The organism is Acidipropionibacterium jensenii DSM 20535, assembly GCF_000425285.1.
Classification (GTDB): Bacteria; Actinomycetota; Actinomycetes; order Propionibacteriales; family Propionibacteriaceae; genus Acidipropionibacterium; species Acidipropionibacterium jensenii.
Genome location: NZ_AUDD01000004.1, coordinates 1 through 113,308, shown reverse-complemented (window position 1 = coordinate 113,308; position 113,308 = coordinate 1). Strand labels below are relative to the sequence as shown.

Sequence of the window (113,308 nt, the reverse complement as noted above, 5' to 3'; positions counted from 1 at the left end):
GCAGTACTGCGACCTGCCGTATCCCGTCTTCGTCTTCGAGTACCGCAGCCCCGCAGGTCGCAGCGTGGACAGAGCAACGGTCACCCTCAACACGGCCCTGTTGGACAGTCTCATCTCCGAGGTGTCGAGACGGATCCAGACGGGCCGGAGCGCCGCCGAGGAGCGCTCCAGAATGACGCAGAAACTGCGGGACCAGATCAAGCGCCGCGACGACTACACCTGCCAGATCTGCGGAGTCTCCCAGCACACCAGTCCCAACCTTCTTCTCGAGGTGGACCACATCATTCCGGTCTCACGAGGGGGACACTCCGTGCCGGAGAACCTGCAGACGCTGTGCTGGCGATGCAACCGCAGGAAGTCCAACAAGGTGCTCACCGGCGTCCGCTGACCGGGGAGTCCCTGCGCGGGACGCACTCGGGATAGCGTGATCCCGCGCGGCCGGGCAGCCGCCAGGACCGACCCACCAAGGAGCGAGCGTGACAGAGTCCGTGCCGCGGGCACCGAGACGGTGGCGCTGGGCCGCATCCGACGACGGCGAGGCGCGCACCTGGTTCGCGATAGCCAATGACGGGATCATCGCCACCGCGGGCATCCTCGAGGGATTCGCCGGAGCCGGGGCCGGCGACCAGGTGCTCCTGACCGCCGCGGCCACCGCCACCATCGCGGGGATGCTCAGTGTCGGCGGAGCCGAGTGGGCCGAGGCCTCCGCCGAGCGCGACTCGCAGTTGAGAGCCAGCGAGGACGAGCAGCGCGAGATCCAGGACAACCCCGAGGCCGAGGCCCGGGAACTCACCACCTACTACCTGGACAAGGGGCTGACTCCCGAGGTGGCCGAGGAGGTCTCACGCCAGCTGATGGCACGCGATCCACTCAGCGTCCAACTTGAGACCGAGTACGGGATCAGGGAGATCCGCAGCACCGCGTCGACCCTGCGGGCGGGGGTGGGCGCCGGGCTGGTGCACGCGGTCGGCGCCCTCATCCCGCTGCTGATCTCCTTCTTCTTCCCGTCGCGGATGGAGTCCCTGGCGATCGTCGCGGCGGTGGTCATCTCCCTGACCATCACCTCCGTCCTCAGCGCCCGCCTGGGCCGGACCCATCTGAGGCGCACCCTTCTCCGATCCCTCGGTGTGGGTCTGGCCACGATGGCCATCAGCTACCTGGTCGGACTCCTGGTGCTGTGACCCCGCGCTGCGGGCCACCGATCGCCCCTGGCGTGAACCAGATGGGAGGTACAATCCGCGAACCGATGACTCTCAACGACATGAGATCACCCCTTGGGCGCTGTCAGGGCCGCGCACCAGTCCCGGTCGACGAAACTCTCCCGAGATGACCCCGCCAGGGGTACCGATGCGACGACAGGCAATGCGATGAGCGTCTTCAGGTCCACTCGTTTCGATGACAACTCCACGCTGGCAGAGATCCGCGACGATCCCGACACCGGGACCAGGAAGCTCCAGAGGGAGAGCGACCCCAAGGCCGTGGCGGCCGTCCAGAATGCCCTCTACGACCTGCACTGGGCGCAGAGATTCCCCCAGGAGAACCACTACCCGAGCCGCCTCAGGTTCGTCGACGGCGACTTCGGTCCGGTCACCGCGGCATCGGCCCTGGCACTCAAGACCCGCTACAACATCCGCTTTCCGCCCGACGATCCGAGGGGCGTCCTGGACGGCTTCGTCAGACCGCGCACCCTGGACCGAATCGACCGCCAGATCTCCCACCGCGACGACATGCGCGTCGTCATCATCTCCAAGGCCGGTGCCCTCCAGGACGCCGACGCACCGGTGAGGCTCTTCGACGAGGGGGAGGAGCCCCCGCCCCTGACCCCATGGCTGGGAACCGGCCCCTACCTGTACTGGTGGACCAACTGGGACGACCCGACCGGCACGGTGACCGGACTGATCGTCGCCGGTGCGGCCGATGACGTCTTCGAGGTGCACGGGCCGATCCTCCAGACCTGGTGGCAGGCGCAGGGGGCCGGCGGGCCCTTCGGACCTGCCACCAGCGATGTCGAGCCCGACGGCTCCGGCGGGTTCCGCAGCACCTTCGTCAACGGGTCGATCAGCGTCGACCCATCCGCAACGGTCACCGTCAAGCTGGGCCCGGTCGCCTACCAGCCTCCCGGCGACGATGCCGTCTTCGCCTGACTATCGGCAGTTCGACGCCTTCGCCGTTCCGGCGAAGGCCTGCCGCGTCCAACCCACCAGGTCGGCCGGGAAGGGGGACCCGGCGGCCAGGATGCCCATGTGGGTGCGCCCCGGATACTCCCGGAAGTAGATCGGCTGGCCGGCCGCGCACCGGTCGGCGACGAACCGGCGCTGCAGGGAGATCGGGATCACCTCGTCCGCGGTTCCCTGGGCGATGAACACCTTGCCCTGGAAGGGGCCCGAGGCCAGGTTCTGCCTGAGTCGGTCGGCCAGCGCGCCCTCTCCCAGGTCGGCGGAGAACACCGGCCGGTCGTGGGAGACGGCCGACAGGCTCAGCACGCTGACCAGGATGTCTGGTGAGCTCGCGCAGCGCCTCGCCGCCTGGTCGACCAGCACCGACGCCGCCGGGTTCTGGTACTGCTCCAGGCTGATGTCGGGATAGATCCGGGTGTAGGAGGCCGCCACATAGGCGGTGACGATGTTCGACAGGCTGGATCCGGAGGCCAGCACCTTGCGTGCGAGGTCGTAGGGGTCGCTGGCGGGGGAGAAGGCCGCGGTCGCGGTGATCGGCACGTCTGGGGCGTAGCGGGCGGCGATCTTGGCGGTCCACAGCGCGGCATGTCCTCCCTGGGAGTGGCCCCAGACCACGGTCCGGCGGGTCAGCGGTGTGAGCTCTCGGGCGGCGCGAACGGCATCCAGGGTGGATCGGGCCTCCGACTGCCCCACAAGGTAGGGATAGCGGCCCTCGGCGCCCTGGCCGGTGTAGTCGGTGGCGACGACCGTCCAGCCGTTGGCGAAGACCTGCTTCATCGCCGGGATCGCGGCCTCGGTGAGGGCGCTTCCGCCCAGGCTGATGGCGCAGTTGCGGGCGATGCCGATCGTCCCGTGCGCGATGGCGACCACCGGGTGGGGCCCGCTGCCCGGCGCCGACGGGATCGCCACGATGCCGCTGGCCACCGCAGGGCTGCCGTCGGCATTGGTGGTGGTGTAGAGAATCCGCCAGGCGGTGACGCCGTCCGGGACGTCGGTGGTGTAGCGCTGGCTGCGGATCAGGACGCCCGGATCGGCAGGCAGGCTCGCCGGAGTCCGGTAGAAGTCGGTGAGTTCCGGTGTGCCGGAGCGCAGTCTGAGGCTGCCGAGGAGGCCGCCGGCTGCCAGGGCCACCACCAGCACCGCGGCGATGACGCGCAGGACCGGTCTGAGAGCCGCTGGGCGCCGCGGGAACCGGGGTCTCTGACCCGGTGCGATGGCCCGCGCCACCAGCGTGATGCCGCCGACCACCGTTCGGACCGCGAAGGCCGCCCCGGCCAGCACCAGGGCGAGATCGGGCCACCAGGCCGCGACCACGCCCAGTGCGATCGCCGAGACGCCGAGCGATCCGGCCAGCACCCGGGCGGTGGGGGAGGAGGATCGATGCAGCGCCGCCCTGGCGCGCACCAGGCCCCAGCAGATCAGCGCGGCGACCAGCACGATGGGCAGAATCGCCATCGTCTGGCGAAGCAGCACCACGACGGCGACGCCGAGGAGGACCGAGGCCACCGAGACCGCAGGACCGATCCAGGCGGGCCGGCTCGCCCTTGCGGCACGGCGATCCGCCGATCCGGCGTCCCGGCGCCGACCGAGAAGATCCAGGACGCCGGTGAGTGCCAGGCTGACCGCCGCCCACAGGCACAGCACGGCTGCGGAGGACAGCGGTCGCGGCACGAGCAGGATCCCGAGCGCCAGCACCACGGCACCGGCCGCTCCCAACAGCCAGCGCGGCGCCAGGTTCACCAGTCGGCCCGGACCATCCCACAAGAGGTTCACCCCGCGAGCCTAGTGATCGCCCCCCGGATCCTGCCTCGGGCCGATCGAACCCCGCACTGGCGCGGTGATCCGTCCAGGTGCGAGATTGTCCCTGCCACTGTTCCCACAGCCAGGAGTCCTCCGATGCAGCGCCCTACATCGTGGAACACCGCCGGGTCGATCGCGGGCGCGGTGCTCGGCCTGGCCGTGGGGGTTTCTCTGGCCATCGGGGCGGTGGTCGGCGGAAGAGCCCTCGGGACTGCGGCGGGAATAGGGCTGGCGGTGGCGGCGTCCCTGGCTGTCACCGTGATTCCCTACGTGGCGGCCAGCAGAACCGACCACGCGGCAGTTCTCGGCCAGTTCCTCCGGCGGTTCATGATCGGCGTCAATGCCGGGATGAACACCGTCCTGGCCGGCGTGGTCCTGACCCCGGTGATCGGTGTGATCCTGGGACTTGTCACCCTGCTCGCCGCCGTCGACGCGATGGCCCTCAGTCCGAGATACCAGCGCGTGCTGGGATGGGCCAGTTGGCTGATGCCGATGTCGTGGGGAGCGACCGCACTCGGTGCCGCGTTCTGCCTGGTGAGCCTCGCGGCGGCGGGTGCAATCCTCCACCGATGGTCCAGAGCCAGGATCCTCAGGATTGTCCTGGACCCGACGGTGGGTGCCCTGGTGATCCACGGCGGCCTCATCCACGGCCCCACCGCATTCGACATGGGCAACATCGTCTTCGTGAACCCGGGCTACATCGACGAGTCCTCGCCGGACACCACCTGTGATGCCGTGGTGGCCCACGAGACCGGCCACACGCTGGCCGTCGCCGCCTTCGGACCGGCCTTCGGGCTGTTCGACCTCATCTACGAGAACCTGCTGGGGGCAGGAGCCCGGGACTACGGGGAGAGGATCGCCGAGAGCCACGCCAATTGTCCCGGGCGGTCCACGGTGCCGATGTGGGGACTGCCCGAGTCCGTCCTGGACTGTTCGCCATCGCTTCGGGCGTAGTTGCCGCCGATGACCGGGACAATGACGAGCCGATGGGGGAGGATGTCGGTTGTGAACACAGACCGCACTGTCGCCCGCCTGATCACCGAGTGCCTCCGACAGGAGGGTGTGGAGGTCGTCTTCGGTATTCCCGGCGAGGAGAACATCCAGCTCGTCCAGGAGATCCACGACGACCCCAGCATCCGGTTCGTGCTGGTCCGCCACGAGCAGGGCGCCTCCTTCATGGCCGACGTCTACGGCCGTCTCACCGGCCGGGCGGGGGTGTGCACCGCCACCCTGGGCCCGGGCGCCATCAACCTGCTGCTGGGGGTTACCGACGCCACCACCGACTCGGTTCCGGTGGTCGCGATCTCGGCCCAGGTGGGTCTCAACCGGATCTACAAGGAGTCCCACCAGATCGTCGATCTGGAGACGATGTTCGCTCCGGTGACCAAGTGGTCGGCGACCATTCAGCGTCCCGAGGCGGTGCCCGAGATGCTTCGCAAGGCCTTCGATCTGGCCCAGGCCGAGCGGCCGGGGGCCACCTATATCGCCGTCCCCCAGGACGTCGAGTCCGAGATCGCCGACGCCTCCCTGGTGCCCCTGGTCTCCCGGCCGACGCACCACGCGCTGCCCGACCCGGCCCAGATCGATGCCGCGATACAGGCCCTCCAGACCGCCCACTCGCCCATCGTCCTCGCCGGGCACGGAGTCGCCCGGTCCCACGCCGAGGTTCCGCTGCGCGAACTGGTCGAGACCCTCAACCTGCCGCTGGCCACCACCTTCCAGGCCAAGGGGGTACTGCCCGACTCCCACCCCAATGCGCTGGGAGTGGTGGGGTTCATGCGCCACGACTACGAGAACTTCGCCTTCGACAAGGCCGACGTCATCCTCGCCGTGGGCTATGAGCTCCAAGAGTTCGCCCCGGCCCGCATCAACCCGACCGGTGACAAGACGATCGTCCACGTCAACTGCTTCGCCCAGGACGAGGACGCCGACTACCAGATCTCGGTGAACATCGAGGCCGACGTCGCCGAGTCCCTCCGTGCTCTCACCGAGGCGGCGCGGGATGCCGGCCTGCGCCCCTTCAACTTCCCGCACGCCCCCATTCGCAGGCTGCTCCACGATGAGTTGCAGCGCGGAGCCGAGGACGACTCCTTCCCCATGAAGCCGCAGCGGGTGGTCCACGAGATCCGCTCGGCACTGGGCGATGAGGACATCGTGCTGGTCGACACCGGGGCCATCAAGATGTGGATGGCTCGGCTCTACCCGACCGAGGATCCGGAGACCTGCGTCATCTCCAACGGCCTGTCGACGATGGCCTGGACACTGCCGGGGGCGCTCGGGGCGGCCCTGGCGGTGCCCGACCGCAAGGTCCTGGCGGCGATGGGCGACGGCGCCTTCCTGATGAACTCCCAGGAGATCGAGACCGCGGTGCGCGAGCAGATCCCGCTGGTGGCCCTGGTGTGGATCGACGACGCCTACGGCCTCATCAAGTGGAAGATGGACATGGAGCTGGGACGCCACGAGGAGGTCGACTTCACCAACCCCGACCTGGTGGCCTATGCGCACTCGTTCGGTGCTCAGGGACACCTCATCACCGCCGCCGACGAGCTCGCGCCCACCCTGCGCGCGGCGCTGGACGACGGCGGGGTGCACGTCATCGCCTGCCCGGTGGACTACAGCGAGAACCTGGCCCTCACCGACCGGCTGGGGGAGCTGACCGTCCAGCTCTGAACGGTCCCGCCGGCACCCGCGGCGGGTCCGCCCGGGTGTCTCCGGATCAGCTGACGTCGCCCTCGTACAACCCGATGTGGTTGCCGTCCGGGTCGGTGATCAGTGCCCACCAGCTCTTCTCGTCGATGGGGCTCCTCGGCGTGACGACGGTGGCTCCCGCGGCTGTGGCCTTCTCCAGGGTCTCGTCGATGGAGTCGACCTCGACGAAGGAGCGCGGCTCGGTGAAGTCCTCGGTGCACGGGGTGAGCGCCCCGCCCGAGATCTTGTTGGGGGCCTGCCACATGGGGTAGGTCTCGAATCCGGGAATCGTGGCGATCTTCCATCCGAACAGGTCGGAGTAGAACGTCGTCGCCCGGGCGAAGTCGGAGACCGGAATCTCGACGTGGGTGATGTCTCCGTGAGCCATCTCAACCTCCAGTGGTTGTGTCAGCGGTTGACGCGAGATTCTGCCCGTCCTGGGGTCACCCCGGCCCGGACCGGGATCATGACAGCTCGGCCAGGACCTCTCTCAGCTGGTCGATCGCCCAGTCGATCTCCTCTGCGGTGATCACCAGCGGGGGAGCCAGACGGATCGTCGAGCCATGGGTCTCCTTGGCCAGCACTCCGCGCTCGGCCAGCAGTTCGCAGACCCGGTGTCCGGTCGCCAGGTCCGGATCGATGTCGACCCCGGCCCACATGCCGCGCACCCGCACCGACTGCACCCCGGCGCCCACCAGCTCCTCGAGACGCCGACCCAGCACCGCTCCCAGCTCGCGCGCCCGCGACTGGTACTCGCCGGTCTCCAACAGGTCGACCACGGCGATGCCGACGGCCGCGGCCAACGGGTTGCCGCCGAAGGTCGAGCCGTGCTCCCCGGGTCTGAGCACCCCGAGCACCGAGGACTCCCCGACCACCGCACTGACCGGGACGATCCCTCCACCCAGCGCCTTGCCGAGCAGGTAGAGGTCCGGACGCACCCCGGCGTTGTCGCACTCGAAGGTGGCGCCGGTGCGTCCCAGCCCCGACTGGATCTCGTCGGCGATGAACAGAACCCCGTGCTCGGCGGTGAGTCGGCGCACCTGGGCCAGGTAGCCCTCCGGAGGCAGGATGACGCCGGCCTCGCCCTGGATCGGCTCGATGAGGACGGCGACCGTCTCGGGGGTGATCGCCGCGGCCAGCGCCTCGGCGTCCCCGTAGAGGACGGTGTCGAAACCGGGGGTGAAGGGTCCGAAACCGTCCCGGGCACCCGGATCGCTCGAGAATCCGACGATGGTGGTGGTGCGGCCGTGGAAGTTGTTGGCGGCGACGATGATCCTGGCCCGGTCGGTCGGCACTCCCTTGACCCGATAGCCCCAGGTCCGGGCCACCTTGATCGCCGACTCCACCGCCTCGGCGCCGGTGTTCATCGGGAGCACCATCTGGGTGCCCGCCAGCGTGGCGAGACGCTCCATGAACTCGCCCAGCCGGTCGTTGTGGAAGGCGCGGCTGGTGAGGGTGAGCCGGTCGAGCTGGGCGTGGGCCGCGGCGACCAGTGCGGGGTGGCGGTGACCGAAGTTGAGCGCCGAGTAGGCAGCCAGACAGTCCAGGTACCTGCGGCCCTCGACATCGAGGACCCAGGCTCCCTGTCCCGAGGCGATCACCACCGGCAACGGCTGATAGTTGTGAGCTCCAAAACGCTCGGTCTGCCTGATGCAGGCCGAGGCGGAATCAGTGGCCATGCCCTCAAGGCTACGTGCCACCGGCCCCTGCCGGGCCGGACCCCGGGGACCCGGCCCGGGGACGGTCAGCTCGCTCGTCGGGAGACCTGGTGCTGCCCGACCAGGAGCATCACGATGGCCACGACGGTCAGTGCCGAACCCACGGCGGCCATCGGGACGGCATTGCTCGGTGCGTCGGGGATGAAGAACAGCGGGATCGCCATCAGCGTCGCCAGCGGTCGTGTCACCACGACCAGCCAGGTTCCCCGTCCGAGGCCGCGCCACGACCAGCCGCAGCCGATCAGGGTGCCGACCGCGAACACGATGGTGAGCACGACGACGAGGACCGGCGGGGTCGTCAGCCCGACGACCAGCTTGCCGACGATGTCGAGAGCAGCCAGGGCCAGGGCCAGCACGGTCCCGGAGCGCAGCATGCTGGAGGGGTGAGATGTGGAGACGGTCTGAGCAGTCATGGGAGGGGCTCCTGCCTTGATTGTGTGCCTTCGGCCCCGGATCTGCGAGGCTGACTCCATCCTCCTGAGATCGCGGTGTCGCCGGCACCGGGGCGGCACGGGACCGAGGTCCGTGGCAGCACGGAGATGGACCCGAACGGATCCCGTATTTCAAGACGCAGTATCGCTATTCGATACTTTCGACGGCGAGAACCGCGTCATTGCGTCATTCCTGAGTTCTGCATAGATCATTTCTTCCGGCACCTGTACTGTGCCGGACATGACTGAGCAGCAGGGCTACACGATGGCGGCACCGTCCATCATCCGCGCCTGTTGTCGAATGCGCTGACCCGCACACCGCCGCGCCGTCGGGGCTCCCTGTTGAAGGGTTGAGATCCCTGCTGTTGCACCTTCTTCTCGCTCGATCCCGCTCGGGAGACCAGTCATGTCTGTACCCATTGCGCTGGCCGTGGTGGCCCTTCTGGTGGCTACGTCGGCCCTGCTGGCCGTCATCCTCGCCCGCCACCGCGGAAGGGGCCGCAGGGTGCGCGGTCCTCAGCAGCTTCCCATCCCTGCGGTGGCCGACCGGCTCGGCCAGGTCGCAACCCTCGTGCAGTTCGGCACCGAGATCTGTGCCCCCTGCCGAGCCGCGTCCCGACTCCTCGCGCAGTTCAGTGCCCAGCATCCCGGCGTCCAGCACATCGAACTCGACACGGCCGCCCACCCGGACCTGGCGCGGCGTCTCAACATTCTCAGCGCCCCCACCGTCTTCCTGCTCGACACCTCCGGGCAGATCCGAGTGAGGTTCTCAGGACCTCCCACGACATCCGAACTCACACGTCACCTCGAGGCCGTCACGCACCCCGAAGGAGCCTGAACTGTCCACTGAACCACAGCACACGCCCACTCCCGGAACCGTGACGAGTGCGACGGCCGCGCACCGCAGCCAGATCGACGTGCGGGCCCCACGCTTCGGCGCCGCGATCATGAGCCTCCTGCTCGCCGTGGAGATCGTGCTCGCCCTGATCGGGGCCACCGCGGCCGCGCTCATCCTGCTCGCCGCGATCGTGGCGATCTTCGCCCTGGGGGCCCTGGACTCACCCCTGCACCCCTGGAGCGCCCTGTTCCGCACCATCCGACCACGGCTCGCCCCGACCACCGAGACCGAGGACGCCGCCCCACCCCGATTCGCCCAGCTGGTCGGGTTGATCATCACCGGGGCCGGACTGATTCTCGGTCTGATCGGGGTGGGGCCGGCGATCCCGGTCGCCGCCGCCCTGGCCTTCATCGCGACCTTCCTCAACGCCGCCATCGGTCTGTGCCTCGGCTGCCAGATCCACGGACTTCTGGTGAGGGCCGGAGTCATTCACCGCACGGCAGGAGCCTGAGTGCGATGACGAGCACGACGCAGACATCGACCCCTCAGGACAGCCTGGGTCTGGCAGAGCATCCTCTGCTGGCGGCCATCGGAGGCACTGCGCTGGTGGAACTCACCAGGGTGGGCACCGTGCCCACCGGCATCCGGGTGTTCGCCAAGACCGAGTTCATGAATCCCGGCGGCTCCATCAAGGACCGGGCAGCCGCGGCCATGGTCCTCGACGGCCTGCAGCGAGGTCTGCTGAGGCGACCGGGCAACGGGATCCCTCTCCGAGACGTGCCCACCATCATCGATGCGACCAGCGGCAACACCGGCATCGCGTTCGCGATGATCGGCGCCTCACTGGGCATCCCGGTGACCCTCGTGATGCCGGAGAACACCAGTCCGGAACGCAAACAGACGATGCGCTGCCTGGGTGCGACCGTCATCGACACGGTGCCCGCCGAGGACGGCTCCGATGGAGCCTTCGAACACGTCCGGGAGCTCGTGTCGGCCGAGCCTGACCGGTACTTCTATCCCAACCAGTACGACAACCCCGTCAACGCGCGCGCCCATGAGCTGGGCACCGGGGCGGAGATCTGGCGTCAGACCGGCGGGGCGGTGACCCACTTCGTCGCATCGATGGGGACCTCCGGGACTCTGATGGGGACCTCACGCCGGCTCAAGGCGGAGAACCCGGCGGTGCAGGCGGTCGCCGTCCAGCCGGACTCCCCGCTCCACGGCATCGAGGGCACCAAGCACATGGCCTCCACCATCCGGCCCTCGATCCTCGACGAGTCGCTCATCGACGAGGTGGTCACCGTCACCACGGCCCGCGCCTACGAGGTCACCAGGGCGCTGGCTCTTCGCGAGGGGCTGTTCTGCGGCATCAGTTCCGGCGCGAACGTCGCAGCCGCACTCGACCTCGCCCACCGGGGCGAACCCGGGACCGTGATCGTCACCGTCCTGCCCGACACCGGTTCGCGATACCTCAGCGATCACTTCTGGGAGCCACGATGATCACCATCACAGACGACCTGCTGGCCAGGATCCACGACCAGTGCCGATCCGCCTACCCCGAGGAGGGCTGCGGGGCCCTGCTGGGGAGCTTCCCGCAGGGGGACGGCGCCCGAACGGTCGTCGACATCGTCGAGATCGTCAACTCCCGGGAGGCCGAGGAGCAGTACCACCGGTTCCGGATCGACCCTCTCGACTACCAGCGGACCGATGAGGACGCCGCCCGTCGAGGTCTGGACGTCGTCGGCTTCTACCACTCCCACCCCGATCACCCGGCGGTCCCCTCCGACTACGACCGGGACCACGCCTTCCCCGGGCTCAGCTACATCGTGGTCGCCACCGCGGGAGGCCGGGCCGGTCAGGGCGAGGGGGCCGTCGACGTGCCCCGTTCCACGAGCTGGGAGCTGACTCCCGACCGATCGACCATGACCCAGGAGGCCGAGTTCAGCACCAATATCTGAGCGGGCCCGCCGCCACTCGAGCCGTCCCCGCCCAGCCGCCCCTTCACGTCGGTCACCCACATCGGCGACCGCATCAGTCACCACACAGCAAAGGAGCCATTCCGATGGCCATCGTCTCTATTCCCTCCGTGCTGAAGAGCTACACCGACCGTCAACGCCAGGTCGTCCTCCCGGGGACGACCGTCGCGGAGGTCGTCAAGGAGCTCACCAGCGCCTACCCGGATCTCGCACCTCACATCCTCGACGAGGACGGCACGCTGCGCGACTACGTCAACGTCTTCGTCAACGACTCCGATATCCGACAGCTCGATGGAGAACTGACCGCGGTCGAGGAGGACTCCACCGTCAGGCTGCTGCCGGCCATCGCCGGCGGTGCCCCCGACAGCGGCGAGGGGAGCCGTCGATGACCGCCTCGATCATTCCTCAGGACCGCATCGAGCCGCTCAGCCCCAAGGACTTCGACAGGTACAGCCGAAACATCCTGCTGCCGGAGGTCGGCATCGAGGGCCAGCAGCGGATCCGGGCCGCCAAGGTCCTGGTCGTCGGTGCCGGCGGCCTCGGAGCTCCGGTCGCGCTCTATCTGGCGGCCGCCGGGGTGGGCACCGTCGGTCTGGTCGACAACGACGTCGTCGACGAGTCCAACCTGCAGCGCCAGGTGATCCACGGCATCCGCGACATCGGGCGTCCCAAGACCGCCTCCGCCCGGGACTCGATCCGCGCGATCAACCGAGGGGTGCAGGTCGTCACCCACCAGGAGGCGCTCACCAGCGAGAACGCGCTGAGAATCCTCGAGCCCTATGACGTCGTCGTCGACGGCACCGACAACTTCCCGACCCGCTACCTGCTCAACGATGCGGCGGTCACGGTGGCCGCCGCCGCCCGGGTGACGTCGAACAGCTCCGGGCGCAGCACCGAGACGGTGACGGCCAGCGGGATCGCCAGATACATCGCGAGCAGGCCGATCCCGACCAGGTCCGGGGTACCCAGCACCAGGTAGCTCGCCCAGCACAGCAGCAGGGTGAGGGGCAGACTGAGTCCGGCCAGCAGGACCCACCGGAGTCTGCTGCGCTCGAGCCGCCCGCCGCGCCGGTACCGCACGACGGGGGCGGCGGCGCAGGCCACCAGCAGGGCGAGGAAGCCCAGCAGCAGTCCTGTGCCGATCCCCGTCAACGGTCCCGCGACGCCGGGCCACCGCCACTGCACCGCCACGAGGGCCATGAACAGCGCGACATCCAGGGTGATGGCCCATCCGACCAGTCGCCACCGGGGGCCGGCCAAACGTCCATCGGGGACCAGCAGCAGAATGATGGCGAAGGGCAGGTAGAGCAGCATCCAACTGCCGTCGAAGGGCCCCATCCGGTTCGGGTCGACGGTGTTCGTCGCGACCACGCTGAAACCGGCCAGCGACAACCAGCCGGCCAACCGGTGCTGGGGTTCCCGCCACCACACGAGTGTGGCCAGTCCCAGACAGACCGCCCCGAGCAGACAGGCCACTGCGAACTGCGGCCACGGGCTGGCGATCGATGCCACCGCGACGCCGATGGCCAGGCAGGCTGCCAGGATCCAGGCCGCCCCGACCACGATCATCGGCGACCTGAGCTGCCCGCGATCGAGCCCCGTGACCGGGACCCCCGCCACCGGAGGCGTTCTCATCTCAGCAGAATAGGACGACCCGGTGCCGCCGCCATCCGTGCCAGCACGCAGTCGCGCCGGGGGAGTTCCCAATCAGTGACTTGGCAGTCCCATTCATTGATTTGTCAGGCGGCCGCATCGGGAGAACGATGATGAGGCGCGTTGGGACAACTTGGGAACGGGGATCGTGCAATGGATCTGATGTCGGCGTCGATGGACACCTGGCTCCTGCTGGTGGCGGTGGCGATTCTCATCGGCCTGGACAAGTCATTCCTGCCCGGCGCCGGAGTGCTGGGGATCGGCTTCCTCGCCGCGGTGATCCCGGCCCGTCAGGCCTCCGGTATCACCCTGGCGCTGATCATCGTGGCCGACTGGGCGGCGATCTGGGCCTATCGCAAGGACGTCGACTGGCGGGCTCTGTTGCGGCTTCTGCCCAACATCGTGGTCGGCGTCGTGCTCGGGTCCGGGTTCCTGCTGGTCGCCGACAACGCCGCCACCAAGCGCACCATCGGCGTACTCATCGTGGCCTTCGTCCTCATCAACATCGCGGTGATGGCGCGCAACCGACATCGACGCGCCACTCCCGCTACGGCCCCCACAACTCCAGCTGCCGCCCCCACCACTGCCGATCACACTGCGGATCTCACGGCCGGTGATGACGGCCAGGGAGGACGCGGATCGGCGGGGGAGGGCGCAACCGCCGGGGGGACGACCACCGGTACCGGGACCCGGCGCCGGGTGAGCCCCAAGTCCCTGCTGTTCGGCGTGCTGGCCGGATTCGCCACGATGGTCGCCAACGCCGCGGGCCCCATCACCTCCCTGTACTTCCTGTCCGAGGGGTTCGCGGTGGTCCGATTCCTGGGCACCACCGCGTGGCTGTTTCTCATCCTCAACCTCATCAAGCTGCCCTTCTCACTGAGCCTGGGGATGCTCACCGGCTCCGACCTGCGGCCGGTGGCGATCATGGTCCCGGTGATCGTCGCCACGGTCCTCGTCGGTCGTCAACTGGCCAGGCGGGTCGACCGGAGGGTGTTCACCACCCTCGTCCTGATCCTCAGTGCGGTGGCCGGTGTGATCCTGCTGGTCTGACCCCCCGGGTCTGACAGAGTGTGCGGGTGAGGATTCTGGTCATCGGCGGGGGCGGGCACATCGGATCATTCCTGGTGCCCCGACTCGTCCGCGCCGGCCACCGCGTCACGACCATCACCCGCGGCAGCGGCGCCCGGTACACCGATGGACCCGAGTGGCGCGAGATCACCCGGGTGATCGCCGATGCGGGCCGCTGGGGAATCTCGACCCCACCGTCTGGTCCCGGTTGGCCGCCCCGCCACCGCTGCCGATTCCCGACGGGGGAACCCAGATGCTCCACCACGTCCACGCCGACGACGTGGCCCAGGCCTTCGAGAGGGCGGTGGACAGACGGCCCCGGGTCGTCGGTGCCGACCTCAACATCGTCTCCGGGTCGGCGATGAGCGCACGGGGGTTCGCCACCATCGCGGCCGGCTGGTTCGGGCGCTCGGCCGTGCTGGAGGACGTGAGCTGGCAACAGTTCCGCGACGCGACCAGCGCCGAGGACGCCGAGCTCAGCTGGCGCCACCTCCACCGCAGTCACTACGCCAGCATCGACAAGGCCCGCAGGCTGCTCGGATACGCCCCGCGGTTCGAACCCGAGGACGCCGTCCACCAGGCCCTGAGGTGGCTCCATGACCATCACCGGCTGAGTCTTCCACTGACATGAGGGCCACACCAGAATCCGGCCAGGTCGGTGCAGGCGGGAACCGGTACGCCGTCCTGCTGCGCGGGATCAATGTCGGCGGTCACCGGGGGATCCGGATGGCGGATCTGCGACTGCTGCTGGAGGACCTCGGCTACCGGGACGTGGTGACCTACCTGCAGAGCGGCCAGGCCGCCCTCACCGCCGCAGACCAGGACGAGCGGGCCGTCCAGGAGCGCGTCGCCGCGGCCCTGGCCGAGCGGTTCGGCACACCGGTCGACGTCCTCGTCGCCGGACACGCATATCTGCGCTCTGTCATCGACCAGTGCCCCTTCCCGACCGCCGACATCGAGGGGAAGCAGCTCCACGCGGCCTTCATGAACCGTCGGATCGACCCCGCACCCCTCGACCGGATCGAGAGCGCCGCCTTCGCCCCCGAGCAGTGCGCACTGGGCGACCGGGTGCTCTACCTGTGGCTGCCGGACGGCATCGGTCGCTCCACGCTGGCCCAGGCGGTGCTGCGCAGGACGGTCGTCGGCCGCGACACCGTGGTCACCGTCCGCAACTGGAACACCGTGACCCGGCTCGCACAGCTCACCGCCTGATACTCCAGCAGTCCCGGCGCACGTCGCCGGCCCGTCCGAGGTTCACACCGGGAGTCGGTGATGGATCGCGTACTGGTCGACCAGGACCCGGGCCAGCCGGGCGAGGCGGTCGCGGTCGCGCTGAGGCATGGCCGTCGTCAGCCGGCCGATCTCGACCCGGACCTCCTCGCGCACCTCCCGGACCAGGGACCGACCGGCGGGGGTGAGGGCCACGTGGACCGCGCGCCGGTCACCCGGCACCTCGCGGCGTCTCACCAGTCCTCGCCGGGCGGCCCGGGTCACCAGACCGGAGGTGCTCGACTTCCCCTGCTCCAGGATCGCGGCCAGTTCCTGAACGCCGATGTCGCGGTCCTCCAGGACGGCGAGCATCCGGGTCTGGGTGATCGACAGCTCCTGGGACTCGGCGAGTCGGCCGAGAACCGTCTGCACCGCGAAGGACAGCTGCACGACGGCGTCCACCAGGTCGACGTCCGGCGAGTGTCTCTTCTTGTCACGGGCTTCACTCATGACGCAAGCCTACTTGATTCAATTCGTCCCACGAACTAATACTGGTTCGTGTCACGAACCATCCGGAGGCACCGGAACCCTCCAGAACACCAGGAGTCGCCATGACCGCAAGGATCGCCGTTCTCATCGGCAGCACCCGACCCACCCGGATCTGCGCCGACATCGCCGGCTGGACCCGCGACGTCCTGTCGCAGGACAGTGCGTTGAGCTACCAGCTGCTCGACCTCGCCGAGGTGGATCTGCCCTTCCTCGATGAGCCCCGGATGCCCGCCCTCGGCCACTACCAGCACGAGCACACCCGCGCCTGGAGCCGGACCGTGCGCGTCTTCGACGGGTTCCTCTTCGTGTTCCCGCAGTACAACTGGGGGTATCCAGGGGTGCTCAAGAACGCCATGGACTTCCTGTACGAGGAGTGGAAGGGCCGCCCCGCGACCTTTCTCTGCTACGGCAACCACGGCGGCAGCGCCGCTGCCGAACCCTTCCAACGGGTGCTGCGCGGCCTGCACATGACGGTCCTCGACACCCATGTCGAGGCTGTCATCGGACCCTCCGACATCGACGCCGACTGGCAGCTGATCGACGCCGCGGCCACTCTGGACCCGGTCCGCGGACAGCTGGCCGACATCGACTCCCAGTTCCGCGATGCGCTGGGCGGCTCGATGGGTCAGCGGCTGCGGTGACGGTGGATGAGGGTCGCGGCGGCGAGTGCCAGCACCAGGAGCCCCGTCATCCATCCCAGGGCCGACCAGATCGCGTGTCCGACCGGCGCCCCGCTGAACAGGTTGCGGATTGTGTCGACGATCGGGGTGACCGGCTGGTTCTCGGCGAACCACCGGACCGGCCCGGGCATGGTCGCGGTGGGGACGAAGGCGGAGCTGATGAACGGCAGGAAGATCAGCGGGTAGGAGAAGGCGCTCGCCCCGTCCACCGAGTGAGCGGTCATTGCGGGGATGACCGCCAGCCAGGTGAGAGCCAGGGTGAACAGCGCCAGGATCGCGGCGACCGCCAGCCAGGCACCCGGACCCGCCGGGCTGCGGAAGCCCATCAGCAGTGCGACCGCGACCCCCACGACCAGTGACAGCAGGTTCGCGACCAGTGAGGTCAGCACATGGGCCCACAGCATCGCCGAGCGGGCGATCGGCATGGCAGCGAACCGTTCGACGATTCCACTGCGGATGTCGGCGAACAGCCGGAATGCCGTGTAGGCGGTTCCCGAGGCGATCGTGATGAGCAGGATCCCGGGCAGCATGTAGTCGATGTAGGAGCCCGTCCCCTGACCCGTACGGATCGCACCGCCCAGGACGTAGACGAACAGCAGCATCATGGCGACCGGCGTGATCACCGTGGTCATGATGGTGTCGAGACTGCGGGTGACGTGGCGCATGGTCCGCCCGGTGAGGACGACCGTGTCGCCCAGCGCCCCGGTGGTCGTCTCTGCACTCCTTCGTGGTGCGCAGCACAGGATCCGGCAGTGTCCCCGCCGGTGTCGGCGTTGCCGACCAGGGCGAGGAAGATCTCCTCGAGACTGGGCTGCTTGCGGATGTACTCGACCCTCGGTGACGGAAGGAGCCTCGTGAGTTCCTCGAGGGTGCCCTCGACGATGATCCGGCCCCGGTGCAGGATCGCGATCCTGTCGGCCAGTGCCTCGGCCTCCTCCAGGTACTGCGTGGTGAGCAGCACCGTGGTGCCGTGGCGGGCGAGTTGCCTGACCATCTCCCAGACCTGGACCCGAGCCTCCGGATCCAGTCCGGTGGTCGGCTCGTCGAGGAGGATCACCGGCGGATCGCCGACCAGGCTCATCGCGATGTCGAGTCTGCGGCGCATCCCTCCCGAGTAGCTCGACACCCGTCGGCCGGCCGCATCGGCGAGCCCGAACCGCTCGATCAGGGAGTCGGCCACCGCCCGGGGATCGTCGAGGTGGCGCAGTCTGGCGACCAGGAGGAGGTTCTCCCGACCGGTGAGTATCTCGTCGACGGCCACGGACTGGCCGGTGAGGCTGATCGCCCCTCTCACCCCGGTCGGATCCCGGTCGACGTCGACACCGTTGACCCTGACCATCCCGGCGTCGGCCCTCAACAGGGTGCACAGGATTCTGACCACCGTCGTCTTGCCGGCGCCGTTCGACCCGAGCAGGGCGACGATGGCGCCGGGGCCCACCTCGAGGTCGACCCAGCGCAGCACCTCGAGGTCCTTGAAGGACTTCACGAGCCCGCGGACCTGGATCATCGGCGTGGCCATCGCCGCTGCTCCCGCTTCGCCCTGTCGACGGCCTCGTTCAGCAGCCGGCGCTCCCTGTCGACCCAGCGCTTGCCGGTGTAGGCCTGCGCGAAGGTCTCGGCGAACTCCACCGGATCCTGCCCGACGATGTCGCCGATGGCGGTGCCGTCGGCGGCGGCCTCCTCCCACAGGTCGGCGAAGTCGCTCCACATCCGCATCGATCCCTCGACGTCCAGCACCGTCGCCGCGGTGTGGTTGAAGTAGCGCCGCAGGGCAGCCGCGGTCTGGCGGTAGGGCTCGGGAGCGCTCTGATGCGCGCCAGGTAGCTCCGGTACTCCCTCTTCTGGTCGAGTGGTCCGATCACCTTCTCGACCCACCTCTTGACGCTCATCGTCATCCCACCTCTCCATGGAGCCGTTCCAGTCGTTCCGAGAGGAAGCTCCAGGTCCTCCAGAACTCATCGAGGTAGTCATGTCCCTGGGCGCTGAGCGAGTAGACCTTGCGCGGCGGCCCCTTCTGCGAGGGGACCTTCTCGACATCGACGAGGCCGCGCTGCTCGACACGGACGAGCAGTGCGTAGACGGTGCCCTCGGCGATGTCGGTGAATCCCTGCTCTCGCAGCCGCGCGGTGATCTGGTACCCGTAGGCCGGATGGTTGGACAGCATCGCGAGGACAACTCCCTCCAGGATCCCCTTGAGCATCTCGGTCGCCTGTCGGCCCATCGGTCCTCCTGCTACTCAGTGTCAATGACTACTACTAGATAGTAACTCTAAGTACTGGGTGATCAACAGGGCCGACAGCAGAGATCTGGGAGCACCGATCCGATAGCCTGCCGGACGTGAACCCTCAATCCCTGGCCGACGGCGCCGTGCTGCGCCGCGTACACCCCGGCGACGAGCAGGGGGTGCTCGACTGCATCCAGGCCCTGGCCGCCTACGAGCGCGAGCCGGACGCGGTGGAGAACACCGTCGACGCCCTCACCGAGACACTTTTCGGCGATCGGCCGAGTGTCTTCGCCCACGTCGTCGAGTACCGGGGCGAGATCGTCGGGATCGCGGTGTGGTACCTCACCTACTCCACCTGGACCGGCCGCAACGGAATCTGGCTGGAGGATCTCTACGTCCGCGACGAGTTCCGCGGCCGGGGCTTCGGGAAGGCCCTGGTCTCCAGCCTGGCGGCGCTGTGCCTGGAGCGCGGTTACCCGCGGCTGGACTGGACCGTGCTGGACTGGAACGCCCCGTCGATCGCCTTCTACCGCTCGATCGGCGCCGAGCCGATGAGCGGGTGGACCACCCAGCGGGTCACCGGCAGCGCCCTGGCCGCGCTGGCCTGACGGGCAATCAGCTGGGTCTGGGAGCGCCAATCCGCCCGATCAGCGGCTTTTCCTGCTGATCTGACGCCGTCCTGTGGTTAGGCTGGCACCAACTCGACAGCCACCACGACCTGCGGAGGTCCCCATGGCCCCGTCGCACGACTCCCGATCCCCGATGACCCCGCCCGACGCGCTGTGGGTGGGAGGACTGGTCCGCCGGGCCCTGGCCGACCACGGCCTCGCCTCCCATCTGGAGCAGGCCGACGACCTGGCGAGTGCCAGGGTGCTCGACGGCCACGGCACCGAGTGGCCGCTGGCCGCTCTGGTGGGACGGCTGCGCCGCCAGCACATCCGCTCCGAGTGGCCCGACGCGGTCGATGACCACGTCAGACTGCTGCTGGCCGCTGATCGGCACCTCGGGCAGTGGCCCCTGAGCCGCCAGGAGCTGGAGTCCCAACTGCGCTGCCAACTGCGGGCCGAGACCCGCGACCCGGGGGCCGACCTGTCCTACGCCCGCCGATTCGCCCCCGGCATTCTCGAGGTGCTGTCCCTGTCCGGCCCCCGGGGTGTGGTGGTGATGACGTCGGGGATGCTCCAGAGGCAGTCCGTCGATATCGATGACGCCTTCAGCCTGGGGCGGCGGAACACCGACACCGAACCGGTGGGGGAGCGGTTCCAGGTCGAGGGGCCCATCTGGGGGCTGACCGGGGACTCGCCGTTCCTCGCCTCCCGGGTGATGAACATGGCCCTGCTGAGTGCCGAGATCATCGGTCCGGCACCCCGCGGGATCGCATTCGCCATCCCGAACCGGTCGCTGGTGCTGTACACCGTCATGAGCGGGGACAGCTGGCGCCGTCAGGCCACCGATCTCATCCGGGCGTGTGAGACGACCTTCACCGCCGATGACGTCCGCCACCCCGGAGGTCTGCTGAGCAGCGAGATCTTCTACTGGTCCCCGGACAACCGCATCGAATCCCTGGGCGGTCGCCAGGTCGACACGCAGGGCCAGCTCACCCTGCACATCCGCCCGGCCGCCGGATTCATGAGACACATGGGCATCCCGGAGAGGTCCTGACCGGTGGAGGTCGATCTCGCGCAGACGATTGTCACCGCGGTGGGCGAGGTGCCGGTCAGGGTTGTCGGCGCTCATGCCGGTTCTCCGCGCGGTCTGGTGGTGTGGCTGCCTCCGCTGGGCGGCTCCGCAGCAGGATGCGAACAGGCGCTTCGCCGGCTGGCGTGCGCAGGGTTCCTCGCGGTCTCGATCGATCCGCCCCGTCACGGGATGCGGGCCGACCGGCCCTCCGGCGATCTGTTCGCCGAGGTCATGGAGCACTTCAGAGCCACCATGTGGCCGATCCTCGGGGGCACCGTTCTGGACGCGATGGCGGTCCTCGACTGGGCCGTCGAGAGGTTCGGGATCCCTGGTCCGATCCTGGCCGGCGGGATCTCAATGGGCGGGGACGCCGCCCTTGCGCTGGCCGGCGCGGACCGGCGGATCCTCCGGGTCGCCGCGATCGCCGCCACACCGGACTGGACCCGCCCCGCCATGACCCTGATCGGACAGCCGGAGCGGCCCATCGATCAGGGCGAGGGCAGTGTCACCGGGTCCTGGCTGCGCTCCCGGTTGGATCCTCTGCTGCACACCGACCGCTACCGGCGGAGACTGGATCTGCGGCTGGACGTCGGGACCCGCGACAGCCATGTGCCCGGCGAGGCGGCACACCGGTTCGCCTCGGAGTTACGATCCACCGGCCCCGAGGGCCAGGGCCGGCCGGGGCCCCGGATCGACGTCGTGGACCACCAGGGCCTAGATCACTCCGAGATGTGCCATCGCCACCAGATCCTCATCGAGGCGATCGACTGGCTCGTCGGGCGCAGTCCAGACAGGTCGCCGCGGAGGGCCGGGCCGCCAACCGCTCCGGTGAGATCGGACGGCCGCACCTGAGGCACAGACCGTAGCGTCCGTCCTCCACCCTCGCCAGGGCGGCGTCGATCTCGGCGATGGCGGACTCCACCACACCGCGTTGTGCCTCGGCCATCGTCCACTCCGAGGAGAGGGTCGGTCCGTCCGGGTCGTGCTCGTCGTCCGCGGGCTCCTCGGCACGGTCACGACGCAGGTCCTCGACACGACTCTGGACGCTGTCCCACCGGCGCAGCGCCTCCTCCCGGGCCTCCCCCAACCGTTCACGGGCCGCCTGGAGAGCCGAGGGATCGAGTGCGTCATCCATGCTCTCGATGCTAGATCGACCCACCACCAGGAGGGGCGACGGCGGTCCCGGACGATCACCCGGTGGGTTGCGGTTGCAAGTGACACCACATACCGTGTGTGTGAAGGAGATGAACCATGAATGCAGCTACTGGCGTCACACGCACCATCATCGCCACAGATCAGGAGGCCCGTGCAGCCCGCTCGGCAGTTGAGTGCATCAATGCTGCAACAAAGGGCGGGCAACGGCCCGTGTTCAGTGCCCGCATGGACGGCTCCAACGCTGTCGACGTTCCTGTTGAACTCGGCCACCTCATCATGACCATGCTGGATTCGATTGCCGAGGGAGGAAGTCTTACCGTGACAGCAATGCCAGCTGAGCTGACAACGTCTCTGGCGGCCCACCTGCTGGGCGTCTCGCGCACCACCCTCATGAAGCGGATCAATCGGGGGGAGATTCCGGCACGCAAAGTCGGCACCCACCATCGATTGGCCACTGCCGATGTCATGCGAGCACGTGATGAGAAGCGCAGACAGGCTGCCGAGACCTTTAATCGTGTCCGCGAGGCTCAGGACGACGCAGGCATTACTGACTGAGCCTTCCGATAGGATCGGTTTGTGGTCAGAATCAACGGTGAGCTTGTCGTCCTCGTCGATGCAAATGTGTGGGTGTCCAGGAATCTTCGTGACTGGTTCTGCGCCTTGTATGTTCACAGCAGCGCCATGTTCACAGTGGTGTGGACAGAAGACATTCTCGCAGAGACTCTGCACGCCGTCCGCCAGCTCTATCCTGATCTTGAAGGGGAAAAGATCGCACACGTCAGAGAGAGTATTGTCGGAGTTTTCCCGGATGGGCAGATCCGTGACTTCGCAGTGGAAGCGGATCGGCCGATCCAGGATCCCTACGACAAGCATGTCCACGCCGCCGCAGTCGCCGGAGGCGCGGACATCCTAGTGACCAACAACATCAAGGACCTCCGGCCTGCACGACAGGAGGACCAAGATGAGCTTTCCTACGAGGTGCACACGGCCGATGAGTTCTTCATGCTCGTCGCCGACAGCCAGCCCGGGGTTGTGCGCGATGCGATCAGAGACCAGATCAGCTACTTCCTCCGGCGGGGAACTGAACCCAACCTCCCCACAGGGTTGAAGCGGGCCGGAGCTCCAGACTTCGCGGAGCGCGTTCGCACGATGCAACTTGACATGGACTTCTGACCTCAGTGGCTCGTACTCATCAGTACGTCACCGATCCTTTGGAGTTCACTACCAGCTGGATCAGCAACTCAGAATGCATGTGAAACCATCGCCCGGAGCCTGGTGTCGAAATACTGCAGAGGTAAGGCTCACCTGAATCCTCCAGGCAGCTCAGGATCGCCTTCCCTTGCTGGAAAAATCGATTCCACCGCGGGACCATTGAGCCATGACACAGACGATGACGAAAGGCCTGCAGTTCGCCCGGCGCTACCCGCTGGTCATTCTCATCGTGCTCACCGGGGTGCTCGGCGGGACGCTGGTTCTGGCCGGCGCGTCTGTGCCCGCCCGCTGGGTGGTCACGGTGGCCTGCCTCGGCGTCGCCGTGCGTCTGACCGTCGGAATGATCCAGGAACTGCGCAGCGGCACCTACGGCGTCGACCTGCTCGCCATCGTGGCGATCGGCGCCACCGCGTGGGTCGGCCAGTACTGGGCGTGCCTGGTGATCTGCCTCATGGTGGCCGGGGGAGCGGCCCTGGAGGACTACGCCCACGGTCGCGCGGGCCGTTCGCTGTCGGCGCTGCTGGACAATGCCCCCCACGAGGTCGGCAGGATCACCGCCGACGGCCAGGTCGAACGGGTTCCGGTCGACCTGGTGCAGATCGGTGACCGGATCCAGGTCCGCCCCGGGGAGATGGTCGGCGTCGACGGGACGCTGGAGGTCGGCAACGCCACCCTCGACGAGTCCTCGCTGACCGGCGAGTCGATGCCCGTGCTGAGGCGTCCCGGTGAACAGCTGATGGCGGGCAGCGTCAACGGCCCCACCGCCGTGGCGATGCGCGCCACCGCGCTGGCCGCCGACTCCCAGTACCAGCGGATCCTCACCCTGGTCCGCAACGCCCAGTCCTCCCGAGCCCCCTTCGTCAGCCTCGCCGACCGCGTCGCGGTGCCCTTCACCATCGTCTCGCTGGCCATCGCGGGCCTGGCCTGGGCCCTGTCGGGAGATCCGGTGAGATTCGCCCAGGTGCTCGTGGTGGCCACCCCGTGCCCCCTCATCATCGCCGCCCCGGTGGCCTTCATGGCCGGCACCAGCCGTGCCGCCAAGCTCGGAATCATCGTCCGGGACTCGGGCTCTCTCGAACAGCTGGCCAGGGTGCGCACCGCCGCCTTCGACAAGACCGGGACCCTCACCTCCGGCACCCCCGCGGTGACCGCCGTCCACCCGGCCGACGGCATCGCGGCCGATCGGCTGATCGCCCTGGCGGCCTCCGTCGAACAGATGTCGACCCATCCGATCGCAACCTCGCTGACCGCCGACGCGCTGGGCAGGGGACTGTCGCTGGAGTCGGCGACCGGGGCCAGGGAGGTCCCGGCGGCCGGGATCGCCGCCGTGGTGTCGGGACACCAGGTCCTCGTCGGGACCCGATCCTTCGCCTGGGCGGGCCGCACGGCCCCCGAGCCGACGGACCGGGCCGCCGTCACCCGGGTCTTCGTCTCCTGCGACGGGCAGCCCACGGGAGTCATCGAGCTGGCCGATCTGGTGCGCCCCGAGGCGCGAGCCACCCTGGCCGAGCTCCGGCAGCTCAACGTCGGTCGCACCCTGATGCTCACCGGAGACTGTCGCGCCACCGCGGACGCGGTGGCCCGCCAGGTCTGCGTCGACGAGGTCCGGGCCGAGCTCACCCCCGCCGACAAGGTGGAGACCGTGAGATCGCTGGACCGCCGTCCGGTCCTGATGGTCGGCGACGGCACCAACGACGCCCCGGTGCTGGCCGCAGCCGATGTCGGGATCGCGATGGGTGCCAAGGGATCGGCCGCCGCGGTCGAGTCGGCCGACGTCGTGGTGATGGAGGACGACCTGTTCCGGGTCGCCCGTGCGGTCCAGATCGGCCGTCGCACCCTGGCGGTGGCCTGGCAGGCGATCGCCATCGGCATCGGACTGTCGGTGGCACTCATGCTGGTCGGCGCCACCGGCGTCATGCCGGCCGTGCTGGGAGCCGGCCTCCAGGAACTCGTCGATCTCGCCTGCATCCTGTGGGCCCTGCTGTCGGGACGCCCCGGACGCGAGGAGCGCCGCCACCAGACCCTCTCGACCAGGACGCCGGCGCCGGGTAACGTCGGGAAAACCCCAGCCAGGCCGATGGTCGGGGCTGCCGACGGATCGGCGTACCAGGGCCGGTCGGCAGACAGGTCCGTCACGATGTGAGGGAGACTGAAGGACGTTGAGCCACACCACCCCGGAGGCACAGGCCGCCGACCTCAAGCTGGTCGTCTGCGACATGGACGGCACCCTGCTCGACGGTCGCGGTGAGATCCCCCAGGGATTGTGGCCCCTCCTGGAGACCATGCGGCACCGGGGGATCGCATTCACCCCCGCCTCCGGGCGTCAGTACGCGACTCTGGAGTCGATGTTCGGCTCGGCGGCCACCGGTAGCGGCACCGACGACGGCACGAGCGGACCAGAGTCCGACCACGACGCCGGGACCGGTTCCACCGACGGGATGGCCTTCATCGCCGAGAACGGCGCCCAGCTGATGCGCAACGGCGTCCTGCTGGCGGCCTCGGTCATCGACCCCGACTACGTCACCGCCACCCTCGACAGACTCGACCGACTGGTCGCCGAGGGGCAGAACATCGGGGTGGTGCTCTCGGGCACCACCGTGGCCCGCGTCCGGCGTCACGACGACGCCTTCCTGGCCGAGGTGCGCAAGTACTACCACCAGCTGGAGGTCGTCGACGACCTGTCCGGCATCGGCAACGTCATCAAGATGGCCGTCTACGACTTCGGGGACGCCTCCACGGTCGTCCACCCACGACTCCACGAGGCCGCCCAGGGCCACTCCGTCGTGCTGTCGGCCCGCCACTGGGTCGACGTGAGCAATGCCCGGGCCACCAAGGGCCACGCCCTGGCCCAGCTCCAACAGGCCCTCGGGGTGACACCCGCCCAGACCGCGGTCTTCGGCGACTACCTCAACGACCTCGACATGTTCGACCACGCCCAGCTGTCCTTCGCGATGGCCAACGCCCACCCGGACCTGCTGGCCCGCGCCCGTTTCACCGCCCCCTCCAACCTGGAGGGCGGCGTCATCACCACCCTGTCCCACCTGCTCGTCAACCACTGAGGAGATCACAGATGCCTGTGCCCACCGTCACCTCTCACGGCGGTCTCGTACTGCCGGTCATCGGCTTCGGGACCTACAAGCTCAACGGCGCCTCCGGCGTCGACACCATCCGAACCGCCGTCGGCAACGGCTACACCCTGCTCGACACCGCCTTCAACTACGAGAACGAGGGAGCCGTCGGCAAGGCCGTCTCCCAGCTGGACCGCGAACCCCTCATCGTCAGCTCGAAGCTGCCGGGTCGCCACCACAAGCACGACGAGGCCCTCTACACGGTGGAGGAGAGCCTCTACCGGCTCGGGCTGGACGCCATCGACCTCTACCTCATCCACTGGCCCAACCCGCGCACCGGGCTCTACGTCGAGGCCTGGCAGGCTCTCATCGAGGCCCGGGAGCGCGGCCTGATCCGTGCCATCGGGGTGTGCAACTTCCTTCCCGAGCACCTGGACAGGCTCCAGCGGGAGACCGGGGTGATGCCCGAGGTCAACCAGATCGAACTGCACCCCTACTTCCCGCAGGCCGACGCCCTCGCCTACGACCGCGAGCACGGCATCCTCACCGAGGCGTGGAGCCCGCTGGGTCGCGGCGACGACATCCTGTCGCGTCCGGAGATCGGCGAGATCGCCACCGCTCACCAGATCACCCCCGCCCAGGTCGTGCTGGCCTGGGAGGTGGCCCGCGGCGCCGTGCCGCTGCCGAAGGCGGCCACCCCCAGCCGCCAGATCGAGAATCTGGCGGCCGCCACGGTGAGCCTGTCCGACGGCGAGATCGACGCGGTCACCGCCCTGGGCCGGCCGGACGGCCGCCTCCAGGATCAGGACCCGGCCGTCTACGAGGAGTTCTGAGGCCGGGAGTCTCAGGCGGGTCCGCGGGCCCCGGTCAGGACTGGCGGGGTGCGTGGAGCAGGCCGATCCGTTCGGCCTGCTCCCTCAGCTCGTCCCGGAAGTCGGGGTGGGCGGCCCGCTCGATGAGCCGGCTGGCCTGCATCGCCTCGTCGCGGAACAACAGCTCCGCGATGCCGTTCTCGGTGATCACCGCACTCGGCTGGGAGTAGGTCGCCGGCCCCGACAGCCGCCCGACGATGGTCGAGGAGTCGGCGTGACGACTGTGCAGGGCCACCAGCGACTGGCCCCCCTTGGATCGCATCGCCCCGGTCTGGAAATCGGTGGATCCGGCGGTTCCCGAGTACACCTTGAGCCCGAACCGCGAGGCATTGACCTGCCCGAACAGATCGACCTCCAGGGCGCTGTGGATGCTCACGAAGCCATTGAGGGCCGAGATGGTCGCAGGGTTGCTGGTCTTCTCGCTGCGCAGCAGCCGGATCCGCGGGTTCTCGTCGGCCCAGGCGTAGAGCTCGAGGCTTCCCAGCAGGGAGGATCCGGTCATCTGCCGGTGGGGGACCAGCGAGCCGGCCTGGTCGAGGGTCATCGCCGCGTCGGAGAGGATCCCCGACCAGATCCGCAGGTTGCGGTGACCCAGCAGTCCGCGGGCGGCGGCGTCGGGGACCTTGCCGATCCCGATCTGGATCGCGTCGCCGTCGTGGACCCGGGAGGCCACCAGATCCCCGATCTGCAGCAGGTCGTCGTCCAGTGGTGCCGGATCGACCGGGATCAGCGGCTCGTCGACCTCCACGGCCAGGTCGATGGCGTCCTCGGGCAGCACGCCGTCGCCCCGGGTGAAGGGCATCTGCGGGTTGATCTGGGCGATCACCGGGATGCCGCGTCTCTTGGCGGCCTCGACCGCCGCGGCCATCAGCTGCACCTCGATCCCCATGCTCACCACCCGGTTGTGCACCGTGGTGGTGTGCAGCACCACCAGGTCGGGCGGGCAGCTGGTCGACAGCAGCATCGGTGCGGTGCTCATCGGCATCGGGAAGTAGTCGACGTCGCGGGCGGCCCGGGATCCCGGTCCCAGGAAGACCGTCTCGTGGCAGACGCCGTCGTGGGCGGGCACACCCAGGGGAGCGTTGACGCAGAACAGTCGCCAGTTGTCCAGGCTCTCATCCAGGCCGTTGAGCAGTGCCAGCGGTGAGGCACCACCTCCGGCCGCCACGATCCGTGGGCAGTCGGGCAGGGCGGCGGTGACCCGCTCCAACTCGTCCATTGTGATGAGTCGCATGGCTTCAACGGTATAGCTCCCCGAGCCGCCCACGCGGCGTTGGGCGCCCATCTGGAACACCGCCGTGACGCTCGGTGGTGGCCCGCGGTGGCACAATCGGCATCGATGCCACGCCAGCCAGCTCTCCGTACCCAACCCGTCGGTCCCGGGGTCGGCCCCGTCCGGACGAGGGTCGCCACGGTCGCCACCCCCGACAATCCCCTCGACCTGGTCGCCGGGGGGCGCCTCGACCACGTCGAGGTCGCCTATCAGACCTATGGCACCCTGTCGCCCCAGCGCGACAACGCCATCTACATCTGTCACGCCCTCACCGGAGACGCCCACGGCGCCGGCCTCGACGAGGACTCCAAGCCGGGCTGGTGGGACAACATCATCGGCCCGGGACGGGCCATCGACACCGACCGGTGGTTCGTGGTGTGCTCCAACCTGCTGGGCGGCTGCTCGGGGACCACCGGTCCCACCTCCATCAACCCCGACACCGGCCAGGTGTGGGGGCTGGACTTCCCCCAGATCGACATGCACGACTTCGTCGAGGTGCACCTGCGGCTCGCCGCCCAGCTGGGCATCAGCCGGTTCCACGCGGTGGTCGGGGGGTCGATGGGCGGCATGCAGGCCCTGGACTGGTCCCTGACCCGGCCCGACACCCTGGACAACGCGGTGATCATCGCGGCCTCCAGTCGACTCACCGCCCAGAACATCGCCTTCTCGGCGGTCGGGCGGGAGGCCATCGTCCGCGACCCGGACTTCGAGGACGGCGCCTACCTCAACGCCGACTCCCGACCGGACACCGGCCTGTCGATCGCCCGGATGCTGGCCCACATCACCTATCTGTCCGAGGACGCCTTCGCCGAGAAGTTCGGCCGGACCCACCAGTTCGGTCAGTCCCGTCGCGGTTTCGGCGTCGACTTCGCGGTGGAGAGCTACCTCGACCACCAGGGCGAGACCTTCCTGTCGCGGTTCGACCCGCTGAGCTACATCTACCTCACCCGGGTGATGGACTACTTCGATCCGTTCGGGCACCCGCAGGCGACCAACCGCGTGGTGGCCGATCCGGTGAACTACCTGGTCGTCTGCTTCGACACCGACTGGCGGTTCTCCCCGTCCCACTCCCGGCGCATCGTCCGGCATCTGGAGGGGGCCGGGCTGCCGGTGACCTTCGCCACCATCGCCTCCTCCTGGGGCCACGACTCCTTCCTCATGAAGCTGGACCCCTACCACGACCTGGTGAGGGCCTTCCTCGAGGTGCCCGCCGAGCGACGCACCGCTCGGGCGTCGGCCAGGGCCCCGCACTTCGACGGACACATCTGCGACCGGGAGGTCTCCCGATGAGCATCTCCTCCTCGACACACTCTTCCTCGGCCACCGGGTCGAGCCGGCGACTGCGTCGCGACCAGCTCATCATCTCCTCGGTGGTGCCCACCGGCTCGCGGGTGCTGGACCTGGGCTGCGGCGACGGCCTGCTGCTGCGCCACCTGATGGATGAGCGGGACTGCCTGGGCACCGGCGTGGACGCCGACACCACCGAACTCATCACCGCCGCCGGGATGGGGGTGCCGGTCCTCGAACTGGACCTGGATGCCGATCTGGGGGAGTTCCACGACGACTCCTACGACGTCGTGGTGCTCTCGCGCACCCTGCAGGCGGTGCCCCGCCCGGGCGAGGTGATCCGTCAGATGGCCCGGATCGGACGCCTCCTCATCGTCTCGATGCCGAACTTCGGGTACTGGCGCAACCGGCTGAGACTGGTGTGCGGACACATGCCGGTCTCCCGCGACCTGCCCTTCCAGTGGCACGACACCCCCAACGTCCGGTACTCCACGGTCATCGACCTGGAGGCCTGGTTCGCCGACGAGGGGCTGGACATCCTCCAGCGGGTCAGCCTGGGGGAGCATGGCCGACCCACCCGGGCGGCCCGGACCGCGCCGAACCTGCTCGCCGGATCCACCATCCACGTGCTGCGATCGAACTGGACACCGGTCCAGCAGTCCTCATGACGTCGGTCCCGTCGACCAGCGGCCACGCAACCGCCAGTGGCACGATGTGGGCCATGGAGAGCACCGATCGACAGATCCTGGCCCTGTTGGAGTCCAACGGGCGGATGTCGTGGACCGATCTGGGGCGGGAGACCGGTCTGTCCACCTCGGCCGCTCAGCAACGTGTCCGGCGGCTGGAGGCCAAGGGGATCATCACCGGCTACCACGCCGACATCGATCCGGTCTCGATCGACGCCGGGGTGACCGCCTTCATCCTGATCCGCCCGGTCGACCCGGCCCGTGACGAGCAGATCCCCGCGGCCCTGTGTCAGATGCCCGCGGTGCGCGACTGCCACTCGGTGGCCGGCTCGGCCTCCTACCTCATCCGGGTCCAGGTGGCCTCCCCCCACCACCTCGACCAGCTGCTCAACAGGATCCGCAAGGAGTGTCGCTGCTCCACGGAGACCACCGTGGTGCTGGACACCGTCTTCGAGGCCCGCCCGCTGCTGGCCGGGCAGGCCGACCCGCAGTCCGACGACGCCGAGGGGTCGGATCCGGCGGCGAACCGGCAGTGACCGCGAAACCCCGCACCGCCACGCCCTCGGAGGCTGCCTCCCGGTCGACCCCGGCGCGACCTTCCCGCGCTCGATCCTCCTGGGTCGGCTTCTCATGGACCCGCTCCTCCTGGGTCCGGTCGCTACGGTCGCGATCCTCACGGATCCGTGCGGCCCTCCTCCGGACGTCGTGGCGTCGTGGCCTGTGTGCGCTCCTGGCCGGGGCGGCGACCGGTGCGGGCCAGGCCCCCCTCGGCTGGTGGCCGCTGGTGGTTCCCGGCGTGGCGGCACTGACCCTGCTGGTGGCCGGACGACGCCCTCGCGCCGCCCTGGGGCTGGGATACCTGTACGGTCTGGGCCTGTTCACCACCACGATCGCCTGGGTGCACGTGGTCGCCTGGCCCGCCGCCCCGGTGCTCATCGCCTTCATGGCCTGCTGGTCGGCACTCACCGGCTGGGGGATCCGGATGGTGCAGGACCTGCGGCTGGCACCGCTGTGGGCGGCCTGCGTGTGGTCGGCCGCAGAGATCGGTGCCGCCCACCTGCCGCTCGGCGGGTTCGGCTGGGTCCGGCTCGCCTGGACCGCGGTCGACACGCCCGTCGCCGGCACCCTGCGATGGATCGGTGCGACCGGCGTCAGCCTGCTCATCGCACTGGCCGGCCAGCTCCTCGCCGCCGCCCTGGCACCGGGACGCAGCCGCAGGGGTTCTGCAGGGCGGCGTCCCCGGCTGGTCGCCGCCCTCACCCTGGTGGGGTTGATGGCGGTGGCCTCGGCGGCGGGGGAGTGGACCGTCCACTGGGCCGATCGTCAGGTCGACGCTCTGCCCCGGGGGCCGCGGGTGATGGTCATCCAGGGCGGGGTCGACGGCACCGCCGGCTCCTACGCGATGGGCTACGCCCGGTCGGTCACCGACAACCACCTGTCCCAGACGATCGCCGCCCTGGCCTCCCAGCGGGCCGCCGGCCAGCCAGCGCCCGACATGATTCTGTGGCCCGAGAACAGCACCGACGTCGACCCGGTCAAGGACTACCAGACCCACGCCCTGGTGACCACCGCGGTCACCCTGGCGCAGCGGCCGATCCTGGTCGGGGCGGTCACCGAGGGCCCCGGGCCCGACGAGCGCCAGACCACCGCGATGTGGTGGCCGGTCGGTGCCGAGGGGCCGACCGACGTCTACCACAAGCGCAACCTGGTCCCCTTCGGCGAGTGGGTGCCGTGGCGCTCCACCCTGGTCCGGCTGATACCGGTCCTCGAACATGTCGGACGCCAGTCGGTGGCCGGCACCACCCCGGGGGTCATCGATGCCCGGATCAACGGGCGCACGATCCGGATCGGCGACGTCATCTGCTTCGAACTGGCCTACGACGCCACCGTCCATGACACCGTGCGCAACGGCGCCCAGGTCGTGATGGTCCAGTCCAACAACGCCACCTACACCCACACCGGCCAGCCCTACCAGCAGTGGCAGATCACCCGGGCCCGCGCCATCGAGACCGGCCGACAGATCGTGGTGTCCACCACCTCCTCCCTGTCGGGCCTCATCGAGCCCGGGGGACAGGTCAGCGACCGCACGGCCGAGGCCAGCCACGACTGGCGCAGCTACCAGCTGGCACTCGGCTCGGGGGTCTCGGCCGGGGTGCGACTGTCCCCGGTGATTGGCTGGGGCAGCGTCGCGGTGGCGGCCATCTCGGTACTGGTCGGGGTGGGCCGGCGCGTCGAGCCGGGCCGGGGACGGTCGACCCGCCGTCGTGGCGGAGCGTTAGGCTGAGACTCCGTCCGGCCCGTGAGGTCGGGCATCGTCGGGCGGGCCGCTCAGGCCCGGTCGTTGTGGATGGGCCGGACCTGGCCCGGGAGAGGATCGGAACGTCAATGCCCACCAGCGAGGACGAGGTGACCAACTCGCGGGTCATCGTCATCATTCCCACCTACAACGAGGCCGAGAACATCGAGACGATCACCGGTCGGGTGAGGCGGGCGAACCCCGACGTCGAGGTGCTCGTCGCCGATGACAACTCACCGGACGGCACCGGCCAGATCGCCGATCGCCTGGCCGAGACCGACGATCACATCCACGTCCTGCACCGGCGCGGCAAGGAGGGTCTGGGGGCGGCCTACCTGGCCGGCTTCCGATGGGGGCTGGACGCCGGCTTCGACGTCCTGGTCGAGATGGACGCCGACGGGTCCCACCAGCCCGAGGAGCTGCCTGCCCTGCTGGCCGCCCTGGACCACGCCGATATGGTCAAGGGGTCCCGCTACGTGCCCGGCGGCCGGGTGGTCAACTGGCCGAAGTACCGCGAGCTGATCTCCCGGGGCGGCGGCGTGTGGACCCGGCTGATGCTCGGCATCAAGGTCAAGGACCCGACCGGAGGGTTCAACGCCTTCCGCGCCCACACCCTGCGCACCATCGGAATGGACGACGTCGCCTCGGCCGGCTACTGCTTCCAGCTCGACCTCACCTGGCGGGTGCTCAAGAGCGGGATGACGGTGGCCGAGGTGCCCATCGACTTCGTCGAGCGCGAGTACGGCAACTCCAAGATGAGCCGGGCGATCGTGGTGGAGGCGCTGATCCGCACCACCCTGTGGGGGGTGGACTACCGGACCCGACAGCTCTCCGGAGCTCTGGCCGGGGTGCGCCGACGGCTGACCGGCAGGTCCGGCGAGCACTGACGGCCCGGCGCCGACAGGCGGCCCCGAGAAGCACTGCACCGGCATGCACTGCACCGCCATGCACTGGGCCGTCATGCGTCTTGCACTGCACCACATGGCGGGAGGGCGCCGTCCGTGATGGACGACGCCCTCCCGTGACTCGGTCCGGGACCCGATAACGGGCCGCCGGACTCACTCCTTGCGGATCTCCTCGAGCCTCTCCTTGAGCAGTTCCTCCAACTCGGGGATGGAACGGCGCTCGGTCAGCATGTCCCAGTGGGTGCGCTGGGGCTTCTCCTTCTTCTTCTCGGCTTTCGTCCCGTCGCTTCGGTGTGACTCGGCGCCACATCGCGGGCACTCCCAGACTCCGGGGAGTTCAGCCTCGACCGAGAAGGTGATCTCGAAGTGATGGCCGTTGGGGCAGTCGAAACCGATCTCCTGCCTCTCGGCCATCTCGACGCCTTCCTCGTCCTCGAAACTCTTGGACCCCAGACCCATGCCACGCAGTGCACGATCTGCCATGACTCCTCCTTCCGGACCTCCCGGATCGGTCAGTCTTCGCGACATCCATCATGACAGGCCCGGGCAACCCGTGGCGAGCACTTCGGACGGGCAGGGCCGTCGATGTCCCGGAGGACCCCCATCCCGGGGTCTCAGCCGACCAGTCCCCGTTCGGTCATCACATCGGCCAGATCCTCGATGGCGTCGGTGACGATGCCATCGACACCCATGTCGATGAGCCGGTTCATCTCGGCGCGGTCGTTGATGGTCCAGACGTGGACCGCCCGCCCCCTGGCATGGGCCGCGCGCAGGAAGGCCGGGGTCACCAGCGGTACCTGGAGACCGGCGATCCGGGTGCGGACCGGCATCTGGAAGGCCACTCCGGCCGGCGGGAGCACCAGGCTCACCACCCGGCCGATCGCCGACCAGGCCACCCCGACCGGCCCGACGGCGGTGGCCACCTCGCGACCCATCAGTCGTCGGAAGCGGATCAACCGGTCGGAGCCGAAGGAGCCCACGCACACCCTCCTGGTGGCGTTGTGGCGCCGCAGCACCCCCACCAGCGGCTCGGTCGCCCCCGACTCCTTGATGTCGATGTTGACGAAGGTGTCGGGAAAGGCGTCGAGGACCTCGTCGAGGGTGGGAATCGGCTCGCCCCCGACGGTGGCGCGGCGGACCTGGGACAGCGGCAGCTCGCTGATCAGGCCGGTGGCCTCGGTCACCCGGTCCAGCCGGGAGTCGTGGAAGGCGACGAGCTGCCCGTCACGGGTGGCATGGACGTCGGTCTCGATGTGGGTGTAGCCCAGAGAGACCGCATTCCCGAAGGCCCGCAGGGTGTTCTCGTGGCCGATGTTGTCGGCCAGCAGGGACCCTCCCCGGTGCGCCAGGGCGGTGAATCGCTCCGCGAAGTAGGGATAGTCGCTGGCTCGCACTCCCATATTGTGACTCCCGTGAGCACCGTTCTGTCCATTCAGTCCCATGTGACCGTCGGATCGGTCGGCAACTCGGTGGCGGTCTTCGCCCTCCAGCGTCTGGGCGTGGAGACCTGGGGGCTGCCCACCGTGGTGCTGTCCAATGACAACGCCCGCCCGCACGTCGCCGGGCCGTCGCTGGGCGCCGACCAACTGCGCGCGATCGTCGACGCGATGGAGGCCAACGGGGTGCTCGGTCAGGTCGACGCGCTGCTCAGCGGATATCTCACCGCCGAGACCGCCGAGGTGATCTGGGAGACCGCCGACCGTCTCAGGGAGCTCAACCCGAAGGTGCTGTTCTGCTGCGACCCGGTGATGGGGGACAGCGGCACCGGCTTCTACGTGCCGCCCGAGGTGCGCGATTTCCTGGGCCGACGGGCTCCGGGCCGCGCCGACATCCTCACCCCGAACCTCTTCGAGCTGGAGGCCCTCACCGGGATGCGGCCCTCCTCGGTCCAGCAGGTGGTGGCGGCCGCCCGCACCCTGGTGGCGGCCGGCACCGCGACGGTGCTGGTGACCTCGGTGGCCGCCGCCGACCTGCCGGCCGACCAGGTGCACATGGTCGCGGTCACCGCCGAGAGCGCGGTCCTGGTCTCCACACCGGTCCTGGACGCCCACTTCGACGGGTCCGGGGATCTCACCGCGGCGGTCCTGCTGGCTCATCTGCTGGCGGGGGAGGAGCTGGCCGCCGCGCTGGGCGCCACCGCCGGGTCGGTGCACGCGGTGCTGGCCGAGACGGTGCGGCTGGGACGACAGGAGCTGGCCCTGGTCCAGGCCCAGGACCAGCTCGTCAGCGCCGAGCCGGCGCCGACTCAGTCGTTGAACACCTTGATGTCGGCTCCCAGTGCCCCCAGCCGGGCGGGCAGGTCCTCGTAGCCGCGGTTGATCATGTAGACGTCGCGCAGCTCGGTCTCCCCCTGGGCGGCCAGTGCGGCCAGCAGCAGACACACCGCCGGGCGCAGGGCCGGCGGGCAGATCAGCTCGCGTCCCCGCCAGCGGGTCGGCCCGACCACGATGAGTCGGTGCGGGTCGAGCAGCTGGACGTTCGCACCGAGCTTGCCGAGATCGACCAGGTGGATGGCCCGGTTCTCGTAGCACCAGTCGTGGATGAGGGTCTGCCCCTCGGCCTCGGCGGCGATCACCGCGAAGAAGGGCAGGTTGTCGATGTTGAGTCCGGGGAAGGGCATCGGGGCGATCTTGTCGGCGACGGCCTTCAGATGGCTCGGGCGCACCGTGATGTCGACCAGCCGGGTGTACCCGTTGTTGGACGGGTACTCCTCGCTGAGGGTGAAGTCCAGACCCATCTCGTGGAGGATGGCCAGCTCGATCTCGAGGAACTCGATGGGGCAGCGGGTGATCGACAGCTCGGACTTGGTGACCACCGCGGCGGTGATGAGGCTCATCGCCTCGATCGGGTCCTCGGAGGGGAAGTACTCGACGTCGCAGTTGATGTCGGCCACCCCGCGGATCCTCAGGGTGGTGGAGCCGATCCCCTCGATCTGGACGCCGAGCTTGGTGAGGAAGATGCACAGATCCTGGACCATGTAGTTCGGGCTGGCGTTGCGCAGCACGGTGAGGCTCGGCATCTGCGCGGCGGCCAGCAGCGCATTCTCGGTGACCGTGTCGCCGCGCTCGGTGAGGACGATGTGGCGCTCCTTGAGGGTGCGGTCGTGCACACGGGCCTGGTAGGCCCCCTCGGTGGCCACGACGTCCAGCCCGAAGGCGCGCAGCACCTGGAGGTGGGGTTCCACGGTGCGGGCGCCCAGGTTGCAGCCGCCGGCGTAGGGCAGCTTGAACTCGTCGTAGAAGTGCATCAGCGGGCCCAGGAACATCAGCACGCTGCGGGTGCGCCGGGCGGCCTCGACGTTCATGGCGTCCAGATCGAGCTCGGCGGGCCGGACCAGGGTGAGGTCCTTGCCGTCCTCGGACCAGTCGGCCTTCACACCGATGCTGGCCAGCACCTCGAGGATCCGGTTGACCTCCTCGATGTGGGCCAGGCCGCGCAGCACGGTGTGCCCGCGGTTGATGAGGCTGGCGCACAGCAGGGCGACCGCGGCGTTCTTGGAGGAGCGCACCTCGATACTGCCCGACAGGGTCTTGCCGCCCTGGATCCGGTAGTTCATCGAGGTCCCGGACTTCGGGGTGGAGATCAGCGGCGACTCCAGGGCCTCGGCGATCCGGTTGATGTAGTCGAGGGACAGGTTCTGGTGTCCCGCCTCGACCCGGTGGATGGCGCTCTGGGAGGTCTTGAGGAGATCCGCGAGCTGGGTCTGCGTCAGGCCGCGCTGCTTGCGGGCGTCACGGATGAGCCGTCCCACGGAGGCTGGGCTGAGGGTGTCCACGAGTAGTCCTTTCGCGATGCGATTGCCGGGAATATATCATATTCGAGATCGACAGTCCCCGGTCTCGGTGAGTGTGGCGCTCGGGGGGGAGAGCGCCGTTCGACGACGGCTGAAGTCACCGCGCCGCGTTCGGACTGCCGACTTCGGAGCGGCCCGTTAGAGTGGCGCCATGACCTCACACTTCGACGTCGTTGTCCTTGGTGCCGGCCCCGGCGGCTATGTGGCAGCGATTCGCGCAGCACAGCTCGGCAAGAAGACCGCCATCATCGAGAAGGAGTACTGGGGCGGGGTGTGTCTCAACGTCGGCTGCATCCCGACCAAGTCCCTGCTGCGCAACGCCGAACTGGCCAACATCGTCACCCGCGAGGCCGACACCTTCGGGATCTCCGGTGAGGTCTCGGTGGACTACAAGAAGGCCTTCTCCCGCTCACGGGCGGTCTCCAAGCGGATGGTCAACGGCATCCACTTCCTCATGAAGAAGAACAAGATCACCGAGTTCAACGGGTGGGGGGAGTTCACCGGCCCCAGGACGGTGGTCGTCAAGGATGACGGCGGTGCGGTGAGCGAGGAGATCACCTTCGACAACTGCATCATCGCCGCCGGCTCTGTTGTCAAGACGCTGCGCGGCACCGAACTGTCCGAGCGGGTGGTCACCTACAAGGAGCAGATCCTCTCCGAGTCCGTCCCGCAGTCGATCGTGATCGCCGGCTCCGGGGCGATCGGCACCGAGTTCGCCTACGTGCTGGCCGCCTACGGCACCAAGGTCACCATCGTCGAGTTCCTCGACCGGATCGTCCCCAATGAGGACAAGGAGATCAGCGCCGAGCTCGCCAAGGCCTACAAGAAGCTCGGGGTGAGTGTTCTCACCTCCACCAAGGTCGACGCCATCGACGACTCGGGGGAGAAGGTCAAGGTCACCGTCTCGCCGGCTGCCGGGGGCCAGGCCCAGGTGCTGGAGACCGATCGGGTGCTCCAGGCCGTCGGCTTCGCCCCGCGCACCGAGGGATTCGGGCTCGAGAAGACCGGGGTCGCGCTCACCGACCGCGGCGCCATCGCCATCGACGAGTACATGCGCACCAACGTGCCGGGCATCTACGCGATCGGGGACTGCACCGCCAAGCTGATGCTCGCCCACACCGCGGAGGCCCAGGGTGTGGTGGCCGCCGAGACCATCGCGGGGGCCGAGACGATGCCGATCAACTACGACATGATCCCGCGCGCCACCTACTGCCAGCCCCAAATCGGGTCCTTCGGCTACACCGAGGCCCAGGCCAAGGAAAAGGGCTACGACGTCACGGTGAGCAAGTTCCCGTTCGCCGCCAACGGCAAGGCCTGGGGCCTGGGAGATGCCACCGGTTTCGTCAAGATCGTCGCCGACTCCCGGCACGGCGAGCTGCTGGGTGCCAGCCTGATCGGCCCCGACGTCTCCGAGCTGCTCCCGGAGCTGACCCTGGCGCAGCTGTGGGACATCACCGCCGAGGAGATCGGCCGCAACATCCACGCGCACCCGTCCCTGTCGGAGGCCCTCAAGGACGCCGCGGAAGGTATCGGCGGCCACATGATCAACTTCTGATGGTCGACTACTCCACCAGCAGGCCACTGCGCCCCGGACAGGGGCAGGTGGCGATGCTGAGGATCATCACGGCCACAGTGGCGATCGCCCTGGTGGTGATCGCCGGGGCTTCGTGGTTCGTTCTTGACAGACAATTCACAGGAAACCCGGTCCTGGGATGTGGTGCGGCCATCGCGGCGCCGGTCGTCTCTCTGGCTCTGTCGCGGGTGGTGGGGCTCATCAGCCCGCCGGTCAGGACCCCGGCCGACCTGGCAACGGCCTACGGAGCTCAGTTCTTCATGACGATGGCGGCCACTGAGGCGCCAGGAATCCTGCTGTTCGCGCTGGGATTCATCATGGAACTGTCGGCGGCCCAGGTCAGCCTCGGAATGGTGCTCACCGCCGCGGTGGTCTGGATTAGCCTGCGTCCGACCCGTCGCAGGGCAGAGGAGTTCGTCCGTCGCAAGCTGCCCGACGGGTCCGACGCGCAGGCCTTCCTCGATCAGTTCTGAGCCCGGACCAGTTGTCCGATAAGCGACATTATGTCATTTCGCCGGGATTCGGCCATCCTCCGGGCCGGCTCGCGACGTCTCGGCATGCGGGCAGCACCGGGCCGGTATTCCAGTCGTAACGTGGCGGGCGTAGGTTCTCGACCCATCATGCGTGGTCCGCGCTGCGTGGTGACACGCAACGGTGCCGGTCTGGGAGCCGTCCCGCGACAAGGGACGGTTACCCGCCAGTCGGGCCGCAGACTCGAACAGTGGAACCGGAGAAGGAAGTCCCGTGAGTATCCTGCGAGTGAAATCGGTGGAACAGTCGATCCGCGACACCGAGGATCCAGAGCACAAGCTCAACAAGAATCTGACCTGGGTCGAACTGACGACCTTCGGAATCGGCGTCGTCATCGGCGCCGGAATCTTCACCATGACCGGCCGTGTCGCCCACTCGATGACGGGCCCGTCGATCATCATCAGCTTCCTGGTGGCCGCGGTGGCCTGCGGGTTGGCTGCCATGTGTTACGCCGAGTTCGCCTCCACCGTCCCGGTGGCCGGATCGGCCTACACCTTCTCCTACGCCTCGATGGGCGAGATCTTCGCCTGGATCATCGGCTGGGACCTCTTCCTGGAACTCTTCCTGGCCTCCTCCGTGGTGGCCCAGGGTTGGAGCGCGTACTGCACCGTGCTGCTCGGAGAGCTGGGCATCCACCTGCCACCCGAGATCGTCTCCGGAGGCCGCGTCGACCTGTTGGCGATGGGCATCATCGTCGTTCTGGGACTGCTGCTGCTCGGCGGCATCAAGGAGTCGATGCGCGTCAACACCGCTCTGGTGGCCCTCAAGCTGTTCGTCGTGCTGTTCGTGATCTTCGCCGGCATCGGCTACGTCCGGGCAGCGAACTTCCACCCCTTCATCCCGGCCAAGGCGCCGACCGAGAGCTCGGCCGCCGGACTCACCCAGCCGCTGCTGCAGTGGTTCACCGGTTCCCAGCCCACCGCCTTCGGCGCCTCGGGAATCGTCGCCGGAGCCGCCCTGGTGTTCTTCGCCTACATCGGCTTCGACGTGGTGGCCACCACCGCCGAGGAGGCCAAGAACCCCAAGCGCGACATCCCGTTGGGCATCCTCGGGTCCCTGGTGATCTGCACCATTCTCTACATCGCCATCTCCCTGGTGCTCATCGGAATGGTACCCTACACCCAGCTGGATCCCAGCGCCTCCCTGGCCAAGGCCTTCACGATGGTCGGAAAGCCGTGGATGGCCGTCATCATCTCCGCCGGTGCGGTGGCCGGCCTCACCACGGTCGTGCTCACCATGATGGTCGGCGCCACCCGCGTCATCTTCGCGATGTCGCGCGACCACCTGCTGCCCCCGGCGCTGTCCAAGATCTCCCACAGGACCCGGGTCCCCTACGTCATCACCATCGTCGTGATGGTGGCCGACGGCCTGGCCGCGGCCCTGGTGCCCCCGGGCATCCTCGACGAGATGGTCAACATCGGCACTCTGCTGGCCTTCGTGATGGTCTCCATCGGCATCATCGTGCTGCGCAGGAAGCGTCCCGACCTGCCGCGCGCCTTCCGGGTGCCGCTGGTTCCGTTGATCCCGATCCTCTCGGCGCTGATCTGCTTCTACCTGATGCTCAATCTCTCGGTGGAGACCTGGATGCGGTTCCTCATCTGGATGGCCCTCGGACTGGTCATCTACTTCGTGTACTCGAAGAAGCACTCCCGGCTCAACGGCGGGGAGGAGCTGACCCAGGACATCGACACGCAGATGGCCGGGGTCGTCGAGGACAGCACGAAGGACTGATCGACTGCCCGTCCCGAGCATGGTTGTGGCCCCGTCCGTCGGACGGGGCCACAACCATGCTCGGGCCGGTTCGCCCGGGTCGCACTCTGTCGGATCCAGCTCCCCTGCCCATCCCACTCCCCTGCCGAACTCGCCCGACACCGCCTCGGAGGGGCGGCCCCACCACCTTCGAGGCGCTCAGGACGGCGCGGCATCCAGCCCCGGGGCGGATTCCAGGAAGGGAGCAGGGATCACTTCAGACTGTAGAGGTAGGCGAGGATGTAGCTGCGGGTCAGCGAGTCGTCGATCGAGGTGAGGGACGCCGCCTGCCTGATCGCGGCGTCGCGCTGGGCACTGCCCTGCAGTGCCGAGTAGAGCAGCAGCAGGTCCCCGTAGGTCTGGCGGTACCCGCGCGAGCCGAGAGCCTCGGCGAGGTTGACCCGGACCCGTGCCGGATCGGACCCCAGATAGCCCGAGGAGGGGTTCATCGGGATGAGCAGGATGGCCAGGGCCGCGGCCGGCTCGGGTGAGAACCAGGTCGCGTAGTCGCGCTTGCCACCCCAGACCAGCGGGGTGATGCTGTGGTTGAACCCCTTGTAGACCGGATCCTTGGTGTCGAAGTTCGTCCAGTAGGCCAGCGAGGAGGCGCTCTCCAGGGCCTGCATCCAGGTCGCCTCCCCCGCCAGCTGGCTGTCCCCCGCCGCGCGCGCCCAGACACCCAGCCCCACCCAGGCGTTGACGGCCTCGCTGGCCGACTCCTGGTTGTTCCCGTCGGCGAAGGGAGAGGTCCCCGACGCCCAGGAGTGCGACACGTAGGGATCGAAGTTCCGACGCTGTGGGAAGGCGCCGGTGTCGGAGGGAGAGGCGATGTCGGCGGCGAGCAGGGTCATCACCGGACGCAGCTTCTCCACCAGGGACGGGTCGTCGGCGGCCATCACCCCGGCCGCGTACAGGAGGTATCCGTAGTGGAAGTGGTGGTCGTTGAACTGCTCGGAGCCGAAGGAGTGGGTGAGCCCGACAATGCCCTTGTTCGTGCGGTCGTAGTAGAAGCACAGGCTCGTCCTGCCACCGCATCCAGCGGGGTTCGCCCACTGGTTCAACTGGGCGACGATCCGGGTGCGCAGGGCGGTCGCCGAGGAGGTCGCGCCGATCTGCTTGGCGATCGTGTAGAGCTGGGCATCCCGGTAGAGCGCCTTGCCGCCGAAGTAGGTGTCGGCCGGGTAGGGCTTGAAGGCCTGGACGTCGGCATCGACCTGCTTGCGCAGGGTCGCACGACGGGTGTCGTCCAGCCCGGACAGGTCCAACTGGGCGGTCGCCGGTCGGGTCGGGGTCGTCCAACTCATCGCGGTCCCCCGGCACAGCTTCAGGGTTCCCAGGATGCTGCGGTAGCGGCCCAGGTCACAGCTCTGACCGGCGACCAGGCCCGCCTGCTGGTGCGGCAGGGCCACGATCCCGGTCGGTGAGCCGTTCTGGGTGGTGTAGGACAGACGAGTGGTCGCGGTGCTGCCCGACAGCGTGTACGACGACGCGGTGGCCTTCAGCGGGCTGGCGGCGAGGGCTGCCATGGTGGCGGCGTCCCCGCCCTCCGGCATGACGTAGAAGGTGGCGTGACCGCGGTCGGGCACCGTCACGGTGCCTCCCGACACCGAGACCCCCTCCGAACCGGTCAGGCCGTATCGGTCCTCACCGGCCTGGACCGCCCACGGTGAGCCCGACCCGGCGAAGGGCAGGTTCGTGGTGATCTGGCGCTGCCCGGCCGCCGTGAAGGTGATGAAGGGGGATCCCTGGGCGATCGTCACCGTGCCGATCGGCGATCCGCCCTTCCGGCCGGTGAACGTCACCGACATCTCGTCATAGCGGGTCACCTGCCAGGAGTCGGCGCCGGCACCGACCTGGATCGACGGGCGGTAGCCGCCCATGATCGTCTTGTCCGAGCTGGTGATCACCGGCAGTCCGAAGGAGAATCCCGCCCCGGACAGCCCGAAGGACATCGGCAGCGGGAAGACCGGTTGGGCGGTGCCGCCGAAGACCAGGCCGGAGAACCACTTGTTGGTCGGCGGTGTGAGCCCGCTCGCCAGCCGGGCGGGCTTCAGATCTGCCCCCGCCTGGCTGCCGATGCTGCTCACCAGCGGCTTGATCTTGGCCGCGCTCAGGGCGGTGACGCCGTTGGCCGAGCTGGCCGAGGCTCCCGAACCGCTGGAGGAGGGAGACGGTGAGGGGGTGGAGCCGCTGCAGGCGGACAGGGCCATTGCGAATGCCAGAGCCGGTGTGGCGACGCGCATCAGATGTCGTGATGATCTCGTCATCGCAGTCCGATCTTGGTGAGGAAGGTCATCAGGGCGTCGGTCGGACCGGCCAGGATGCCGTCATCGCGAAGACTCACGATCGCGGTCACCGGGCTGCCGAGCCGGGCCATCGCCTGGTACTTGGGGTTGACCAGATCGGGGCACGAGATCGAGATCTTGGTGCTGGTGCGCGACCCGGCGCTGGTGGTCACCTCGATGTCGGTGGTGGTGCCCACCAGCATGGTGTTGTCGGGCAGCATCACCTTGACCGGCGCGCCGACCTCGACGCGCTGGTACTGGGTGGGGTCGAGCTCGAAGACCCCGACGACGCTGCGGTCACCGTCTCCGACCACAGATGCGATCTGGCCACCGGCCGCCAGGTAGCTGCCGACGTGGGCGGTCAGTCCGGAGATGTATCCGTCGATGGCCGCCTTGTAGGTGATGGTGGAGGCCTTGATGTCGACATCGAAGGCGATATTGCTGGTGGGACGGGCGCCCAGGGCGACGGCCTGCTGGAGATCCTGGCTGGCGGTCACCAGGAGGACCTCTCCCTTGTTCACCCGCTTGCCGTTGCTGACCTTCAGCGAGGTGACGACGCCGCTGTAGGCCACTCCGACTGTGGCGACCGGGGCCTGTACCTCCGCCTGACGACTGTCGACCTGCGACTGCCGCTGATTGAACAGCAGGATGAGGGAGCAGCTGATGGCGATCACCACGATGAGACCGATGATGAGTTTGACTCGGTTGATGGCGGTCATGGGGTCTCTCCTCTTCTCGGCAGGCGTGAGGACCTGGGTGCCCGTTTCCCGCGGGCCATGGGTTGCGCGACAGCCGGGGTGTCCGGCCACTCGATGGACGACGGGTCTCCGGTACTGGCGACGGTTCCGATGGAGTCGCGGGCGTCCTCGATCTGCGAGCGGTCGAGGACCGGGACGAGGGTGACGCCGCGACGCGGCGCCGGTTGATCGACGCGGGCGATCGGCGGCGGCCGGCGCCACCGATCGCCCGGCCCGGATCGACTCCTGGACGCCGATCCACAGGAAGGCGATCAGGGCGATGCAGTTGACGGTCAGCCAGACGGTGGCGATGTTGAGGAAGCCCAGCCGGACATCCCGCCAGATCGAGGTCGCCAGGGCGAGGACCACCGCGACGAAGATCAGTACCTGGGGAATCATGTAGTTGAATGCTGCGCCCCGCCTCCTCCGCGTCGCGCCGGTCACCGACCAGGCCTGATCGATACCCACCAGGGCGTTGAAGAGGGCCTTGGCGTAGATCGGGAAGGAGCACACCGACAGCACCATCACCTCCCACCGGAATCGACCCAGCACCACCGAGGCGAGCACGATCTGCATGATGTAGAACCCGCCGTAGAAGAGCAGCCACTGCCACCAGGTGACGGAGAGATTCATCGGGTGCAGGTCGAAGAAGATCTCCAGCAGGGGCACCGTCATCAACAGACCGGGGGTGATACCGAGCAGGTAGAAGGTCGCTGTGACGAAGTACATCAGCCGCTGGCTGGAGGTGAGCCGGTGGCGGGGACTGAACAGGTTGTGGGTGAACAGAATCTCGAAGCCCCCGGTGGCCCAGCGGAGCTGCTGCTTGCTGTAGGCCTCGATGGTCTCGGGGGCATCCCCGATCGCGACGGTGATGGGCGTGTACACCGATCGCCACCCGCTCTCGTGGAGCATCAGCGAGGTCCAGACGTCCTCGGACTTCGACCCGGTGTACATGCCCCCGATCTCCAGGACGGCGGATCGCCTGAACATGACATTGGTACCGACGCAGAATGCCGCGTTGAACTGATTGCGGCCGGTCTGGATGTAGCGGTAGAACATCGTCTGCATGTATCCGGCCCCACGCGACAGGATGTTGTGCATGTTCCCGTAGGTCTGAGGGGTCTGGACGAAGGCCACCCGGTCGTCGACCATGAACGGCAGGGTCTCCTCGATGAGGTTCGGCCGGGGGACGAAGTCGGCGTCGAGGATGATGAAGAACTCGCTCTTGGCCACCGTCAGCGCGTTGTTGACGTTTCCGGCCTTCGCACCGGTGTGGGTGAGCCGACGGATGTAGTGGCACCCCCGTCTGCTGGCGAGGTCGCGCACCTCGTCGGAGTCGCCGTCATCGAGAATGTAGGTGGAGTGGAGACCGCGCACCTCCAGGGCGGCCTGCACCGTGCGCTCGATCACCGGAACGGGCTCCCCGTAGACGGTGATGAGGATGTCGACGTCGGCCTGCCTGCCGGAGAACATGATCGGCCACTGGGAGGGATCCTCGGGCTCGGCGCAGGTCGTCTCGATGATGACGGGGTCGAACATGTGCTGGCGGGCGAAATGATAGGAGAAGGGGCGCGCCCCGCGCATGCCTGAGATGATGATCCACATCGCCATCAGCGCGTGGAAGATGAGGACCGTCTCGGCGATGATCACGATGGAGTACGGCAGCACGTCTCCCCTGTTGGAGGGATTCAGCAGAAATCCCGCATAGGCCAGGATCCCGCCCGTCGCGACCAGCGTCACCAGCTGCATCACCGGGGAGTACATGTCGTGATTTCTCTCGCGGTCCGACGCGAGAGCGTCCGCTGTGTCCTCCCCCAACCTCATGTCGAACTCGGTTTTCATCGCATTCCCCTCATCGGCTCTGGGTCAGACTGGAGTTGCTGAGGACTTGGCGGGGACGGTCGCGCCGCGAGACGCCGCCAATCCGCGTCGTCGCTCGATGTTGACAACGTTAAGCGCGAGCCGTTACGTACCAGTTACGGTTGGCTTCCAGGATGTTAACACCGGACCCGTCCGGTGGTGGCGACCGCCCCCTCACCAGTCGGTGGGCGGTCTCCGGTCGGCCTTGGTGCGCGACCGACGTCTCTTGTCCTCCAGTCGACGTCGCCTGGATCCGCGGGTGGGCCTCGAGCGTCTTCGGGACCGCACCGGGCGGGCGGCCGCACTCAGCATCTCCGCCATGCGCTGCCGGGCGGCCCGTCGGTTGGCCAGCTGCTCGCGGTACTGGGAGGCCGCCACGGTGAGGACGCCGGCCACCAACCGCTTCGACAGACCGGTGAGAATCCTCTGCCGCAACGCCTCGGGAATGTCGGGGCAGCCGGCAACATCCAGGCTCAGCTCCACTCGCGACGATGAGGTGTTGACTCCCTGGCCACCGGGACCCGAGCTGTGCGAGAACCGCTCGGAGAGATGGGACTCCCCCACGCCGAACCCCCCTCGGGGGTCCTGCGCCACCGTGACCCACAGCCCGTCCATACCCGCCAATGTACGGGGTTCATGGTTCCGTCACAGATCCGTCTGGTGGAATATCACTCGTGGACCTGCTGTTTCGGAACCTGTGGCCCGAACGCGTGCTGCACACTGAGGAGGCATCATGAGCGACGAGGACGAGCTGTTCAGCTGGAGCCCCGACGTCGATCCCAGCGCACTGGATGTGTCGACTCTCATCATGACCCTGGGGGCGTTCATCGACGCCGGTCACGCCCAGCACCTGCTGCGCCAGAGCCTGCTGTCGGAGCTGGCTCATCGACCCCTGGGGCAGTTCTCCCTCGACGAGATCCTCGACCATCGCGACTCCCGGCCGCCCATCATCTTCGATGAGAACCACTTCGAGGGGTACGAGACCCCGACGATCACCCTGCACGAGGTGACCGATGAGCTGGAACAGCACTTCCTACTGCTGGACGGTCCGGAACCGGCACTGCGCTGGGAGGGGATGGCCAGAGCCATCGAGCGGATCATCAGGCAGACAGACGTGCGGCTGAGCATCGTCACCCAGTCGATCCCGATGGCCGCCCCGCACACCCGTCCGGTCCAGGTGACCAGGTGGGCGAGCCGGCCCGAGCTCATCCTCGGGGAGGAGTCCCCCTTCGGGAAGATCCAGATGCCGGCCTCCTTCCCCGCGATGCTGTCCCAGCGGCTGGCCGAGCACGACCACGACGTGCTGGGGCTGGCGGCCCACGTGCCGCACTACCTGTCGGATCTCGACTATCCCGATGCGGCACGCGGTCTGCTCGACGCGATCCGCAAGACCACCGGCCTCGCCCTGCCCAGCCACGCCCTGGCGATGGCGGCCGGAGTGGTTCGCGCCCAGATCTCCAACCAGGTGGACAACTCCGAGGAGCTCTCGGCGATGGTCCACAACCTGGAGGAGCAGTACGACAGCCAGAACGGGCAGCGCGAGATCGAGTCGAAGCACGTCGTGCTGCCCAGTGCCGACGACATCGGTGCTGAGGCGGAGGCCTTCCTGCGCGCGATGGACACCGACTCCGACAGCCCTTCCGAGACAGAGGACGCCGAGAGCACAGGGGACGCCGAGAGCACAGGGGACGCCGAGAGCACAGGGGACGTCGGCACCGCCGGGACCACCGGGGGCACCGCCCAGCGGGGCGAGGTAGGGACACCCGAGGACCGTCACGACGACGAGCCCTCCACCGGCGCCGGCCCCTCGGCCGAGGCGTCCGGCCAGGACGAGGGCCCCGACGACGAGGGCCCCTACCGTCCCCGCCACGGCGACGACTCCTGGCACAGCTGAGCCCCTCGGATCCGCACCGCCGCGGTCCGGCCGACACGTCCTGAACCTGCCGGCCGGACCGGACGCGGCGGACTAGGCTCGGCCCCATGGATCTCGGCATTGACCTTGGGACCACCCACACAGTGGTCGCGTCCGTGGACCGTGGCAACTACCCCGTGATGTCCTTTCAGGACGAGGACGGGGACTCCCACGACCACATCCCCAGCCTCACGGCCTTGGTGGACGGTCAGATGGTGCACGGTTTCGCTGCGGCCGCCGCCATGGTTGCGGGCCGCCCCGGCATCCGATCGGTCAAGCGCGCTCTGGCCAACCCGGCGGTGACCTTCGCCACCCCGGTGCACATCGGCGACACCGCCGTGCCGATCGGCGAGCTGCTCACCTCCTACCTGCGCCATGTCATCGATCAGATCCACCTCAACGGGGCGGACGGGGAGCTGCGGGTGGTGGTCGGGGTCCCGGCCCATGCCCACACCGGTCAGCGGTTCGTCACCATCGAGGCGTTCAAGGCGGCCGGGTTCACCGTGCTGGGCATGGTCAACGAACCCTCCGCCGCCGGACTCGAGTACTCGCTGCGCCAGTCGCGGACCCTCAACTCCCGGCGGACCCGGGTGATCATCTACGACCTGGGCGGGGGCACCTTCGACGCCTCCCTGGTCGACATGTCGGGCACCAGCGGCGAGGTGATCGACTCCGTGGGCCTCAACGACCTGGGAGGCGACGATTTCGATCGTGTCCTGGCCGATCTGGTGACCCCTCGGATCACCGCCGAGGTGCCCCCTCGAGACAGCCTGCTGGAGGCCTGCCGACTCGCGAAGGAGGGGATCCGCTCTCAGTCGCGCAATGCCCTGGTCGACCTTCCCGACGAGACGGTCCGGATTCCGGTCGCCGAGTTCGAACAGGCCTGCCATCCACTGGTGGACCGCAGCCTGTCGGTGATGGAACCGCTCAGCAAGCTCCTGCAGTCCGATCCCGCCAAGTCCGACGTCGCCGGGATCGACATGGTTGGCGGGTCCACCTCGCTTCCTCTGGTGCCCCGGCTGGTCCGCGAGCTGTTCGGCCGACGGGTCCACCGCTCCCCCAATCCCACCGCCTCCACCGCCATCGGGCTGGCGATCGCCGCCGATCCGACCTCCCCGCACAGCATCCGCGACCGGCTGTCGCGCGGATTCGGCGTCTTCCGGGAGACGAACTGGGGCCAGGAACTGGCCTTCGACGTGCTGGCCGACCAGAACCTGCGGCTCGACTCCCCCACCACCATCACCCGCCGCTACCAGTCCCGTCACAACATCGGGGTCTACCGGTTCGTCGAGTTCTCCCGGACCGACGCCGACGGCACCCCCCGCGGGGACCTGAGTCCCTTCGCCGAGATCGTCGTGCCGTTGGACGAGGGTCTGCAGAGATCCGGGGCCCCGATCGACAAGGCGCAGGTCCACCCGGTGGACCAGGGTCACTGGGTGGAGGAGACCTACACCATCGATTCCTCCGGGATGGTCGGGGCGGCGATCACCGACCTGGACACCGGCTGGAGCGTCTCCACCACGATGGGACGCGACCGCCCGGTCATCCTGCCGCCCAGCGCCCGGCGGGTCCCGGTTCCGCCAGCCGGCTGACAGCGCCGCCGAGGGCGGGCACAGTGGTGTCATGAGTACACCAGTGACATTGACCTTCCTCGGTGCCGCGGGAACAGTCACCGGGTCAAAATTCCTTCTCAGCAGCGCCGGCCAGCACCTGCTGGTCGACGCCGGCATGTTCCAGGGCCTGAAGACCCTGCGACTGCGCAACCGGGCGCCCTTCATGATGGACCCGGCACGGATCGGCGAGGTGCTGGTGACCCACGCCCACGCCGATCACACCGGGTATCTGCCCGCCCTGGTCAAGCTCGGGTTCCGCGGGCCGATCCGCGCCACCCGCCCCACCCTGGAACTGGCCGAGATCGTGCTCCGCGACTCCGCCTACCTCCAGGAGCTGGCCACCACCGACGCCATCAGGGGCCGGTACTCCCGCCACACCAGTCCGACCCCGCTCTACGACTCCTCCGATGTCGAACGCACCCTGCCGCTGTTCAGACCAGTCCCGCTGGGCCAGGACGTCCAGGTCGGACGCGACGCGGTGGCCCGCTGGACGCGGGCCGGCCACATCCTCGGATCGGCCAGCATCAATGTGGCCACCGACGACTCCTCCGTGTTGTTCTCCGGGGACCTGGGTCGGCCCACCCATCCGATCCTGCGACCGCGTCAGACTCCCCCACCGGCGCGCACCGTGGTGATGGAGTCCACCTACGGCGGCCGACTCCACCCCGAGCCGGCCGGCCCCGGTCACGAGGAGATGGCCGAGGCGGTGCGGCGCGCGGTGGCTGCCGGCGGCCAGGTCGTCATTCCCGCCTTTGCGGTGGACCGCACCGAGGGAGTGCTCCACGTGCTGGCCGACATGATGGCCGACGGGCGCATTCCGCAGGTCCCGGTGGTGGTCGACTCGCCGATGGCGCTGCGGGTCCTGGACGTCTACCGGGCCGAGCCCGGCGAACTGCTCCCCGGCGCCGGGATGGAGTGGCTCGACCAGATCCCCGATCTGCGGGAGACGCGCAGCGCCGCCGAGTCCAAGACCCTCAGCGGTCGTCGCGAACCGATGATCATCGTCTCCAGCTCGGGGATGTGCGAGGGCGGCCGGGTCCTGCACCACCTGGCTCGGCTGCTCCCCGACCCGCGCAACGCGGTGGTCCTCACCGGCTACCAGGCGGTCGGGACCCGCGGCAGCGACCTGTCCGAGGGGGCCCGCCGGATCAAACTGTTCGGCCGCTACGTCAAGGTCGGAGCCCGGGTGGTCAGCGACGACGAGTTCTCGGTGCACGCCGACGCCGACGACCTGATCGGCTGGCTGCGCGACCTGGGTCGCGAACCTGAGACGATCTATCTGGTCCACGGCGAGAAGGAGTCCGCCCTGGCGCTGCAGGACCGGATCCACCAGGAACTCGGGTGGACCGCGGTGGTGCCCCGTGCCGACGAGGTGGTCAGGGTGGACTGACTCCCGGTCAGAACCGGAAGTCGACCTGCCGTCCCAGGGTGCCGACCAGCAGCTGACGGTACTGGGGAGAGGTCACCTTCTGGTGGGAGGCCCTCACCTCCGCCACCCGGTCGGCGGCGCCGATCTCGGCGGCGGCGGTCCCGTTGCGCGGATCGTCGATGAACTCCTGGAGATGAGCCAGCGCGGCCTCGGACCGTCTGATGTCCTCGGCCTGCTTGGCATCCAGCCGGGCGGCGTACCAGTCGGAGGCCAGCACGGACTCGCGGGTGAACATCTGGCGCAGCTCTGCCGATCCCAGGGTCAGCCCCTTCGAGGACCTGCCCTCGGCCATGATCTCCAGCAGGGCACGGATCGGCGGCACCGCCATCGCCACCGTCTGGTCGTCGAAGTACGCCCTGGCCACCCTGGCATGGGTGGCGGCGATGGTGCGCACCGAGTCTGCGAAGACATGCTCGTCCTGGAGTTCGGGACGCAGCATCTCGGGGGTGAAGATCGTGTCGGGATGCAGGAAGATCCGGCCGAAGTACATCGTCATGAACTTCTCGGTCATCCGGTAGCCCAGCCGCGAGGCGAGGATCGTCTCCCCCTGGTACTGGTAGTCCTCCAGCTTCTCCAGGTAGCCGCCGGCGATGAGCGTCCGGGCGTCCCTCTCGGTGGGCGACATCCGGGAGAACAGCTCGGGAATGAGCAGAGAGATGTCGTGGGCCACCTGAACCTTCGGGCCGATGCAGCCGGCCGAGGAGAGCCAGCCGTCGTATCCCGACAGCACGAAGGACAGGAATGACGCATTGAGGTCGAAGACCGCCGGCATCGCGTTGAAGGGCCCCTTGGTGAGGGCTCCCTCGGATCCCGCCCCGGTGGTGGAGGGGCTCTTGCCCGTCATCGAGGAGATGAACTCCATGAACAGCTCGGGCAGTTCCATGTAGTGCAGCGGGTTGTAGGAGCACAGCGCCGGGACGCGCTCCTCGGGCGGGTTGTTGCGCCGTCCCGCGGCCACCACGTCGACCGGCAGGAGAAGGGTTTCGTCGACCGGCCGGCGGTGGTACAGGTGGGAGGCGAGATCGGCGATCCGGGTCTGGCGGGGGTGCGAGATGTCGGGGCGGACCTGCAGGTAGCGCGGGTTCTTCGAGGCCACCCCGTCGATCAGCCGGGGGTTGGCACTGGAGACCACGTACTTGGGGCCGGCAGCGGGATCGGAGTCGGCGAACTCCGAGAGGAACCGGCGCATCGGCGTGGAGAACTGGCTGAAGGCCACCACATCGTCGCGCATCTCGCGGACGTCCTCGCGGGTCAGCGGCTGGTAGTTCGAGATGAACAGTCCGGTGCCGGACATGTCCCGCTCGGTCTGGCGGTCGTAGCCGCGGTGGATCGCATCGTCGGGGCGCTGGAAGAGCAGGGCCTCGCAGTTGGCGACCACCTTGCTCGACAGGTCTTCGGGGCCCACCGTCAGCCCCGCCGGCACCACGGCCGAGGCCGTCATGTCGTCCTCGGTCTGCACCTTGACGTCGGGTGCGTAGTCGTGTCGCAGGGTGAACAGCCGCCATGCCCCGCTCTCGTCGAAACCGACCCTCAGCATGTCGACGCGAATCTTCTCGCCGTCCAGGCGCACCATCGTGCCGTGTCTCCCATTGGTCGGTGAGACCGAGAAGTGGGACGCCCAGTTCGCCCCCCACTCCGGCTTGTAGTAGCGCTTGATGGTGAACACCAGCTCCTTGCGGAACTGCGGTATCGAGGACACCCAGGCGTTGTAGTCGTCGGTGAAGTCACGGGAGACGGTGAGCAGCTTGATGACCGAGCCCACCGACCTCTCGCGGGACAGGATGAGACGGTGGTCGGTCCCGGCCAGGGCGGGGTCGGCGAATCTCATCGAGTAGTCGCGGTGCAGGATCTGGTCGACCGCGGCCATGTCGGCGTCGAAGTCGGGGGTGTAGGCGCTGCCCGGGATGAAGGCGTCGGAGATCGCCTTGGAGATCTCCGACTTGCCGCCGCCGGAGACGGTGCACTGCTTGTGCAGGGTGGTGGAGGCACCGTCGACCAGGATCAGCGCCCACTGGTTGTCGATCTCCGAGTGCTCGATCCGGATCCGGGTCCCGGTGGTGGACAGGTACTCGTGGCCCACCCGCAACCGCAGCTCCTGCTCGACGCCCTCCCCGTCGGTCCACGCGACGGTCCCCTTGAGAAGGGAGAACCGGGCCTGCCCGGGCACGATGACCACGGCATCCAGCTCATTGTCGCTGGCGTATCCCTCGGGGTGGCGGGTGAACCGGTTCGGATTGGCGGCCACCACCTCCTCGACGCTGGGATCACCGGGCTGGGACTCGGTGGTGTACTCCGCGCCCTCGTTGTAGGCGGTGTAGGCCCGGGCTCCTCCGGAGTGCTCCTCCTCGCTGATCCCGAAGAGGTTGGCGGAGTAGCCGATCTGGGTCTTGACCTCCTTCTTGCAGTAGCCGTAGTAGTTGTCGGCGATGATCGTCACGATCACCCCGGACTCGTCGCGGGCACACAGCTTGAAGGCCTTGCCCTCGTTGTAGCACTCCTCCTCGCTCGACCAGCACATCCCGTCGCGACGCTGGCGCTCGGTGGCCTGGTCGACGTGCGGCAGCCCGAGCTCCTTCTTGGTGAGCAGGCTCAGGTGCGGGGCGAGGATCACGCATCCGGTGTGGCCGGTCCAGGAGGTCGGGGCGAGGGCGGCGTCGTTGGCGGGCAGCAGCGGGTCCCCGGCGTTTCCGAAGATTCCCTCCACGAAGTCGAGGTTCGAGACCAGGCCGCCGGGGGTGAAGAACCTGGTCTCCATCCGACGCTCGGAGACCAGGCCGGGCACCTGTGGCACGACGATGGGTCGCATCAGCAGGGAGACATAGGTGTGCGCCTGGTGCTCCGGGTCCTGAGTGGCGCTGTAGGGCAGCAGGGTGTCGGCATCAGGGGCCTGGAAGGCGCGCTCCAGCATCAGGGCGAAGACTCTGGCGGGGACCGCCTTCTTGTCGTCGGGGACGGCCAGTCCCCCCTCGGCGATGTGGAACACCCCAGCTGTGGTGCGCCGGTCATGGCGCGGGTTGTGCAGCACGCCGTTGGCCACCCGGTAGCTCGACAGCAGCCCGGAGGAGAACTCGTCGGCGTCGACGGGCAGCGAGAAGGTGCGTGCCAGCCCGGCCTCGTCGAGCACCAGGGTGGTCTCGGGCAGCCGGGGGGAGACGTCGTCGACCCCCGCGGTCGCCAGGTAGCGGTTGATGAAGCCCTGGATCCGACGGTCGGCCGGGCACAGCGCGTCGGGCAGTTCTCGTCGCAGCTCGCGCTGTCGCGCCAGTACCGGCGCGACGGCCTCGATGTCGGTCGACGCGCCGCCGCTGGGAAGCGGCAGACCGTTGATCGCAAGTCTCAGATTTGCAGCATTGAGCATCCTTGCTTCAGCCATGGCCCCATTCTGTAACAGCTCGCCGCCGAACGGAACACCCATTCGAAATCCACCGGAGAACAGCACTGCGCACCCGTGTGGCAGTGTTGTCCGGGTGGGGTACACCGTTCTGGCCGCCGGGACCGACCTCTGCCACCAGATCGAGGTGCGCAGGTCGGTCTTCCTCACCAGGCTGGTGCGGGTCGACGACGAGGACCGGGCCCGTCGGGTCATCGCCGAGCAGCGCCGGGCCCACCATGACGCCCGCCACCACGTCAGCGCCTTCCTGATCGGGCCGGGCCGCGATGTGCAACGGTCCAGCGACGACGGGGAACCAGCCGGCACCGCCGGCATCCCCACCCTCCAGGCACTGATGCAGTACCGCGACGGCCGGCTGTCAGACGTCGTCGCCGTCACCACCCGCTGGTTCGGGGGGATCAAGCTGGGCGCCTCGGGACTGCTGCGCACCTACTCCGAGGCGGTCGGCCGGGCCCTGGACGAGGCCGCACTGACCCGCAGGGTCCGTCAGCAAAGGTTCACCACCACCCTTGCCATGGCCGATGCCGGCCGCGAGGAGGCCGTGCTGCGCGCGGCCGGGATTCCGGTACTCGACCTGAGTTATCACGCCACGGGGGTCGATCTCACCGTCGGCCGCACCGCCGAGGAGGCAGCGGATCCTCGCCGGGGAGCAGCTGATCTGGGGGCGACGATGTCAGGCCTGCTGGGGCGCCCGGTCCGGTTGAGCCCCGCTGGATCATCCTGGCTGGACCTGTGAGCGGCTCCGGTGACTAGGTTTGGGGCCATGTCCATCTCTCGACGAGCGCTGCTGGTCTGCGGGGCACTGGCACCCACCCTGTCCGCATGCGCCGGTCGGGCACCGTCCGGGGCCGATCCGGTCACCGGATCGGCCTCGACCTCACGGTCCTCCTCACTGTCCTCATCGACGTCCCGGACGCCGGCCACCACCACGGCACGCCATCCCGGCACGCCATCGGCAGCCCCCGCCTCCAGCACCCGCACCTCCGCCCGCCAGCCCGTGGCCGGGCACTGCCTGATGGTGGGGCTGCCCGCCGGATCCGATCTGGAACGGGTCGCCACACTGGTCACCCGTCACCGGCTGGCGGGGGTCTTCATGCTGGGCCACTGGACCTCGACCAGCGCGATCCGGGAGGCCACCGCCGCCATTCACCGCGCGGCACGGGCCGCCGGCCTTCCGCGGGCGATCATCGCCGCGGACCAGGAGGGCGGGCTGGTCCACAACCTCACCTCCCCCGCGTTCACCCCGATGCCCTCGGCCGAACGCCTCGGCGCCGGGGACCCGGCGGTCTGTCGCAGTCTGGCCAGCACCGCCGGATCGCAGATGCGACGGGCCGGCCTCAATCTCGTGCTGGCGCCGGTGGCTGACGTCGTCGACCCTCGGCTGGGCTCCGCCAATGCACCGATCGGGGCCCTGCACCGGGGGTACGGCACCAACCCCGACACCGTGGCCCGGTTCGTCACCGCGGCGGTCACCGGGTTCCGGCAGGGCGGGGTGGCCACCAGCGTCAAGCACTTCCCGGGTCTGGGAGCGGTGCGGGCCAACACCGATCTGGCGGTGGCCACCGACACCACCACATCGGTGACATCGCCGGGGCTGAAGAGTTTCCGCGCCGGGATCGCCGCCGGCAGCCAGACCGTGATGGTCTCCTCGGCGGTCTACTCGAGGATCGATCCGGCACGGCCGGCCGTCTTCTCGACCGCCGTCGTGACAGACCTGCTGAGGGGCCGGCTCGGCTTCTCCGGTGTGGTGGTCTCCGACGATCTGGGTGCCGCCAGAGCGGTCGCCCAGGTGCCCGCCGCAGAGCGCGCACGGCGTTTCCTGGACGCCGGTGGGGATCTGGCGCTGTGCGCTGACCCCTCCCTGGTGCCGGCGATGGTCGAGGGACTGCGCGTCGACCGGAGTCCCGCCAGGGTGGCCAGGTCCGCCGCCCGGGTCGAGGCCCTCATCGGCCGACTGGCGGGATAGGGTCGAGAACATGGCCCCGAGCACCTCCACCGGACGGCTGGTCATCATCTACAACCCGCACAAGGTCGACGACATCGACTCCCTCGAGCACACGGCCGAGGCGCTGTGCGCCGCACGAGGATGGCGCCATCCCGAGTGGATGGCCACCACCGCCGAGGACCACGGTTGCGGCAAGGCCCGTGATGCCGTGGCATCGGGGGTCGATCTGGTGTGCGTGCTCGGCGGCGACGGAACGGTGCGCGAGGTGGCCTCCGCGCTCGCTCGCACCGATGTCGCCCTGGGTGTTCTCGGGTTGGGCACCGGAAACCTGTTGGCGCGCAATCTCGGCCTGCCGCACAACGACTTCACCGCATCCCTGGCCGCCGTGCTCGACGGGTCCGAGCGCCGTGTCGACCTGGGCAGGGTGCGCTTCGACGAGGGTCCGGAGCGGTGCTTCACCGTCATCGTCGGGATGGGGCTCGACGCCGAGGCGCTGGCCGGCACCGAGCCGCGGACCAAGGACCGGATCGGCTGGCCGGCCTACATCCTGGCCGGGCTGTCCGTGCTGGCCCAACGGGGTTTCAGCGTGGAGACCACCGTCGAGGGAAAACGGCCGTTCACCAGCCGCTGCCGGATGGTGCTGGCCTGCAACTGCGGACTGCTGCCCGGCGGCATCGAGCTGGTTCCCGAGGCGCAGATCGACGACGGCCACCTGGACCTGATGACCTTCTCCCCCTCGGGGCTGGTCGGTTGGGCGGCCGCCACCCTGTGGGCGGTCACCGCCCGGCGGCGCGGCCACCGGATCATCCGGCACGACCCGAGTCGCACCTGTCTGGTGAGGGCCGACCGTCCGGTGCTCACCGAGATCGACGGGGACCCGGTCGCCAGGGCGACCACCATGCGTGTCCGGGTCGACGTCGGGGCGCTGCTGGTGCGCGCCTGACAGCTTGCTGCGGTCCTTTCAGCCGACGACCAGCATCCGGGCCAGCTGACGGTCCCGCTCGGCGGCCTCGGCCAGGAATGCCGGGAAGTCCTGGACGGCGTCCCCGTCGGCGGAGTCGGAGAGGATCCGCACCACCGCGAAGGGCACCCCCAGATGGCTCGCCGCCTGGGCCAGCGCCGCTCCCTCCATCTCGACGGCCGACGCGTCGAAGGTCTCACGCAGCCACTGCACTCTGACGGGGTCGGCGATGAACTGGTCCCCACTGGCGATGGTCCCCCGCACCACCGCATGGCCCGCGCCGTCCGCACGGCCCGCCAGGGAGGCCGCGGCGGCGTGCGCCCGATCGCTCAGGGCCTCGTCGGGCCTCCAGAACTGCGGCTCTCCGGGCACCTGACCGATCGGGTCGCCGAAGGCCGTGCCATCGGCGTCGTGCTGGACGAATCGGTCCCCGATCACGACATCGCCGACCCCCAGTCCCTCGGCCACCGCGCCGGCGACACCGGTGAAGACGATCGAGGAGGCACCGGCCGAGACCATCGCCGCGGCCGCCAGGGCGGCATTGACCTTGCCGATCCCCGACCGCGCCAGGATCACCGGTCGGCCCTCCAGTCGGCCGGCGATCATCTCGCAGGGGCCGGGAACCACCCGGGCCCCGACGAGGTCGGAGCGGATCAGACGGACCTCCTCGTCCATCGCGCCCAGCAGCCCGAGGATCTGCTCGGACGGGTCCATCGTCCCCGTCCTGCTCACTGGCCCTGTCGTGCTCACTGGCCCTGCCCCGCTCACTGGAAGGGTGTCGGGTCGCCGGCGCCCATCCGGGTGATCTCGGCCTCCCCGGAGCTGAAGTCGACGACCGTGGTGGGCTCGGTGCCGCAGTCTCCGGAGTCCAGCACGGCGTCCAGCTCCTGGCCCAGGGTCTCCTGGACCTGCCAGCCGTCGTCCATCGGCTGCTCGGCATCGGGAAGGATGAGGGTCGACGAGACGATCGGCTCGCCGAGGGCGTCCAGCAGCGCCAGGCTGGTGACGTGGTCGGGGACCCTCACCCCGACAGTGTGCTTCTTGGGGTGCAGCATCACCTTGGGGACGTCACGGGTGGCTCGCAGGATGAAGGTGTAGCGCCCGGGCACCGCCGCCTTGATGGTGCGGAACACCCAGTTCTCCATCTGCACGTACTGGCCGACCTGGGCGAACTCGCTCATCACCAGGGTGAAGTGGTGCTTCTCGTCGAGATCGCGGATCCGGCGGATCCTCTCCAGAGCGTCCTTGTTGCCGAGTCGGCACCCGAACGCGTATCCCGAGTCCGTCGGGTAGGCGATCAGTCCCCCGTCCCGGAGCAGAGCGACCACCTGGTTGAGGGAGCGGCGCTGGGGGTTGACGGGGTGGACCGGATAGTAGTGGGAATGGGCCATTGCCACATGCTATCGGTGGAGGGCCCCGGGCGGCCGCCAATCCGGATCTCACGGAGCCGCCGTACTCTCGCGGAACCCCTGAACCCTCCTTGGCGTCCGAGCCATCCCTGAGGGCCCCGAACCCTGGTGCCGACTACCGGTGCCGACTACCGGGGGACCAGCCGGCAGCTGGCCCGGGCGTGCCCGTGCACCGCGTCAACACCGATCGCCGAGAGCACGATGGTCGCCCGAGTGACGCTGACCCGCACGGTGAGCAGATCACCCTGCCGGCTCACCGTCGCACTCATCGTCACCCCCGCCGGGGCGACTGCGGCCACCTGCCGGGCGCGGGCCGTGCCATCCCCCGCCATCCCGACCAGCTGGGCGGCCGAGGCCTCATCGCAGCCCGCCCGGGAGGCCTGGGCGGCCAGGGTGTGGGCCTCCCGACGGGCGCGGGCCTGCTGGGCGCCGTCGACCGCCAGTCCCCCGGCCAGGATGAGGCAGGGCATCAGCAGGGCGGCCGCCACCGACATGCTGGCTCCGCGCTCCCGGCAGCGCGTCCCGAGCAGAGCGGTGGTGGTCATGGGGACAAGCTCAGCACGTCCGGGCACCTGTTGGGAAGACTCTGGCCACGGTGGCCTAGGCTGGTGCGCGACATCTCACCCGAAGAAAGGTCTCCACACCATGGCCCAGGTCAAGAAGGTCGCCCTGCTCACGGCGGGCGGCTTCGCCCCCTGCCTCTCCACGGCGGTCGGCGGGCTGGTCAAGCACTACACCGAGGTAGCCCCAGACGTCGAGATCATCGCCTACCGGTACGGATACCAGGGGCTGCTCAAGGGCGACTACCTGACGGTCACCGACGAGGTGCGTGCCAAGGCCGATGTGCTGCACCGCTTCGGCGGCTCGCCGATCGGCAACTCCCGGGTCAAGCTGACCAACAAGGAGGATCTGGTCCGTCGCGGCCTGGTGGCCGAGGGCGAGGATCCTCTCAAGGTGGCCGCCGACCGGCTGGTGGCCGACGGGGTCGACGTCCTGCACACCATCGGCGGCGATGACACCAACACCACCGCGGCCGACCTGGCCGCCTATCTCGCCGAGCACGACTACGGCCTGACCGTCGTCGGACTGCCGAAGACCATCGACAACGACATCATCCCGATCCGCCAGTCGCTGGGCGCCTGGACCGCCGCCGAGCAGGGCGCGAAGTTCGCCGCCAATGTGGTGGCCGAGCACAACTCCGGCTCGCGGATGCTCATCGTCCACGAGGTGATGGGCCGCAACTGCGGATATCTCACCGCAGCCACCGCCGCCAAGTACCGGGAGTGGCTCGACGCCCAGGAGTGGGTCCCCGAGATCGGTCTGTCGCGCGAGGCGTGGGATATCCACGCGGTCTACCTCCCCGAGGCCGAGATCGACCTGGACGCCGAGGCCGAGCGCCTCAACAAGGTGATGGACACCGTCGGCAATGTCACCATCTTCCTGTCCGAGGGGGCCGGCCTGGACGCCATCATCGCCGAGCTGGAGAAGTCCGGCGAGGAGGTCCCGCGCGACCCCTTCGGCCACGTCAAGCTCGACAAGATCAACCCCGGGGCGTGGTTCGGCAAGCAGTTCGCCAAGAGGCTGTCCGCCGAGAAGACGATGGTCCAGAAGTCCGGCTACTTCTCCCGTTCGGCCGCCTCCAACGAGGCCGATCTGGAGCTCATCGGTCGCTGCACCGAGCTGGCCGTGGAGTGCGCCCTGTCGGGACGCTCCGGGGTCATCGGCCAGGACGAGGAGGCCGGCGACGTGCTGACCAACATCGACTTCGACCGGATCAAGGGCGGAAAGCCCTTCGATCTCACCCAGCCCTGGTTCACCTCGATGCTCGACGAGATCGGGCAGGGCGCGCCGAAGCCGCTCCAGCACTGAGGGTTGGCGTCGGAGCCCGGCGGGCACCGACGCCAACGGACCACCAGCTCGTACCACAAGGCACTCGGGCCACCAGCGACTCGGGTCGCTGGTGGCCCGAGTGCTCACATCAGCGCCCGACCCTGCGGGGTCGGGCGCTGCTCTCGTTGGGCTCAGGGTGTCTGGTCCTGGCGGTCACGGTTTCGATGACGCAGCCCGGCCCACACCAGAACCGACCCGAGCAGTGCCACCGCACTCACCGCGACCCCGGCCAGGAAGCCGGTCAGTCCGGCACGCACCCGGCGGCCGTCCTCGGCGACGGTCGCCACCACCTCCTGGCCCTCTCCGCTGCCCTGCTCCTCCTCGTGGGTCGTGTCCGGGCCGGACCCCTCGGCTTCGCGCCGCTGAGCCTCCCGGTCGGCGTGGGCGGCCTGCCAGTGGCCCTCCGCGGTCCAAGCTCCCTCGCGCTCCTCGAGGGGAGCATCGGCGTCATGCCACCGGAACGCCACCGCGGGCTGATCGGCGGTGGCGATCCAGGCCGCCACGAAGAGGATGATCCGGGCCAGCAGGTTGAGCACCAGCATCACCACGACAATCGATCCGAAGGCCTGGACGGCGCGGTTGACGCTGACCGCCCGGACCACGATTCCGGCGCCGGTCTGCACCGCCGCAAGACACACCCCGGCAGCCAGTGAACCGCGCAGGATCGCCGACCAGTTGCGCCGCGATCGCGGCAGGATGCCGTACAGGAAGACGAAGAACAGCGCCCCGGCGAGGGTGGAGACGACCAGCCCGGAGATCGTCACGATGACGGTGTGACCCGGCAGCAGATCCAGGCCCAGACGCCGTCCGAGCGCCCCCGACAGGGCCGAGCCAGCCTGGGCGGTGGCGAAGACCACCAGCAGCACCACCAGGACCGTCATGAAGGACAGCATGTCTCGGGCCTTGGAGGCCAGCGGGTTCTTGTCCTCCTTGACCATGCTGAAGGAGGGCTCCCACTGGGCCAGCACCCCCGAGCGGACATCGCCGATCCATGAGACGCCGGTCCACAGGGTGACCAGAATGGTGGTGGCCAGGGTCCCCCAGGATCCCGTGCTGCGCACCGACGAGTCGATCACCTCGGTGACCTTGTGGGCGCCGCCGGTCGACCCCAGCGACCGGATGACCAGATCCTTGACGGCATCGAAGATGTCAGGACGCAGATGAGTCAGCACCACGCTCAGGGTGGCGAAGGAGAAGGCGACCACGGGGACCGCCGCGAGCACCGTGAAGAAGGTGATGGAGGCGGCGAAGTGATTCCCCAGCCGGCTGGAGTAGCGAGCCTGGGCACGCACCAGGTGGGCAATGGGAGGACGACGAAGCGCCCTGTCCGCGGCACTCCTCAGCGCCTCCCTCATCGGCCGGCTCCCTGGCTCAGGACGTCAGTGTCACGACACCCGGCGGGTGGCCCTTCTGCGCGACAGCTCATCTTCGGCATGATGAGCGGCGCCACCGACCTTCTCGTGCGGAAGTGTCGACAGGCAGCCGTTGACGTCGCGCCAGACTCCCCCCAGCGAGATGGCGAACATGCCCTGGCCGGCGCGCAGCAGATCGATGACCTCCTCGTCACGGGTGCACTCGTAGACCGAGACGCCGTCACTCATCAGGGTCACCGTCGAGAGCTCCTCGACGCCATTGGCGCGCAGGTGATCGAGGGCGATCCGGATCTGCTGGAGAGCCACACCGGCGTCCAGCAGCCGCTTGACGACCTTGAGCAGCAGGATATCGCGGAAGGAGTACAGCCGCTGACTGCCCGACCCCGAGGCGCCACGAATCTCCGGGCGGACCAGACCGGTGCGGGCCCAGTAGTCGAGTTGACGGTAGGTGATCCCAGCAGCGCCGGAGGCCACCGGGCCGCGGAACCCGATGTCATCGGGAAGGGGGAAGAAGTCCCCGTCGAAGAGCGCGCTCTGTGCGCATCTGGGCGAGGAGGCCTGTTGAGCCGCACTCTCGACCATCTCGATCACCCTCTGTCTCTGGGCCGATTCGGTACCGTCCCTGTCCCACAGACGCTACGTGGCCGCCGTCCGAGCGAACCGCTGCCACGCCGTGGGGTCTCAAGGATACCCCAGGAATCTCCTCGAAGAACCCTCTGACAAGGCATTTCAGATGAGATCAGAGGGTCAAGTGACACTCTAGGGTTGCCGGGCTCAGTCCTCGAAGTCGTCCGGGCTGACATGGTCGAGGAACTCCTTGAACCTCTCGACCTCATCCTGGGGGGACTCGTCGAGAAGGATGCCGAACTCCTCGAGGACCTCCTCGTGGCAGCCGACGGTGACCCCGAGCCGCACTGCCAGGGCGACCATGTCCGAGGGTCTGGCCTGCACGACATGGCCCGGTCGCAGGCGGATCTCGCCCTCCCACACGCCATCGGTGACACTGGTGATGACCATCTGCGGGCTAGGACAGCCCAGCTCGCCCAGCACGGTGACGAACAGGTCGTGGGTCAGCGGTCGTGGGGGTTCGACGTCGTCGATGGCCTGGGCGATCGATGCCGCCTCGGAGGCGCCGATCCAGATCGCCAGATGGCGGCGTCCCTCGGACTCCTTGAGCAGCAGGATGGGCGACTGTGAGATCTGGTCCAGCCGGATCCCGACAACCTCCAGTGCGACCACCATAGGGCCAGCCTACCCGCGGTCGATGGCCGACAGAACGACGTCAGTGCTGGAGCAGGTCGTAGACCATCGCCGCATGCGCGTGGAGCACCAGGGAGGTGATCTCCGTGGCGACCTGATTGGCCCGCTGGGGGTGCCGGGCGTGCGGCAGCACCGTCTGCTCGATCATCCCGGCCTCCCGCTCGGCGGCCTGTCTCATCGCCCGGATGTGACGGGTGTCCATCCCGTACTCGCGCAGCCTGCGGGACGCCACACACACCATCAGCGCCTCCTGGCCGTACCAGTCGTGACCGCGCTTGGTGCGCACCAGCTGATGGCGTTCCAGCTCGACCAGGTGTGCCTCGGTGATCCCACTGGCCCTCACCAACTCCCGCCGGTTCATCCTGATCGGCGCCCGGGGCTGGGGAATCACCGGACCTTGGACTCCGGGCTCCTTGTCGGAACCGGCTCCCGGCGGTGCGGGTTGATCGACACTGGGAGGCTCCTCCCCCCGGTCGAGCATCTCGAGATGCTCGCGGATCACCTTCAGGGGCTGGAAGTTGTCGCGCTGGCAGGTGAGGATGTAGCGCAGTCTCTCGACATCGGACTCGGCGTACTTTCGGTACCCGGAGGGTGCGCGCTCGGGACTCAGCAGACCCTCGGTCTCCAGGAATCGGATCTTCGAGATGGAGAGGTCGGCGAAATCCGGCTTGAGGAGCTTCATCACCTGCCCAATGCTCCAGACCGGGCCAGCCATCAGCGCAGTCCGCTCCCGCCGAGGTGGAAGATCATCCGGAACTTGCCGATCTGCACCTCGTCGCCCTCGCGCAGCGGGGCCGATCCATCCACCAGGGTGCGGTTGACGTAGGTGCCGTTGAGGCTGCCCTGGTCCTCCACGTAGATCCGGCCATCCCTGCGGATGAACTTCACGTGGTGCCGCGAAACGGTGATGTCGTCGAGGAAGATGTCGGAGTGGGTGCTGCGACCTGCCGTGGTGACGTCCTGGTCGAGAACGAACTGGGTGCCGACATTGGGCCCGCGCTGGACGACCAGCAGTCCATCCCCCTCGGGAAGGTCCGCGATGGCGGACAGCGCCTCCCCCGACAGCTCCGGGGTGTCGGCGACGACCTCGTCGGTCATCACCGGGATCACCCCGGTGTTGTCCCCTGGAATGCCCGCCGCGGCGCCCAGACGAGCTCCGCAGCGAGAGCAGAAGTTGGCGTCATCCGCGTTGTCCTGCCCGCACCTGAGGCACTTGTTCATCTCGCATCCTCACTCCCGGCCCCTTCCGGGGCCTGTTTTCCCACCCGTCCTGCAGCGGGACGTCTGCCTGTTGCAGTCTGTCGGATCCTCACCACTCCCGCCGCATCAGGACGAGTCGGTGAGAGCATCGTATGCGTCGGCGTCGAGCAGGTCGTCCAGCTCGGAGGGCGCTGTGAGCTCGACCGACATCAGCCAACCGTCCCCGTAGGGGTCGGCCGCCAGGGTCTGTGCCGAGTCGGCGACCACCTGGTTGACAGCGACCACCACCCCGCTCACCGGCGTCTCCACGTCGACGGGCTCATCGCCCGTGTCGATCTCGGCCGCGACATCGCCCCGGGCCAGTTGCTCGCCGACCTCGGGCAGCGTCACGTCGAGGATCTCGGCGATTCCCGAGAGGCCCTCGGCGGTCAGACCGACCCGCACCTCGTCGCCGTTGCCCGGGCGTACCCAGATGTGGTCCACGGTGTACTGGAGATCCTCGGGGGCACCGGCCATCGCAGAAACCTCCTGAGCGTGGTGTCATCGGCGCCTGTCGCAGGTCTGCCGCGGCACGGTGTCGGCCGTGCTGTCACCCAGACTAGCCGCCCACGGCCTCAGGTGTCAGCGGACGGGGCTGGCGTGAGTCATCGGCGCCGGGGTGGCGACCGCGGTGATCCTGATCAGGGTGGATGAGGTGATCTGGACGCTGCCCCCGACCTGAGGCGCCTGGACCTGGGAGACCAGACCGCCGCGGAACCTGGCGCCCTCCTCGAGGGAGTGCGGATCGCCGATGGCCTGGATGGTGATGGGTCGGCTGATCGGGGTGCCTGAGGCGATCACGCTGTCGGCACCGGATGCGAACCAGGTGCTCGCGACCACGCGGACCTTCCCGTTGAGGGAGATCGCCTCGGCCCCCGCGTCGCGGAGCTCCTCGACGGCGTCCAGCAGGATGTCGGAGGTCACCTTGGCGCCGGGATCGGCAATCCTGATGGTGATGCCGGGGCCCTGGACCGGCACGGTTCCGGAGAGCACCTGGAGCTGGGAGAGCCGGGTCGCGGCCTGCTTCTGGGCGGCCTGCCGGGAATCGGCCCCCGACTGCAACTGCCGTTGGGTGTCGCGCAGCTCGGCGAGCTCGGAGTCGAGCTGCCGGGAGGAGGTGGACAGCGAGTCGAGCATGGTGACCAGATCGGCCCGCCGCATCGAGGCGAACGGATCCTCGTCGGCCCGAGACCGCACCTGGGTGACCACCGCGAAGGAGCACAGGCACAGGATGATGGCGACAATGAGCTGTCCGGACGCCGGGTGAGCCAGGTCGTGGAGGATTCTGGCGCGGTGCGAGGGCTTCTGCCGGTCGGTGCCGGGGCCGTCCTGCGTCCCGGAACTCGCCCGCGGTGAAGGGCTGTCCTGAGGCGCGCGGATGTCCTGTTGTTCGGGGTTCTGGTGCGGATCAGGCATGCAGCAGGGCCCGTCGGATGGCTGCGACGTTGGTGAAGATCCTGATTCCCAGGACAACCACGACGGCCGTCGACAGCTGGGAGCCGACGCCGATCTGATCCCCGACCCAGACCATCAGCCCCGCGATCAGGACATTCGACAGGAAGGACACCACGAAGACCCTGTCGGAGAAGGTGTGCCCGAGATAGGCGCGGGCGGCACCCACCAGGGCGTCCAGGGCGGCCACGATCATGATCGGCAGGTAGGGCTGAAGGGTCACCGGGAGGGCTGGATTGAGCACCAGGCCGAGAATGACTCCGATGATCAGGCCAGCGACCGCAATCATGTCCGTTCCCTTCCTCGATGGGCACCATCCTGCCATGGCGCGCCACCGGCAGCGTCCCGGGGCGGTGTGCCCACCATCAGTGGGCGAATCACCACGGGGTTCACCGCGGGGTGGCGAGGCTGACGGATCCTGCCCCGGCCGGCAGCTTGAGAGTGCTGGCAGTCGTGATCGACCAGCGCACGCCGAAATTGTCGGCGATGTAGGCCATCCACTGCCCCCCGCCGTTCTGGGAGAGCTTCCCGGGGATCACATTGGGGTCGCCGATCGCACTGACCCGGTAGGGCCGGGTGAGCGAGACGTAGTCCACCGTGATGGCCGATCCGGCGGATCGGACCGCGGTGCGGGTGGTGATCCGGTGACCGTTGACCGAGATCGCCTCGGCACCGGCCTGCCACAGCCCGTTGATGAGCTGGCGCAGGTCCTGGTCGCCGACCCGTCCCTCGTCGGAGCCGTCCGGTGAGTCGTCCAGGAGCACCTGGACGCCGGGACCGACCACCGCGACCTGACCTGCCGCCATGCCCGCGGCCGAGATCCGGGCCGCGGCGGTGCCGGCGGCCGACTGGGAGGCTCGCATCGCATCGACCTGGCGCTGCAGTCGACCGACCGCCGCTTGTTGGCTGGCCCGGTGCGCCTGGGCGGACTGGACACGGTTGATGAGGTCGTCGCGTTCGGCCACCGTGGCCGGCCGCGCCACCGTGGTAGCGCGCCAGGCGCCGCCCAGGAGCAGGCCGGCCAGCACGAGCATGGTGAGGGTTCCGATCAGACCCCGTCCGTGCGGCCGTTCCCGGCCATGGCGGTCCTCGGCCGTGAGGTACTCGGGCTCCATCGCCTCCTGACGCACCTGGCGCAGCAGATCCATGCTGGCGTCCGGGCGCGGCGCATGCTCGGGGGTGGGGCTGCTCATGGTCGCCGCCCGACCGGCCCGGATGTCTCGATCGGTCTCGCCACGTGTCCCAGAATAGTGAGCGGAGTCACCGACGGTTGCGCCGCGACGAGATGGCCGCCCGGTACTGGTCCTCGAGCTGGGGACCGACCGACTCCCAGTCGAACTGCCGGGCGCGTCTCAGACCTCGTGCCGCCAGACCGCTGTCCCCACTGCCGAGGGCCTGGTTGATGGCCCGGCTCAGAGCAGCGGCATCGGCGGGAGGAACCAGCCATCCCACCAGTCCGCGATCGTCGGTGAGGACCTCCCGGAACCCGGGCAGATCGCTGGCCACCACTCTCGCCCCGGCGGCCAGGGCCTCCACCAGCACGATCCCGAAGGACTCCCCCCCGCTGTTGGGGGCGACGTAGACATCGCAGGATCCCAGCACCCGGTCGCGATCGGCATCGGACAGCGGGCCCAGGAACCGCAGGCCGTCGGTGTCGCCGGGCACCGCGCCCGGCCCGATGACCACGGCGTCCACATCGGGATGGCTCAGACGCACCCGGTGCACCGCCCTGCGGAAGGCGGAGAAGCCCTTGCGGGGCTCCTCGAAGCGGCCCAGGAAGCACACCCTGGGATGCTCCCCGCCGCGCCAGGGGGCCGGGGCGGTCCACACCGTCGACAGTTCGGCGGTGTCCACCCCGTTGCCGATGATGACCGGGTCCACCCGCCAGGCGCGTCGCGCCGCCTCGGCCGCCGCCTGCGAGACGGCGACCGCCTCGTCGATGCGGGCCAACGAGGAGGGGGCCAGCCTTCGTGCCACCCGCAGCAGTGTCGAGTCGGCGAAACTGGAGTCCTCGAAGCAGCAGTGGAACGTGGCGACCAGCGGCCGGTCTGCGTTCCAGAGGGCCAGCAGCGAGCTGGACGGGGTGAGTGGCTCGTGGAGGTGGATGACGTCGAAGCAGTGGTCGCTCATCCACGACCTCACCCGGACAGCCGATGCCGCCCCGAAGTTCAGGCGGGCGACCGATCCGTTGGCCGGGACGGGCACGCTGCGGCCCGTGCTGGTGAAGCACTCCGGAGGCAGTCCCAGGCTCCGCAGGGTCCGGCGGTCGGGATGACCCGGGCCGAGCAGGGCCACGACATGTCCGCGTCGGCGCAGCCAGCGCGCCAGCCCGAGGACATGGTTCTGGACCCCTCCGGGCCGGGTGAAGGAGTAGGGGCAGACCAGTCCGATGCTGAGCCAGTCGTCGGCCCTTGTCACTGGCCGGTCCCGGCCGAGTCCGGATGCATGGCCCTATTGTCTGGGATCACAGGGCCTGGGATCACAGGGTCTGGGAAGAAGGGTTGGAACATGTGCCAGTCGCACACCTGGTCGCGAATCTGGGCGCTGAACCACTCTGCCAGCCGTTCGGTGAGCTGGCTGACCCGCTGCCTGCTGGTCTCTCCGGCGGCTGGTTCCAGGATCGGTGAGAGCTCGATGTGCATCCGGTCGGGGCCCCGGTAGCTGCACGCCGCACCGATCAGTGCGGCGCCGGTGAGCACCGCCAGGTGGGCGGGCCCGGGGGGCATCGAACCGGGGACCGGGCCGTCGGCGGTCGCCCAGTGAACCGGGGCACCGCCACCCGACAGGTCGCGGTCGGCGACCAGGCAGACCAGCCGGTGGCCAGACAGGTCCTCGACCAGATGGCGCACCGTTCCTGGCTCGCGGTAGCCGAGGACCCGCATTCCCAGACGCTCCCTGGTTCGCACGAACAGCCGGAACTCGGCCTCGGGAAGGTGCTCGGCGACGGTGGTCACCGGCATGCCGCGCCGGGCCACCCAGGCTCCGGCCAGGTCCCAGGATCCCATGTGAGGCAGGGCCACCAGCGCGCCCCGGTCCCGACAGGCCCTGCGCAGCGCCTGCAGCTGGGCCGGATCATGGTCGACCGTGGCATCGATGCGCTCCCCCGACCAGCGGGGCAGCTGCATGGAGGTGACGGTGGTGCGCATCCACGACACGACCGCGCGGCGGGTCTGGGCGGGAGACGGGCGCTGCCCTGTCATGGTCTGCGCATTGCCCCGCCACCGCTGCACCCCGGCAGTGGGGAACCGGGCCAGCACCGACCCGGCGAGTTGGGCCCCGGGACGCCAGACAGAGTCGGGGAGATGGCCGGCCAGGCCCAGCGTGGCGGCCGACAGCCGGCCGCGGCCGGAGTCGGATCGATGGCCAGGGGTCACGAGGTGACCTGTCGGCGCACCGCGGCCATCCGCTGTCCGACCGTCACGGCTCCTGCCAGACTGAGGTAGCACAGCCCGACAGGCAGTGCCCAGGTGAACCAGTGAGGAAGGACGCCGACACTCGCCAGACCGGTGAGCTCGGCCCCCAACAGGGTCACCAGGAGTCGGTCGGAACGGGTGGCCAGACCCATCGACGCCGTCTTTCCCAGGGACTCGGCCTTCGCCCTCACATAGGAGGTCACCTGGCCGAGGATGAGCGCCACCAGTCCGGCCCCGGCCCACAGCCTGGAGTCGCCCGGGCCGGTGTAGTACAGCACCAGTCCGGCGAAGATCGCGCCGTCGGCGAGCCTGTCCAGGGAGGAGTCCAGGAAGGACCCCCACTGGGAGTGCCGACCCATCTGGCGGGCCATGTTCCCGTCCAGGGAGTCGGAGAAGATGAACAGGGCGACCAGCAGGGAGCCCTGCCACAGCATGCCCAGAGGGAAGAAGACCAGGGCCATCGCGATGGCCCCGATGGTTCCCGCCCAGGTGACCATGTCCGGGGTGACGCCAAGGCGGATCAGCAGCGCCCCGATCGGGTGCATGACCTTCTGCCAGCTGGCTCTGAAGTGCTCAAGCATGGGTCTCCCAGGCCTCGGCGAGCAGCGCCCGCCCGTCCCCCAGCAGCTGGGGCACCGCCCGAGTGCCACCGATGATGGGCAGGAAGTTCGTGTCCCCGATCCACCGCGGGACGACGTGCTGGTGCAGGTGGGCGGCCACCCCGGCGCCACCGGGCGCCCCCTGGTTCATCCCCAGGTTGAATCCCTGCGGGTGGGAGGTGGCGGTGAGCACGCGGATCGCCGACTGGCTGAGCTCGGCCATCTCGCGGGTCTCCTCGGCAGTGGCATCCACATACCCTGCGACGTGGCGGTAGGGGCACACCAGCAGGTGTCCGGGCGAGTACGGGTACAGATTCATCACGACATAGCAGAACTCGCCGCGGTGGACGATGAGGGACTCCTCGTCACGGTGCGACGGGGCCCGGCAGAACGGACAATCCTGGCCGGCCCGGGCGCTGGCCGGCTTGTCCTGCCCGCCGATGTAGGCCATCCGGTGGGGTGTCCACAGCCGACGGAAGGGATCGGGCACACCGACCTCGTCGTCGTCGAACTCGATCCGGACCTGGTCGGCGTCGTGGTCTGCCGCCATTCCTCAGGCCTCGGACTGGCCGAGCACCGACTCCGCGTTGCCGGCGGTCGGGTCGTCGTTGCGCCTGGCCCTGGCCCAGCCGTCGATGATGGCGACCGCCCGGTCCATCGGGACCCCGTTGAGCTGCGAGCCGTCGCGGAAGCGGAAGGAGACCGCCCACGCCGCGACGTCCTCGCCGCCGGCGATCACGATGAACGGCGACCGGGTCTGGGTGGCGTTGCGGATCTTCTTGCCGAACCGGTCGGTGGACTTGTCGATCTCCACACGCAGCTCGGCGGCGCGCAGCCGGGCGGCCAGTCCGTCCAGGTAGGAGTCGAACTCCTCGGCGACCGGGACGGCGTGGACCTGGACCGGCGACAACCACACCGGGAAGGCTCCCGCGTAGTGCTCGGTGAGGACTCCGATGAACCGCTCGACGGAGCCGAGCTTGGCGGAGTGGATCATCACCGGACGCCGGCGGCTGCCGTCGGGAGCGGTGTACTCCAGCTTGAACCGCTCCGGCTGGTTGAAGTCGTACTGGACCGTCGACATCTGCCAGGTGCGTCCGATGGCGTCCTTGGCCTGGACCGAGACCTTCGGGCCGTAGAACGCCGCGCCGCCCGGGTCGGGCACCAGGTCCAGTCCGCTGGACTCGCAGACCTCCTGCAGGATCCGGGTGGCCTCGGCCCAGTCCTCGTTCGAGCCGATGAACTTGTCCTGGTTCTTGCCCTCGGCGTCACGGGTCGACAGCTCGAGGTAGAACTCCCCCAGTCCGAAGGCCGAGAGCACCTCGTCGAAGAACCCGAGAAGGTTCTTGATGACCTCGGGAGCCTGCTCGGGGGTGCAGTAGATGTGCGAGTCGTCCTGGGTGAACCCGCGCATCCGGGTCAGCCCCTGGACCACCCCGGACTTCTCGTAGCGGTAGTCGTGGCCCATCTCGAACAGTTTGATCGGCAGATCCCGGTAGGAGCGACCCCGGGACTTGTAGATGAGGTTCTGCATCGGGCAGTTCATCGCCTTGAGGTAGTACTCCTGGCCGGCGCGGGTGATGTTGCCCTGGTCGTCGCGCTCCTCATCGACGTTCATCGGGGGGAACATCGTCTCGGCGTAGTGGGGCAGGTGACCCGAGGTGTGGAAGACGCCGCCCTTGGTGATCTCAGGGGTGTAGACGATGTCGAATCCGCGCTTGAGGTGCTCGGAGATGATGAAGTCCTCGATGATGTGGCGCAGCATCCCTCCCTTGGGGTGGAACACCGCCAGCCCGGGCCCGATCTCCTCGGGGAAGCTGAACAGGTCCAGCTCGGCACCCAGCTTGCGGTGATCGCGGCGGGCCGCCTCGGCCATCTGGGTCTGGTAGGCCACCAGATCGTCCTTGGAGGCCCAGGCGGTGCCGTAGACCCGCTGCAGCTGATCGTTGGCCTGGTCGCCCTTCCAGTAGGCCGCCGAGGACTTCGTGAGCGCGAACCCGTTGCCCAGGTACTTGGTGGAGGGCACATGGGGTCCGCGGCACAGGTCCTTCCAGGCGGTCTCGCCGTCGCGCCGCACGTTGTCGTAGATCGTCAGCTCGGAGCCGCCGACCTCCACCGAGGCGCCCTCGGCCTCGTGGCCGCCCTTGGAGTCGACCAGTTCCAGCTTGTACGGCTGGTCGGCGAGCTCGCGGCGGGCCTCCTCCTCGGTCACCGGACGCCGCACGAACCGCTGGTTCTCCTTGACGATCTTCTTCATCCGCTTCTCGAGATCCTTGAGCAGCTCGGGGGTCACGGGATCGATGTTTCCGAAGTCGTAGTAGAAGCCGTCGGTGATGAAGGGGCCGATCCCCAGGTTGACCTCGGGGAAGACCTGCTGGACGGCCTGGGCCATCACGTGGGTGGCCGAGTGACGGATGATGTTGAGGCCGTCGGGACTGGTGGCCTCCACCGCCTCGACGGTGGCGTCCTGGCTGATCGGGCGCTGAAGGTCCTCGAGCTCGCCGTCGACCCTCATCGCGACGACGGAACGATCAGATCCGAACAGGTCGAGGCCGGTCGTCGTAGTGTCCACCTGTCGCTCCTCGGAATCTCCGGATCGCTGAACGGTGATGGTGAAGGACACGATGACGTTCTCTCTCTCGACGCGCCCGGACAGGGCCGGGTGGAATGTGACATCGGCGGGCCCGCGGGTACCCGCGGCCCGGACCGACCTTGTCTATCATGCCCGAAACCACCAGAAGGATGCTCATTGGGTCATCCCCCGACAGCGATGACACGGCTGGCATCGGTGCGCACGTCATCCCCGACGATGGGGCCGTCCGGGCAGGTGACCGGTCCTGCGGACCGGTCACCTGCCCGGTTGTGCTGGTCACGACCTACCGGTCAGACCCCTGGGGGGTCATCAACCGCGCCAGGACGTCGGGGCGTAGGCCCAGCCGAGGTACACGGCTCCGTGGGATGGGTTCAGCGTCGGCATCAGCTGCACGGTGCTTCCACCGCCTCTCAACCCTCGATAGGACCGAGAGACCCCGCCACTCACAAAGGTGCCGTTACCGACAGCAATATCGACGTGACCATTGCCCTGATCCGTCGAACTGCGAGAGAACACCAAAGCACCCGCTGGGGCAGTGCCGCCGTGAATCTGATTGGCACCGCGCAGGGCGGAGTAGAAGGAGATCGCATTCGAGTATCCGAGGGCGCTCTTTCCGTAGGCATTGGCGACGAAGGCCCCGCACAGGAAGTCGTACTGCTGAGAGCCGACCTGACTCAGAGCCCAGGACACGGCGCGCTGTTCTCTCGAAGAGGAGGCGGGAGTGCCGGGTTGACCGCACTGAGGGCCGACCTGGCCGGAACTACCGGTCTGAAGATCGACATCGGCGACCCAGTAGCCATCTCTGGTCCGGTACCACAGACTGTCCCAGCCACCAGAGATGTACCTGCTGAAGTATCCCTTCACCGACTGACCTCTGGCCCAGCAGACGAGCCCCAGGGCACTGTACTGCTGATAGGTCCCGGCCTGACCAGTGTTGAGGCCCGGCCCGGCCATCCGCTGGGTGGTCACCATCGGTACCCCCACGGGCCCGGAGGGGCACTCGGAGGTGACGGGGTTCTGTGAGTAGGTCTGGATGTCGACGTCGGCCACCCAGTGTCCGTCGTCGACCAGGTACCACAGACTGTCCCACCCTCCGGGGATCCACCTGCTGAAGTAACCCTTCACAGACTGCCCGTGGGCATAGCAGATGAGGTTCAGATGCCTTCCCGCCGCGTAGGTGCCGACCTGTCGAGAGTTCAGCGTCGCGGCCGACATGCTCTGGGTCGTGGTCATCACGGTGTTGTTGGTGGTGGCGGCCCTGGCCGGGGATGCGCCGACGGCTTGAAAGCCGATCAGTCCGAGGGCGAGGCTCACCAGCATGATCACTGCCGATGACGAACGATGAGAATGCAGTTGTCTCACAATGTCCTCCTGTGGGTTGAGTTCCTGAGGACATCGTGAGCGCCCCCCGAACGCACGTCGATCCCCTCATCGGGGGACAAGTGTTTCTGCTGGACTGGTGGCATTCTTCTTGTGATGCTCTCCCTCCAGTGCGACCGGGGGCGCGGACAACTCAGAGATCCGCATCATGCTCGAAGCACGATTGCCGGAAACGCGATCCCGAACGGTGTTCGGAATGTCAGGCCGCGCAGGAATCCCGGGAGTCCAGGACCTCGTGATGGCCTGAGTCGTCCTCACAGCCCGGAGGTGAAGACCCCGGTGACCACATTGATCGCACTGGCGAGGATGACCAGGGCGAAGAGATAGGACAGCAGGCAGTGCCTCAGGACCACCGCCCAGACCCGCGAGTTCGTCACGGCGGTGTCGGAGACCTGGTAGGTCATCCCCAAGTTGTAGCTGAAGTAGTAGAAGTCGCGGTAGGACGGAGGGTCGTCCTGGTTGAAGTCGATCCCGCCGGACTCGCGGGTGCCGTCCGGTCCTGTCCGGTAGTACTCGTAGGCGTACCGGGCCGCGTACATCGCGTGCAGACCGAACCACTGCATGAAGACCACGGCCAGGGTCAGCGCGGCCGCTGCGACCCGCTTGCCACCGGGTCTCCGACCCGTCCCAGCAGAAGGGTCGCTGTGACACCGGCCACGATGAGGGCCACGATCACGATCTCCTCGGCCACCGGCCGGAACTCCTCGCGACGGGCATGCTCCCTGGTGCCTGCTGGCCCGATCGGCCACAGCGCCAGCCAGTTCGCCACGGCGAACCAGACCGACTGGGCCGTGAGCCCCCACAGCAGCCCCCAGGCCCGCCCCCGAGCCATCCGGTCAGCCCTCCGACGACCAGGCCGGCCACCACGGCCGCCACCATCCGGGACACCGCCCCGTGGGCTCCGACGGGCTCACGGCCCTGTTGCGAGTGCACCACCCGTCTCCTCTTTTGCCCCGGTGGCCCGACACCGCCCCCCGGGGAACGAGTCCGTCTCAGCTGATGATGCCGAACTGGTAGTGCTGGGACTTCAACCAGGCGATGATGCTCGGCATCGCCTCGGCGGTCCGCTCCTTGTTGTCATGGTTGAGCAGCACGACGACCCGCGGGTTCCCGGCCTCGGCAATGGACTTCTTGACCATCGCCAGATAGCCCGGGACCGTTGTCGGCATCTGCGCATCGGCGTCCCCGCTCATGGCGTTCCAGTCGATGGGAACGACACCCCGACGGGCCAGCTCCGCATCGGCCTGACCCAGATGGCTCCACGACATGTGGCCACCCGGGTAGCGGAACCCGGACTCGGCGTATCCCGACCCGAGAATCGCCCTGGCCTGAGCCAGTGCCCAGTCGTAGTCGCAGGCCACGTGGGTGGCCCGCTGGGCGGCGTCGCCCTTGAACAGATACCGGTAGTCGTGGCTGTAGGAGTGCACTCCCAGGCCGTTGCCGTCCCTCAGGGACCGTCGCAGCAGGTCCACGGGGACCCCCTGCATCTGAGGAGTGATCATGAAGAAGGTGGCCGGCACTCCGCCCTTCTCGAGATTCGTCAGCTCCTGCGCCGTGACGGTCTTGTCAGGCCCGTCGTCGAAGGTGAGGAAGACCAGCTTGCGACCCTTGGGGGCGGTGGCCGGCCTGGTCATCCACTGGTGCACCTCGGAGGCAGGATAGGTCCACCGGTCGGCGACTTTGGAGTGGTTGGTACCGCTCTCCAGTTCCGGCAGGTCAGCCACCACCTTGTCGGGTGCCCTGAAGGTCTTCCACTGCGAGGGCGGGGCGGCGCAGGAGGGATCTGTCACCGGTGCTCCGACTCCGTGCGGACCTGTCGTGACCGACGGCGATCCGGTGGCTGAACCGGAGGGACGGGGGGATCCACCGGCCGATGTGCTGGCAGCGGGAGTGGTCGCGGGGGCTGTCGCCGTGGTGCTCGAGGAGCAGCCGGTGAGCGCCAGGGCCGCCACGGTGAGTGCTCCGACCAGCGCCGACAGCTGAGTCCGTGCCCGACCTGGACGGGAGGGGGTGGGGCGAACTGGGTGCGACTGGACCGAGTGCAACCGGACTGGACGTGACATGTGTGCCTTCCTGACCGTCACCTGAACGCAGATGACGACACCACACTATGCCGCTGCTGAGAATCATTCTCTCCTGCCCCGGAGCAGTCCCTCCCCTCCCCCGCCGGGCACAGCGACGGCGACAGTGTTCACCCGATCCCCACGTCGTCACCGGGCAACGGCCGGGTCAGCGCGGGTGGGCCAGATTGGTCCGCAGGCCGGCCATCTGGATGACCCGCTGAATGATCAGATCCCGCTGCTCGGGTCGCCCGACGTAACGGATCACCCTCAGCCCCTGGTCCTGGGCGGCGGACTCGAAGATGAAGTGACCGAACCCGAGCAGTCGCCCGAGGAAGGGCTGCTCGACCGAGATGTCGAGGATCCGGGTCATCGGCATGGTCGCCAGGTGTTGGTTGAACACCCCGTGCACCCGGAACACCCGCATGTTGGTGATGACGAATCGATCCATGTGGACCCGGAACATCCTCACCACCGCCCACACGTCGATCACCAGCCCCAGCAGCAGGAACAACCACCACGCGGCCCCGGTGACAATCATCGCGAGGAAGCACACCACACTGGCGGCCAGTCCGCAGATCGGCAGGACGAGTGTCCACCAGTGTTTGACGACCTCATCGATGATGAACTCGCCCTCGCTGGCGAGCAGGTGGCGGTCCACCTCGGGATCGACGAACCGCCGCAACGTCCTCAGCACCGAAGGCACGGCACCAGGGTCATCGTCCCAGTGCCCTGATGAACCCGAAGATCCCACTGAAGAATCCACGGACCACGTCGGCGGTGCCCTCGGGGTCGGTGAAGATGTAGTAGAGGGCGAAGGCCACCAGGAACACCGCGATGGTCGTCGTCAGGAACTTCTTCACGTTCGTCTCCTCGGCTGAGGATCCCGGCTCTCGGGATCGAGGCATGTCGCCACACGTGCTGACGCACTCTCCCAGACATGCTGACCTACCGACCCGCCCCCGCGCCAGCCGCAACGCCGGGCGTGTCGCACATCCCGCCGTGCGGGCCCCGCACACCCCCTTGTCCCAGCCCGCACCCCGGTGTCGATCTTCACCGGGAGGGTGGAAAGATATGAGATATGGAGAACTTCAACAACGATCCTTTCGCGTGCATCGACCACGTCGGCTACGCCGTCAAGGACATGGACGAGGCCATCAAGTTCCACACCGAGGTGCTGGGCTTCCACGTGCTGCTGCGTGAGAAGAACCCGGGTCACGGCGTCGAGGAGGCGATGATCGCCACCGGTAAGCGCGGCGAGGAGAGCACCGTCGTCCAGCTTCTGGCGCCCCTCGGCGAGGACAGCACCATCGCCAAGTACATCGCCAAGAACAAGAACATGATTCAGCAGGTGTGCTACCGCACCTACGACATCGACAAGACGATCGCCACCCTCAAGGAGCGCGGCGCCCGGTTCATCTCCGATGAGCCCTCGCTCGGCACCGCCGGTTCCCGCGTGGTCTTCCTCCACCCGAAGTGCACCGGTGGAATCCTCGTCGAGATCACCGAGCCCCCGGCCGGTGGCATGCCCTACAAGGACTGAGATCGGCGACGCAGCCATCTGACCGACGGCGGAGGATCCCTCGCGGATCCTCCGCCGTTGTCCGTCTGCACGGACTCCCTGGCCAGGTGTGGTCAATGATGTCCACCCCAGCCCGTCACGGCCGAACCTGCGGTCCACATTGGTAGCGTGGGGTCCGTACAGATGGCATCGGAAGGAGTCCGTGGTGAGCGATCCAGTCACGCCTGGAAGCGAGGATCCCGGCGACGAGGAGACCGGCCTCAATCTCTTCGACGACAGCGCGAGCGCCGCAGGCAGCTTCGCCCACGCGATGTGGGGTTATGACCGCACCAGCGTGGACAACTACGTCCGCGAGATCGAGCAGCAGGTCAGTACCCTCAAGCAGCTCACCCGCCATCTGCGCCATGAGGTCGCCAAGGCCGAGCAGGAGGCCGACAAGTCGGACTTCGCACGCCTGGGGTCTCACGCGACCGGCATCCTCACCGCCGCCGAGACCCAGGCCAAGGATCTGGTGGCCAAGGCCGGCAACGAGGCCGAGCGGATCAAGGAGGAGGGACGCCGGGTCGCCGCCGACCTGCGCTCCGCCGCCCAGACCGAGGCGGACGACATCCGGGTGGCAGGACTGGCCAATCAGCGCGAGCTGCGCGACCAGGCCACCAAGGAGGCCCGGACCTCGGTCGACGAGGCGCGTCAGCAGGCGACCACCATCGTCGCCCAGGCCACCACCCATGTCGAGTCGATCATGAATGACGCCAAGGTCCGTGCCGAGGCCACCCGTCAGAACGCCGAGGCCCAGGCCCGGCAGATGATCGAGGGAGCCCAGAAGGAGGCGGGCGCGCTCACCTCGAAGGCCCGCCAAGACTCCGAGCAGGCCGTCGGTGCCGCCAAGCAGGAGGCCGCGAGCACTCTCGAGAAGGCTCGCCAGGAGGCCGGCAGCACCCTTGAGGCGGCCCGGCAGGAGGCCGGCGCCGCGGTCGAGAAGGCCCGCAAGGAGGCCGCCAGCACGCTCGAGAAGGCCCGCCAGGAGGCCGCTCGACTCACCTCGGCGGCCAATGACCAGGCGACGGCCACCACGACCAAGGCCGACAAGCAGGCCGCCGCGACGCTCGGCAGTGCCCACGAGGAGGCCGAGCGGATCGCCACCGCGACCAGGACGAACCACGATCAGGCGGTTGCCAAGCTCAACGAGCTGCAGGACAAGGGAGCGGCTCACATGCAGGCGGCCACCAAGTCCCTGGAGGAGGCGACCGTCAAGGCGGAGAAGATCCGCGAGGAGACCCTCGCCGAGACCGAGAAGGTGCGTGCCCAGGCGGCTCGCGACGCGGAGAACCGGATCGCGGTCGCCCATCGCCAGGCGGCGATGATGAAGGAGCGTCTCGAGGAGCAGTACGCGTGGCGCAAGGAGCAGCTCGAGCGCGAGGTGGCGGCCCTTCAGCAGCATCGGGAGGCGGTCCTCGCCCAGCTCGGCAATCTGCGCGAACTGGCCGGGGAGGCCGGCAAGGACTTCCCGGGTACCGATCCCTTCGACACCGAGGGCCAGGACGACACGAAGGCCGGGAAGACCTCCGGCACGCCGGCCTCGGACCGATCCGCCAAGGACCAGCCGGGGACCGCGAAGAGCGACGCCGACAAGACGATGATCCGCCCGGCCAAGCAGCAGGCCGGCGAGGACGAGCCCACCACCGTTCTGGAGTAGTCAGCACCGTTCGGGAGTGGTCGCCACCAGTGCGGGGGGCCGGTCAGAACAGCCGGTCCTCCGGGTGGTCCATCCCGCGCAGGGCGTCGTAGTCGACCGTCAGGCAGCTGATCCCGCGGGTCTGGGCCAGCGTCCGGGCCTGCGGTTTGATCTGCTGTGCGGCGAACACTCCGTCGACGTGGTCCCCCAGCAGATGGTCGCGGTTCATCAGGTCGAGATATCGAGTCAGCTGCTCGACGCCGTCGATCTCACCGCGGCGCTTCACCTCGACCGCCACGTAGGTGCCCTCGGCATCACGGCACAGCAGATCGACCGGGCCGATCGGCGTCATGTACTCCCGCCGGACAACCGTCCAGCCCGCGCCGAAGGTCTCCGGGTTCTCGGCGAGCAGTTCCTGCAGGTGCGCCTCGACGCCGTCCTTCTGGAGACCCGGGTCCGCGCCGAGGTCCTCGGTGACATCCAGATCGACCTCACCGATGAGGATCTGCAGGTGATCCCCGCCGGGTGAGTCCACCTCCCACACCTGGCTGATCCGCGAGTCGACCGAGTCCACGGCGGCGGCCTCGTCGGCGGCCGGTTCGCGCACCGTGAGGGTGCACGGCGGGCTCATCCAGTTCAACGGCTTGTAGGCGCGATCATCGGCATGGACGCTCACCGAGTGGTCGGCCTTGACGATGATGAGTCGTCTGGCCCAGGGCAGATGGGCGGTCAGTCGCCCGGTGTAGTCGACCTGGCACTCCGCTATCACGAGTCGCACGAGAGGCGATACTACTGCCCCCGTCGTCCGCCCCGGCGCTCATCAGAGGTGACCCCTGCCGGCCCCGCTATGATCGCAGGCATGGGCCGTCACAAGAGTCGCAGTAGCAGAAGGCTGCGACAGATCCGGCCCCTGGAGCCCTCCTCGCACGCCCACAGCGAGCAGAAGAGGGACGGCGCGCACGTGGTGCGCAATGTCCCAGCCGACCGGGCGGTCAAGACGTACACCTGCCCTGGTTGCCTCCACCCCATCCTCCCGGGGACCCCTCACATCGTCGCCTGGCCCCACGAACCGACCGGTTTCAGCACCGACTCACCGGTCTCCCGACGGCGTCACTGGCACACCGGCTGCTGGAGATCGCGATCATGACACCCACACCCGCCACGACCGAGCTGCATGCCACCACCATCGGGAACGGCGCTGAGACCGTCGTCTGGTGCCATGGGGTCTTCGGCCAGGGAAAGAACTTCACCAGGGTCGCCAAGGACCTGGTCGCCACCGATCGCGACCGGTGGCGCTGCGTCCTGCTGGACCTGCCGAACCACGGTCGTTCCGGATGGACCAGCGAGATCTCCTATCCGCAGATGGCCGCCAGCGTCGCCCGGTCCATCCGCGAGCACTCCCCCGACCGCCCGGTTCACTTACTGGGTCACTCGATGGGCGGCAAGGTCGCGATGCGCACCGCTCTGGACTTCCCCGAGCTGCTCGCCAGTCTCGTCGTGGTGGACATGGCCCCGGTCGTCTCGCCGCTGAACCTGCGATTCGATCCTCTCACCCGAGCCATGGAGGCACTGGATCTCTCCTCGTTGCGGACCCGTACCCAGGCTGAGGCACAGATGTCGGTCGGCGTGCCGGACCCGGTGATCCGCCAGTTCCTGCTGCAGAATCTGCGCCACGACGTCCATGCCCCGGCCGGTCACCAGTGGCACTGGCAGATGAACCTGGACCTGCTCGCCAGCCAGATGGACCAGGTCGCCCAGTGGCCCGACACCCGGGGACGCCACTGGGACGGACCGGTGCTGTGGATCAGCGGTGAGGACTCCCACTACGTCCACCCCGAGCACCAGGCGGCGATGGCCGCCCTGTTCCCACGGGTCCAGCGGGTCCGGGTCAAGAACGCCGGCCACTGGGTGCACGCCGACCAGCCGGAGGTCTTCGTGCAGGTGCTCCACCGCTTCCTCGAGAATGTGTGACCCCTGTCCCTGAGGCTGTCCACCGCGCCCACGGGTCTGCGGGAGGTGACCTCGTAAGCTGGGGCCCATGGTGACTCTCTCTCGTATCTACACCCGTACCGGCGATCACGGCACCACCCGGCTGGTCGACAACTCGGTGGCGGCCAAGACCGATGTCCGCGTCGAGGCCTACGGACTGGTGGACGCCGCCAATGCCGCGATCGGCCTGGCACTGGCTCTGGACCGCGGTTCAGACCCCGAGGTCGGTACCGTCCTGGACAAGCCGGTCCGCGAGGCCCTCGGAATCATCCAGAACGAGCTCTTCGACGTCGGCGCCGACCTGGCCAACCCGCTGGTGGCCAATCCGCAGTGGGAGCCGCTGCGCACCGTGCAGTCCAGTGTGGACCGGCTCGAGCACTGGTGCGATGAGTTCGGGGACGCCCTGCCCACCCTGCGATCCTTCATCCTGCCGGGGGGCAATCCGGTCGGGGCCCAGCTGCACGTCTGCCGGACCGCCGTGCGCACCGCCGAGCGGGCCGCCTGGAGGGCGGTGGAGACCTACGGCACCCAGACCTCCGAGGACCCGAAGGTCACTCCGGGCGGGGTCAACGAGTTGGCGATCACCTATCTCAACCGCCTCTCGGACCTGATGTTCATCCTCTCCCGGGCGGCCAACCGCGCCAGTGACGGGGCCAGCGACGAGGTGCTGTGGGTTCCCGGTGGGGAACGCAACGCCGAGGCCCCCAAGCGCCACCACTGAGCCTCACTGAGGCCCTCCGAAGAGCTGCGCCGCGAGCGTGTCCGGGAACCCCCGAGCCCTGTTGCCGACTCGGGGGTCCGGCACGTCCCCGAACGCAGAAATGCCCCGGTGACGTGACCGGAGCAGCAGTACAGCGGGGGTTCGGGCAGTGAGGGGGGTTCAGGAGTTCAACGGTTCGGCACGAGCGGTTCCGTGACAGTCGGGGCAATGGTTGTCCGGGAGACAGCAGGCGGGCCAACAGCAGTCGGTGGAGGTCACATGCTGCGCGCGGTGAGGTGGTTGGCCTCCCCCGGGGGAGCCGCCTCCAGCCAGCTCATCAGGCCGGTGAGCACACCCTTGTCCACGACGATCTGACATCGGCTCCGCTGACCCGACGCCGCCGTGACCAAGGTGATGACCTCCTGGCTCATCATGAAGGGGATCTGGTCCCCCGGGGTCGGACGGTGGTGCTCGGCCATCTCCAGACTGCTGCGGTGCAGTGCCACGCTGGGAGACAGACAGGGATTGATCGGTCGGTACCACACGAAGTCTCCGGCGCAGTACTGGGCGAGCCCGAGCATCCACTTGCCGGGCCTGGCCTCCGCCGACTCATCGGGACCCAGGGTCCTCAGGCCGCACACGAACACCCCGCGCCGCCTCAGAAGAATCTGGTGGCGGATCAGCAGCCACACCATGGCCATCGCCACGATCGCCACCACGAGCACGGCCGCCATCAGTTCCAGCTGGATGACAGACACCAGCGCCACCTGCAGACTGACGTGAACGGGGCCCATGGCGACACGCTAGACCGAAAAGCCGTGACGTCCAAACGAGAGTCTCGTCCGGACGTCACGGCATGATCGAATCGTCTGGTGGAACTACCACGGTGTCATCTCAGGGCTTCTGCCCCGAGATGTGCTTGGCGGCGAGCAACTGGGCCTGGGCGAGGTGCAACCGGTGGACGTCGTCCTCGGTGTACTCGTCGTTGCGGTCCATCTTGCGCGAGATGACGTCGATCTCGTGCTGGGCGTCCGCGCTGGAGATCTCATCGGACCGGGTGGCGTACTGGGCCAGGATGGAGACCCGCCCGCTGTCGTCGAGGGCCACGTAGCCACCGTCAACGGCGATCACCTCCTGGCGACCGTCGTCGGTGATGATCCGAGCGGCGCAGGGCACCAGGTTCGCGAAGATCGGGGTGTGTCCCGGCAGCAGGCCGATGTCACCCTCGGTGGTGCGAAGGATGATGTTGACCGCATCGCCCTCCCAGATCTGGCGGTCTGCGGCCACCACGTCGACGTGCAACGGCTTGGGAGCCATCAGGCGTCCTTCTTCTGCATCTCGTCCCAGCGCTTCTGCACGTCCTCGATGCTGCCGACGTTGAAGAAGGCCTGCTCGGGGATGTGGTCGACGTCGCCGCGGCAGATCATCTGGAAGGACTCGATGGTCTCCTTGATCGGCACGGTCGATCCGGGCACTCCGGTGAACTTCGCGCCCGTGTAGGTGTTCTGGGAGAGGAACTGCTGGATGCGCCGGGCGCGACCGACGATCACCTTGTCCTCCTCGGAGAGCTCCTCCACGCCCAGAATCGCGATGATGTCCTGGAGTTCCTTGTTGCGCTGCAGGATCTGCTTGACCTGTGTCGCGGTGTCGTAGTGCTCCTGGCCGACGTACTGCGGATCGAGGATCCGGGAGGTCGAGGTGAGCGGGTCGACGGCCGGGTAGAGGCCTCGCGAGGCGATGTCTCTCGACAGCTCGGTGGTGGCGTCCAGGTGGGCGAAGGTGGTGGCCGGTGCCGGGTCGGTGTAGTCGTCGGCGGGCACGTAGATCGCCTGCATCGAGGTGATCGAGTGGCCCTTGGTCGAGGTGATCCGCTCCTGCAGCTGGCCCATCTCATCGGCCAGGTTCGGCTGGTAGCCCACCGCCGAGGGCATCCGGCCCAGCAGGGTGGAGACCTCGGAACCGGCCTGGGTGAACCGGAAGATGTTGTCGATGAAGAGCAGCACGTCCTGATTCTCGACATCGCGGAAGTACTCGGCCATCGTCAGTCCGGTCAGAGCGATCCGCAGACGGGTGCCCGGGGGCTCGTCCATCTGCCCGAAGACCAGTGCGGTGTCCTTGAGGACCCCGGCCTCGTCCATCTCATTGATGAGGTCGTTGCCCTCACGGGTCCGCTCGCCGACGCCGGCGAAGACCGAGGTGCCGCCGAAGTTGTGGGCGATCCGGTAGATCATCTCCTGGATGAGCACCGTCTTTCCCACGCCGGCGCCGCCGAACAGGCCGATCTTTCCGCCCTTGACGTAGGGGGTCAGCAGATCGAGCACCTTGATGCCGGTCTCCAGCATCTCGGTCTCCGGCTCCAGATCGTCGAAGGCGGGCGGATCCCGGTGGATCGGCCAGCGCTCGGAGATCTCCAGGGTTGCCGGATCGGCGTTGAGCACCTCACCGGTGACATTCCACACGTGGCCCTTCGTGACGTCGCCCACCGGAACGCTGATCGGGGCGCCGGTGTCGGTCACCTCGGACCCGCGGCGCATGCCGTCGGTGGGCTTGAGGGAGATGGTCCGCACGGTGTTGTCGCCGATGTGCAGTTCCACCTCCAGGGTGATGGTCTGCTTGTGGTCCATCACCTCGGTCTCGACGTGCAGAGCGTTGAGAATCTCGGGCAGATGCCCGGCCGGGAACTCGACGTCGACGACCGGGCCGATGACCCGGACGACCCGGCCGGTGGCGCCCTGTCGGGTGTCCTCCTGGGTACTGGTCACGGTAGCTGTCATGGCTTCTCTCTTCACTCCTCGGGGGTGGAATCTGTCAGGGCGGCCGAGCCGCCGACGATCTCGGTGATTTCCTGGGTGATGGCGGCCTGGCGGGCCTGGTTGGCCTGACGCGAGAGCGTCTGGATGAGCTGCTCGGCGTTGTCGGTGGCCGACTTCATGGCCCGCTGCCGACTGGCCAGCTCGGAGGCCGCCGACTGGAGCAGGGCGTAGTGGATCCGGTTGGCCACGTAGAGCGGCAGGAGATTGTCCAGCACCGAGGACGCGTTGGGCTCGAACTGGTACTCGTGGAAGATCTCCTCGTGACCCCCGTCACCGCTGTCATCGTCCTCGGGGGCGTCGACCACCTCCAACGGAAGCAGCCGCATCACCCTGGGGGTCTGCACGAGCATCGACCTGAAGTGGGTGTAGACGAGATGGAGCTCGTCCAGTCCCCCCTCCTCGGTCGGGGTGAGGAAGTCGGCGATCAACCGGTCGGCGATCTGACGGGCGTTCTGATAGGTCGGCGCGTCGGAGAATCCGCTCCAGGTCTGTGCCGCCGGCCGGTCGCGGAACTCGTAGTACTGGATCGCCTTGCGACCGCACAGGTAGGTCCGCACCTCCTGGGAGTCGCCCAGGGTGGCGGTCAGCTCCTCGGCAGCCTTGATGGCATTGGACGAGTAGGCCCCCGCCAGTCCGCGATCGGAGGTGATCACGAGTATCCCGGAGCGCACCGGGTTGTCCACCCCCCTGGTCAGCGGGTGGTCCTCGTGGGAGTGCGCGGCCACCGCCGAGACGGCCCGGTTCAGCTCATGGGCGTAGGGGGCGGCCGCACGCACCACTCGCTGGGCCTTCGGCACCCGTGCCGATGCGATGAGCTCCATCGCACGGGTGATCTTCTGGGTTGTCGCGACGGAGTCGCGCCGATCTCGCAGCTGTCTCAGGTTGGAGGCCATCGGTCAGCCCCGCTTGGCCCGGACGATCTTGGCCTGGTCGATCTCGTCGCGATCCATCGGCTCGAACTCCTCATGGCCGGCGAGGTACTTGCCCTCGGAGGTCTTGAAGGACTCCTTGACCTTCTCGATGGCCGCCGCAGCGGTCTTCTGGGAGTCATCGGGGAAGGTCCCGGTCTCCCGGATACCGGTGAGCACCTCGGTGTTGTTGGCCAGGTAGTCCAGCATGTCGTGCTCGAACCTCAGCACGTCGTCGACCGGCACGTTGTCCAGCTTGCCGGTGGTGCCGGCCCACACGCTGATGACCTGGTTCTCGATCGGGTAGGGCGAGAACTGGCCCTGCTTGAGCAGCTCCATGAGGCGCGCGCCACGGTCCAGCTGGGACCGCGAGGTGTCGTCCAGATCGGAGGCGAACATCGCGAAGGCCTGCATGTCGCGGTACTGGGCGAGGTCGATCTTGAGAGTTCCGGAGACGTTCTTCATCGCCTTGATCTGCGCGGCGCCACCGACTCGGGAGACCGAGATGCCGACATCGACGGCCGGACGCTGGTTGGCGTTGAACAGATCGGACTGCAGGAAGATCTGGCCGTCGGTGATGGAGATCACGTTGGTCGGGATGAAGGCCGAGACGTCGTTGGCCTTGGTCTCGATGATCGGCAGACCGGTCATCGATCCCCCGCCCAGCTTGTCGGAGAGCTTGGCGCAGCGCTCCAGCAGACGGGAGTGGAGGTAGAAGACGTCGCCGGGGTAGGCCTCGCGGCCCGGCGGACGACGCAGCAGCAGGGACATCGCCCGGTAGGCCTCAGCCTGCTTGGTGAGGTCGTCGAAGACGATGAGGACGTGCTTGCCCTGGTACATCCAGTGCTGGCCGATGGCCGATCCGGCGTACGGGGCGATGTACTTGAAGCCGGCCGGGTCGGAGGCCGGAGCGTGCACGATGGTGGTGTACTCCATCGCCCCGGCCTTCTCCAGGGAGCCCTTGACCTCGGCGACCGTGGATCCCTTCTGACCGATGGCCACGTAGATGCAGCGCACCTGCTTGGTCGGGTCCCCGGACTCCCAGTTCGCCTTCTGATTGATGATCGTGTCGATCGCGATGGCCGTCTTGCCGGTCTTGCGGTCCCCGATGATGAGCTGTCGCTGCCCACGTCCGATCGGCATCATCGAGTCGATGGCCTTGAGGCCGGTCTGCAGGGGCTCGCGAACCTCCTGGCGGTCCATCACGCCGGCCGCCTGGAGCTCGAGGGCTCGACGTCCCTCGATCCCGCTGATCTCACCGAGGCCGTCGATGGGGTTGCCCATCGCGTCCACGACCCGGCCGAGGTAACCCTCGCCGACCGGAACCGAGAGCACCTCGCCGGTGCCGCGCACCGTGGATCCCTCGTCGATCCCCTCGGAGTCCCCGAGCACGACGACGCCGATCTCGCGCTCCTCCAGGTTCAGGGCGATGCCCATCCGGCCGTTCTCGAACTGGAGGAGCTCATTGGCCATCACGGAGGGAAGTCCGGCCACTCGCGCGATGCCGTCCCCGGAGGTGATCACGGATCCGACCTCTTCGCGCTTGGCCGCCTCCGGACTGTAGTTCTGGACGAAGTGGTCCAGCGCGTCGCGGATCTCCTCCGGACGTATCGTCAGTTCCGCCATTGCTTCTCCTTCAGCATTGACTCGGGGGTCCGGCACCAGCCCGACCACGGGTAGAACATTCTTGGTCAGCCCAACGACTGTCGGGCCTGGTCCAGACGGCGCGCCACGGTGCCGTCGATGACCTCATCGGGAAGGTTGATCCTGGCCCCGCCCAGCACCGACGGATCGACCGTCTCGCGCAGGTCGATGTGGTGGCCGGTGATGCGCTCCAGCTGGTTGACCATCTCCTCGCGCTGGGCGGTGCTCAGCGCGCGGGCGGTGGTCACCACCGCGATCGACGCACCGCGCAGGTCCGCCGACAGCTCCAGGTAGCGTGCCAGGACCTGCTCGTAGTGGGCGCGCCCGGTGGTGGGCACTGCCCTGGCGGCCAGTTCCCCGGTCTGGCTGGTCGACCGGTCGGCCAGCAGCGATCTCACCAGTTCGCGGCGATCGGCGACCGGCCTGTCGCGATCCTCCAGGGCGACCGACAGGTCGAGGTCCCCGAGCACCGTCTGGCGGAGCCGGAACAGCTCCTCCTCGACCTGGTCGGCCTGCCCGGCGCTGACAGCTGTCAGCAGCAGGGCCCGCACGGCCTGGCGCTCCAGTCCTCCTGACAGCCCGGCCGAGGAGGGCCAGCGCACTGCCGCCGCGGCCTCGACGACCGTCAACGCCTCGGCGCTCAGCTGGTCCAACAGCAACTGCGAGGCGAGCTTCTGCCTGGCCGGTGCCGGACTGCCGGCATCGCTCAGTGCCCGGCACAGGGTCGGCTGGGCGTTGAGCAGGTCGACGACCGCGAACAGTTCCTCGCTGAGGTGACCGGTCACCGAGACGCCGTCGAGTGCGGCATCGAGGGTGGCCGTGCGCTCTGCGGCGACACCCCAGTCGGCTGGTGCGGAGGTCATGCCCTGTCCACCGCCTGGGAGGACTTGGCCGGCTGCACCGCGAGCTCGGCGAGGAACCGGTCGACCGTCGAGCGGACCCGCTCGTCGTCGTCCAGGGACTCCCCGACGATCCGGCCGGCCAGATTGGTCGCCAGTCCGCCGATCTCGCGTCGCAGCTCGGCGACCGCCTGGTCGCGCTGGGCCTTGATCTGGGCGCTGGCCTGGGCCGAGATGCGATTGGCCTCGGCCTGCGCGTTGGTCCTCATCTCGGCGACGATCTGGGCGCCCTGCGTCTTGGCGTCCTCACGGATCTGGGCGGCCTCGTCGCGGGCACCGGCGAGCTGAGCCTGGTACTGCTCGAGAGCAGCCCGGGCGTCCTGCTGAGCCTTCTCGGCGCGCTCGATGCCACCCTGAATGGTCTCCGAACGCTCGTGGTACATGTCCTCGAAGCGAGGGACGATGAACTTGGCGCAGGCCCAGGTGATGATGAGGACCAGGACAATGCCGAGGATGATCTCGATGGGGTGCTCGGGCATCAGCGGGCCGAGGTTCACCAGCAGAGCCGTCGGCGGCGCAGTCATGACTGTACTCACGAGGGCCGCAGTCACGAGACGATGAACGCCAGCGCGAAGCCGAACAGGGCCAGGGCCTCGACCACGGCGAAGCCGATGAAGGCAGTGGTCATCATGGCGGGCCGGGCCTCAGGCTGACGGGCGGTGCCGTTGATGACGGCGGAGAAGATCATTGCGACGCCGATGCCAGGGCCCAGCGTGGCGATGCCGTACCCGATGGCGTTCAGAGAACCGCCGATAAGCATGGGAACCATGGAGTGTTTCCTTCCGGATTGTGCCCCGCCGGGGGCGTTTCTCATCTACGTCCCCGGACTGGGGACGAAACTCAGTGTGATCTCAGTGCTCGGCCGAGATCGATGTGGAGACGTACTGCGCGGACAGGACGGTGAAGACGTAGGCCTGCAGGAAGCCGACGAACAGTTCCAGTCCGAAGAGGGCGACGCTGAAGATGATCGACACCACCCCCGTGACGTTGTACAGCGGATTGCCGGCATAGGTGAGGAGATATCCCCCACCGACCAGGAAGATCAGGATGATGAGGTGACCGGCGAACATGTTGACGAACAGTCGCAGGGCCAGGGTGACGGGCCGGGTGATGAAGTTCGACAGGATCTCCAACGGAATGATGAGGATCCACAGGGCCACCGGGACATCGGGGGGAAGGATCGAGTTCTTGAAGAACTTCAACGGCCCCTTCGCCTGGATCCCGGCGGCGATGTAGACCACCCAGGAGACCAGCGCCATGCCGTAGACGTACCCGACGTGCGAGAAGGTGGGAAACATGAAGATGAACAGCTCCCCGAACCAGTTGTTCACCAGGATGAAGCTGAACAGGGCCACGAGATAGGGCAGCCACCGGCGGTACCCGGTGCCGATGATGTCGCGGACCAAGGAGTTGCGGATGAAGTTGTAGCAGTACTCCGCGAAGACCTGCCTCTTGCCCGGCACCACCTTCATGGAGTGGCTGAGCCACAGCCACAGGCCGATCACGATCACCGTGGCGATGATCGCCTGCCAGAAGGGCTTGTCCATCCATGAGACGCCGAATGTCCCCGGATACCTGAAGTCGTCGAGACCTGGGGTGTGGTACTCCAGCGGCACGAACAGCCCGTGGCTCACTTCTTCTCCTTCTTCTCGCCGGAGACAGGGATCTCGGACCCGTATCTCTTCACGATGACATAGACACTTGCGGCCAGGCCGAGGATCATCCCGATCGGAAAGATCCAGTTCTGATGAAGCCAGTGACCGATGAGCCAGCCCAGCCCGCCGTACAGGAGTAGGCCGGCCAGAACATAGCTGAGCACGCCCATCGCGTCATCTGATCCCGAACCGGTGTGTCCCTGGTTCGCGGGTCTGCGCGGCGATGCGTTTCTGTTCATGACGGAATTCACATTAGCAGTTCGGACCCCTGCTGCGGCTGTTCCAACGGGGTGCGCGACACAGGCCGAGGGCTGAATTCTCATCTGTCCTCCGGATCCCGGTAGATGCGCTGGTGCGGTCGTCGTGCCGCGACCACCACTCCGACGGTCCACGTCACGGCGACCCCGGCAAGGGTGGTCACCACCGGCATCGGGCCGGTCCCCAGGCGGGCGAGCAGGTCACCCGAGATGACGGCGGTGCCGAGGACTCCGAGCACCGCGACCTGGAGGACGAACAGGATGAGAGCTCCCGCCATCGATCCGCCGTCGACCAGCAGATGGACCGACCTCCCGGTCCACAGGAAGAGCACGGCGAGGGCGGAACCGATGACCGATCCCACCAGGTCGTCGAGGTGACCGGGGCCGAACAGACCCCACATGCCGGCGCCCACCAGTCCGCCGGCAACAGCCCAGACCAGGGCGGTGCGCATCAGGGCGCTCACCTGGCTGGCGGCCAGGTCCCGACGGGGCGGCCGGTGGGAGGGGGGCCGGTCCGAGGCGGACCCGACTGCGTCGGACCCGCCGGCCTGTGAGCCGGGCCGCTCGGGCTGCTGCGAACCACCGGGACTCTCACGCACGGCCATCTCCATGGTCATCTGTGCCCGTCCCGTCGATCGTGAGTGCCTGTCCACTTCTCGCAGCTGGAAATTACCACAGATGATCGTTCCGGCCAGTCTCCGAAACGGCCGGTGGGGCCGAATCCGCGCGGGTCGGTGAGCTCTCCGCGGTCCTGGTTCTCCTGCGGACGGACCCGGAGTCGGCGACCGGGCCGCTCGCAGGTCAGGACTCGGGTTCCCCGCCGAGTCCGATCATCCGGGAGTTGTCGTAGTCCTTGGCGATCACCCGGGCGGGGTTGCCCGCCACCAGACAACGGTCGGGGACGTCTTTCGAGAGCACCGAGCCGGCCGAGATCGCCACCCCGTCACCCACCGTGACGCTTCCGGTGATGACGGCCCCGGGCCCGATCCAGACGTCATCGCCCAGTCTCGGGACTCCCTGGTCCCCGCCGGCCACCCGCTGACCGATGGTGACATTCTGGTGCAGCACGCAGTGGCGTCCGATCACCGCGGGTCCGATGATCACCCCGTGCCGGTGCATCAGCAGCAGGCCGGGTCCGATGCTGGCTCCCGGTGCGATCTCCAGATGATCGATGTGGGTGATGACCCGGTTGACCAACCGGTGCACCGCGAGCGCCGGTACCGCCAGTGGTGAGTGCCGACGTCTGAGGTCGTTGGCCAGCTGACCGAACCGGTACGCCGCGACGCAGTGGAACTCCGAGTTCGTCAGCAGATACTGCAGACGCGTGCGTGCGGAGGGGGCCGACGGCAGCATTGCCGCCATTCCTCGCGCGATGTCCTCCCGTAGTGCGCCCATCGGGGTCACCGCAGGTCAGGATCGCTTGCTGAGCACATAGGAGACGACGCGGTCGATCCCGTCCAGATTCTCCGGGATCGTCTCGTTGTCGGCCACCTGGATTCCGAAGTTCTGCTCCAGGAACTCGATGAGTTCCAGGATTCCGGTGGAGTCGATCACTCCAGTCTCCAGCAATGAGGAGTCATCGGAGGGCATCCTTTCGGAGTCCCCGAGCAGTAGGTCCTCCAGGACGAATCCCCGGACCTTCTCGCGCAGTGTGGCGTCGTCGATCTGCATGGCTGGACCATACCCGGTGAAGGGGTGTCCCGGGCCGATTCCATGTCACCTCTTTGAGGGCCTGCCGGTGAACCATTGCACCCATTAGGCTGTCGCAATGAGATCGACGCACAACGGAGTACTGGAGCACTGAGAAAATGTGCGGCATATGTGGCACCTACTCGATGGCACGCCCTCCCTCTCCGGAGCGGGTGGAGACCATGATGGTCGCTCTGCGCCACCGCGGTCCGGACGGCAGCGGGTACTTCGTCGACGACAGGGTCGCCCTGGGACACACCCGACTCGCGATCGTCGACACCGCCCACGGCGTCCAGCCGATGTGCAATGAGGACTCCCAGGTGTGGGTCACCTTCAACGGGGAGATCTTCAACCACGTGGAGCTGAGGGCCCAGCTGACCGACCGCGGCCACAGCTTCCGCACCCGGTGCGACACCGAGGTCATCGTCCATGCCTGGGAGGAGTGGGGTCCACTCGCCTTCGACCGGTTCAACGGGCAGTGGGCGCTGGCCATCTGGGACCGTCGCACCGACGAGCTGATCCTCAGCCGGGACCGCTACGGCGTCCGCCCGCTCTACTACACGTGGCACGACGGCGAGTTGCGGTTCGCCTCCGAGATGAAGGCGCTGTTCGCCGTCGCGGAAGCTGGCCCGGACCTGGATCCGGTGGGTCTCGACCAGATCCTCACCTTCTGGGCACCGGTGGCTCCGGTCACCACGTTCAAGGGGGTCAGCCAGGTTCCACCGGGAAGTTGGATGTGTGTCAGCGGGAAGCACTCCTCGACGTCGTCCTACTGGACTCCCGATTTCACCGAACCCGCGACGGGTCGTGGCGGATCGGAGCAGCAGAACGCCCAGGAACTGAGGGAACGGCTCATCGCGGCGGTGCGACTGCGCTTCGAGCGCAGCGATGTGCCGGTCGGCGCCTATCTGTCGGGCGGTATCGACTCCTCGGTGACGGCATCCCTCATCGCCTCCTTCACCGACGTCGAGGTGGGCACCTTCTCGCTGCGCTTCGACTCGGCCGAGCACGACGAGGGACACTTCCAGCACCTGCTCACCCGGCGTCTCGGGACAAGGCACCACGAGGTCGAGGTCGGAGAGCGAGACATCGCCGAGATCTTCCCCGAGGTGGTGTGGCACGCCGAGCACCCGCTGCTGCGCACCGCCCCCGCCCCGATGTTCCTGCTGTCGAGGTTGGTGCACCAGAGCGGGTACAAGGTGGTGGTGACCGGAGAGGGAGCCGATGAGGTGCTCGCCGGCTATGACATCTTCCTGGAGGCCAAGGTCCGTCAGATGTGGGCCGCAGACCCCGATCCGGACGCCCGTCAGCGCGCCGTGATGCAGCTCTACCCCTGGATGGAGCGGTCCCCTGGCCGGGCACCGGCCTTCGCCGCACAGTTCTTCGGCCAGAATCTGGATCCCCACGACCCGGCGATGTCCCACCGCCCGCGATGGGAGACCGCCTCGACGATGAAGTCCATGCTCACTCCCGAGCTGCGCGTGGACTCGACGGCGGCCCACGACCTGGTGGCCGCGATGCCGGCCGACAGCTCCGGGTGGGAGATGCTGGGCCGGGCGCAGTGGCTGGAGATGCGGACCCTGCTGCCCGGCTACATCCTGGCCTCGCAGGGCGACCGGATGCTGATGGCCAACTCCGTCGAGGGACGGTTCCCCTTCCTCGACGTCGAGGTGAGCCGGTTGGCCGCCACCCTGCCCGCCGAGCAGAAGATCAAGGGACTCGACGAGAAGCACCTGCTCAAGCTGGCATTCCGGGATCTGCTCCCGAAAGAGATCCTGAGTCGCCCCAAGCAGCCCTACCGGGCCCCCGATGCGGCGAGTTTCTTCGCGGGAGGCACACCGGACTGGGTCGGCGACGTCACCTCCTCCGAGGCGCTCTCCCGCAGCGGCGTGTTCCGTCCCGCGATGGTCAGTGCCCTGATGTCGAAGGCGCGCAGGCGTCTGGGCCGGGGCATGAGCAACACCGACAACATGCGCCTGGTGGCCGTCCTGTCGACCCAGCTGCTGCTCGATCAGGCCCGTCGCGCCAGGCGATCCGCCCAGTCCCCCGTCGACCCCGCAGTGTTCGATTACCGATCAAGGAGCACATCATGACCGCATTCGGCCCAGCGACCCTCCGCATCGATGAGGCCGCGGAGACCACCCGGATCTCCGAGGGCATCCGCAGCTACCTGCGAAGAGCCCGGCGCAAGGGAACAGTCGTCGCGGTCTCGGGAGGCATCGACTCGAGCGTGGTGGCCGCCCTGTGCGTGCGGGCGCTCGGCCCCGAGCGGGTCCTCGCCCTGCAGCTGCCGGAGTCCGAGTCCTCCGACGAGACGCTGCCGATCAGCTCCGAACTCATCGCATCACTGGGAGTGGACTCCCGCCACGAGGACATCTCCCCGATGCTGGAGGCCTTCGGCTGCTACCGCCGTCGCGATGACGCGATCCGCCGGGTGGTTCCCGAGTACGGTCCGGGATACCGGTCGAAGATCGTGCTGCCGAGTGTGGTCGACTCCGACCGATACCGGATCTACTCGAGCGTGGTGGAGGCCCCGGACGGCAGCCAGGAGACGCACCGGCTGACCACCGACGCCTACCTCGAGATCGTGGCGGCCACCAACTTCAAGCAGCGCACCCGCAAGGTCCTGGAGTACTTCCACGCCGACCGCCTCAACTACGCGGTGGCCGGAACCCCGAACCGACTCGAGTACGACCAGGGGTTCTTCGTCAAGCTCGGTGACGGGGCGGCCGATCTCAAGCCGATCGCCCACCTCTACAAGTCGCAGGTCTACGCCATGGCGGAGTACCTCGGGGTACCCGAGAGCATTCGGACCAGGCCGCCGACCACCGACACCTACTCGATGCCCCAGTCCCAGGAGGAGTTCTACTTCAGCCTCCCGTACAACCTCATGGACCTGTGCCTGTACGGCCACAACAACGACGTCCCGACGTCCGAGATCGCCGCGGCTACCGGTCTCACCGAGGAACAGGTCGGACGTGTGGTCCGAGACATCGAGCAGAAGCGGCGCACCACCGCCTATCTTCACGACAGGCCGGTGCTGCTGGGCGAGGTGCCGGAGGTCTGAGCGACCTCGGCGATGGCGGTCGCGATCAGGATCTGGTCGCGCGCCGCCGTCGTGACGCAGATCGACCTGACACCCCAGGCGTCTGCCTCCCTCTTGACCAGCCCGGACAACCGCACTGTCATCGCGGCGCCATCCCCGACGGCCACGATCTCCCGCCAGGCCGGGTGGTGCACCGCGCTCGGGCGGAGGGCCTTGAGAACGGCCTCCTTGACGGCGAAGCTCCGCGCCAGGTTCAGTGCCCGGTCACCCGGCTGGTCCAGCTCCTCGGTGTCGAACCAGCGCCTGGCGAGGGCCTGCCCCCGCCTGTCGATCAGGCTGCGGAAGCGGAGCAGGTCGACGACATCGACACCCACTCCGCGCAGCGTCACTGAGCCGCGACGACGCTGACGAACTCCGCCGCGGCCGCCCGTGAGCCGACCCCGTTGAGGTGGCCCGGGTCGGCGGCGAGCCCGTTGTTCAGCACGTAGTAGGGCACACCGTCGCGCTTGCGTTCGGCCGGTGCGCTGTCCATGGTGGACTCGACTGCGGCGATGTCGAAGAACCGACCGGTCTGGCTGTACTGCTTGCGCACCAACTGGTTGAAGCGCTCCCGGGCGGCGTTGTCGGCAGGACCCATCTGGTCATCGCGGCCGAGCCAGGACTTCATCTTCTGCTTCCACCCGCGATCAGTGGTCAGCGGGACGGTCGTGTAGATGAAGGTCACGTCGGGATGTGCGGCCTCGAGCTGAGCCATCATCGCGGAGTACTTCTTGAACAGCGCGTCGACATCGGTCTGCGCGGTCACGTCGACGTAGCACAGCTTGAGCATGGCCACATCGACGGCCTTGCCCATCGAACCGTTCATCACCGTCGTGAAATCGGCGAACTTGCCGATCGGATCACCGTTGACCCCCATCGGCGCGTGGGCGAGGTAGCCACCGGTCCTGGCAGGAGCCGTCCGAGACTCCACCACTGTGAGGGTCGGACGGCCCGAGGGGGAGTACGTCGCCTGGAGCCCGTCGATGATGTTCATGCCCACCGACTGGTGCCCGAAGAAGATCTTCCTGTCGCTGAAGGATGCGAGTTCGGTGGCGGTGGGGGTCTTCTTCTCCACCGCGGCCGGCACCGTCGCTGACCTGCCGTGGAGTACCCGCGCCGATGCTGCGGCGACCACGACGAGCGTGACGGCCAGGGCGACGAGGAGAAGTTTTCGTGTCATGGTGTCCCTTCCGGAGACGCATCGGCACTCCCCCAGCCGACACAGAGTTCGCGGACATCTTGTTTTGCGACTTTACCGTTGCTGTTGAGGGGAATCAATGGCACGAGGTGGACCGCCACCGGCACCATGTGCCTGGCCAGCCGAGCCCGGCAGTGCACCAGGATGTCCTGCTCGGTGATGGTCGAGCCGTCCCTGCGGACCGCGACCATCTCCACCCGCTCCCCCGCCGCGTCGTCGGGGACGCCGACCACCGCGACCGAGACCAGGTCGTCGAGCTGAAGAGCGGCCGACTCGATCTCCTGACTGGAGATTCTCACCCCCCAGGACTTGATGAAGTCCTCGCGACGGTCGACCACGTAGATGTATCCCTCACCGTCGACGGTGGCGAGGTCGCCGGTCCGCAACTCGCCGTCGGGCATCCGCCTGGCGGTCTCCTGCGGGTCGTCCAGATAGCCCGGCGAGATGTTGCCTCCGCGCGCCCTGATCTCACCCACCTCGCCGGGCGCCACCTCGGCGCCGTCCTCGCCGACCACCCGGAGACTCACTCCCGGGATTCCCCGACCGATCGATCCCGGTTTGCGGTCGAGATCCTCGGGCGGCAGGTAGGACAGCCGTGCGGTGGCCTCGGTCTGGCCGTACATCAGGAACAGTCGGGCCTGCGGCTGGGCTCTCCTCAACTCATCGACCATCGCAGGTGCCAGTTTCCCGCCGGCCTGTTGCACGAGGCGCAGATCGGGCAGTGGCTGTCGTCCGAAGGTGCTGTTGCGCAGCAGGACGGCGAATGTGGAGGGCACCCCGGCGAGTCCGGTGCAGTGCTCCAACGCCATCCGGTCGACCATCTGCTGGGGGAAGGCAGCGCTGCGCTGCACCACGAGGGTCGCGCCGATCCTCAGGTGGGTGTGCAGCAGGGAGGCGCCGAAGACGTAGCTGAACGGCAGGACCACGAACACCCGCTCCCGACTGGTCAACGGCAGGTATCCCAGGATCGACTCGGTGTTGGCGATCAGGTTGCCGTGGGTGATGCGCACCACCCGCGGCCGACCGGTGGTCCCGGAGGTGAACTCGAGTGTGGCGTCCCGGTCCTCGGAGATCTCGACGACGGAGATCTCCGAGGCGGGCACCGAGGTGCCGTCCCATCCGAGGTCCAGGGTGTGCGGAAGCCGACCCGCCAGCCGGCGCGCCTCGATGGGGCCGAGGAAGGTCGCCCCGACGCCCAGCCACTCCACTCGGGAGAACATCTCCTCGGGCAGCAGGGTGGCGGCGATCGGCACCGCGACCATGCCGGCTGCGAGCACCGCGAGGTAACTGGCCACCCAGCCGAAGCTGTTGACGCCGATCAGCCCGACCCGGCCGCCGGGACCCAGCCCCGACTCGTCGAGGAGTTCGAGCCGGCGCGCGACCTCGCCGCGCAGGTCGGCGTAGCTGTGCGCGCCGTCGGAGTCCACCACAGAAATGTCACCGGCCGCACCGCCGGCGAGCAGATACTCAGCCGTGTTCATGGCTGCATGTTAACGGGCGTTCAGTCCGTGGGATGTCACCTTGCTCGGGTCCCACTGAGGGCGTCATCGACCGCTAATATGTTGAGCACTTTCCGCACCTCCGGTTCGGACCAGCCCTGACGTGAAGTGGTGGACATGCGCGGACATATTCTGTGGGCATTGATTCTCCCCCCGATTCTGGCGGTCTCACTGGTGGGCTGTTCGCCCGGTGACACCTCGACCGAGGCGACCGAACCGGCCACCGTGGTGGTTCCCGATGTGCCCATGAGGCACGAGAAGTTCGAGTTCCGCTCCGCACAGACCACCCGGTTCGCCCGTCCCGTGGTCCTGCAGAAGGCGCAGAACCGCAACTGGGTGACGATCGGGTCGGCGCGCACCCGAGCCGACGGCTCCTTCAGCTTCGACGTCACGGCGGAGGGGATCATGTCGCTTCGCGCCCTCTCCCCGAAGACCTCTCATCAGGGGAAGAGCTACCCGCAGATCACCACCGAACCGGTCACCGTTCGCGCCGTCGACCAGAATGTCCGCCTCACGACAGCCGTCTCAGGATCGCAGGTCTCCCTCACCGCGATCGGCAGTCCGATCCGCATCGGCCGCCAGGTGACCCTCCAGTACCGCAAGGGCAGCACCTGGGTGAACGCGGAGACCGGCACATTCGACGATCAGGGCCACGCCACCGTCACGATCAAGCAGCCGAAGGCCTCCACCGACTACCGGGCCGTGATGACCGGCTGGCGGGGCGCACCGTCGGTGATCTCAGGCGGGGTGAGCGTCAAGGGCACCGATCCTGGTGCCGACCGCTGCCCGTTCAACATTCTCACGATCGTCGCCCATCAGGATGACGACATCATCTTCATGAATCCCGACCTCCAGAACGATCTCAACGCGGGAGCCTGCGCCACCACCGTCTTCCTGACGGCCGGTGACTCCGGCAACGGCACCCAGTACTGGGAGGACCGTGAGATCGGTCCCGAGATGGCCTATGCCACGATGACCGCGATGGACCCCGGGCCCGAGTGGAACCGGGGATCGGCGACCTTCGCAGGTCACCGGCTGCACGTCTCCCGCAGCCCCGGACAGGGCCGCATCACTCTCTACAGCCTGCGTCTGCCGGACGGGGACCTCGACGGAACGGGCACCGAGACCACCGGGCACCGGTCCCTCAGCAAGCTTCTCGACGGCCGGATCCGCACGATCTCCTCCCTCGACGGATCATCCAGCTACAACCGCGACAGCCTCATCGCCACGGTCCGGGCCATCGTCGAGGCCACCAACCCCCGTACCGTTCGAATCCAGGACGGCCGCTCGGGCCAGGAGGACCACGCAGACCACATGGCGGCCGCCAGGGTCGCGGTCAGCGCGCTGACCGGTTTCCGGGGACCCATCCTCGCCTACCGTGGTTACGGCATCCGCGTCGAACCCGCCAATGTTGCAGGGAAGGCTCTGATCCTCAAGAGGGACGCTCTGGTGAGCTATGCCGACTACGACCCCGCGCTGTGCCCGGACAACACGCCCTGCCCCACCGGCAACGAGGCTGTGTGGATCCAGCGGCAGTACCGGGCGCCAGTGGTCAAGCCCGACGGCTCGATCGCGGTGCCCGCCTCGGCGATCGACCCCGATGCCACCCGGGCCGTCCCCGCGGTGGGTGGCACAGGAGTGCCGCCGCGCGACTCGACACCGGTGAGTCCAGGAGTCAGTCCAGGACGCTACGCAGCACGCCAGCGTGGCCGGCGACCATCGCGCGTTCGGTGAAGGGCTCCGGGACCTGACCGGATCGTCCTCGTCCACGCCCGGGCGCCCGCACCAGGGCGTCGGCGAACAGTCGCCGGTTGGGCTGGTGCAGGCGCCGGCGCACCCTGGCCAGATCGGCCTGGCCGAATCCGGGGCAGGGACCGTCGACGACCTCGCCGACAACACCCTCCCGGCCGACCAGGTCCCTGGCGAAACCGACATCGGAGAGCACCAGCGGCAGACCATGGAGTGCCGCCTCGACCGCACTCAGCGGCCCGCCCTCGGCGAAGGAGTCCAGAGCGTAGACGTCGCCTGCGGCGAGAATCGTCGCCGGGTCGGAGTCACCGAGAAGGTGCACCCGCTCGCCAAGCGCCGATCGTCTCCGGAGCAGATCTGCCCGGCGGTACTCCAACCAGTTGTCGGGTGATCCGGCCACCACCAGCCGCATCCGGGGATCCTTCTCGGCCGCCACCAGGAAGGCGTCCACCAGTCCGGCCGGGTTCTTCTGGTCGCTGTAGCGCTGAAGGGCCACCACCAGGATGTCCTCATCGAGGATCGGAGAGCCGATCGTCTCCCCGAGGACGGTGCGGGCGCCCACCCGGTCGGGGGCGTGGGCGACGCCGTCGGGGGCCACCCCGTTGACCACCACCGAGATCCTCGCCCCCTCCGCCAGCCCGGAGAAGTACCGGGCCACCCCGCTGCTGACCGCGATGCACGCCGGTGCGGACCCTGACAGGGCGGCGAGTGTGGCCCGTGCGCCGGAGTCAAGGTAGGACTCGACGGCGTGGAAGACCGGAATGACGGGCCTCTGCGAAGCGGCGACCGCCGAGACCAGACCGGGGTCGGGCCGGTGCAACTCGATCACATCGGGGTGGCGTCCGGCGATGAGGTCGGCCAGCCCCTCGGTGTCACAGACGGTCACGGTCACCCCGGCAGCCACCAGCTCTGCCCCGACCCGTCCGGACCGGGAGGTGACCACCTCCACCTCGAACCCCTCGCCGGGCAGCCCCAGGGCCAGTGTGGCGACCACCTGCTCGACCCCTCCGCCGTCCAGCTCACCGGCCACCAGCATGCAGCTCGGCCCCCAGGACTGGTGTGGCACCGGATCAGGGGACGGTGCGTCGCGACCGTCCGACGGTGGACCCGGGGGCCGTGGCACGGCGGGCAGATCGTCGGCAGGTCGGGTGAGGGCCAGCACCGACTGCCAGTGTCCGAACCGGAGGCGGGCGGGAAGGGCGTCGGTGAGCGCAGTGAGACCCAGCAGCCCCCGGTAGCCCGCACCGGCCAGTCGGCGTCTCAGCCGATCGTCGGTCATGCCGCCCGCCATTCCTTCGCCCAACCGTCGACGCAGACCTCGTGCCAGACCTCCAGGGACAGCAGGGTCCAGATCCGGATCTCCTCGTCATGACCGCCACCCTCGTGGCGGTCCAGCAGTCGCGACACCGCGTGGCGGTCCAGGACTGACCCGACGAAGGAGCCCGGGCCGGTGAGGCGGTCCCGGGCGGTCTCGCGCAGACCGGTCCGGAACCAGCTGTCCAGGGGAACTCGGAACCCCACCTTCCGCCTGGTGACGATCTCCTCGGGCAGGTAGCGCCGGGCCACCTCCTTGAGCAGCCACTTGGGGACGCCACGACGGACCTTGAGATTGGAGGGGAGTCCGAAGGCGAACTCGACCAGGCGATGGTCCAGCAGCGGCGGGCGCAGCTCGAGGGAGGCGGCCATCGTCATCCGGTCGCCTCTCTCCAACAGGTTGTCGGGCAACCAGCTCGCCAGGTCGTAGCGCAGCATCCGGTCGATCTCGTCGGTCCCGTCGGGCAGTTGACGCGCTCGCTCCGGCGCCGGGTCACGCCCGATCAGCTCGCGCCTCTCGGCCGCGGTGAAGGGAGCGAACCAGGTACCCAGCTGGTTGACCTCCGACCCCGCGGTGAGAGCCCGCAGGGCGATCCGGTGACGGCCCATGCTGGCCGGCAGCCGAGCCTCCAGGAACCGTCCCACCGCCTGGCGCGGGCCCGCCGGAACCCATCGGGCCCGCCCGCCCCAGGAGGCGAACCGGTACTTGGGGTAGCCACCGAAGAGCTCGTCGCCACCCTCCCCGCTGAGGACGACCTTGACGTGCTGGCGCGCGGTCTGGGCCAGCCTGAACACGGCGATGTCGGCGGGCTCGGAGATGGGCGCGTCGCGGTGCCAGGTGAGGCTCGGCCACAGCGCGAGGAAGTCCTCGGCACGGACCTCGACCTGGTGGTGACGGGTGCCGACCCGGTCGCTGACCAGTTGCGCCCAGTTGAGCTCGTCCACGCGCGGATCGCCGAATCCGGCCGCGAAGGTGTCGACCGGCGCCGTGCCGCGCAACTCCTTCATCACCGCGACGATGAGGCTGCTGTCGACCCCGCCGCTGAGATAGGAGCCCACCGGCACATCTGCCACCAGGGCCGCCTGGACCGCATCACGAATTCTCCGGTCGGCCTCGTCCACCGTCGTCGCCGGATCGAGGTCCGTGGCACGGACCGAGGGCGGCGCCCAGTACCGGTCCACCCGGAGCTCCCCGGACTCTCCGATCTCGGCGCGATGCCCGGGAGGCAGTTTGGAAACTCCCGCGAAGAGCGTGAACGGAGCGGGCACCGACCGTCCGGCGAGGTACCCGTCGAGACTGTCGGGGTCGACCTCGGGAGGTTCTGCGAGGTAGGCGTGGATCGCCTTGATCTCCGAACCGAAGACGATCCCACGGTGGTCGAGACGGTAGTAGAGGGGAAGCACTCCGAGCCGGTCGCGCACCAGGTGCAGGGTCCTACCGGTGTGGTCATAGGCGGCAATCGAGAACTGACCGCGCAGCCTCTCCACGAACCGGATTCCATGGCGCACCAGTCCGGCGACCAGCACCTCGGTGTCACCCTCGGTGCGGAAGGGGTAGTCCAGGTCCTCTCGCAGCTCCCGGTAGTTGAAGATCTCCCCGTTGAAGACGACGCTCCACGATCTGTCGACGGCGTGCATCGGCTGGTGAGAGGCGGCGAGGTCGATGATGGACAACCGGGTGTGGGTCAGTCCGAGACGGTCCTCGACCCAGGTCGACGACTCGTCGGGGCCGCGGTGGCGCAGCGAGTGGGTCATCCTCTCCAGTCCGGAGGCGGAGGCCGGCCCTCGCCTGGTGAGCACACCACCGATTCCGCACATCAGCGTCCTCCCTCGTCCTGATGACCGGCAGTGTCCAGAAGACCGGCATTGTCCAGGAGGGCCCGGGCCCGACCGGCCCAGGAGTAGGGGATCACGGACTGGGTGCGCGGCTCGGGGTCACCCGGATCGGCCAGCGCCCTCCTCACCTCGTCGATGAACCCGTCCGGCGAGTCCGCCACCCGAACCAGGTGACGCCACCCCTCGACCTCGGGGTACTCGGTGGTCACCACGGGCAGCCCGAGTGCCAGGTACTCCTTGAGCTTGACCGGATTGGCGAATCGGATCCACTCGTTGTCGAGCCACGGCATGATCGCGACATCGAAGCCTCGGCCCAGGGCCGGAATGTCGCGATAGTCGCGTTTGCCGAGCCAGTGGACGTTCGGCAGGCGGGTGAGGGAGTCCATCGAACAGGTGGCATCGCCGATCAGCACCATGCTGGCATCGGGTATCCGGCGCGCCGTCTGCTCTATCAGATCGAGATCCACGACATAGTCGTCGATCCCGCCGAAGAAGCCGATCCGGGGTGACGGAATCTCAAGGATCTGGGGATGAACGGGGCCATCGGCCCTGAAGTGGTCCAGATCCACTCCGTGGTCGAGGAAGAAGGCCCGCTCCCCCACCAGCGAGGAGTCCCGGCGCATCAGTTCGTGGCTCACGTAGAGCACATGGTCACTGTGGGTCAGAAACTTCCGTTCGAGACCGGCGACCCACTGCCCGTCCGCCTCCGGGAAGGCCGACTGCAGGTCCGAACGGTTGAACACGAGTGTGGATCGGGCCATCCCCGCCACGACCGGCCAGGCGGTGGGAATCGTCGCTCCGATCGCCGGGACTCCCCGGATTCCGGCCAGTCGGGCGGCCACTCTCACCTGAGTCCGGATGAGCCAGGCATTGAACCGGTAGACCGCCCCGCTGCGGCCGTAGGCCGGCAGCATCACCGGGGTGTACACATGGAAGCCGGGCAGATCGGGCACAGGACGCCTGAGGAACCTGGTCATGCTGCGCAGCTTGCGGAGAATCCGTCTGCCGGGTCGGGTACTTGTTCTGGGTCCGGGGGCGCGAAGCCCCAGGCTGTTGACCACCAGCACCGGTCGGCTCCGGGCTACCTGGCGCATCAGCTGGAAGTCGGAGTGGGCCTGATTGTGGTACCACCAGTCCTGGGCCGCGAACCAGATGAATCCCTCACCCTGTCCTCCACCGCGAGGGCGTCGCGCCGGCCGTCTCATCTGCGCTCCAGGATGAACCGGTCGAACTCGTGCTCGTCCTCGAGCGGGACGATGCGGTTGCCCCACTCGTCCCTGCTGCGAGGCGGCAGGTCGGCGTGGAGGGCGCCATTGGGACGCTCGACTCCCAGCAGATAGTCGTAGACGCCGACATAAACCTCAGCCTGTGGCCGCCAGTCGAGATCCCGGGCAACCCGGGAGCGGGCGGCTCTGGCCATCCTCAGCCTCAGGTCCGGGTCGACGATCAGCCTCTCCACCGCATCGGTGAAGGCGCTCACGTCACCCGAGGGCACCACCAGGATGCTGTCCCCGCCGCTCACCATGCTCTCGGTCAGATCGAAGGAGACCGACGGCAGGGCGAAGGCCATGTACTCCATCGTCTTGTTCATGGTCGACAGGTCGTTGAGAGGAGTCTTGAGATCGGGGCACAGACCGATGTCGGCACGACTCAGATTCTCCGCGACCATCCTGCGGTCCGCCCGACCGGTGAAGGTGACTGAGTCGTCGAGATCGAGCCTGTGGGCCAGCCTTCGCAGACTCTCCAGGGAGTCGCCGAAGCCCATCAGGGTGGCATGGACCCCGGTGTGTCCCCGACGGTGCACCAACTCGTCCATCACGTGGAGCACGATCTCGACGTTGTCCTGGGGCCCCATGATGCCCAGATAGACGAGTTCGACAGCGCCGCTGGGCCGTGGCCGGCTGGGGTAGCTGGGGGCCATCACCCGGGTGTCGGGACCGCTTCGCACCACCGTGACATGGGAGGGCCTCACCCTTCCGCGGGCGATGGCGATCCGCCGGTACGACTCGTTGGTGGAGATGACCCGGTCGGCGGTCCGATGGGTCAGCCGCTCCAGTTGGGACAGGATGCGGTACTCCAGCTTCTGCACCGCCGTGCGGGGATGCCCGAACCGGGAGATGAACAGCTCCGGGTTGAGATCGTGGTGATCGAAGACGAAGCGCACCCCGGCGGGTCTCCAGAGCAGGGCGAGGAGCCAGTAGGTGTCGGGCGGATTGCAGGCCTGGATGACCCGGAAGGGCAGGGCCCTGGCCACCTCGACCGACAGGATGGCGGTGCGCAGCCAGCAGTAGGCGAACTCAGCGGCGAAGCCGAGGGCTCCCCTGGCCTCACGGGGCGGACGGTAGCGGTAGATGCGCACACCGTCGATCGTCTCGCGGGAACTGTCCTCCGGTCCCTTGGGGCAGATGACGCTCACCTGATAGCCATTGGCCCTCAGGGCCCGACACTCGAGCCACACCCTGCGGTCGAATGGCACGGGAAGGTTCTGCACGATGATCAGAACGTGCCGGTCCCGGTCCCGGCCATCTGCTCGCTGACTTCTCCGCACGGCTCCCTCTATCTCTCGACAGGTGAGTGGGCTTGCCATCGCTCGGTGCCGCATGGGTCGTGTCCCGGGCGGCTCCTCAGCTAGACCGAGTCTCTCATGGCCCGGCTCTCGGGGAGCGGAATCGACGGCAACCGCGAGGCCGTCTCCGGGCGGGCGCTCATCCGGTACGAGGCTGCGCACACACCGGCCACCAGGAACAGCAGACCGGCTGACATCGGGAAGGCCAGACCGTCGAAGAATGCGAACAGCACAGCGAGGGTGAGCATCGAGGCCGCCGCTCCTCGCGCCACCACGGCACCGGCGGGGTCAAGGCCCTTCGCCGCGATGACGGCGCTCCATATCGCGGAGACGACGACGGCGGCGAGCGCCGCCGCTCCCGCAATGCCGAGTTCGACCAGGGTGAGAACCCACTGGTTGTCGAAGATGTAGTAGCGCGGCAGGAAGGTGCCGAATCCAGCGCCGAGCAGTGGGGATGCGGCCAGGAAGTCGGGCACCCTGGCCAGCGCGTTGGTGCGCGACAGAGTGCTGGGATCGTCGGAGGCCCCGGTGAACAGCGAGACGACCGTGCTGGCCATTCCCGGAACCGCGACGGCCACCACCACGACGGCGACTCCGGCTGCCACCGTGAGCACCCGGCGGGATTTGCGGGGCATCCCCGGGATCGATGCCAGGATGGCCACCGCCAGTCCCACGATGGCCGAACGCGACACCGAGACCAGGGCGACCAGAGCGGCGAGGGTCGCGGGTATCCACCAGCGCAAGCGCAGTGCCCGATCCCTGCGGAATCCTCCCGAGACCGCGGCGGCAATGGTCAGTGGGAGCATGCCGACCACCACGGCGCCGAACTCCAGCGGGTGGGTCGCTGTGCCGACAGCACGGGCGAACATGCCCCGCGACGAGAAGTCGTCGGCGCCGAACACCAGGCCGGGGATCCCCTCGGCCCAGGACAGCATCGTCCGCCGGGTGGCGAACTGAGCCAGCCCGAAGCAGGCGATCAGGCCGGTGAGCACCACCAACCGCCGCGTCAGGCGCACCACGTCATCGGTGTCGACCAGGCCGTCCACCGCCACCAGGAAGACCCCGCCCCAGGAGGCGGTCCGCACCAGGGCCGCGATCGCCGGGCTGATCTGGTCGGCGGGCTGACCTCTGAGCATCGCGTGGGCGAAGCTCACCAGGATCACGAAGGCGAGGGCGCCCATCGCGATCCGCACCACCTGACGGTCCCGACCGGCGGGAGGAACCCCTCCCTCCAGCCGCCACAGCACCCACCATGCCAACAGCACCAGTCCCCAGAGCATCGATGGACGACCGTAGGTTCCCAGGCCGGCGATGGTGACGTTGGAGGGGATCACCAGCAGACAGAGCAGGTAGACCGTGAGCATTCCCACGGCGCCGACCCTGCCCGTCCCCGGATCACCCAATGGGCGCCCGCTCTCCACGGTCACCCCTTCGGTCCGGAAGATCGGTGTCCTCGGCGGGATCCACGGGGGAGGCCGCCGACCGGGACAGCGAGGAGCCCTGGTCCGCCTGCGGGCGGACCGCAGTCTGCTCGGGATCGTCGGTCCGGGCGGGGTCCCGGTCACCCAGGGACTGCGCATCGACCCCGTCGGTGTCCTCGGAGCCGTCGGCACCGTCCGAGGCCTCATCGGTCGAGGAGTCCTCCTCGGACTCGGCGCGGTGACCCTTCGACGACTCCTCCCCGGCTGCCGCAGTCGCATCGGGACCGGAGGTCTCGCCCGACTCGTCATCGGCCTGGGCGGACTCCTCGGAGCGTGTTGCCCCGTCGGGCCCGGGACCCTTCTCGGAGTCCGGCGGCCCGTCGAGGGCCGGCTCGTCGGAGGCCGTGTCCTCATCGCTCTGCGCCGCCCGTCGCGCTCGCCGCCGTCGCAGCACGGCGCCGTCGACGAAGGATGCCACCAGCACCGACAGGGCGAGGACCGCGGCCCCCGATGCGCCGGTCATCATGAGGCGCTTCTTCTGCTCGGCGGTGCCGCGCTTGTCGACCGAGACGGCCACCACCGAGATGCGTCGCCGCTCCGGAATGTTCTCCTCGGCCTGCAGGGAGTCCAGCAAGCTCGCGGTGCGCTGGTTCATGGCCGACAGCACGGCTGCTGCGTCCCGGTCACTCGTCGACTCCACGGTGATGAGGATCACCGGTCCCGAGGTGGTCTGGTCCCGAGCCACCTGGACAGTGGTCCCGGCACGGCCCTGGACGACCTCCTCGATGACATTCTTCGAGCCCAGACCACGGACGATGATGTCAGCGGCGGGTGCCAGTCCTCCGACGAACAGGTAGGGATTGCTGCCGCTCGGGATCATTCCGGATCCCGGCAGAAGAATCTGGGTCGAGGTGCGCGTGTAGGTGGGCGGCACGGCACTCCAGACTCCCGCTGCCACGGCGATCGCCACCACGAGGCCGACCACCAGGATGTACCAGCGGCGCAGAAGCCCGCGCAAGGTCTGGGTCACGGTCATGCTGCGGACCTTTCATCTCGGGGACGCCGTCCGGCGAGTCCTCTGTCAACGATCACGGCACCCCATCCGCCGGCCAGCAGAGCGGCCGCCATCAGGGCCGCGAAGGCCATCATCTGGGCCGGGCGGCCGACCGTCACCTGCTGAATGCCGCCGGTCAGCGGCATCACGGTCGGGGTGATGTACTTCTGCGGATCCGTGTAGGCCGCGCCCTGGCGTTGTCTGGACACCTCGAAGACCTTCTGGATGGTCTCGCGCTGCGTTCTCTCCACCCACTCCCGGGTCCGACCCACGATCTGAATCTCGATGTCGGCCCTGGAGAACATGGCCGACCACTGCCCCCCGGTGTTCGGGATGGCGACCAGCACCCCCTGCCGAACCCCCACCCCGTAGAGAGGTGCGTCATTGGACGCATACGTCGCCGGTTCCCTGCCGTTGTTGATCTCCCCCGCCACCGATCCCGCAAAGGCGATGACGCTCGCGTCGTCACGACCACTGTCGGGCAGCAGAGCCGCCCGTGCCGGAAGGGTGAAGCTCACCGTGGTCGCCGCACTGTAGCAGCCGCCGTCTCTCATCCAGAGGTATCCGATCGATGAGGCGCACAGCACCGCCACCAGCACGACGTACCACCGACGCACCATCACCCCGGCAACGGTCAGGAAGCTCACGACGCGCCCTTCGTGTCGGCATCATGTTGACGCCATCGTAGCCACCCCGGGTGACGCCCGGGCGAGGTCACGGGTGGTTCACCGCGGCACCCTGTGCACGCACGTCACCATCGCCGTGGAGATGGTTGTTCTCCCACCGGGTCCAGCCCTTTCCACCCTGCAGATAGGCCGGGCCCCAACCGGTCCCGCTGAACCGGTTGTTGAGGGCGCGGACATTGCTGTACGGGTAGTTCGCACCGTTCAGCCCCAGCTGGTAGCCGCCCCCCTCCAGCAGGTTCCCCTCGACCAGCACATTGCCGATGCGTCCGGAATAGGTCTGGATGAACAGTGCACCGGTGTCGGACCCGGAATCGCAGTCGAAACGGTTGTTGCGCACGACCAGGGTCCGGTCGGCCCTCTTGCTGACGTCGAAGTCACGGACCGTGAAGGCATCGGAGTGGGTGCCGTCCTTGGCCGGGTCGCCCTCGGCCACCAGTCCCGTGACGTAGTTCTGCTCGATCACCGAGTCGAGCTCCGATCCGGCGTTCATGATTCCGATACCGCTGCCGAGGCGATGGATGTAGTTCCGGGCCAGGTCGGCCACACCGATGAAACCGGTCGCCTGGGCCGCGGTCCTCGCATCGAGCAGGGTGCCGTCGATCTCGCTGTCGCGGATGATCACCCTGCCGGCGGCCGGCCGCATCGAGTTGTAGTTCGTCGTGCCCACGATCGGCATCCCCGGTGCGGCCTTGGTGGGACGGATGCAGCTGCGCTCAATGGTGATGCTGCCCGACGACAGGTCCAGACCGGTGCTGATGAGCCGGCCCGAGATCGTCGTCCCGGCGAGCACCGTGCTCGGCCCCCGGTAGGCGGGAAGGCTCGTGCAGTTCAGTCCGAGGCGCCTGAGACCGACATTCGCCTGGGTGATCGCCCAGCCCGAGGTCGGTGCCGCCACGGAGGAGGCGCCGGCCGACGGGGAGACCGCCGACGGTCTCGAACTACCAGATGCCGGGCTCGAACCGGAGGCCGGACCGGGTCCGGAGCCAGTGCAGCCCGATGTCATCAGGCACAGCCCCACCATCAGTGCCGCCCCACCGGCCCAGCGCCGACCACGGAGCGCACCAGCGCAGCCGGTGACATCCACGTGAGCATCTCCCGTGCCAGTCCTGTCAGCGCCCGCCATGACACCTCTCCTTGAGCCTCTCCAGACCGTTCTTTCCCAGCACCATCAGCAGCACCCGCTTGGCAGCTCCGCGGACCATCTCACGACCCTCCCGTGCGGGTCGGGCCACCAGAGCGTCAGCGATGAGTTCTCGTCCGGACGGTGAGGCGACGTCATCCAGGGCTCCCGGGAACAGTCTACGGAAGGCCAGAGGATCGACCAGGCGTCCTCGGATGCGGTTGCTGACATTCCTGCCGTGGACGATCTGCAGCCATCCGGGCGGTCCCTCCAGTGCGGTGGCAGCCATGTGTCGATGCAGCAGAATGTGCCAGTCCCGCCAGGCGGTCATCGGCGCGTCCCACGTCTCGATGACGCTGCAGAACGCGTTGTCGGGATCCCGCCACCGATAGACGCGGCCGTCCATCCTGATGAGGCCGTCTGCCAGGTAGACGGCTCCGCGCAGTCCTCTGGACGCCGCGTCCCGCAGTCGTGCCACGAAGTCGGCGGCGAGGGCATCGTCGTTGTCGAGATTGGCGGTGACGAGCAGCCGTCCGCGGCCACCGGTGACATCGCGGGCGTCGGCGGCCAGGTCCTGCCAACTCACCTCCTCGCTGTAGCGCACGGTGAGGAGCCCCTGCCTCACCAGCGGGTTCAGCCTGTCGAGCAGCCACTGAGGACTCTGCGGATCCAGGTAGACCAGCCACCGGAATCCCTCGTCGGTCTGGGAGCGCACCGACGGCACGGTGTAGCGCTCGAAGAGTTCGATGCGGCTCTGCAGCCAGCCCTCCTGGGCCCTGATGAGACTCTCGGGCCCGCGGGAGGGAAGGTTGAACCGGGTTACCAGCAACAGGTCGATCGCACCCTGCGCGTCACCGGAGGTCGTGTGCGGAAGGTCCTCCCAGCGGCGACGCGAGAGCAGCGCCGAGAGGGCCACTCGGTGATCGGGGTCCCGCCATCTGCGGAGCTCGTGCAGCAGCAGGATCCCTCGAAGTGGCAGGGCGGTGCGCCGATGGTGCTTCTCGGCGTAGCGCACCGCATTGACGATGGTGAGGGCCACCAGTTCGGGGGTCCGGCCCGAGCCGGCCTCGGAGTGGACGACCCGTGCCTCCGGTTCGTACCAGACCTCGCCGCCGCAGTCGCGCAGCCGGCGGAAGAAGTCGGTCTCCTCGGAGTAGAGGAAGAACCGCTCGTCCCACGGGCCCACCCGATCGGCGGTGCGGCGATCCACCAGAAGGGCCGCCCCGGTGGCCCAGTCGATCCGATGCGGTCGTCGGTAGGCCGCCGGCGAACGGACCGTCTCCGACAGGAGGGACGGTCGGGTGGGCCACAGCCTGCCCAGCACCGCGTCTGCGGCCGCGGCGGTCAGACTCGGCTCGCGCCTCAGCGAGTGGGAGAGGTGACCCTCGGCGTCGACGATGGCCGGTACGGCACAGGCGGCTCCCCGACCCAGACGGCCGCGCAGCGCTGCCAGGCAGCCCGGCAGCAGCCTCACGTCGGGGTTCAGGATGAGGACGCTGCGGGCCGCCCCCACCGATCTCATCCCGATGTTGATGCCCGCCGCGTACCCCAGGTTCCCGCCGGACTCGATGACGATGACGTCCCCCAGTCGCCTGAGGCGCTCGACCGTGTCATCGGTGGAGCCGTTGTCGACGGCCACGACCCGCAGCGCGATGTCGGTGGCGTCCCGGCGCAGGGACTCCACCAGACCCTCGATCATCTCGGCGCTGTTGTAGGTCACGACGACGGCCGCGACATCGACCTCACCGTCGGGACCGGAGAACTGCCGCTCCCCCTGCTCCTGGCCGGACGCGAGCGGTCCGACCGGTCTGGCCTCGGCTGTGTCCATTGATCGTCCTCACTGGGAGTCCACTCATCGGTGTGTGAAGTGCCCGGGCGGCCCACGACGCGCCGTCAGTATATCGATCAGCCGGTACGGTGGCGGCCGACCGCGAGGGACCTCGTGCGATCAAACCTGATGCGACTTTGAGAGTTTCTCAGCATTTTGTTACTGTCGTCTCAGTCAACGTCGCGGGCGTCATTCCGTCTGCACGCTGTGGACCACCACCGTCCATCCTGGAGAGGTCCCAAGCCCATGAAGTCCACGTCAACCGCCTCGCACCGGAGGCCGTTACGCGCCTCGGTCGCGATCGTGATGGCCGCGGTTGCGGCAGGAGCGGCCCTCGCCGCCCTTCCGAACCAGGCCAGTGCCGCCCCGTCCACCACCTTCGGTGCATCCGCTCCCAAGGACGTCAGGTCCATCGACGAGGGCATCCCCGTCGAACTGGGGATGCGGTTCACCCCGTCGACCGATGGAACGGTCTCCTCGGTGCGCTTCTACAAGGCCAGCGCCGATGCCTCCGTGACCCCCCGCAGCGTCTCGCTGTGGACCGCCAACGGCGACCGACTGGCCCAGACCCGGGTCTCCCGCACCACCAGCACCGGCTGGATCAGCGTCCGCCTCACCTCTCCGGTGAAGCTCACCGCCGGGAGCGGCTACGTGGTCTCGGCCTTCGCGAAGTCCGGGTCGTACCCGACCACCCGCAACTACTTCTCCCAGGCCAGGACGAGTTCCACCCTGACCATGCCGCGCAATGCCGGGGTCTACACCAACGGCTGGAAGTCCTCCTTCCCGACCAGCACCTACGGGGCGAGCAACTACTGGGTCGACACCGAGTTCACCCCCTCCTCGGGAACCTCCGGCACCCCGGCACCGAGCCCCGCGACCTCGTCGCCGGCCACCAGCGCGCCCAAGCCCAGCACCACCATTCCGAGGCCGAGCAACTCGACGACCACCAACAGCACGGCTGCCAAGGGTCTGATGGGCTGGCAGCTGAACTCCCACAATGTCGGCCTGGCCCCCTTCGGACTGACCTGCTCCAGCCTGCCCGTCTACAAGGGATCCCTGACCCCGGCGGCGGGCACCCGGATCTCCGGGGTGAGGATCGTCGGTCAGCTTGACCTGCGCAACGGCGACATCATCGTCGAACGTTCCTGCATCCAGCCGAGCAGCGGTTCTGCCTCCAACTCGGGCACCGCCGCCATCGTCTCCAACTTCGTCTGCGGGAGGGACTCCTGCCCGGTGATCTCGGACCGCAGCATCATCATACGCGACTCCGAGATCGACGCCTCCAACGTGCCCGCCTCTCAGATCGCGGCGGCCTGCGCCTTCCGCGGCACCGGAACGCTCCAGCGCAACTACATGCACGGCATGGGCAGCGGGATCTGCTTCTACGGAACCGGCACCAAGCACGACGCGATCGCCGAGCAGAACTACGTGACCGACCTGCGCTCCTACGGCAGCTCCCACAACGAGGCCGCCACCGTGCGCGACTTCATGGTCACCGGCGACAACCCGAACCGGGTGGCGCGGTTCACCAACAACCGCCTGAACATCGCCGATGGCAATGTCACCGCCGGACTGTTCATCCAGTCCCTCGGCGACCGGATCGACAACCTGCGCGTCGAGGGCAACCTCATCGAGGGAGGCGGCTACAACCTCTTCCTCAACCAGCCCTCCTCGGAGAACGGCAGCTACCGCAACGTCCGGGCCGTGAACAACCGGTTCAACAGCACCGGCTGGGGACCCTCCACCGTTCAGGGTGGACCGGGCTGGGCCGAGTGGCGCGACAACTACCGCTACAGCCCCTCGGCCCCCGATGCCAGGGGAGCTGCGGTCAGCGCCAGCTGACCTCGGCTGTGCACCCGAGCCACGCCGGCCGGACCCTCAGGGTCCGGCCGGCGTCGTTCGTCCCCGCACCTGTCAGAGGCTGCGCCTGTTTGCCCCTGTGCGGCGTGCCGGTCGGGCTAGATGTACTTCCCCGTGAGGTTGTGAACACGTTCTGAGGGGGTCTGGCCGCCGATACCGGTGTGGGGTCTGTGGTGATTGTAGTGATGCAACCATTCCGTGTAGGCCGCTTCGCGTTCAGTTTCACTGGTGTAGTCGCGGGCGTAGGCCCACTCGGCGGCCAGGGACCGGTTGAACCGTTCGACCTTCCCATTGGTCTGAGGCCGGTACGGCCGGGTCCACTTGTGACCGATCTTGGCGTCGTCGAGGACCTGGCTGAAGACCCGGGACCGGTAGCAGGCCCCGTTGTCGGTCATCACGGCCTTTACGGCGACCCCGATGGATTCGAAGAAGGTCAGAGCCCGGGTCATGAA

General features: G+C 68.3%; 116 protein-coding genes and 1 pseudogene (1 of these 117 cut by a window edge). 49 read left to right on the top strand and 68 right to left on the bottom strand.

Annotation, left to right across the window (positions count from 1 at the left end; genetic code table 11):
- The 3 genes from H590_RS0103635 to H590_RS0103625 form a co-directional block, all read left to right on the top strand.
- A protein-coding gene (locus H590_RS0103635) for an HNH endonuclease (protein WP_161625997.1) crosses the window boundary here: on the top strand, positions 1-388 show its final stretch. The gene continues 542 nt to the left of window position 1, outside the view; 388 of the gene's 930 nt are visible here — the last part of the coding sequence; its start codon lies beyond the left edge, outside the window; the stop codon is at positions 386-388.
- Between the two features lie 88 nt (positions 389-476).
- Entirely contained in the window at positions 477-1,181 is a 705-nt protein-coding gene (locus H590_RS14730) for a VIT1/CCC1 transporter family protein (RefSeq protein ID WP_036980902.1), read from the top strand.
- A 186-nt stretch (positions 1,182-1,367) separates the two neighbouring features.
- Positions 1,368-2,144 (top strand): LGFP repeat-containing protein, encoded by a 777-nt coding sequence (locus tag H590_RS0103625; RefSeq protein WP_028702489.1) that lies wholly within the window; start codon positions 1,368-1,370, stop codon positions 2,142-2,144.
- Here H590_RS0103625 and H590_RS0103620 read toward each other — a convergent pair whose 3' ends face one another.
- Positions 2,145-3,950: a lipase family protein gene (locus H590_RS0103620; protein ID WP_028702488.1), complete on the bottom strand. Its 1,806-nt coding sequence runs from the start codon at positions 3,948-3,950 to the stop codon at positions 2,145-2,147. It abuts the gene before it with no gap.
- A gap of 123 nt (positions 3,951-4,073) precedes the next feature.
- On the opposite strand from H590_RS0103620, the gene H590_RS0103615 reads away from it, so the two are divergent.
- Positions 4,074-4,931, top strand: a complete 858-nt coding sequence (locus tag H590_RS0103615; RefSeq protein ID WP_028702487.1) for a hypothetical protein — start codon at positions 4,074-4,076, stop codon at positions 4,929-4,931.
- A gap of 51 nt (positions 4,932-4,982) precedes the next feature.
- Entirely contained in the window at positions 4,983-6,647 is a 1,665-nt protein-coding gene (locus H590_RS0103610; RefSeq protein WP_028702486.1) for an acetolactate synthase large subunit, read from the top strand.
- 46 nt (positions 6,648-6,693) lie between these two features.
- On the opposite strand, the gene H590_RS0103605 is transcribed toward H590_RS0103610, so the two are convergent.
- The 3 genes from H590_RS0103605 to H590_RS0103595 form a co-directional block, all read right to left on the bottom strand.
- Positions 6,694-7,053, bottom strand: coding sequence for a VOC family protein (locus tag H590_RS0103605; protein WP_028702485.1), 360 nt, complete (start codon positions 7,051-7,053; stop codon positions 6,694-6,696).
- Between the two features lie 76 nt (positions 7,054-7,129).
- Positions 7,130-8,344 (bottom strand): ornithine--oxo-acid transaminase, encoded by a 1,215-nt coding sequence (rocD, locus tag H590_RS0103600; protein WP_028702484.1) that lies wholly within the window; start codon positions 8,342-8,344, stop codon positions 7,130-7,132.
- A gap of 65 nt (positions 8,345-8,409) precedes the next feature.
- Positions 8,410-8,796, bottom strand: a complete 387-nt coding sequence (locus H590_RS0103595) for a hypothetical protein (RefSeq protein ID WP_028702483.1) — start codon at positions 8,794-8,796, stop codon at positions 8,410-8,412.
- 424 nt (positions 8,797-9,220) lie between these two features.
- On the opposite strand from H590_RS0103595, the gene H590_RS0103590 reads away from it, so the two are divergent.
- The 10 genes and pseudogenes from H590_RS0103590 to H590_RS0103545 all read left to right on the top strand — a co-directional run bounded on the left by H590_RS0103590 (position 9,221) and on the right by H590_RS0103545 (position 15,561).
- Positions 9,221-9,652, top strand: a complete 432-nt coding sequence (locus H590_RS0103590) for a thioredoxin family protein (RefSeq protein WP_036980897.1) — start codon at positions 9,221-9,223, stop codon at positions 9,650-9,652.
- A 40-nt stretch (positions 9,653-9,692) separates the two neighbouring features.
- Positions 9,693-10,163, top strand: a complete 471-nt coding sequence (locus H590_RS0103585; protein WP_028702481.1) for a DUF4395 domain-containing protein — start codon at positions 9,693-9,695, stop codon at positions 10,161-10,163.
- A 5-nt stretch (positions 10,164-10,168) separates the two neighbouring features.
- Positions 10,169-11,152, top strand: a complete 984-nt coding sequence (locus tag H590_RS0103580) for a PLP-dependent cysteine synthase family protein (RefSeq protein WP_036980896.1) — start codon at positions 10,169-10,171, stop codon at positions 11,150-11,152.
- Positions 11,149-11,610, top strand: a complete 462-nt coding sequence (locus H590_RS0103575) for a M67 family metallopeptidase (RefSeq protein WP_028702479.1) — start codon at positions 11,149-11,151, stop codon at positions 11,608-11,610. Before H590_RS0103580 ends, H590_RS0103575 begins: the two co-directional genes overlap by 4 nt.
- Before the next feature lie 104 nt (positions 11,611-11,714).
- A complete protein-coding gene (locus H590_RS0103570) occupies positions 11,715-12,017 on the top strand; it encodes a ubiquitin-like small modifier protein 1 (RefSeq protein ID WP_028702478.1) in 303 nt (100 codons plus the stop codon).
- Complete coding sequence (locus tag H590_RS14725) at positions 12,014-12,607, top strand: HesA/MoeB/ThiF family protein (protein ID WP_028702477.1); 594 nt, start codon at positions 12,014-12,016, stop codon at positions 12,605-12,607. The genes H590_RS0103570 and H590_RS14725 overlap by 4 nt, the downstream gene beginning before the upstream one ends.
- Positions 12,608-13,434: 827 nt before the next feature.
- Complete coding sequence (locus tag H590_RS14715; RefSeq protein ID WP_051238137.1) at positions 13,435-14,331, top strand: sulfite exporter TauE/SafE family protein; 897 nt, start codon at positions 13,435-13,437, stop codon at positions 14,329-14,331.
- 20 nt (positions 14,332-14,351) lie between these two features.
- Positions 14,352-14,456, top strand: a pseudogene (locus tag H590_RS19400) (NAD-dependent epimerase/dehydratase family protein); the annotation flags it as partial.
- A gap of 101 nt (positions 14,457-14,557) precedes the next feature.
- Positions 14,558-14,980 (top strand): NAD-dependent epimerase/dehydratase family protein, encoded by a 423-nt coding sequence (locus H590_RS18850; protein WP_232020955.1) that lies wholly within the window; start codon positions 14,558-14,560, stop codon positions 14,978-14,980.
- Positions 14,977-15,561, top strand: coding sequence for a DUF1697 domain-containing protein (locus H590_RS0103545; RefSeq protein WP_051238135.1), 585 nt, complete (start codon positions 14,977-14,979; stop codon positions 15,559-15,561). The genes H590_RS18850 and H590_RS0103545 overlap by 4 nt, the downstream gene beginning before the upstream one ends.
- Before the next feature lie 42 nt (positions 15,562-15,603).
- On the opposite strand, the gene H590_RS14705 is transcribed toward H590_RS0103545, so the two are convergent.
- The gene (locus H590_RS14705; protein WP_051238134.1) at positions 15,604-16,068 is read right to left on the bottom strand and encodes a MarR family winged helix-turn-helix transcriptional regulator; all 465 of its coding nucleotides are present in this window, start codon (positions 16,066-16,068) and stop codon (positions 15,604-15,606) included.
- Positions 16,069-16,169: 101 nt separating this feature from the next.
- Between H590_RS14705 and H590_RS0103535 the strand changes: the two genes are divergently transcribed.
- Positions 16,170-16,748: an NADPH-dependent FMN reductase gene (locus H590_RS0103535; RefSeq protein ID WP_028702474.1), complete on the top strand. Its 579-nt coding sequence runs from the start codon at positions 16,170-16,172 to the stop codon at positions 16,746-16,748.
- Here H590_RS0103535 and H590_RS0103530 read toward each other — a convergent pair.
- From H590_RS0103530 to H590_RS0103515, 4 genes are read right to left on the bottom strand one after another with little or no spacing between them, the layout of a single operon-like run.
- Positions 16,733-17,419: an ABC transporter permease gene (locus H590_RS0103530; protein ID WP_414973631.1), complete on the bottom strand. Its 687-nt coding sequence runs from the start codon at positions 17,417-17,419 to the stop codon at positions 16,733-16,735. The two genes, H590_RS0103535 and H590_RS0103530, sit on opposite strands and share 16 nt — an antisense overlap.
- A complete protein-coding gene (locus H590_RS14700) occupies positions 17,416-18,306 on the bottom strand; it encodes an ABC transporter ATP-binding protein (protein WP_084149247.1) in 891 nt (296 codons plus the stop codon). The genes H590_RS0103530 and H590_RS14700 overlap by 4 nt, the downstream gene beginning before the upstream one ends.
- Complete coding sequence (locus tag H590_RS14695; RefSeq protein ID WP_197720484.1) at positions 18,291-18,662, bottom strand: DUF1048 domain-containing protein; 372 nt, start codon at positions 18,660-18,662, stop codon at positions 18,291-18,293. The genes H590_RS14700 and H590_RS14695 overlap by 16 nt, the downstream gene beginning before the upstream one ends.
- A 16-nt stretch (positions 18,663-18,678) precedes the next feature.
- Entirely contained in the window at positions 18,679-19,008 is a 330-nt protein-coding gene (locus tag H590_RS0103515) for a PadR family transcriptional regulator (RefSeq protein ID WP_028702473.1), read from the bottom strand.
- A gap of 116 nt (positions 19,009-19,124) precedes the next feature.
- Between H590_RS0103515 and H590_RS0103510 the strand changes: the two genes are divergently transcribed.
- The 3 genes from H590_RS0103510 to H590_RS17140 all read left to right on the top strand — a co-directional run bounded on the left by H590_RS0103510 (position 19,125) and on the right by H590_RS17140 (position 21,543).
- Positions 19,125-19,619 carry a GNAT family N-acetyltransferase gene (locus H590_RS0103510; protein WP_232020954.1) on the top strand — a complete coding sequence of 165 codons (495 nt, stop codon included), beginning with the start codon at positions 19,125-19,127 and terminating at the stop codon, positions 19,617-19,619.
- A 124-nt stretch (positions 19,620-19,743) separates the two neighbouring features.
- Complete coding sequence (locus H590_RS0103505) at positions 19,744-20,673, top strand: hypothetical protein (protein WP_028702471.1); 930 nt, start codon at positions 19,744-19,746, stop codon at positions 20,671-20,673.
- A 3-nt stretch (positions 20,674-20,676) separates the two neighbouring features.
- Complete coding sequence (locus tag H590_RS17140) at positions 20,677-21,543, top strand: alpha/beta hydrolase family protein (protein ID WP_028702470.1); 867 nt, start codon at positions 20,677-20,679, stop codon at positions 21,541-21,543.
- Here H590_RS17140 and H590_RS17800 read toward each other — a convergent pair.
- Positions 21,443-21,826, bottom strand: a complete 384-nt coding sequence (locus H590_RS17800; RefSeq protein WP_084149246.1) for a TraR/DksA family transcriptional regulator — start codon at positions 21,824-21,826, stop codon at positions 21,443-21,445. The genes H590_RS17140 and H590_RS17800 overlap by 101 nt on opposite strands.
- A gap of 116 nt (positions 21,827-21,942) precedes the next feature.
- Between H590_RS17800 and H590_RS14680 the strand changes: the two genes are divergently transcribed.
- From H590_RS14680 to H590_RS0103470, 5 genes are all read left to right on the top strand, one after another.
- Entirely contained in the window at positions 21,943-22,401 is a 459-nt protein-coding gene (locus tag H590_RS14680) for a helix-turn-helix domain-containing protein (RefSeq protein WP_036980888.1), read from the top strand.
- A gap of 21 nt (positions 22,402-22,422) precedes the next feature.
- A complete protein-coding gene (locus tag H590_RS0103485; RefSeq protein ID WP_028702468.1) occupies positions 22,423-23,019 on the top strand; it encodes a PIN domain-containing protein in 597 nt (198 codons plus the stop codon).
- 205 nt (positions 23,020-23,224) lie between these two features.
- Positions 23,225-25,201: a heavy metal translocating P-type ATPase gene (locus H590_RS14675; protein WP_197720483.1), complete on the top strand. Its 1,977-nt coding sequence runs from the start codon at positions 23,225-23,227 to the stop codon at positions 25,199-25,201.
- A gap of 16 nt (positions 25,202-25,217) precedes the next feature.
- Positions 25,218-26,117 carry a Cof-type HAD-IIB family hydrolase gene (locus H590_RS0103475; RefSeq protein ID WP_028702467.1) on the top strand — a complete coding sequence of 300 codons (900 nt, stop codon included), beginning with the start codon at positions 25,218-25,220 and terminating at the stop codon, positions 26,115-26,117.
- Positions 26,118-26,128: 11 nt separating this feature from the next.
- The gene (locus H590_RS0103470) at positions 26,129-26,959 is read left to right on the top strand and encodes an aldo/keto reductase (RefSeq protein WP_028702466.1); all 831 of its coding nucleotides are present in this window, start codon (positions 26,129-26,131) and stop codon (positions 26,957-26,959) included.
- A gap of 34 nt (positions 26,960-26,993) precedes the next feature.
- On the opposite strand, the gene H590_RS0103465 is transcribed toward H590_RS0103470, so the two are convergent.
- Positions 26,994-28,232, bottom strand: coding sequence for an acetyl-CoA hydrolase/transferase C-terminal domain-containing protein (locus H590_RS0103465; RefSeq protein WP_028702465.1), 1,239 nt, complete (start codon positions 28,230-28,232; stop codon positions 26,994-26,996).
- 105 nt (positions 28,233-28,337) lie between these two features.
- Here H590_RS0103465 and metX point away from each other — a divergent pair, with 105 nt between their 5' ends.
- From metX to H590_RS0103440, 5 genes are all read left to right on the top strand, one after another.
- A complete protein-coding gene (gene metX / locus H590_RS0103460) occupies positions 28,338-29,561 on the top strand; it encodes a homoserine O-acetyltransferase MetX (protein ID WP_036980884.1) in 1,224 nt (407 codons plus the stop codon).
- Positions 29,558-30,226 carry a methionine biosynthesis protein MetW gene (metW, locus tag H590_RS0103455; protein WP_051238132.1) on the top strand — a complete coding sequence of 223 codons (669 nt, stop codon included), beginning with the start codon at positions 29,558-29,560 and terminating at the stop codon, positions 30,224-30,226. Before metX ends, metW begins: the two co-directional genes overlap by 4 nt.
- A gap of 53 nt (positions 30,227-30,279) precedes the next feature.
- Positions 30,280-30,780 (top strand): Lrp/AsnC family transcriptional regulator, encoded by a 501-nt coding sequence (locus tag H590_RS14670; RefSeq protein ID WP_084149245.1) that lies wholly within the window; start codon positions 30,280-30,282, stop codon positions 30,778-30,780.
- A 143-nt stretch (positions 30,781-30,923) separates the two neighbouring features.
- Complete coding sequence (gene lnt, locus H590_RS14665; protein WP_126412850.1) at positions 30,924-32,528, top strand: apolipoprotein N-acyltransferase; 1,605 nt, start codon at positions 30,924-30,926, stop codon at positions 32,526-32,528.
- A gap of 101 nt (positions 32,529-32,629) precedes the next feature.
- Entirely contained in the window at positions 32,630-33,427 is a 798-nt protein-coding gene (locus H590_RS0103440) for a polyprenol monophosphomannose synthase (RefSeq protein WP_028702462.1), read from the top strand.
- Positions 33,428-33,598: 171 nt separating this feature from the next.
- Here H590_RS0103440 and H590_RS0103435 read toward each other — a convergent pair whose 3' ends face one another.
- Both H590_RS0103435 and H590_RS14660 read right to left on the bottom strand, forming a co-directional pair.
- Positions 33,599-33,928, bottom strand: a complete 330-nt coding sequence (locus H590_RS0103435; protein WP_028702461.1) for an RNA polymerase-binding protein RbpA — start codon at positions 33,926-33,928, stop codon at positions 33,599-33,601.
- A gap of 131 nt (positions 33,929-34,059) precedes the next feature.
- Positions 34,060-34,839: a glycerophosphodiester phosphodiesterase family protein gene (locus H590_RS14660; RefSeq protein WP_071161693.1), complete on the bottom strand. Its 780-nt coding sequence runs from the start codon at positions 34,837-34,839 to the stop codon at positions 34,060-34,062.
- Between the two features lie 18 nt (positions 34,840-34,857).
- On the opposite strand from H590_RS14660, the gene pdxY reads away from it, so the two are divergent.
- Complete coding sequence (gene pdxY, locus H590_RS0103425; protein ID WP_051238131.1) at positions 34,858-35,754, top strand: pyridoxal kinase; 897 nt, start codon at positions 34,858-34,860, stop codon at positions 35,752-35,754.
- Here pdxY and H590_RS0103420 read toward each other — a convergent pair.
- Entirely contained in the window at positions 35,691-37,220 is a 1,530-nt protein-coding gene (locus H590_RS0103420) for a helix-turn-helix domain-containing protein (protein WP_036980882.1), read from the bottom strand. The two genes, pdxY and H590_RS0103420, sit on opposite strands and share 64 nt — an antisense overlap.
- A gap of 169 nt (positions 37,221-37,389) precedes the next feature.
- On the opposite strand from H590_RS0103420, the gene lpdA reads away from it, so the two are divergent.
- The 3 genes from lpdA to H590_RS0103405 all read left to right on the top strand — a co-directional run bounded on the left by lpdA (position 37,390) and on the right by H590_RS0103405 (position 41,073).
- Positions 37,390-38,793, top strand: coding sequence for a dihydrolipoyl dehydrogenase (lpdA, locus tag H590_RS0103415; RefSeq protein ID WP_028702458.1), 1,404 nt, complete (start codon positions 37,390-37,392; stop codon positions 38,791-38,793).
- Positions 38,793-39,284 carry a hypothetical protein gene (locus tag H590_RS0103410; protein WP_028702457.1) on the top strand — a complete coding sequence of 164 codons (492 nt, stop codon included), beginning with the start codon at positions 38,793-38,795 and terminating at the stop codon, positions 39,282-39,284. The genes lpdA and H590_RS0103410 overlap by 1 nt, the downstream gene beginning before the upstream one ends.
- A 271-nt stretch (positions 39,285-39,555) precedes the next feature.
- Positions 39,556-41,073, top strand: coding sequence for an amino acid permease (locus H590_RS0103405; protein WP_028702456.1), 1,518 nt, complete (start codon positions 39,556-39,558; stop codon positions 41,071-41,073).
- Between the two features lie 230 nt (positions 41,074-41,303).
- On the opposite strand, the gene H590_RS14655 is transcribed toward H590_RS0103405, so the two are convergent.
- The 3 genes from H590_RS14655 to arfB form a co-directional block, all read right to left on the bottom strand.
- The gene (locus H590_RS14655; RefSeq protein ID WP_084149242.1) at positions 41,304-43,358 is read right to left on the bottom strand and encodes a glycosyl hydrolase; all 2,055 of its coding nucleotides are present in this window, start codon (positions 43,356-43,358) and stop codon (positions 41,304-41,306) included.
- Positions 43,355-45,955 (bottom strand): glycosyltransferase family 2 protein, encoded by a 2,601-nt coding sequence (locus H590_RS17135; RefSeq protein WP_051238129.1) that lies wholly within the window; start codon positions 45,953-45,955, stop codon positions 43,355-43,357. The genes H590_RS14655 and H590_RS17135 overlap by 4 nt, the downstream gene beginning before the upstream one ends.
- 192 nt (positions 45,956-46,147) lie before the next feature.
- On the bottom strand, positions 46,148-46,588 hold the full coding sequence (arfB, locus tag H590_RS0103390; RefSeq protein WP_051238128.1) for an alternative ribosome rescue aminoacyl-tRNA hydrolase ArfB: 441 nt from the start codon (positions 46,586-46,588) through the stop codon (positions 46,148-46,150).
- Between the two features lie 118 nt (positions 46,589-46,706).
- On the opposite strand from arfB, the gene H590_RS0103385 reads away from it, so the two are divergent.
- The 3 genes from H590_RS0103385 to H590_RS0103375 all read left to right on the top strand — a co-directional run bounded on the left by H590_RS0103385 (position 46,707) and on the right by H590_RS0103375 (position 50,888).
- Positions 46,707-47,867 carry a PAC2 family protein gene (locus H590_RS0103385; protein WP_028702454.1) on the top strand — a complete coding sequence of 387 codons (1,161 nt, stop codon included), beginning with the start codon at positions 46,707-46,709 and terminating at the stop codon, positions 47,865-47,867.
- An 86-nt stretch (positions 47,868-47,953) separates the two neighbouring features.
- Complete coding sequence (locus H590_RS14645; RefSeq protein WP_051238127.1) at positions 47,954-49,477, top strand: Hsp70 family protein; 1,524 nt, start codon at positions 47,954-47,956, stop codon at positions 49,475-49,477.
- A gap of 31 nt (positions 49,478-49,508) precedes the next feature.
- Complete coding sequence (locus H590_RS0103375) at positions 49,509-50,888, top strand: MBL fold metallo-hydrolase RNA specificity domain-containing protein (RefSeq protein WP_028702453.1); 1,380 nt, start codon at positions 49,509-49,511, stop codon at positions 50,886-50,888.
- A gap of 7 nt (positions 50,889-50,895) precedes the next feature.
- Here the strand turns inward: H590_RS0103375 and H590_RS0103370 are convergent, their stop codons facing one another.
- Positions 50,896-54,300 carry a PPi-type phosphoenolpyruvate carboxykinase family protein gene (locus tag H590_RS0103370; protein ID WP_028702452.1) on the bottom strand — a complete coding sequence of 1,135 codons (3,405 nt, stop codon included), beginning with the start codon at positions 54,298-54,300 and terminating at the stop codon, positions 50,896-50,898.
- Positions 54,301-54,394: 94 nt separating this feature from the next.
- On the opposite strand from H590_RS0103370, the gene H590_RS0103365 reads away from it, so the two are divergent.
- The 3 genes from H590_RS0103365 to H590_RS0103355 are packed head-to-tail and all read left to right on the top strand — an operon-like array spanning position 54,395 to position 57,206.
- On the top strand, positions 54,395-55,054 hold the full coding sequence (locus H590_RS0103365) for an IMPACT family protein (protein WP_051238126.1): 660 nt from the start codon (positions 54,395-54,397) through the stop codon (positions 55,052-55,054).
- Between the two features lie 27 nt (positions 55,055-55,081).
- Positions 55,082-56,284, top strand: a complete 1,203-nt coding sequence (locus H590_RS0103360) for a glycoside hydrolase family 3 N-terminal domain-containing protein (RefSeq protein WP_036980880.1) — start codon at positions 55,082-55,084, stop codon at positions 56,282-56,284.
- Positions 56,285-56,294: 10 nt separating this feature from the next.
- Positions 56,295-57,206, top strand: a complete 912-nt coding sequence (locus tag H590_RS0103355; protein WP_028702449.1) for a diacylglycerol/lipid kinase family protein — start codon at positions 56,295-56,297, stop codon at positions 57,204-57,206.
- Between the two features lie 18 nt (positions 57,207-57,224).
- On the opposite strand, the gene H590_RS0103350 is transcribed toward H590_RS0103355, so the two are convergent.
- The 3 genes from H590_RS0103350 to H590_RS0103340 form a co-directional block, all read right to left on the bottom strand.
- Positions 57,225-57,920 carry a 5'-methylthioadenosine/adenosylhomocysteine nucleosidase gene (locus H590_RS0103350; protein WP_436406382.1) on the bottom strand — a complete coding sequence of 232 codons (696 nt, stop codon included), beginning with the start codon at positions 57,918-57,920 and terminating at the stop codon, positions 57,225-57,227.
- A gap of 68 nt (positions 57,921-57,988) precedes the next feature.
- Positions 57,989-58,615, bottom strand: a complete 627-nt coding sequence (locus H590_RS0103345; protein ID WP_036980877.1) for an L-threonylcarbamoyladenylate synthase — start codon at positions 58,613-58,615, stop codon at positions 57,989-57,991.
- A gap of 146 nt (positions 58,616-58,761) precedes the next feature.
- On the bottom strand, positions 58,762-59,178 hold the full coding sequence (locus H590_RS0103340; RefSeq protein WP_051238125.1) for a hypothetical protein: 417 nt from the start codon (positions 59,176-59,178) through the stop codon (positions 58,762-58,764).
- Positions 59,179-59,278: 100 nt separating this feature from the next.
- On the opposite strand from H590_RS0103340, the gene H590_RS0103335 reads away from it, so the two are divergent.
- On the top strand, positions 59,279-60,502 hold the full coding sequence (locus H590_RS0103335; protein ID WP_028702445.1) for a pyrophosphate--fructose-6-phosphate 1-phosphotransferase: 1,224 nt from the start codon (positions 59,279-59,281) through the stop codon (positions 60,500-60,502).
- Positions 60,503-60,654: 152 nt separating this feature from the next.
- Here H590_RS0103335 and H590_RS14640 read toward each other — a convergent pair whose 3' ends face one another.
- From H590_RS14640 to H590_RS0103250, 18 genes are all read right to left on the bottom strand, one after another.
- Positions 60,655-61,815, bottom strand: a complete 1,161-nt coding sequence (locus tag H590_RS14640; RefSeq protein ID WP_051238124.1) for a YhjD/YihY/BrkB family envelope integrity protein — start codon at positions 61,813-61,815, stop codon at positions 60,655-60,657.
- Positions 61,816-61,908: 93 nt separating this feature from the next.
- Positions 61,909-62,478 (bottom strand): MerR family transcriptional regulator, encoded by a 570-nt coding sequence (locus H590_RS0103325; RefSeq protein WP_028702444.1) that lies wholly within the window; start codon positions 62,476-62,478, stop codon positions 61,909-61,911.
- Between the two features lie 192 nt (positions 62,479-62,670).
- On the bottom strand, positions 62,671-63,135 hold the full coding sequence (locus H590_RS0103320; protein WP_028702443.1) for a bifunctional nuclease family protein: 465 nt from the start codon (positions 63,133-63,135) through the stop codon (positions 62,671-62,673).
- Between the two features lie 43 nt (positions 63,136-63,178).
- A complete protein-coding gene (gene ftsR, locus H590_RS0103315; RefSeq protein ID WP_028702442.1) occupies positions 63,179-63,871 on the bottom strand; it encodes a transcriptional regulator FtsR in 693 nt (230 codons plus the stop codon).
- Complete coding sequence (locus H590_RS0103310; protein WP_028702441.1) at positions 63,871-64,377, bottom strand: FHA domain-containing protein; 507 nt, start codon at positions 64,375-64,377, stop codon at positions 63,871-63,873. The genes ftsR and H590_RS0103310 overlap by 1 nt, the downstream gene beginning before the upstream one ends.
- A gap of 105 nt (positions 64,378-64,482) precedes the next feature.
- Positions 64,483-64,872, bottom strand: a complete 390-nt coding sequence (locus H590_RS0103305) for a glycine cleavage system protein H (protein ID WP_028702440.1) — start codon at positions 64,870-64,872, stop codon at positions 64,483-64,485.
- A 105-nt stretch (positions 64,873-64,977) separates the two neighbouring features.
- On the bottom strand, positions 64,978-65,811 hold the full coding sequence (locus H590_RS14635; protein WP_084149238.1) for a DUF881 domain-containing protein: 834 nt from the start codon (positions 65,809-65,811) through the stop codon (positions 64,978-64,980).
- Positions 65,804-66,136 (bottom strand): small basic family protein, encoded by a 333-nt coding sequence (locus H590_RS0103295; RefSeq protein WP_028702439.1) that lies wholly within the window; start codon positions 66,134-66,136, stop codon positions 65,804-65,806. Before H590_RS0103295 ends, H590_RS14635 begins: the two co-directional genes overlap by 8 nt.
- A gap of 100 nt (positions 66,137-66,236) precedes the next feature.
- Positions 66,237-67,040, bottom strand: a complete 804-nt coding sequence (locus H590_RS0103290; protein ID WP_126412593.1) for a DUF881 domain-containing protein — start codon at positions 67,038-67,040, stop codon at positions 66,237-66,239.
- Between the two features lie 67 nt (positions 67,041-67,107).
- On the bottom strand, positions 67,108-68,265 hold the full coding sequence (locus H590_RS0103285) for a glycosyltransferase family 4 protein (RefSeq protein ID WP_028702437.1): 1,158 nt from the start codon (positions 68,263-68,265) through the stop codon (positions 67,108-67,110).
- On the bottom strand, positions 68,262-69,221 hold the full coding sequence (locus tag H590_RS14630; RefSeq protein WP_051238123.1) for an LpxL/LpxP family acyltransferase: 960 nt from the start codon (positions 69,219-69,221) through the stop codon (positions 68,262-68,264). The genes H590_RS0103285 and H590_RS14630 overlap by 4 nt, the downstream gene beginning before the upstream one ends.
- Positions 69,218-69,841 carry a phosphatidylinositol phosphate synthase gene (gene pgsA / locus H590_RS0103275; protein ID WP_028702436.1) on the bottom strand — a complete coding sequence of 208 codons (624 nt, stop codon included), beginning with the start codon at positions 69,839-69,841 and terminating at the stop codon, positions 69,218-69,220. Before pgsA ends, H590_RS14630 begins: the two co-directional genes overlap by 4 nt.
- Positions 69,834-70,409, bottom strand: coding sequence for an HIT family protein (locus H590_RS0103270; RefSeq protein WP_028702435.1), 576 nt, complete (start codon positions 70,407-70,409; stop codon positions 69,834-69,836). The genes pgsA and H590_RS0103270 overlap by 8 nt, the downstream gene beginning before the upstream one ends.
- Before the next feature lie 3 nt (positions 70,410-70,412).
- On the bottom strand, positions 70,413-72,479 hold the full coding sequence (gene thrS / locus H590_RS0103265; protein WP_028702434.1) for a threonine--tRNA ligase: 2,067 nt from the start codon (positions 72,477-72,479) through the stop codon (positions 70,413-70,415).
- Between the two features lie 279 nt (positions 72,480-72,758).
- Positions 72,759-73,811 (bottom strand): CHAP domain-containing protein, encoded by a 1,053-nt coding sequence (locus tag H590_RS17130; RefSeq protein WP_126412591.1) that lies wholly within the window; start codon positions 73,809-73,811, stop codon positions 72,759-72,761.
- A gap of 272 nt (positions 73,812-74,083) precedes the next feature.
- Positions 74,084-74,392: a DUF1345 domain-containing protein gene (locus H590_RS19050; RefSeq protein ID WP_232021015.1), complete on the bottom strand. Its 309-nt coding sequence runs from the start codon at positions 74,390-74,392 to the stop codon at positions 74,084-74,086.
- 17 nt (positions 74,393-74,409) lie between these two features.
- Entirely contained in the window at positions 74,410-74,661 is a 252-nt protein-coding gene (locus H590_RS19045; RefSeq protein ID WP_232020952.1) for a hypothetical protein, read from the bottom strand.
- 160 nt (positions 74,662-74,821) lie between these two features.
- Entirely contained in the window at positions 74,822-75,619 is a 798-nt protein-coding gene (locus H590_RS0103250; RefSeq protein ID WP_028702433.1) for a polysaccharide deacetylase family protein, read from the bottom strand.
- A gap of 28 nt (positions 75,620-75,647) precedes the next feature.
- Here H590_RS0103250 and H590_RS19040 point away from each other — a divergent pair, with 28 nt between their 5' ends.
- On the top strand, positions 75,648-75,812 hold the full coding sequence (locus tag H590_RS19040) for a hypothetical protein (RefSeq protein ID WP_232020951.1): 165 nt from the start codon (positions 75,648-75,650) through the stop codon (positions 75,810-75,812).
- Between the two features lie 246 nt (positions 75,813-76,058).
- On the opposite strand, the gene H590_RS0103240 is transcribed toward H590_RS19040, so the two are convergent.
- Together H590_RS0103240 and H590_RS17125 are read right to left on the bottom strand one after the other, a co-directional pair.
- On the bottom strand, positions 76,059-76,586 hold the full coding sequence (locus H590_RS0103240) for a PH domain-containing protein (RefSeq protein WP_301456246.1): 528 nt from the start codon (positions 76,584-76,586) through the stop codon (positions 76,059-76,061).
- A 19-nt stretch (positions 76,587-76,605) separates the two neighbouring features.
- Positions 76,606-76,752 (bottom strand): hypothetical protein, encoded by a 147-nt coding sequence (locus H590_RS17125; RefSeq protein ID WP_232020950.1) that lies wholly within the window; start codon positions 76,750-76,752, stop codon positions 76,606-76,608.
- Between the two features lie 218 nt (positions 76,753-76,970).
- Between H590_RS17125 and mce the strand changes: the two genes are divergently transcribed.
- Both mce and H590_RS0103225 read left to right on the top strand, forming a co-directional pair.
- Positions 76,971-77,432 (top strand): methylmalonyl-CoA epimerase, encoded by a 462-nt coding sequence (gene mce / locus H590_RS0103230; protein ID WP_028702431.1) that lies wholly within the window; start codon positions 76,971-76,973, stop codon positions 77,430-77,432.
- A gap of 184 nt (positions 77,433-77,616) precedes the next feature.
- A complete protein-coding gene (locus H590_RS0103225; protein WP_028702430.1) occupies positions 77,617-79,107 on the top strand; it encodes a DivIVA domain-containing protein in 1,491 nt (496 codons plus the stop codon).
- A 43-nt stretch (positions 79,108-79,150) separates the two neighbouring features.
- Here H590_RS0103225 and nucS read toward each other — a convergent pair whose 3' ends face one another.
- Positions 79,151-79,864 carry an endonuclease NucS gene (gene nucS / locus H590_RS0103220; RefSeq protein ID WP_028702429.1) on the bottom strand — a complete coding sequence of 238 codons (714 nt, stop codon included), beginning with the start codon at positions 79,862-79,864 and terminating at the stop codon, positions 79,151-79,153.
- Between the two features lie 365 nt (positions 79,865-80,229).
- Between nucS and H590_RS0103215 the strand changes: the two genes are divergently transcribed.
- Together H590_RS0103215 and H590_RS0103210 are read left to right on the top strand one after the other, a co-directional pair.
- A complete protein-coding gene (locus H590_RS0103215) occupies positions 80,230-81,057 on the top strand; it encodes an alpha/beta fold hydrolase (RefSeq protein WP_036980874.1) in 828 nt (275 codons plus the stop codon).
- A 67-nt stretch (positions 81,058-81,124) separates the two neighbouring features.
- Positions 81,125-81,796: a cob(I)yrinic acid a,c-diamide adenosyltransferase gene (locus tag H590_RS0103210; RefSeq protein ID WP_028702427.1), complete on the top strand. Its 672-nt coding sequence runs from the start codon at positions 81,125-81,127 to the stop codon at positions 81,794-81,796.
- 254 nt (positions 81,797-82,050) lie between these two features.
- Here the strand turns inward: H590_RS0103210 and H590_RS0103205 are convergent, their stop codons facing one another.
- From H590_RS0103205 to H590_RS0103145, 13 genes are all read right to left on the bottom strand, one after another.
- A complete protein-coding gene (locus tag H590_RS0103205; RefSeq protein ID WP_028702426.1) occupies positions 82,051-82,569 on the bottom strand; it encodes a DUF2550 domain-containing protein in 519 nt (172 codons plus the stop codon).
- 100 nt (positions 82,570-82,669) lie between these two features.
- Entirely contained in the window at positions 82,670-83,092 is a 423-nt protein-coding gene (locus H590_RS0103200; RefSeq protein ID WP_028702425.1) for a F0F1 ATP synthase subunit epsilon, read from the bottom strand.
- Entirely contained in the window at positions 83,092-84,549 is a 1,458-nt protein-coding gene (atpD, locus tag H590_RS0103195; protein WP_028702424.1) for a F0F1 ATP synthase subunit beta, read from the bottom strand. The genes H590_RS0103200 and atpD overlap by 1 nt, the downstream gene beginning before the upstream one ends.
- Positions 84,550-84,560: 11 nt before the next feature.
- A complete protein-coding gene (locus tag H590_RS0103190) occupies positions 84,561-85,481 on the bottom strand; it encodes a F0F1 ATP synthase subunit gamma (protein WP_028702423.1) in 921 nt (306 codons plus the stop codon).
- 3 nt (positions 85,482-85,484) lie between these two features.
- Positions 85,485-87,122, bottom strand: a complete 1,638-nt coding sequence (atpA, locus tag H590_RS0103185; protein ID WP_028702422.1) for a F0F1 ATP synthase subunit alpha — start codon at positions 87,120-87,122, stop codon at positions 85,485-85,487.
- A gap of 65 nt (positions 87,123-87,187) precedes the next feature.
- Positions 87,188-88,003: a F0F1 ATP synthase subunit delta gene (locus tag H590_RS0103180; protein WP_028702421.1), complete on the bottom strand. Its 816-nt coding sequence runs from the start codon at positions 88,001-88,003 to the stop codon at positions 87,188-87,190.
- Entirely contained in the window at positions 88,000-88,563 is a 564-nt protein-coding gene (locus tag H590_RS0103175) for a F0F1 ATP synthase subunit B (protein ID WP_028702420.1), read from the bottom strand. Before H590_RS0103175 ends, H590_RS0103180 begins: the two co-directional genes overlap by 4 nt.
- 23 nt (positions 88,564-88,586) lie before the next feature.
- On the bottom strand, positions 88,587-88,808 hold the full coding sequence (gene atpE / locus H590_RS0103170; protein WP_028702419.1) for an ATP synthase F0 subunit C: 222 nt from the start codon (positions 88,806-88,808) through the stop codon (positions 88,587-88,589).
- Positions 88,809-88,890: 82 nt separating this feature from the next.
- Complete coding sequence (gene atpB / locus H590_RS0103165) at positions 88,891-89,673, bottom strand: F0F1 ATP synthase subunit A (RefSeq protein ID WP_028702418.1); 783 nt, start codon at positions 89,671-89,673, stop codon at positions 88,891-88,893.
- Positions 89,670-89,933, bottom strand: coding sequence for an AtpZ/AtpI family protein (locus tag H590_RS0103160; RefSeq protein ID WP_036980871.1), 264 nt, complete (start codon positions 89,931-89,933; stop codon positions 89,670-89,672). The genes atpB and H590_RS0103160 overlap by 4 nt, the downstream gene beginning before the upstream one ends.
- Positions 89,934-90,013: 80 nt before the next feature.
- Positions 90,014-90,550 (bottom strand): cyanate permease, encoded by a 537-nt coding sequence (locus H590_RS19035; RefSeq protein WP_232020949.1) that lies wholly within the window; start codon positions 90,548-90,550, stop codon positions 90,014-90,016.
- A gap of 202 nt (positions 90,551-90,752) precedes the next feature.
- Positions 90,753-91,313: a serine O-acetyltransferase gene (locus H590_RS0103150; RefSeq protein ID WP_232020948.1), complete on the bottom strand. Its 561-nt coding sequence runs from the start codon at positions 91,311-91,313 to the stop codon at positions 90,753-90,755.
- A gap of 48 nt (positions 91,314-91,361) precedes the next feature.
- The gene (locus tag H590_RS0103145) at positions 91,362-91,622 is read right to left on the bottom strand and encodes an acyl carrier protein (protein WP_028702415.1); all 261 of its coding nucleotides are present in this window, start codon (positions 91,620-91,622) and stop codon (positions 91,362-91,364) included.
- A gap of 137 nt (positions 91,623-91,759) precedes the next feature.
- Here H590_RS0103145 and asnB (H590_RS0103140) point away from each other — a divergent pair, with 137 nt between their 5' ends.
- Together asnB (H590_RS0103140) and nadE are read left to right on the top strand one after the other, a co-directional pair.
- Positions 91,760-93,733, top strand: a complete 1,974-nt coding sequence (asnB, locus tag H590_RS0103140; protein ID WP_028702414.1) for an asparagine synthase (glutamine-hydrolyzing) — start codon at positions 91,760-91,762, stop codon at positions 93,731-93,733.
- Positions 93,730-94,707 carry an NAD(+) synthase gene (gene nadE, locus H590_RS0103135; RefSeq protein WP_028702413.1) on the top strand — a complete coding sequence of 326 codons (978 nt, stop codon included), beginning with the start codon at positions 93,730-93,732 and terminating at the stop codon, positions 94,705-94,707. The genes asnB (H590_RS0103140) and nadE overlap by 4 nt, the downstream gene beginning before the upstream one ends.
- Here nadE and H590_RS14610 read toward each other — a convergent pair.
- From H590_RS14610 to H590_RS0103120, 3 genes are read right to left on the bottom strand one after another with little or no spacing between them, the layout of a single operon-like run.
- Positions 94,665-95,075 (bottom strand): holo-ACP synthase, encoded by a 411-nt coding sequence (locus H590_RS14610; protein WP_036980868.1) that lies wholly within the window; start codon positions 95,073-95,075, stop codon positions 94,665-94,667. The genes nadE and H590_RS14610 overlap by 43 nt on opposite strands.
- Positions 95,072-95,905: a hypothetical protein gene (locus tag H590_RS14605; protein WP_051238120.1), complete on the bottom strand. Its 834-nt coding sequence runs from the start codon at positions 95,903-95,905 to the stop codon at positions 95,072-95,074. Before H590_RS14605 ends, H590_RS14610 begins: the two co-directional genes overlap by 4 nt.
- The gene (locus H590_RS0103120; protein ID WP_028702412.1) at positions 95,902-97,404 is read right to left on the bottom strand and encodes a class I adenylate-forming enzyme family protein; all 1,503 of its coding nucleotides are present in this window, start codon (positions 97,402-97,404) and stop codon (positions 95,902-95,904) included. Before H590_RS0103120 ends, H590_RS14605 begins: the two co-directional genes overlap by 4 nt.
- Positions 97,405-97,563: 159 nt before the next feature.
- On the opposite strand from H590_RS0103120, the gene H590_RS0103115 reads away from it, so the two are divergent.
- Positions 97,564-99,156 (top strand): PIG-L family deacetylase, encoded by a 1,593-nt coding sequence (locus tag H590_RS0103115; RefSeq protein WP_028702411.1) that lies wholly within the window; start codon positions 97,564-97,566, stop codon positions 99,154-99,156.
- On the opposite strand, the gene H590_RS0103110 is transcribed toward H590_RS0103115, so the two are convergent.
- The 9 genes from H590_RS0103110 to H590_RS17785 all read right to left on the bottom strand — a co-directional run bounded on the left by H590_RS0103110 (position 99,098) and on the right by H590_RS17785 (position 110,996).
- Complete coding sequence (locus tag H590_RS0103110; protein ID WP_161625995.1) at positions 99,098-100,450, bottom strand: glycosyltransferase; 1,353 nt, start codon at positions 100,448-100,450, stop codon at positions 99,098-99,100. The genes H590_RS0103115 and H590_RS0103110 overlap by 59 nt on opposite strands.
- Positions 100,447-102,303 carry an asparagine synthase (glutamine-hydrolyzing) gene (gene asnB / locus H590_RS0103105; protein WP_028702409.1) on the bottom strand — a complete coding sequence of 619 codons (1,857 nt, stop codon included), beginning with the start codon at positions 102,301-102,303 and terminating at the stop codon, positions 100,447-100,449. The genes H590_RS0103110 and asnB (H590_RS0103105) overlap by 4 nt, the downstream gene beginning before the upstream one ends.
- Positions 102,303-103,526 carry a glycosyltransferase gene (locus H590_RS14600; protein WP_051238119.1) on the bottom strand — a complete coding sequence of 408 codons (1,224 nt, stop codon included), beginning with the start codon at positions 103,524-103,526 and terminating at the stop codon, positions 102,303-102,305. The genes asnB (H590_RS0103105) and H590_RS14600 overlap by 1 nt, the downstream gene beginning before the upstream one ends.
- Positions 103,523-104,797 carry a glycosyltransferase family 4 protein gene (locus H590_RS0103095; protein WP_232020946.1) on the bottom strand — a complete coding sequence of 425 codons (1,275 nt, stop codon included), beginning with the start codon at positions 104,795-104,797 and terminating at the stop codon, positions 103,523-103,525. The genes H590_RS14600 and H590_RS0103095 overlap by 4 nt, the downstream gene beginning before the upstream one ends.
- A 152-nt stretch (positions 104,798-104,949) precedes the next feature.
- Entirely contained in the window at positions 104,950-106,251 is a 1,302-nt protein-coding gene (locus H590_RS14595) for an O-antigen ligase family protein (protein ID WP_051238118.1), read from the bottom strand.
- A 31-nt stretch (positions 106,252-106,282) separates the two neighbouring features.
- Positions 106,283-107,344, bottom strand: coding sequence for a hypothetical protein (locus H590_RS18255; RefSeq protein ID WP_028702407.1), 1,062 nt, complete (start codon positions 107,342-107,344; stop codon positions 106,283-106,285).
- Complete coding sequence (locus tag H590_RS0103080; protein WP_028702406.1) at positions 107,341-108,009, bottom strand: hypothetical protein; 669 nt, start codon at positions 108,007-108,009, stop codon at positions 107,341-107,343. Before H590_RS0103080 ends, H590_RS18255 begins: the two co-directional genes overlap by 4 nt.
- A 67-nt stretch (positions 108,010-108,076) precedes the next feature.
- Positions 108,077-108,943, bottom strand: coding sequence for a hypothetical protein (locus tag H590_RS18845; RefSeq protein WP_211221178.1), 867 nt, complete (start codon positions 108,941-108,943; stop codon positions 108,077-108,079).
- A gap of 214 nt (positions 108,944-109,157) precedes the next feature.
- Positions 109,158-110,996 carry a glycosyltransferase gene (locus H590_RS17785; RefSeq protein WP_084149234.1) on the bottom strand — a complete coding sequence of 613 codons (1,839 nt, stop codon included), beginning with the start codon at positions 110,994-110,996 and terminating at the stop codon, positions 109,158-109,160.
- Between the two features lie 246 nt (positions 110,997-111,242).
- On the opposite strand from H590_RS17785, the gene H590_RS0103060 reads away from it, so the two are divergent.
- Entirely contained in the window at positions 111,243-112,838 is a 1,596-nt protein-coding gene (locus H590_RS0103060; protein ID WP_084149233.1) for a DUF4082 domain-containing protein, read from the top strand.
- Between the two features lie 116 nt (positions 112,839-112,954).
- Here H590_RS0103060 and H590_RS0103055 read toward each other — a convergent pair.
- Positions 112,955-113,308 (bottom strand): integrase core domain-containing protein (locus H590_RS0103055; protein ID WP_028702403.1); only part of this gene is annotated, 354 nt, incomplete at its 5' end.

Bases quoted from the DNA above. Each gene is read 5' to 3' on its own strand.
- H590_RS0103150 (WP_232020948.1), bottom strand. From the start codon at position 91,313: ATGGCGGCAATGCTGCCGTCGGCCCCCTCCGCACGCACGCGTCTGCAG.
- H590_RS0103375 (WP_028702453.1), top strand. From the start codon at position 49,509: ATGAGTACACCAGTGACATTGACCTTCCTCGGTGCCGCGGGAACAGTC.
- H590_RS14645 (WP_051238127.1), top strand. From the start codon at position 47,954: ATGGATCTCGGCATTGACCTTGGGACCACCCACACAGTGGTCGCGTCC.
- H590_RS19045 (WP_232020952.1), bottom strand. From the start codon at position 74,661: ATGGCTCGGGGGCGGGCCTGGGGGCTGCTGTGGGGGCTCACGGCCCAG.
- H590_RS0103060 (WP_084149233.1), top strand. From the start codon at position 111,243: ATGAAGTCCACGTCAACCGCCTCGCACCGGAGGCCGTTACGCGCCTCG.
- H590_RS0103545 (WP_051238135.1), top strand. From the start codon at position 14,977: ATGAGGGCCACACCAGAATCCGGCCAGGTCGGTGCAGGCGGGAACCGG.
- atpA (WP_028702422.1), bottom strand. From the start codon at position 87,122: ATGGCGGAACTGACGATACGTCCGGAGGAGATCCGCGACGCGCTGGAC.
- H590_RS14595 (WP_051238118.1), bottom strand. From the start codon at position 106,251: ATGCTCACGGTCTACCTGCTCTGTCTGCTGGTGATCCCCTCCAACGTC.
- H590_RS14635 (WP_084149238.1), bottom strand. From the start codon at position 65,811: ATGCCTGATCCGCACCAGAACCCCGAACAACAGGACATCCGCGCGCCT.
- H590_RS14725 (WP_028702477.1), top strand. From the start codon at position 12,014: ATGACCGCCTCGATCATTCCTCAGGACCGCATCGAGCCGCTCAGCCCC.
- H590_RS14605 (WP_051238120.1), bottom strand. From the start codon at position 95,905: ATGACACGAAAACTTCTCCTCGTCGCCCTGGCCGTCACGCTCGTCGTG.
- H590_RS0103270 (WP_028702435.1), bottom strand. From the start codon at position 70,409: ATGGCGGCAGACCACGACGCCGACCAGGTCCGGATCGAGTTCGACGAC.
- metW (WP_051238132.1), top strand. From the start codon at position 29,558: ATGAGCATCTCCTCCTCGACACACTCTTCCTCGGCCACCGGGTCGAGC.
- H590_RS14680 (WP_036980888.1), top strand. From the start codon at position 21,943: ATGAATGCAGCTACTGGCGTCACACGCACCATCATCGCCACAGATCAG.
- H590_RS0103200 (WP_028702425.1), bottom strand. From the start codon at position 83,092: ATGGCTCCCAAGCCGTTGCACGTCGACGTGGTGGCCGCAGACCGCCAG.
- H590_RS0103360 (WP_036980880.1), top strand. From the start codon at position 55,082: ATGTCCATCTCTCGACGAGCGCTGCTGGTCTGCGGGGCACTGGCACCC.
- H590_RS14700 (WP_084149247.1), bottom strand. From the start codon at position 18,306: ATGGCCACGCCGATGATCCAGGTCCGCGGGCTCGTGAAGTCCTTCAAG.
- H590_RS0103570 (WP_028702478.1), top strand. From the start codon at position 11,715: ATGGCCATCGTCTCTATTCCCTCCGTGCTGAAGAGCTACACCGACCGT.
- H590_RS17800 (WP_084149246.1), bottom strand. From the start codon at position 21,826: ATGGATGACGCACTCGATCCCTCGGCTCTCCAGGCGGCCCGTGAACGG.
- H590_RS0103615 (WP_028702487.1), top strand. From the start codon at position 4,074: ATGCAGCGCCCTACATCGTGGAACACCGCCGGGTCGATCGCGGGCGCG.
- H590_RS0103110 (WP_161625995.1), bottom strand. From the start codon at position 100,450: ATGACCGACGATCGGCTGAGACGCCGACTGGCCGGTGCGGGCTACCGG.
- H590_RS0103605 (WP_028702485.1), bottom strand. From the start codon at position 7,053: ATGGCTCACGGAGACATCACCCACGTCGAGATTCCGGTCTCCGACTTC.
- H590_RS14705 (WP_051238134.1), bottom strand. From the start codon at position 16,068: ATGAGTGAAGCCCGTGACAAGAAGAGACACTCGCCGGACGTCGACCTG.
- H590_RS0103175 (WP_028702420.1), bottom strand. From the start codon at position 88,563: ATGACTGCGCCGCCGACGGCTCTGCTGGTGAACCTCGGCCCGCTGATG.
- H590_RS0103290 (WP_126412593.1), bottom strand. From the start codon at position 67,040: ATGAGCAGCCCCACCCCCGAGCATGCGCCGCGCCCGGACGCCAGCATG.
- atpD (WP_028702424.1), bottom strand. From the start codon at position 84,549: ATGACAGCTACCGTGACCAGTACCCAGGAGGACACCCGACAGGGCGCC.
- H590_RS17135 (WP_051238129.1), bottom strand. From the start codon at position 45,955: ATGAAAACCGAGTTCGACATGAGGTTGGGGGAGGACACAGCGGACGCT.
- H590_RS0103595 (WP_028702483.1), bottom strand. From the start codon at position 8,796: ATGACTGCTCAGACCGTCTCCACATCTCACCCCTCCAGCATGCTGCGC.
- H590_RS14675 (WP_197720483.1), top strand. From the start codon at position 23,225: ATGACACAGACGATGACGAAAGGCCTGCAGTTCGCCCGGCGCTACCCG.
- H590_RS14670 (WP_084149245.1), top strand. From the start codon at position 30,280: ATGGAGAGCACCGATCGACAGATCCTGGCCCTGTTGGAGTCCAACGGG.
- H590_RS0103325 (WP_028702444.1), bottom strand. From the start codon at position 62,478: ATGGTCGAGAGTGCGGCTCAACAGGCCTCCTCGCCCAGATGCGCACAG.
- H590_RS0103625 (WP_028702489.1), top strand. From the start codon at position 1,368: ATGAGCGTCTTCAGGTCCACTCGTTTCGATGACAACTCCACGCTGGCA.
- H590_RS14715 (WP_051238137.1), top strand. From the start codon at position 13,435: ATGGATCTGATGTCGGCGTCGATGGACACCTGGCTCCTGCTGGTGGCG.
- H590_RS0103575 (WP_028702479.1), top strand. From the start codon at position 11,149: ATGATCACCATCACAGACGACCTGCTGGCCAGGATCCACGACCAGTGC.
- asnB (WP_028702414.1), top strand. From the start codon at position 91,760: ATGTGCGGCATATGTGGCACCTACTCGATGGCACGCCCTCCCTCTCCG.
- H590_RS0103205 (WP_028702426.1), bottom strand. From the start codon at position 82,569: ATGGGCCCCGTTCACGTCAGTCTGCAGGTGGCGCTGGTGTCTGTCATC.
- H590_RS0103215 (WP_036980874.1), top strand. From the start codon at position 80,230: ATGACACCCACACCCGCCACGACCGAGCTGCATGCCACCACCATCGGG.
- metX (WP_036980884.1), top strand. From the start codon at position 28,338: ATGCCACGCCAGCCAGCTCTCCGTACCCAACCCGTCGGTCCCGGGGTC.
- H590_RS0103505 (WP_028702471.1), top strand. From the start codon at position 19,744: ATGGCCCCGTCGCACGACTCCCGATCCCCGATGACCCCGCCCGACGCG.
- H590_RS0103590 (WP_036980897.1), top strand. From the start codon at position 9,221: ATGTCTGTACCCATTGCGCTGGCCGTGGTGGCCCTTCTGGTGGCTACG.
- arfB (WP_051238128.1), bottom strand. From the start codon at position 46,588: ATGGACGGGCTGTGGGTCACGGTGGCGCAGGACCCCCGAGGGGGGTTC.
- H590_RS0103340 (WP_051238125.1), bottom strand. From the start codon at position 59,178: ATGACCACCACCGCTCTGCTCGGGACGCGCTGCCGGGAGCGCGGAGCC.
- H590_RS19050 (WP_232021015.1), bottom strand. From the start codon at position 74,392: ATGCAGTGGTTCGGTCTGCACGCGATGTACGCGGCCCGGTACGCCTAC.
- H590_RS0103535 (WP_028702474.1), top strand. From the start codon at position 16,170: ATGACCGCAAGGATCGCCGTTCTCATCGGCAGCACCCGACCCACCCGG.
- H590_RS0103335 (WP_028702445.1), top strand. From the start codon at position 59,279: ATGGCCCAGGTCAAGAAGGTCGCCCTGCTCACGGCGGGCGGCTTCGCC.
- H590_RS0103370 (WP_028702452.1), bottom strand. From the start codon at position 54,300: ATGGCTGAAGCAAGGATGCTCAATGCTGCAAATCTGAGACTTGCGATC.
- H590_RS0103210 (WP_028702427.1), top strand. From the start codon at position 81,125: ATGGTGACTCTCTCTCGTATCTACACCCGTACCGGCGATCACGGCACC.
- H590_RS0103345 (WP_036980877.1), bottom strand. From the start codon at position 58,615: ATGGCCCATTCCCACTACTATCCGGTCCACCCCGTCAACCCCCAGCGC.
- mce (WP_028702431.1), top strand. From the start codon at position 76,971: ATGGAGAACTTCAACAACGATCCTTTCGCGTGCATCGACCACGTCGGC.
- H590_RS0103305 (WP_028702440.1), bottom strand. From the start codon at position 64,872: ATGGCCGGTGCCCCCGAGGATCTCCAGTACACCGTGGACCACATCTGG.
- atpE (WP_028702419.1), bottom strand. From the start codon at position 88,808: ATGGTTCCCATGCTTATCGGCGGTTCTCTGAACGCCATCGGGTACGGC.
- rocD (WP_028702484.1), bottom strand. From the start codon at position 8,344: ATGGCCACTGATTCCGCCTCGGCCTGCATCAGGCAGACCGAGCGTTTT.
- H590_RS0103515 (WP_028702473.1), bottom strand. From the start codon at position 19,008: ATGGGCCGACAGGCGACCGAGATGCTCAAGGGGATCCTGGAGGGAGTT.
- H590_RS14655 (WP_084149242.1), bottom strand. From the start codon at position 43,358: ATGACGAGATCATCACGACATCTGATGCGCGTCGCCACACCGGCTCTG.
- H590_RS18255 (WP_028702407.1), bottom strand. From the start codon at position 107,344: ATGACCGTGACCCAGACCTTGCGCGGGCTTCTGCGCCGCTGGTACATC.
- H590_RS0103530 (WP_414973631.1), bottom strand. From the start codon at position 17,419: ATGACCACGGTGATCACGCCGGTCGCCATGATGCTGCTGTTCGTCTAC.
- H590_RS14600 (WP_051238119.1), bottom strand. From the start codon at position 103,526: ATGAGACGGCCGGCGCGACGCCCTCGCGGTGGAGGACAGGGTGAGGGA.
- nadE (WP_028702413.1), top strand. From the start codon at position 93,730: ATGACCGCATTCGGCCCAGCGACCCTCCGCATCGATGAGGCCGCGGAG.
- H590_RS0103470 (WP_028702466.1), top strand. From the start codon at position 26,129: ATGCCTGTGCCCACCGTCACCTCTCACGGCGGTCTCGTACTGCCGGTC.
- H590_RS0103355 (WP_028702449.1), top strand. From the start codon at position 56,295: ATGGCCCCGAGCACCTCCACCGGACGGCTGGTCATCATCTACAACCCG.
- H590_RS0103120 (WP_028702412.1), bottom strand. From the start codon at position 97,404: ATGAACACGGCTGAGTATCTGCTCGCCGGCGGTGCGGCCGGTGACATT.
- H590_RS0103310 (WP_028702441.1), bottom strand. From the start codon at position 64,377: ATGAACAAGTGCCTCAGGTGCGGGCAGGACAACGCGGATGACGCCAAC.
- pgsA (WP_028702436.1), bottom strand. From the start codon at position 69,841: ATGCTTGAGCACTTCAGAGCCAGCTGGCAGAAGGTCATGCACCCGATC.
- ftsR (WP_028702442.1), bottom strand. From the start codon at position 63,871: ATGGCTGGCCCGGTCTGGAGCATTGGGCAGGTGATGAAGCTCCTCAAG.
- H590_RS0103160 (WP_036980871.1), bottom strand. From the start codon at position 89,933: ATGAACAGAAACGCATCGCCGCGCAGACCCGCGAACCAGGGACACACC.
- asnB (WP_028702409.1), bottom strand. From the start codon at position 102,303: ATGTGCGGAATCGGTGGTGTGCTCACCAGGCGAGGGCCGGCCTCCGCC.
- H590_RS0103435 (WP_028702461.1), bottom strand. From the start codon at position 33,928: ATGGCAGATCGTGCACTGCGTGGCATGGGTCTGGGGTCCAAGAGTTTC.
- H590_RS17785 (WP_084149234.1), bottom strand. From the start codon at position 110,996: ATGGACACAGCCGAGGCCAGACCGGTCGGACCGCTCGCGTCCGGCCAG.
- H590_RS0103145 (WP_028702415.1), bottom strand. From the start codon at position 91,622: ATGCAGATCGACGACGCCACACTGCGCGAGAAGGTCCGGGGATTCGTC.
- H590_RS0103180 (WP_028702421.1), bottom strand. From the start codon at position 88,003: ATGACCTCCGCACCAGCCGACTGGGGTGTCGCCGCAGAGCGCACGGCC.
- H590_RS0103440 (WP_028702462.1), top strand. From the start codon at position 32,630: ATGCCCACCAGCGAGGACGAGGTGACCAACTCGCGGGTCATCGTCATC.
- H590_RS0103465 (WP_028702465.1), bottom strand. From the start codon at position 28,232: ATGCGACTCATCACAATGGACGAGTTGGAGCGGGTCACCGCCGCCCTG.
- H590_RS0103295 (WP_028702439.1), bottom strand. From the start codon at position 66,136: ATGATTGCGGTCGCTGGCCTGATCATCGGAGTCATTCTCGGCCTGGTG.
- H590_RS0103410 (WP_028702457.1), top strand. From the start codon at position 38,793: ATGGTCGACTACTCCACCAGCAGGCCACTGCGCCCCGGACAGGGGCAG.
- H590_RS0103385 (WP_028702454.1), top strand. From the start codon at position 46,707: ATGAGCGACGAGGACGAGCTGTTCAGCTGGAGCCCCGACGTCGATCCC.
- lpdA (WP_028702458.1), top strand. From the start codon at position 37,390: ATGACCTCACACTTCGACGTCGTTGTCCTTGGTGCCGGCCCCGGCGGC.
- H590_RS0103190 (WP_028702423.1), bottom strand. From the start codon at position 85,481: ATGGCCTCCAACCTGAGACAGCTGCGAGATCGGCGCGACTCCGTCGCG.
- H590_RS0103580 (WP_036980896.1), top strand. From the start codon at position 10,169: ATGACGAGCACGACGCAGACATCGACCCCTCAGGACAGCCTGGGTCTG.